Raw genomic sequence first — 111,454 nt, 5'->3', positions numbered from 1 at the left:
ACCCCGCCCTCGTCTCACCCGCCTTCGACGCGTACGGCGCCGACGAGTTCACCGCCCCGCCCTACGCCGCGGTGCGCCGCACCATCGCGGAGGCCGGGGGCGCCGAGCAGGGCATCGGCAAGGCCGCCGAGTACCTGGCGCGCGTGCGGGACGCCGCCCCCGACGACACCGTCCGGGCACTGGTCACGGAGCTGGCCGTGGAGGTCATCCACGGGCGCACCGTCGACGAGACGTACGCCGGCGACCAGCTCGTCCAGGTGCGCCTGCGCGCGGTCGACCGCCGCATCCGCGACGTCCAGGGCTCCCTCGCCCGCCTCGGCACCCACGGCGACCCCGACCACCTGGCCGCCGTCCAGAACGAGCTGTGGGTCCTCCAGCAGTACGGCCAGTCGCTCCGCAACCACGGGGCGGCCGCCCTCTAGGCGCCGAGCGCCCGGCCCGGGCCCGCGTCACAGGTCGATCGCGTACGCCTTGCGCAGCGTCCGGTGCACCGTCCACGTCGTCCGGTCGCCCTCGCGCAGCACCCCCATGTCGCCGGGGCCGAGCCGCAGCGTGGGCCCGCCCTCGACCTCGACCGTCGCCGAGCCGCTGATCACCACGAACACCTCGTCCGCCTCCGTGTCGGTGACGACGCCCGGGGTGATCTGCCAGATCCCGCGGATCCGCCTGCCGTCCTCCGACTCCCACACCACCTTGCCCGTCACCTCGGGGGTCCCGGAGACGATCCGTTCCGGATCGAGCGGCTCGGGTTCGAGTTCGGCGTCGGCGATGCGGAGAGCGAAACTGTGCGTCATGCGGCGACCCTAACGAGGCGGCGGCCGCCCCCGGCACGGACACTGTGTGCGGTATCCGCCCCGGGCACGGGACACTCCGTCACCCCGGCGGGTCCACCCCCGGCCCCCCGCGGGGACGCCCCGCGCGGGACAGCGCGGCCCGTCACCGTCCGGTCGCAAAAAGTGGCCGCACGCCCCTACTGGCGGTGATGTGTCGTACCCCACACTGGGGGCGGTGCCTGAGTCCTCGGAGCGCGGCCGGCCCACCGACGGTGTGCCACTCACCCCCGCGGATCCGCTCATCGAGTACGGGACGGAGAACAGCGGCACGGCCGCCGCCGTCCCGCTGCCGCACGCCCCCGACCCGGCAGCGATCACCCTGGAGGTCGCCCCCGTGCAGACCCAGACCCTGACCGACATCGACCCGGCCACGGCCACGGCCATCGCCGTCCCCGTGCAGGACATCCCGCCGCACCACCCGGAGACCCTGCCCGACGCCGTACCGGACGGGGACGAACCGGAGCAGGCGCCCGCCCCCCGGGGCCGTGCCGCGGCCGAGGCGGCCGGCGGCGGACCGTCCTCCGACCTGTTCCGCCAGTACCTCCGGGAGATCGGCCGCATACCGCTGCTGACCGCCGCCGAGGAGGTCGAACTGGCCCGCCGCGTCGAAGCCGGGCTGTTCGCCGAGGAGAAGCTCGCCGGCACCCCCGACCTCGACTCCCAGCTCGCCCTGGACCTCGACCGGCTCGTCGTCATGGGCCGGATGGCCAAACGCCGGCTGATAGAGGCCAACCTGCGCCTCGTCGTCTCCGTCGCCAAACGGTACGTCGGCCGGGGCCTGACCATGCTCGACCTCGTCCAGGAGGGCAACCTGGGCCTGATCCGGGCGGTCGAGAAGTTCGACTACGCGCGCGGCTACAAGTTCTCCACGTACGCCACCTGGTGGATCCGCCAGGCCATGTCGCGGGCCCTCGCCGACCAGGCCCGCACCATCCGCGTCCCCGTCCACGTCGTCGAGCTCATCAACCGGGTCGTCCGGGTCCAGCGCCGCATGCTCCAGGAACGCGGCTGCGAACCCACCCACGACGAGGTCGCCGCCCACCTGGACCTGCCGCCCGAACGGGTCGGCGAGGTGCTCCGGCTCGCCCAGGAGCCCGTCTCCCTGCACGCCCCGGTCGGCGAGGAGGACGACGTCGCGCTCGGCGACCTCATCGAGGACGGCGACGCCGCGTCCCCCGTCGAGTCCGCGGCGTTCCTCCTGCTGCGCGAGCACCTGGAGGCCGTCCTGTCCACGCTCGGCGAACGCGAACGCAAGGTCGTCCAGCTGCGGTACGGACTGGCCGACGGCCGGCCCCGCACCCTGGAGGAGATCGGACGGATCTTCGGCGTGACCCGCGAACGCATCCGCCAGATCGAGTCCAAGACCCTCAACAAGCTGCGGGACCACGCCTTCGCCGACCAGCTCCGCGGCTACCTGGACTGACGGGACGGGCCCGCGCCACCGGGCGCGCGTCCGGCGCGGCGCCCGGCGCCGCGCCGTCCGCACCGGTCCCTCAGTCGACCTCCGCCACCGCCTGCGCGAACTGCGCCGCGTACAGGCGGGCGTAGGCCCCGCGCGCCGCCAGCAGCTCCTCGTGCGTGCCCTGCTCGACGATCGCCCCGTTCTCCATCACCAGGATCACGTCCGCGTCCCGGATCGTCGACAGCCGGTGCGCGATCACGAAGCTCGTCCGCCCGTGCGCCAGCCGCGCCATCGCCTTCTGGATCAGCACCTCGGTACGGGTGTCGACGGAACTCGTCGCCTCGTCCAGCACCAGGATCACCGGGTCCGACAGGAACGCCCGGGCGATGGTGATCAACTGCTTCTCGCCCGCGCTGACCCCCGCGCCCTCGTCGTCGATGACGGTGTCGTACCCGTCCGGCAGCGTCCGCACGAACCGGTCGGCGTGCGCAGCCCGGGCCGCCTCCTCGATCTCCTCCCGCGTCACCCGGCGCGACGCCGGCGCCCCGTACGCGATGTTGTCGGCGATCGTGCCGCCGAACAGCCAGGTGTCCTGGAGCACCATGCCGATCCGGGACCGCAGTTCGTCCCGGGTCATCGCCCGTGCGTCCACCCCGTCCAGCAGGATGCGGCCCCCGGTCACCTCGTAGAACCGCATCAGCAGGTTGACCAGGGTGGTCTTGCCGGCGCCCGTCGGCCCGACGATCGCGACCGTCTGGCCGGGCTCCACCGACAGCGACAGGTCCTCGATGAGCGGCCGGTCGGGGTCGTAGCGGAACGACACCTTCTCCAGCGACACCCGCCCCTCCGGCCGGGCGGGGCGCTCGGCGGAGCCGGGCGTGTCCGGCTCCTGCTCCTCCGCGTCCAGCAGCTCGAAGATCCGCTCCGCCGACGCCACCCCCGACTGCACCAGGTTCGCCATCGACGCCACCTGCGTCAGCGGCATCGAGAACTGGCGCGAGTACTGGATGAACGCCTGCACGTCACCGATGGACAGCGTCCCGGACGCCACCCGCAGCCCGCCGACCACCGCCACCAGCACGTAGTTCAGGTTGGAGATGAAGAACATCAGCGGCTGCATGATCCCGCTGTTGAACTGGGCCCGGAACCCGGCCTCGTACAACGCCTCGTTCTGCTCCCGGAAGTCCGCCGCCGACTCGTCCTGCCGCCCGAAGACCTTCACCAGCGCGTGCCCGGTGTACATCTCCTCCACATGGGCGTTCAGGCGGCCCGTCGAGCTCCACTGCTGCACGAAGTGCGGCTGCGACCGCTTGCCGACCCGGGTCGCCACCACCACCGACAGGGGCACGGTCACCAGCGCCACCAGGGCCAGCAGCGGCGAGACCCAGAACATCATCGCCAGCACACCGACGATGGTGAGCACCGAGTTGATCAACTGGCCCATCGTCTGCTGCATGGTCTGCGAGATGTTGTCGATGTCGTTCGTCGCCCGGCTCAGCACCTCACCGCGCTTGGCCCGGTCGAAGTACGCGAGCGGCAGCCGCTCCAGCTTGGCCTGCACGTCCTCCCGCATCCGGTACACGGTCCGGTTGATCACCCGGATCGACATCCGCGTCGACACCAGCATCAGCAGCCCGGCCACCACGTACACCACCAGGGCGACCATCAGGACGTCCCCGACGGCACCGAAGTCGATGCCCCGGCCCGGCCGGAAGTCCACCCCGGACAGCATGTCCGCGAGCCCGTCGTTCCCGTCGGCCCGCAGGCCCGCCAGCGTCTGCTCCTTGGTGAGCCCGTCCGGCGTCTCCCGCCCGACCACCCCCGCGAAGATCAGGTCCGTCGCCCGGCCGAGGACCAGCGGCCCCACCACCGACAGCGCCACGCTCAGCACACCCGCCGCCAGCATCACCAGCAGCGTGGCCCTCTCCGGCGCCAGCCGCCGCAGCAGCCGCTTCCCCGATCCCTTGAAGTCCATCGACCGCTGGTCGGGGCCCCCGGCCGCCGCCATCATCCGTCCCGCCGGCCCCGCCATCAGGCAGCCTCCGCCTCGGTCAGCTGGGAGAGCACGATCTCCCGGTACGTCTCATTGCCCGCCATCAGCTCGTGATGGCGCCCCGTCCCCACGACCCGGCCCTCGTCCAGGACCACGATCCGGTCGGCGTCCCGGATCGTCGACACCCGCTGGGCGACGATCACCACCGTCGCCTCCGCGGTCTCCGCCGCCAGCGCCGTCCGCAGCAGGGCGTCCGTCGTGTAGTCCAGCGCCGAGAACGAGTCGTCGAACAGATAGATCTCCGGCCGCTGCACCAGCGTCCGCGCGATCGCCAGGCGCTGCCGCTGCCCGCCCGACACGTTCGTCCCGCCCTGCGCGACCGGCGCGTCCAGCCCGCCGTCCAGCTCCCGTACGAAGTCGGCGGCCTGGGCCACCTCCAGCGCGTGCCACAGCTCCTCGTCGGTCGCGCCCGGCTTGCCGTACCGCAGGTTCGTCGCCACCGTCCCGGAGAACAGGTACGGCTTCTGCGGCACCAGGCCCACCGTCCGCGCCATCAGCACCGGGTCCAGCTCCCGCACGTCCACGCCGTCGACCAGCACCTCGCCGCCCGTCACGTCGAACAGCCGGGGCACCAGGCCGAGCAGCGTCGACTTCCCGCTGCCCGTCGACCCGATGATCGCCGTCGTCTCGCCCGGCCGGGCCACCAGGTCCACGCCCCGCAGCACCGGCTCCTCGGCACCCGGATAGCGGAAGTCCGCGCCCCGCACCTCCAGATGCCCGCGCCGCGACAGCTCCCGCACCGGGGCGACCGGCGGAACCACGCTCGACTCCGTCCGCAGTACCTCCTCGATGCGCTCCGCGCACACCTCGGCCCGCGGCACCATCATGAACATGAAGGTGGCCATCATCACGGCCATCACGATCTGCATCAGATAGGCCAGGAACGCCGTCAGCGCCCCGATCTCCATCCCCCCGGCGTCGATCCGGTGCGCCCCGAACCACACCACGGCGACGCTGGAGATGTTCACCACCGTCATCACCGTCGGGAACATCAGCGCCATCAGCCGGCCGGTCGCCATCGACACACCGGTCAGGTCGGTGTTCGCCCGCTCGAACCGCTCCCGCTCGTAGGCGTCCTTCACGAACGCCCGGATCACCCGGTTGCCGGTGATCTGCTCCCGCAGCACCCGGTTCACCGTGTCCAGCCGCACCTGCATCGTCCGGAACAGCGGCCGCATCCTCCGCACGATCAGCGACACCGCCACGCCCAGCACCGGAACCACCGCGAGCAGCACACCGGAGAGCGGCACGTCCTGCCCGAGCGCCATGACGATGCCGCCCACGCACATGATCGGCGCAGACACCATCAGCGTGAACGCCATCAGCACCAGCATCTGCACCTGCTGGACGTCGTTGGTCGTCCGGGTGATCAGCGAGGGCGCCCCGAAGTGCCCGACCTCCCGCGCGGAGAACGACTGCACCCGGTCGAAGACCGCCGCCCGCACGTCCCGCCCCAGGGCCGACGCCGTACGCGCCCCGTAGTACACCGCGCCGATGTTGCAGAGCACCTGCACCACCGACACCGCGATCATCAGCGCGCCGAAGGTGAGGATGTAACCCGTGTCGCCCACGACGACACCGTTGTCGATGATGTCCGCGTTCAGCGTCGGCAGATAGAGGGTGGCGCACGTCTGCAGCAGCTGCAGCACCACCAACAGGGCTATGGGCCGCTGGTGCGGCGCCAGGTGGATCCGGAGAAGTTGTCTGAGCACGCTTCAACTATCGCCGGACCCGCCCGCCGTGACGACTCGGTTTCCCGCTCCTTTGCCCCCGCGGCTCAGACCGAGAACGCCCCCGGGTGCAGCTGCTCGCGCGTGGCGCCGTACTGCTGGCGCACCGCCCGGCCGACCGCCAGCTCCTCGCCGGGCTCGAAGACCTGGGCCGCGGCGCCCTGCCAGGCCGGCGGCGCCTGCGGCGACAGCACGCCCTGCGACACCCCCAGAGCCCACGCCGCCTGCCGCGCCGCACCCAGTGCCGCGTAATCGGCCGGCTGGGGTACGACCACCTGCGCGCCGAAGATCGCCGGCGCCGCCGCCTGCACCGCGGGCAGCTCCGCCGCCGCCCCCAGCAGGAACACCCGCCGCACCTCGACACCCCGCCCGCGCAGCACGTCCATCGCGTCCGCCAGCGAGCACAGCATGCCCTCGAACGCCGCCCGCGCCAGGTGCTCCGGCTTCATCGACTCGCGCCGCAACCCGCTGAGCGTCCCGGCCGTGTGGGGCAGCTGAGGCGTGCGCTCACCCTCCAGATAGGGCAGCAGCACCAGCCCCGAGGCGCCCGGCGTCGACTTCAGCGCCAGCGCCGACAGCTCCTCCAACCCCCCGTCCAGACCCAGCATCTCGGCGGTGCCGCGCAGCGCCCGGACCGCGTTCGACGTGTGCACGACCGGCAGGTGCATCCCCGCCGCGTCCGCGAACGCCGTGATCATCCCGCGGGGGTCGGCCAGCGCCTCGTGGTGCACCGCCATCACCGAACCGGACGCCCCGAGCGACACCACCGCGTCGCCCGTCCCGAGCCCCAGCCCGAGCGCCGCCGCCATCGTCTCGCCCGTCCCGGCCGAGATCAGCAGCCCCTCCGGGGTCATCCCGGCCGCCTCGGCGGGCCCCAGCACCTCCGGGAGCACGGCCTGGTGCCCCAGCGCCAGCTCCACCAGATCCGGCCGGTACGAACCCGTGCCCGCCGACCAGTACCCCGTGCCCGACGCCGCGCCCCGGTCCGTCGTCCGCCGCACCGGCCGGCCCAACAGCTGCCACACCAGCCAGTCGTGCGGCTGCATCACCACCGCGACGCGCGCCGCCGCCTCCGGCTCGGTACGCGCCAGCCACCGCAGCTTCGCCACCGGCTGCGCCGCCTGCGGCACGCAGCCCACGGCCTCCGCCCACGCCTGACGGCCGCCGAAGGCCTCCACCAGGTCCGCGGCGGCCACCTGGGCCCGCTTGTCGTTGCCCACCAGCGCGGGCCGCACCAGCGCCCCCTGCCGGTCCAGGGGCACCAGCCCGTGCTGCTGCGCCGAGACGCCGATGGCCTGCACACCCTCCAGCAGCCCGCCCGACGCGGCCTCGCCCAGCGACAGCAACCACGCCTGCGGGTCCACCTCGGTCGCCTTCGGCTCGACGGGGTGCGGCGCGTAGCCCTGCCGCAGCACCGCACCCGTTTCCGTGTCGCAGACGACGATGCGCGTGAAACCCGACGAACTGTCCAACCCGGCGACTATCCCCATGGGGATAGATTCTGCCGCACCCTAGGTGTTACTGGTCCCCCACTCGTCCTGGCCGTTGGCCTGGCTGCGCTCCTTCAGCGAGCGCACCCGCTGGGCGACCGACTCGGGCATCCGGTCCCCGACCTTGTCGCTCACCGTGTGCAGCGCCTTCCCGGCCACCTCCCTGCTGGTCTGCGCGGCCGACTCGGCCGCGTTGCGGACGGCCGGATTGTGCGAGAACTCGCGCGCGGACTTCCTCAGCTGCTCGTAGCGTTCGCGCCCGGCACGGGTGCCGAGGACGTAACCGAGGGTCAGTCCAACGACGAACGTGACCTTGTACCGCATGGCTGCCACCCTTCCGTAGGCGTCGGTGCTGGCCGCCTACCCGTAAGGGCCGGAGATCACCCCGGGGAACCGATTGGCGGAGCACCCCCCTGCTTGCGCTAATGTATGTGTCGCAGCGAGCGAGCGCCGCCCGGGACGCCCCAGGTAGGTACGTTCGGTGCAACGCAGCAATCCCCTGTAGCTCAATTGGCAGAGCAGCCGGCTGTTAACCGGCAGGTTACTGGTTCGAGTCCAGTCGGGGGAGCGCGATCCCCTGTAGCTCAATTGGCAGAGCATTCGGCTGTTAACCGGAGGGTTGCTGGTTCGAGTCCAGCCGGGGGAGCGGTGAAGGGAGAGGGTCCATCGGGCCCTCTCCCTCTTTTTTCGCCCCGATTCCGCCGGATTCCGCCCCGCCGGGAACCGCGCGGGGCGCAGGGCAGTCCTCCAGGACGTGCGTTGCCGACCATCCGGAGCAGGAGATCGTATGAGCGGCTATGCTGCGGCAGACGGCGCGCACAAATGTGCGCGACGCGCCGTAAGGGGCGGTAGCTCAGCCGGTTAGAGCAGCGGACTCATAATCCGTCGGCCGTGGGTTCGAGTCCCACCCGCCCCACTCCGCGCCACCCCCGCAGAATCGTTTCTTCTGCGGCTCGGGTGGCCGTGGCCGCCGCGGCCCCCGCCGCCCGGCGGCCACCGCACCCTCCACCTTCCCCCGCCCCGCACGCACGTCCGCGACCCCCCGGACGATGTCCGGGGAGCCGCGGGACCGGTCGGACGCTCCCGGCGTCCGCGTGCGTACGGGTGGCGGCCACGGGATCCGGCCGGCGGCACCTCCCGGCCCGGCCCGGGCACTCGTCCGCCGGTCGGCCTCGGGGCACTCACCGGCCGGCGGTGGCGCGCCCGGCGCGCCGCCCGCACGCGGGGCGTCACATGTTCCGGCGGTCGGCGTCCGGCCTCACCGTGCAGAGCGCCCAGATGATGAACCCGTACATGGCGATGGCCACGATCGACCACAGCGGGTAGTACGGGATCGAGAGGAAGTTGGCGATCAGCAGCAGGGACGCCAGTGCCACGCCGGCGACCCGCGCCCACATGGCGGGCCGGAACAGCCCCATGCCCACGATGATCGCCAGGGCGCCGAAGATGAGGTGGATCCAGCCCCAGCTCGTCAGGTCGAACTTGAAGATGTAGTTCGGGGTGCTGACGAAGACGTCGTCCTCGGCCACGCCCATGATGCCCCGGAAGAGGTCCAGGAACCCGGCGACGACCATCATGACGGCGGCGAAGACCACCAGTCCGGACGCGAGGTGCTGGGACGTCCTGTCGTGCTGCACGTGTGTCGACATGTCGTATCCGCTCTGCTCGGTGGGTCTGGTTCAGGTGTCAGTGCAGGATCTTCTCCTTGGCCCGCTGGAACTCCGAGTCCGATATGTGCCCCCGGGCCCGGATCTCGGACAGCTTCGCGAGCTGGTCCGTCGGGCTCGGGCCGGCGGGGGCCGCTGTGGCCGCCGTCTCCCGGATGTAGTCGTCCATGACCTGCTGCCGGGCGAGCACCGCCTCGGTCTCCCGCCGGCCCATGCCCCGCCCGCGGGCGAGGATGTACACGAAGGCGCCGAGGAAGGGCAGGACGATCACGAAGACCAGCCAGGCGGTCTTGGTCCAGCCGTTCATGGAGTCGTCCCGGAAGACGTCGCCGATGATGCGGAAGAGCAGGAAGAACCACAGGACCCAGAGGAAGATCCACATGGTCGTCCAGAAGACCCCCAGCACCGGGTAGTCGTAGGCCAGCGACACGTATCGGTCCATCGCACTCTCCTGTTCGCGCTCCGGCGGCTTCGGACCGCCGCCGCCGGGTGCACGGGCGGTGGTCCCCGAACGCCCACGCGCCGGACCCGGGAGGGGGCGCGTGGGGGGCCGGTGCGGCCCGCCCTCCGGCGGACCGCGAGTCGTCGGAGCGATCCGGATACGAAGCGGTACCGCCGGCACCCGGGGGTGCCGTACCGCTCGTCCACTCACCGCCGCCGGACGGGCCGAGTGCCGGGCCCGACAGGACGGCGGTCCTGCCAATCCATCGTGGCTCAGCATTCGGGTGATCGCCACGCAGCCGGTCGGGTGACGCCGGGACCCGTCCGGGAGGCGGTTGTGCTACTGGATTCCTATTAATCCCAAAGGGTGGTGCGAATTCAGATTGTCGGTGGCCGCGCACAAGAATGACGAGCCTCCCCCGCCCTTGGAGGTCCTGTGCCCCGTTCCGTCTCGCAGCCGTCGAACATGACCACCCTGGGATGTGCGCTCTTCGCGACCAGATGGCTCCAAGCCCCCCTTTACTTCGGCCTGGTGGCCGCGCAGGGGGTGTACGTCTACAAGTTCTTCAACGAGCTGTGGCACCTGATCCACCACGTCATCAGCGGTCACGCGGACGAGACGCACGTGATGCTCGCGGTGCTCAAGCTGGTCGACGTGGTGATGATCGCCAATCTGCTGATCATGGTGATCGTCGGGGGGTACGAGACCTTCGTCTCGCGCATCGGGCTCCAGGGGCACCGGGACCAGCCCGAGTGGCTGTCGCACGTCAACTCGAACGTGCTGAAGGTGAAGCTGGCCACCGCCATCGTGGGGATCTCGTCGGTGCACCTGCTCCAGATGTTCGTCGACGTGCACCACACGCCCCGGCACGACCTGCTGTGGGGGACGGTCATCCACATGGCCTTCATCGCCTCGGCGGCGATCCTCGCCTACATGTCCGGCCCCATGGCCGCGCACGAGGCCAAGGCCCACCCCGTGAAGGAGGAGTCCCCGGCGCCGGCCATCCCCGCGCAGCGGGACAAGGAGCCCCGCGGCCGGGAGGAGCCGGGGGCGGGGTCCGAGGAGCGGATCGCGGCCGCCGGGTTCCCGGCGCGCAAGGTGCTGGAGACCTTCGACGAGGGGCATCTGCGGGCGCCCGATCCGCAGGTGATCGCCAGGCTGGGCAAGGCGGACTTCGTCGCGCGGAAGGCGAACGTGGTGCTGCTCGGCGGCCCCGGCACCGGGAAGACCCACCTGGCCGTCGCCCTCGGCGTACGGGCCTGCCAGGCCGGCCACCGGGTGCTGTTCGCCCGCGCCGCCGACTGGGGTGCCCGGCTGGCGGACGCCAAGGCCGCGGGACGGCTGCGCAAGGAGCTGGCGGCGCTGGACGCGTACCCGCTGCTCGTCGTGGACGAGGTCGGCTACGTGCCGTTCGAGCCGGAGGCGGCCCACCTCTTCTTCCAGCTGGTCGCGCACCGCTACGAACGGGGCTCGCTGATCGTCACCAGCAACCGGCCGCTGGGCCGCTGGGCCGAGGTGTTCGGCGACGACGCCATGGCCTCCGCGACGGTGGACCGGCTGGCCCACCACGCGGAGGTGGTCACGCTGGACGCCGAGAGCTACCGCACCCGCCGCCTGGAGGGTGCGGCGGTCACGGGCTGGGGAGGATCCGGCCCGGCCTTCTGACCGGCGCGGGGCGGGTCGTCACTCGATGACGAGCTCGACCGGGATGTTGCCGCGCGTGGCCTTGGAGTAGGGGCAGTACGCGTGGGTCTTCTTCAGCAGGTCGCGGCCCGGCTCGCCCTGGAGGTGGTCCGGCAGCTCGACGCGCATCACGACCGAGAGGCCGAAGCCGCCGTCCGAGTCCTTGCCGATGCTGACCTCGGCGGTCACCGAGGCGTCCTTGACGTCGATCTTCTCCTGGCGGCCTATCGCGCCCATGGCGCTCGCGAAGCAGGCCGCGTACCCGGCCGCGAAGAGCTGCTCGGGGTTGGTGCCCTTGCCGTTGCCGCCGAGCGCCTGCGGGAAGCCGAGCGGGAGGTCGATCTGGCCGTCGGAGCTGACGGCGCGGCCTTCGCGGCCGTTGGCGGTGGCGACAGCGGTGTAGAGCGCGTCCATGAGGGACTGTCCTCTCGTCGGAGGTGGGGGGTGGATCGGTGTCATATTTATAGCGCACGATTCAGTTGTGCACAACTAAATGGCCCTCACGCTACCCTGGAGGCATGGACACGCCCCGGACCGTCAGCGACGAGGACTTCCTCCGCCTCGACCACCAGATCTGCTTCTCGCTGCACGCGGCCGCGCGCGCCTTCAACAGCGTCTACCGCACCGCGCTCAAGGACCTGGGTCTCACCTACCCCCAGTACCTGGTGATGCTGGTCCTCTGGGAACACGGCGAGCTGCCCGTCAAGCGGATCGGCGAGCACCTGAGGCTGGACTCCGGCACCCTCTCGCCGCTGCTCAAGCGGCTGGAGGCCGCCGGGTACGTCGAGCGCCGGCGCAGCGCCGAGGACGAGCGGTCCGTCACCGCGCGGCCCACCCCCGCCGGGACGGCACTGCGCGAGCGGGCCCTCGGGGTGCCGCGCCGGATCGCCGCGGCGACCGGGCTGCCGCTGGAGGAGGTCCGTGCGCTGCGGGCCCGCCTCGACGAGCTGACCACGGCGCTCGACACCGCCGGCTCGGCGGCCCTCCCCGGCGACTGCGTCCCCGACGACTGACCGCACCCCGGTGGGGCGCCGCCCCTGCGCGGTTCGCCCGCCGTGCGGCGACCGGACGGGGTCCTTTCTGCCGGTGGGCCGGGTACGGGGCCCCTCCGGGCTCACCTCCTCGCGGTTGGCGGGGCGCCCAGCCGGTCCAGTGACCGTCACTCGCCGCCAATCCGCTGCGGGGGCGACCCTGCACGGCCCCTCCTCGCCGTACTCCGTGCAACAACCCGCCGTAGTCCACCTGCAGACGGCATACACGCCGGTACGAGGCCGAGCCCTTCACCCACCGGCCGGCAGACGGGCGACGGCCCGGGGTGGGGCCGTGCAGGGTCGCCCCCGCAGGGGTTGGCGGCAAGGGGTGGGCTCCCTTGCATGTGACCCAGGGCCGCCGGCCCCGAGGAGGTGAGCCCGGAGGGGCCACACCCCGCCACCCACCGGACAGGCACCGCACGGGTGCCGCACCGGGCGGAAGCCGGTCGCCGGGCCCCCGGGGGGTGAGCCCGGAGGGGCCGCACCCCGCCACCCACCGGACAGGCACCGCACCGGGCGGAACCGTGCGGAGACCGGGGGCGAGCTCAGAGGGGCCCCGTACCCGGCCCACCGGCGGCAACCGGCCCCCCGGCCACGCCCGACAGGGGCGCGCCCGCCCCGGGTGTCAGATGATGCCGCGGATGAGGGCGAGGTCCAGGAGGTCCTGGGGGCGCAGGCGCAGTTGTTCGGCGGTGCGGGGGGCCTCCTCGGGCGGGCGCTTGAGGATCGCGGCCGCCAGTTCGGGGGCGATCACCGAGAAGTAACTGTCCCGCGTGGCCCAGGTGTTGTCCGGCGCGGCCAGCGCCAGCGCCCCGCCCGAGCCGCCCTCGCCGATCAGGAGCGTGGTCACCGGGACCCGCGCCGCGGCGACCGCCGTGAACGCGTCCGCGATCGCGGCGCCCGCACCCGCCCGTTCCGCCTCCGCGTCGTTCGCGGCGCCGGGCGTGTCGACGAGCGTCAGCACCGGCAGCCCGAGCCGGTCCGCCAGCCGGATCACCCGGGCCGCGGTGCGGTAACCGGCGGGGCGGGTCGCCGTGCCGCACTGGGCGACGTACGCCACCGCACCCCCGTCCGCCCGCAGCCCGACGCCGCACAGCGTCCCCGGGTCCGTACCGCCGCAGCGGTCGCCGACGAGCGGGAGCCGGTCCGTGAAGTACGCGTCCAGGTACGCCTCGGCGCGCGGCCGGCCGGGGTCGCGGGCCTGCCGGACGGCGTCCCAGCCGCTCGCGGGCAGCGGCGCGGCCGAGAGCGCGGAGGGCGGCGGGGCCTGCGCGGCGGGGCTCGTCAGCGCGGTCACCCAGAGGGCGACCGTCCCGCGCAGTTCCCCGGGGCGTACGACGGCGTCGAGGTGCCCCGCCGCCAGCTGGCCCTCCGCCGTGTACGCGGACGGGTCGGCGCCGGCCGGCCGGACGCGTGACCCGGCGAACCCGACCTGCGCCCCGGGCAGCGCGAGGATCACGTCGGCGCCCGCCCCGACGGTGGCCCAGCCGCCGCCCGTGGCCGGGTCGCGGAGCACGGTGATGTGCGGCACCCCCGCCTCGCGCAGCAGCACCGACTCCCGCGCCACCCGCTGGAGCTGGGTGAGCGCGACCATGCCCTCCTGCATGCGGCTGCCGCCGGTCGCGACCAGCGACACGAGGGGTGTGCGCCGCTCGCGCGCCAGCCGGTAGGCGGCCTCCAGCCGGTCGCCGGCGCGTTCGCCCAGGGAGCCGCCGAGGAAGCCGAACTCGAAGGCGAGCACCACGCAGGGGCGGCCGCCCGCGCGGGCGGTGCCGTACACGACCGACTCGGCCTCGCCCGTCCGGTCGGCGGCGCGGGCGCGCGAGGCGCCGTAGTCCTCCCAGGACAGCGGCCCGTCGGGGGCGCAGGACCGGGCGGGCGGGGTGTGTTCCTCGAACGTGTCGGTGACGAGCGCGAGGGCCTCGCGGGCGGACGGGCGCTCAGCCATGGAGCGCCCGCTTCATGATCTTGCCCATGTCGTTGCGGGGCAGGACGTCGAGGTACCGGACGGTCCTGGGCCGCTTGTGCGGGGCGAGCTGCGCCGCGACGTGGTCGGCCAGTTCCCGCCCGGACGGCGGCGCCGACGGGTCGGCGGGGACGATCCACGCCACGATCCGTTCGCCCAGGTCGGCGTCGGGTTCGCCGGTGACGGCGGCCTCACGCACGGCCGGGTGGCCGAGGAGGGCGTTCTCGATCTCGCCGGCGCCGATCTTGTACCCGCCGCTCTTGATCAGGTCGGTCGCCCGGCGTCCCACGATGCGTACGGATCCGTCCGTGTCGCGGACCGCCATGTCGCCGGTGCGGAACCAGGGCCCGTCGAAGGCGGCGGCCGTGGCGTCGGGCCGGTTCAGGTAGCCGGTGAACAGGTTCGGGCCGCGGACCTGGATCTCGCCGACGGTCTCCCCGTCGTACACGGTGATCTCCGTCCCGTCCTCCTCGACCAGGCGCAGGTCGACACCGGGCAGCGGCAGGCCGACGGAGCCGGTGCGCGGCTCGGGGTCGTCCGCCCGGACGCTGGTGTTCATGAGCGTCTCGGTCATGCCGTACCGCTCGATCACCCGCCGTCCCGTGAGGGCGGCGATGCGCCGGTGGTCGTGCACGGGCAGCGCGGCCGAGCCGGAGACCAGCAGCCGCGCGCCCGCCAGTGCCTTCGCCAACTGCGGGTCGTCGTCGAGTGCTTCGGCGATGCGGTGGTACATCGTCGGTACGCCGAACAGCATCGTCCCGCCGCCGGCCAGTTCCCGGGCCACGCCTCCGGTGGTGAACGTGCCCAGGTGGCGCACGGATCCGCCGCGCCGCAGCGGGCCGAGGATGCCGAGGATCAGCCCGTGGACGTGGAACAGGGGCAGGGCGTGCACGAGGACGTCGTCGGACGTCCAGGCCCAGGCGTCGGCCAGGGCGTCGAGGGTGGTGGCGATCGCCCGCCGGGGGAGGACCGCGCCCTTGGGCGGGCCGGTGGTGCCGGAGGTGTAGACGATCAGCGCGGGTGCCCCGGGGTCCTCCGGCCCGGTGGGCGGGGGAAGGTCGGGTGCGCCGGAGAGCGTCAGGTCCACCCGCTCGGGACCGGCGAGCGCGGGCGGCAGTCCGTCGCCCGGCGCGGCCAGGACCAGTGAGGGGCGGCTGTCGTCGAGGATGTGCGCCAGCTCGCGCTCGCCGGTCCTCGGGTTGAGCGGTACGGCCGGTACGCCCGCGAGCAGCGCGGCGACCACCGCCACGGCGGTCTCCGGGGTGGGGGTCGCCCAGACGGCGACCCGTTCCGCCCCGTCCAGCCGGGCGGCTGCCGCGGCGGCCGCGGAGCGCAGTTCGCCGTACGTCAGCGAACGGTCCCCGAACCGCAGGGCGGGCCGTTCGGATCCGGCTTCCAGGGCCGGAAAGAGCGAACTCACTCGTCGTCCTCCTCGGAACGTCGCACAGGCTGTCCGTCCGCGGTCGTCCGCGGTCGCGGGCTCCACCATTCTCCCCGCCGCCGTGCGGGGGGAAGCGGTGCCAGGTGTGCTGTTCGCCGCAGTTCCGGGGCTGCTCCTGCCGGGTACGGCCGGGGCTCGACCCGCCGTCGAGCGGAGCGACGCGCGGGGCCGTCAGCGGGGTGACCGCCGGGTGAACGGTGCGCCGCGCGTCCCGTCCTCCCGGGTGCCGCCGTCGTCGGCGAGGCCGGTGCGAGGGTCGCCCGGGAGGCGAACGGGGAGCCCGGGCGTCGCTCCACCGCCGTACGGGGGTGGCCGCCCCGCCCGTGCGGCGGCGCGAGGGTGCCGATCACTCTGTGGCCGGCGCGGAGGGGTGGCGTCCCGGGGGACCGAGGGGCGTACGGACGTCGTGGTCGTCCTGGGGTCGGTCATCGGGTCGCCGGTGAACACCGGTTCCCCGTCGAGCGGTTGTGCCGGGACCGGCGAGCGGGGTGCGATGGCCGCGCCGGCGAGGCCGTCGCCAGTGGGCCCGCGGGAGCGCACGGGCGGTGCCGTACAGGCGGACCGGCGCACCGATGACGGACCGGGTGCGGGGGCCGGCGCGTGGACGGGGCCGGTCACGGTGAGGACGCGGCACCGGGCGTCCGTCAGCCCGGTGCCGCGCGGGTCGGGCCCGGTGCCGACGGCGAGCGCGGCCCGGTGCGGGGCCGGGAGCCCGACCCGGCCCCCCGTACGTCACTCGGCCTCGGTGAGCGGGTTGAGCGTGATGGGCTGGACGCGGCCCTCCAGCATGGCCCCGAGCCCCAGTACGGCGCAGATGTCGGGGCGCTCCGCGATCTGCACGGGCATGCCGGTCGCGTTGCGCAGCATCTGGTCGAGGCCGGGCAGCAGCGCGCTGCCGCCGACCATCATGATGCCCCGGTCGACGAGGTCGGCGACCAGGTCGGGCGGGCAGTCGCGCAGCACCTTGCCGATGCCGTCGAGGACGGCCGTGAGCGGGGTGTGCAGGGCCTGGCGCACGGCGGCCGTGTCGACGAGCACGGAGCGGGCCAGGCCGGTCGCGACGTCCCGGCCGTGGATCTCGGTGGAGGCCGGGCCCTGGGGGGTGAGGCCGTTGCCGTGCAGGGCGAGCTGGAGGGGGCGTACGGACTGGCTGGGCAGCATCAGCTCGTGCTGGTGGCGCAGGTACTGGATGACGGCGTGGTCGATGGCGTTGCCGCCGACGGGGATGCGTTCGGCCGTCACGATCGCGCCGAGCGAGAGGACGGCGACCTGGGTGGTGGCCGCGCCGCACACCAGGATCATGGTGGCGGTGGGCTCCTCCACCGGCAGCCCGCAGCCGACCGCCGCCGCGATCAGCGTGTCGACCAGCTCGACGCGGCGGGCGCCGAGCCCGACGAGCGTCTCGATCGTGGCGCGCTGGGCGAGCGGGTCGCTGTCGTGCGGGGTGCACGCGGCGGCGCGCAGCATGGGCTTGCGCCGCAGCTGGCGGCGGAGCTTCTCGCCGAGGAGGTGGCGCAGCATCCGCTGGGCCATCTCGATGTCGACGACGCTGCCGCCGGAGATGGGGCGGACGACGCGGATGTAGTCGGGGGTGCGGCCGGTCATCTTCTCGGCGAACTCGCCGACGGCGATCAGCGCGCCGGTACGGGTGTTGACGGCGGCGACACTCGGCTCGTCGACGACGAGTCCGACACCCTTGACGAAGACGCGGGTCCTGGCGGCCCCCAGGTCGACGGCGACATGACAGCGGCGCAACTGCTCGAGACTGACGGTCACGGTGCGGATCCTCCCAAGAGCGGTACGTCCTCGCATCGTGCGTTCGCGCGGCGCCCGGCGCGCGCCGGGGGAGCTGACGGGGTGACAGACGGCGGCCGAAGGAGCTACCCGCGCCGCGTCCGGCCGGTGGCGGGGGGCCCTTCCGAAGAGCCGTCAGGGTCCGGGTCGCCGCCGGGCGCGGGCCGGGCGCCCGGCCCGCGCGCGCTCCGCGCCGCGTCCGGCTCCGCCCCGGTCCGCTCGGCGCGGGGTGGTCCTCCGCTCACACCAGGCGCTGGAGCAGTCCCCAGGTGAACTCGGCCACGCACAGCGTCCCGCCGGGCGGGGTGAACGCCAGCCGCCACCTGGTGGGCGCGCTGCCCTCCAGCGGGCGGGCCGGCGGGAAGGCGCGGGCCACCTCGTCGACGGTGCAGCTCCACGGAGCGAGGTCGGCGGCCGTGCGCAGCTCGGGTCCGGCCGCTCCGGGCGCCCGCACGAGCCACTCGTTCCACACCGGGCCGCCGCCGGGCGGGGTCAGCACCTCGAAGCGGAGGTCGGGCCAGAGCGGTACGGGCCACAGCAGCGCGTCGCACTCCAGGTCGCCGATGGCGCGGCGGGCGCGGGTTTCGGGCTCGCCGAGCACCGAGCGGTAGCGGCTGAGCGCGCCCCGAGAGCGCGTGGAGCGGGTCATGGCCTGCCAGCGGCGGTTGGCCTCCCGCATGTCGGTGATCGACGCGCCCAGCTCCCGGCGGGCGTCCTCGACGAGCCCCGGCTGGTGGTCGGCCATCCGGCGCAGCAGCACCAGCTGGAAGTCGTGGGGGCCAAATGGGGCGGACGGGGTGCCGGTGGCTCTCATGCCGACATCCTGCCCCCTTCCGTATGAATGGAGCGGCGCGCCGGAGGTTGGCCTTTTCCACACAGGATCCTCACAGTCACGGGTACCTCCGGTGTCCCGGTGCCGCATAGCCTGCGGGCGCCATGGATTACTGCCACCAGTGTCAGCGGCACCTCAACGGAGCCCTGGCCTGTGCCGGGTGCGGTACCCCCGTCGAGGAGCTCCGGCACGACGATCCCCAGACGTCCGCGGCGGAGCACGTCTACGAGCTGGACCGGGACGAGGAGCTTCCGCCCGCGGCGCCCCGCGGTGCGCGCGGGCGGACGCGCCGCGCCCAGCCCGCCCGCCGGTCGCGCCCGGCGGGTCGCAGGGCCCGCCGGAAGCGGGGGCGCACGCTGCTGGTCGTGACCGGTGCCCTGATCCTGGCGGCCGGCCTGCTGAGCCTGGCCGAGCTGGCGATGGAGCACCCCGGCGAGGACGGCGCCGCCACCGTCGTACGGCAGGAGGACCGGGCCGCCCCCGAGCCGTTGCCCGACCGGCCGGACGTCTCCGCGCTCCCGGACGCCCCGGAGCCGGTGCGCGAGCCGGCGGTGTCGGCCTCGGTGTCGGCGCCGGACGACCCCGAGGACGGCTCGGGCAGTGGTGAGGAGGGGACCGGCGCCCCTTCGGGCGTGCCGGTCGCGTCCGCGCCCGCGTCCGGCGAAGGGCCCGCGGCCGGACCGTCGGCCCCGGAGCCGTCGGGCGACCCGGGGGAGCCGGGCGCGCCCGACGCCCCGGGCGCGGACGAGCCCGCTCCGCAGGACCCGCCGCCCGAGGACCCCGAAGCCCCCGGCACCCCGGGCGAACCGGGCGGGACCGCCCCGGGTGATCCGCCCCCGGACGACCCGCCCCCGGCGGAGCCCGCCCCGTCACCCACGGCGACCGAGTCCTGCGACTGGTTCCTCTGGTGGTGCGTCTGACGCGTCCGGGCCCGGCCTGCCCCGGCGATTCCGGTGCGTGCCCGCGCCCGCCGCGCGTCCGACCCGGCCGGGCGCCGTTCGTTCTGTCCGGCCCGGCCGAGCCGATCCGGGTGACCGCCCTGCCGTGCGGCTAGGCGCCGTCGGTCACCCCGAGCATGCGTCGCAGCAGGTCGCGCAGGGAGGTGCGTTCCTCGTCCGAGAGGCCGGCCAGGGGCTCGCGGGCGAAGTCGAGGGCGTCCCGCAGCCGGCGGGCCGTCGCGCGGCCCTCCTCCGTCGCCGCGGCGATCTTGACCCGGCGGTCGGCCGGGTCGGGGCGGCGCTCCACCAGTCCGCGCGCCTCCAGGCGGTCCACGATGCCCGTCACGTTGGACGGCTCGCACCGCAGCGACTGCGCGATGCGGCGCATCGGCGTCGGCTGTGCCGCGAGGAGTGCGAGGACGCGTGCCTGGGCACCGGTGAGGGAGTGCTGCGCCGCGGCCTGCTCGTACTCCTCGTGGTAGCGGGTCACCACCGTGCCGATGAGGTCGACCACTTCGAGGGTCAGCGGGTCTGTGCGTCTGGAGGACATGGAGCCAGGATACCCATTTACTTGACAACCTGAAATATTCAGGAGCATGGTTGTTTCAGGTTGTGAAACAAACACGTGGTGAAACACCCACCGCGTGAAGCAATACCAGGAGGCACGCACCATGTCCGCTCTTCCCGCGTCCGGCCGCGAATGGCACCTCGTCGCCCGCCCGCACGGCTGGCCCCAGCCGGGGGACTTCGCCCTGCGTGAGGCGCCCGTCGCGGAGCCGGCCGAGGGCCGGATCCTCGTCCGCAACCTGTACTTCTCGGTCGACCCGTACATGCGCGGCCGGATGAACGACGTGAAGTCGTACGTGCCGCCGTTCCAGCTGGACCACCCCATGGACGGTGGCGCCGTCGGTGAGGTCGTCGCCTCCAACGCCGAGGGCTTCGCGGTCGGCGACCACGTCCTGCACGGTCTCGGCTGGCGCGAGTACGCCGACGTGAACGCCAAGCACGCCACCAAGGTCGACGCCTCCCTCGCGCCCCTCTCCGCCTACCTCGGCGTCCTCGGCATGACCGGCCTCACCGCGTACGCCGGTCTCTTCGACGTCGCGTCCTTCAAGGAGGGCGACGTCGTCTTCGTCTCCGGCGCGGCCGGCGCCGTCGGCAGCCAGGTCGGCCAGATGGCCAGGCTCAAGGGCGCCTCCCGGGTCATCGGCTCGGCCGGCTCCGCCGAGAAGGTCAAGCTCCTCACCGAGGAGTACGGCTTCGACTCCGCCTTCAACTACAAGGACGGCCCCGTCGCCGCCCAGCTCAAGGAAGCCGCGCCCGAGGGCATCGACGTCTACTTCGACAACGTCGGCGGCGAGCACCTGGAGGCGGCCATCTCCTCCTTCAACGTGCACGGCCGCGCCACCATCTGCGGCATGATCGCCCAGTACAACAGCACCGAGCCGACCCCCGCCCCGCGCAACCTCGCGCTGGTCATCGGCAAGCGGCTGCGGCTCCAGGGCATGCTGGTCGGCGACCACGCCGCCCTCCAGCCGCAGTTCGTCAAGGAGGTCGCGGGCTGGCTGGCCTCCGGCGAGCTCAAGTACAAGGAGACCGTCGTCGAGGGCATGGAGAACGGCGTCGAGGCGTTCCTCGGCATGCTGCGGGGCGAGAACACCGGCAAGATGATCGTTTCTCTCACCCGATAGGCTCACCTCCAGTCCGCCGCGACCGTGGGCGCGAGTCGCGGCGCCACACAGGAGGAAACCTCTTACATGTCGATCCAGCAGTCCGACGTCCTGTACACCGCCGTCGCCACCGCCGAGAACGGGCGTGACGGCCGCGTCGCCACCAACGACGGCAAGCTCGACGTCGTCGTGAACCCGCCCAAGGAGATGGGCGGGTCCGGCGAGGGCACCAACCCCGAGCAGCTGTTCGCCGCCGGTTACAGCGCCTGCTTCCAGGGCGCGCTCGGCGTCGTCGCCCGCCAGGAGGGCGCCGACATCTCCGGCTCGACGGTCACCGCCGAGGTCGGCATCGGCAAGAACGCCGACGGCTTCGGCATCATCGTCAAGATCTCGGCGAAGATCCCGAACGTGAGCGCCGCCACCGCCAAGGAGCTCATCGAGAAGGCCCACCAGGTCTGCCCGTACTCCAAGGCCACCCGCGGCAACATCACGGTCGACCTCGACGTCGCCTGATCACGCACCACGCGCCAGTACGTACGGGTCCGTCCGTACGTGCCGGAGGGCCGCACCCGCGCCGGGTGCGGCCCTCCGCCCGTACCGGCTCCCGGCCGCCGGTACGGCTCCCGGCCGCCGGCTCCGGGCCGCGCACCGCCGCCGGACCGGCCGGGCCGCCCGGAAGGGCCCCGCGGCCGCCCCGATAGGGTGAGCCCATGCGTGATCTCGGGGTGGGCTTCGGCTATCTGATGAAGGGGCAGCGCTGGGTCGGCCGGCACGGCCGGTGGTTCGGATTCGGGCTGCTGCCCGGACTGGTCACCCTGGTGCTGTACGCCGCCGCGCTCGCCGGGCTGGCCTGGGGCGCGGACGACCTGACCGCGTGGGCGACGCCCTTCGCGGACGACTGGTCCTCGCCCTGGCAGGGCTTCTTCCGCGGCTTCCTGACCGCGCTGCTCTTCGTCTTCGGACTGTTCCTCGCCGTCATCACGTTCACGGCCGTGACGCTCCTCGTGGGCCAGCCGTTCTACGAGTCGCTCTCCGAGGAGGTCGACCGCAGCGAGGGCGGCGAGGTGCCGGAGTCCGGGCTGCCGCTCTGGCGCGAACTGTGGATCTCCGCCCGCGACAGCCTGCGCGTCGTGCTGCGCGTCGCGTTCTACGGCCTGCTGCTCTTCGCGCTCGGGTTCGTGCCCGTACTCGGCCAGACCGTCGTCCCCGTGGTCGGCTTCTGCGTCTCCGGCTTCTTCCTGGCGGAGGAGCTCACGGCGGTCGCCCTCCAGCGGCGCGGCGTCGAGCTGAAGGAGCGCCTCGCGATGCTGCGCGGCCGCCGGCTGCTCACCCTGGGCTTCGGCGTCCCGCTGACCCTCGCGTTCCTCGTGCCGTTCGTCGCGGTGTTCCTGATGCCGGGCGCGGTCGCGGGCGCGACGCTCCTGGTGCGGGACCTGGAGGCGCAGCGGGACCCGCGGGAGCAGGCCCCGGCGGAGGCGGGCGGCACGCAGGCCCCGGGCGCCCCCCAGGGCTACGGAGCCCCCCAGAGCTACGGCGCCCCGGGCCACGGCAATGCCCCGGGCCACGGCGGCCCCCAGGGCTACGGCGAGGCACCCGGCCACGGCGGCGCGGCGCCGAAGGAGCGGCGTCTCTGAGGCCGCGGGGCGGCCATGGCCTGTTCACGGCCCTCGGCCGCCCGCCCGGTCCGGCCCGCTCGTGCTCCCGTTCTCGTATCCACAGGCCGCGTACCCCGGTGCCGCGGGCGCGGAAGGCCGTCGATCAGGCCATCGGCGCCATACGGGTGGGGCTGGGGATCACCCTGGGTGTGACGTGACGTCCCGCGACGGCTAGATCCGGCCGTCTCGTTCCGTACCGCCATCCCGTCAGGGAAAGTTGGGCATAAAGAGCGGGACGACGACGGGCCGGTCGGTATTCCTCGCGGGAGGAACAGCTGGGATGAGCACGGCTGGGACGAACACAGCGAGCACGCCCGGCGAGCCGCTGCACCTGGAACCACGACTCGAACAGCTTCCGGCCGCCCTTCTGGAGGACGGCCGCCCGCTGCTGCACGCGCTGGTGGACGCACTGGGCTCGCCCCTCAACGTCGTCCTGCCGGAACAGATCGCACGGAACGCGGAGCGCTTCCGCGCCGTGCTCCACCGGCACCGGATCACCGGGCGGATCTTCTACGCGCACAAGGCCAACCGCTCCAGCGCGCTGGTGCGGCGGCTCGTCACCACGGACGCCGACCTCGACGCCGCGTCCCTCGGCGAGCTCCAGCACGCCCTCGCGTCCGGCTGGACCGGCGACCGGATCATGACGACCGGACCGAAGGACCCCGAGTTCCTGTGGCTGGCCGCCCGCGCCGGGGCCGTCGTCAACGCCGACGGGCCGGGAGAGGTCGAGCAGGCCGCCCGGCTCGTCCGCTCGTACGGCCTGCCGCGCCTGCGCGTCGTGCTGCGGCTGTCCGGCTTCGGCACGTCCGGCACCACCCTGCTCTCCCGCCGCAGCCGTTTCGGCACCCCCGCGCGGGCGCTGAAGGACCTCCTCGACACGGTGGACCTGCACCGGGACGCGGTCGAGCCGATCGGCGTCGGCTACCACCTCGACACCACCAGCCTGGACGAGAAGGCGGCCGCCCTCGAAGGCTGTCTGCTGGCCATGGAGGAGACCCGGGCGCGCGGCTTCTCCCCGCGGGCGATCGACGTCGGAGGCGGCTTCGGCGTCTCGTACCTGGCCCACGCCGAGCAGTGGGACCGCTACACCACCGCCCTCACCGAGGCGGTCATGGGCACCCGCCCGCCCATGACCTGGGACGGCCACGGCTATGGCCTGCGGAAGGAGAACGGCACCCTCCGGGGGACGCTCGGCCTCTACCCCGCCCACCGCCCCCTCGCCGGCGCCGGCTACCTCGACGCGCTGCTGTCGCGGCCCGCCCAGGCCCTCGGCGGCCGCCCGCTCGGCACCCTGCTGCTGGAGGGCCTGCACGACCTGTACGTCGAACCCGGCAGGGCGCTCGTCGACCAGTGCGGGCTCACCCTCGGCAGGGTGCTGGACGTACGGGAGGCGGAGTCCGGCGGGCACGTGGTGCGCCTGGCGATGAATGCCGGTGACACCGGGCTGGAGGACCACGGCGTCCTGGTCGACCCCGTGCTCGTGCCCCGCGACGGCCCGCCCGGGGGCGGCGGCGCCCGGCCGGCCGCCGTGCACCTCATGGGCAACCTGTGCCTGGAGTCGGACCTGATCACCCGCCGCGTCGTCCACCTGCCCCGGCTGCCGCGCCCCGGCGACCTCCTCGCCTTCCCCAACACCGCCGGGTACTGCATGGACTTCGGCGCCACCCACGCCCAGCAGCAGCCCGTCGCCCGCAAGGTCGCCGTCCACCGGGAGGGGGAGTCCTGGCACTGGTGCCTCGACGAGCAGTACTGGCCGATCACACGTCCGGGGGGACAGCGCACATGAGGTACGACCGCATCACCGATGCCATCGGCGACACCCCGCTGGTGCGCATCGACCCCGAGGTCCACGGTCTGCGCACCGTCGACCTCTACGCCAAGCTGGAGATGCTCAACCCCTTCGGCTCCCTGAAGGACCGGGCCGCGTGGAACATGGCCCGCGACGGGCTGGCCGCCGCCAAGGAGCGGGGCGAGACGGTCGTCGAGCTGTCCAGCGGCAACACGGCGAAGGCCCTGGCCCTCATCGCGGGCCTGCACGGGCTGCCGTTCAAGAGCGTCACCAACCGGATGCGCATCCCCGAGGTCAAGGACCTCCTGCTGCTGCTGGGGGCGGAGATCGAGGAGCTGCCGGGGCGGTCCGAGTGCCTCGACCCGACCGACACCGACGACCCGCTGACCCTCTTCCACCAGCGGCTCAACGGGCCGGGCAGCGCCCACTTCCACACCGACCAGTACTTCAACCCCCGCAACACCGAGGCGCACGCCTCCGGCACCGGCCCCGAGATCGTCGCGGACCTCGACGGCCGCGCCCCCGACTGGTTCATCGCCTGCGTGGGCACCGCCGGATCGTCCACCGGTGTCGCCCGGGCCCTGCGCGCCCACGACCCGGCCGTGCGGGTCGTCGGACTCGTCGGCGAGAAGGCGGACTTCATCCCGGGCATCCGCAACGCCGACGAGGTGCAGCAGGTCGGGCTGTTCGACCCCGCCACGTACGACACGATCGAGACGGTGAGCGCCGACGACGCCATCGACGGCATGGTGACCCTGGTGCGCCGCTGCGGCCTGCTCGCCGGCCCGACTGGCGGAGCCGCCTACCAGGGGGCGGTCCGCCACCTGCGGGACGTGGAGCGGTCCCTCGACGCGGAGCCGGCGGACCGCCGGACGGCCGTCTTCATCGTCTGCGACCGGGTGGAGAGCTATCTCGGGTACGTACGGCAGCGGCGCCCCGAGCTGCTGGGGCGGCCGCCGCTGCGCAACTCGGTGGCCACGCTGACCGACACGGAGGCGCGCACCGCCACGGTCATCGACGTCGCCGACGCGCAGAAGTGGATCGCGGAGGAGCGCCCGCTCGTGATCGACCTGCGCGGCCCGTTCGCGTACGCCGCCCTGCACATCGACGGCGCGGTCAACATCGTGGACGAGCTCTTCGACGAGCTGCTGCGCGGCGGGCTGCCCTTCGGCCGGCGCAGGCCGGTGCTGCTGGCGTGCCCGGTGGGGGAGAAGTCGGCCCGGTACGCGGCCCTGCTGACGCGCATGGGCCATCCCGACGTGCGGAGTCTCGCCGGGGGGATCGTGGCCTGGCGGGACGCGGGCGCGCCGCTGGTGCGTGACTGAGTGGCCGGCCACGGCACGGAGATCTCGGAACTGGAGGCCTGGCAGCGGGAGTTGCGCGCCCAGTTCCCGATCGTCGTGGACCATCCGGCCCTGGTGTACCTGGACAGCGCGGCGACCGCGCAGAAGCCGCGGGCGGTCCTGGACGCCGTGCAGCGCTACCTCACCACGTCCAACGCCAACGCGGGGCGCGGTGCCTACCCGTGGGCCAACGCCACGACGGCGCTGGTGGAGGACGCCCGCGAGCGGGTCAAGCGGTTCCTGGGCGATCCGGCGCCGGACCGGTCGTCGGTGCACTTCACCAGCGGGACGAGCGAGGCGCTGCGGACGGTCGCGCGGGACTGGCTGCCGGAGCTCCTGTCCGACGGGGACGAGATCGTGGTCCCGCACCGGGACCACGAGGCGAACCTGTCGCCGTGGCTGGAGGCCCGGGACCTGCTGGCCCGCCGGGGTGTCGGCGTACGGGTGAGGGAGCTGCCGTACCAGGAGGCGTCCGGCGACTACGACCCGGTGGAGCTGGCCAGGATCACCGGCCCGCGCACCCGGTTCGTGGCGGCCACGCACGTGCACCACGTGTACGGCGCCGACATGAATGTCCACCGCCTGCGCCGGGTGGTGGGGCCGGACGTCCCGATCTGCCTGGACGCCGCGCAGAGCGTGGGGCACCTGCCGGTGGCGGTGGGCCACCTGGACGTGGACTTCGTGGTGTTCTCCGGGCACAAGGCCCTGGCCCTGCCGGGTACGGGGGCGGTGTGGGCCCGGCAGCGGCGCGGGCCGGAGTTCCGGCCCGGGGGGTGGCGGGGGACGCCGAACACGGTGGGCATCGCCTCGCTGGTGGCGGCGCTGGACTGGCTGGAGGCGGCCGGGACCGACCGGATCGAACGCTGGACGGTGGCGCTCACGGGGCTGCTGACGGACGGGCTGAGCCGCATGGCGGACAGCTACGAGGTGCTCGGCTGCCGCACCAGCCTGACGGCGGACTCGCCGGTGCAGCGGCGCCGGAGCCTGGTGACCTTCCGCCACCGGGCGATCGACGCGCACGACCTGGGGTTCGTCCTCTTCGACCACGGGTTCATGGTGCGGTCGGACGGGCACTGCCAGGCGGGGCGGGACAGGCGGGACGACTCCGTACGCGTGAGCCTCCATGTGCACAACACCCCCGAAGAGATGGAAAGGCTGCTCGCCGTGCTCGCCAGTCTGCAATGATTTTCAATAGCAGAAGCGGGTCGCGAGGTGCGGAGGGACACGGGCGGCTATGGGTGTGAACGCGGTGACGGCCGCGCGGTGGGTGGAGCGCTGGGAGGACCAGCAGCAGCGGTACGCGGTCGACCGCGAGGAGAGCTTCACCGTCATCGCGGACGTGGTGGAGCACGTGACGCGGGGCCGGGGCGGGCCGCCGCTCGTCCTGGACCTGGGGAGCGGGCCGGGGTGCCTGGCGGCGCGGCTGGCCGACCGCCTGCCCGGGGCGGACGTGCTCGCCGTCGACGGCGACCCGTTCCTCCTGGAGCTGGGCAGCACCCACTACGGCTCCGTCCTCCGCCACGTCGAGGCGATGATCGGCGAACCGGGCTGGCTCGACGCCCTCGGCCTGGACCGCCCGGTGGACGCGGCCGTGTCCACCACGGCCCTGCACTACCTGGACCGCCGCACCCTCGGCCGTGTCTACCGGGAGCTGGCCCAGTGCCTGCGCCCCGGCGGCGTCCTGGTCAACGGCGACCACATCGGCCCGGACTCCCCGAAGGTGTCCGAGCTGGCCGTCGACATCGGCCGCCGGCACGCCGAACGGCACCTGACGCTCAGCCACGACGACTGGGAGTCCTGGTGGTCGGGGGCCGCCTCCGACCCCGAGCTGGCGCGCTTCCTCGCCCGGCTCGGGAGTCACCGCCACCCCCGCTGCGAGGGCAACGACCTCACCATCTCCAGCCACCTGGACCTGCTGCGCGAGGCGGGTTTCGAGCACGTCGGCGTGGTCTGGCAGTACGGCCACAGCCACGTCCTGGCGGCCGTCCGCTGAGGTCGGCCGCCGGCGGCGGCCGGCAGCGCTCCCGGAAGCGGGCTCAGCCGCCGGCGGCGGCCACCGCGACGATCGCGCGGACCTGGGCCGTGATGGCGGCCCGCTCGCGCAGGAACTCCGGGTCCGTCACCGCGTCCGTGTTGCCCGCGCCGAACCGGAGCACCGGCGTGTGGACATGGCCGCCCGGCAGGCCCGGCAGCCCCAGCCGGTCGCGCAGCAGCGTGGCGCGGTAGGCGATCTCGTTGGACAGGTAGTCCCCGCCGCCGCCCGCGCGGGCCGCCGAGCCGGGCGTCGGGCCCTGCGGCCGGACCACGGGGGCCGTACCGCCCGCCGGGACCTCGGTCACCGAGGTGTTGTCGAGGACCGGGAAGGGACCCGTGCCCGCGGCGACGATCCTCGCGTACGGGAGGGTCGTCGCCGTCCACTGCGGCTGCGTCGCCGGGTCGGTCACGGGCACCGGTCCCGTCTCCGACACGTTCTCGTTGTCCCCGAACCCGCCGCGCCAGGCCCCGTTGTGGCGCTCCAGGTCGAAACGGCCGACCCGGCCCTGGCTCACCGTCGTGAAGGCGTCCACGTGCGGCAGGTGCGGCCGCAGGGTCCGCTCCACCTCGCCGTCGGCGAAGTCCGCCCAGCGCACCGGGAACACCGCCGTCTCCACCCGGGCGAGCCGGCCGTCCGCCGTCCGGATCAGCGTCCCGTCCAGCGCCAGCGCGGCCGCGCCCGACGGGTTGCTGATCCGCACGTCCCGGTCCAGCGTGAACGGGTCGAACCCGGTCACCAGCACCCGCCGGACGCCCCTGCCGGCCGGGTAGCGGATGGCGTCCTGGCCGCGCGAGGAGGTCTCGAAACGGTCCAGCAGCCGCTCGCGCCCCTGCGCCGGCAGGGCGAACCCGGGCTCCCAGGAGCGCAGTTCGCGGGTCATGGCCAGCCGCGCCCAGTACAGCGGCCGGTCGTCGTCGCGGGCGAGGTCGCCGCCCGCCGGGCCCCGCCCCTGCGCCCGGTCCACCGCCCGCTGCCACAGCCGCGACCCGTGCCGTACGACCGCCCGCTCGGCCGCCGCGTACGACCCGGCCGCGTCCAGCGCGGCCTCGAACGCGGTTGCCTGGGCGTCGAATCCGCTGCGGGCCAGGATCTCCCGCGGCACGGCCCGGTCGAGGCGGGCCTCCTCCACCGTGGGCCGCGCGGCCGTCACCGCCGCGTGGGCGTGCGCGGGGGCCGGGAGGGCCACCGGCGCGGCGAGGGCTGCGAGAGCGGCGACCAGCGTCGTGCGCGACCGTATCCGGGACACAGGGAGCAGTCCTTCCGTAGGGTGCCGGAACGCTACCGCGCGCCCAACAGCCGCAGAAAGGCCCGGAACACGGCGGGCATGTCCACCGCGTCCGGATCCAGCAGCCACTGGTACTGGAGTCCGTCCATCACGGCCGTCACCAGCGGGGCCACCTCCTCGGGGGTCGGCCCGCCGGGCAGCCGGTCCCCGAACTCCGCCCGCAGGACGGCCGCCATGTCGGCCCGGACACGGGCGTAGCGGTGCGTGAAGAAGTCCCGCGCCGGGTGATCCTCCGTCACGCTCTCGCCGAGCAGCGCCGAGAAGGTCCGCACGATGCCCGGCCGCATCGCGTTGTACTCGACGAGCAGCTCCAGCAGCTCCAGCCGCCGCCCGCCGTGGCCGCCGCCCCCGCCGGTGTCCCACCGGTCGCGCTCCTCCAGGACGGCCACGAGCAGGGCCTCCTTGGTCGGGAAGTGGTGCAGGAGCCCCTGCTGGGTCAGGCCGACCCGCTCGGCGACCGCCCCGAGCGACGCGCCCCGGTAGCCGCGTTCCGCGATCACTTCGAGGGCCGCCCGCACGATCTCCGCGCGCCGTTCCCCGCCCCTGGCCCTGGCCGCCGCCATCCTCGTACCCCGATCCACGTCATAACGGAAACGTAACGAAACCTACCGCCCTACAGGGAACGGGCGCACCGGGGGGCCCACCATGGGCGCACCGCACGTACACCGACCCGGAGGTACGGAAGTGACGGAAGTGACGGACGCGACCGACGCCAGGCGTGCGGAGGCACGCGAAGAGGCCGTCGAGGCGGCACTCGGCAAGCTCGACCTGGACGCCAGGACCCGCCTGCTGGCCGGCCAGGACATGTGGTCCCTCCCCGCCCTCCCCGAAATCGGCCTGAAGTCGCTGGTCATGTCGGACGGCCCGATCGGCGTGCGCGGCGTCCGCTGGACCCCCGACGACCCGTCCGTCGCCCTGCCGTCCCCCACCGCGCTCGCCGCCACCTGGGACCCGGCCCTCGCCCGCCGCGCCGGCCGCCTCCTCGCCCAGGAGGCCCGCCGCAAGGGCGTCCACGTCCTCCTCGCGCCCACCGTCAACCTGCACCGCTCACCCCTCGCCGGCCGCCACTTCGAGGCCTACAGCGAGGACCCGCACCTCACCGGCGTGATCGGCACCGGGTACGTCCTCGGAGTCCAGGACGGCGGCGTCGCCACCACGGTGAAGCACTACGTCGCCAACGACGCCGAGACCGACCGGTTCACCGTGAACAACGTCGTCGCCGCCCGCACCCTGCGCGAGCTGTACCTCGCCCCCTTCGAGGCGATCGTGCGGGACGCCCGCCCCTGGGGCGTCATGACCGCCTACAACCGGGTCAACGGCCCGACCATGACCGAGCACCACCACCTGGTGAACGAGGTGCTGCGCGGCGAGTGGGGCTTCGACGGCGTCAACGTCTCCGACTGGACCGCCGCCCGCGACACCCGGCGCTGCCTCGCGGGCGGCCTGGACATCGCCATGCCCGGCCCCGGCACCGTCTACGGCGAGGCCCTCGCCGCGGCCGTCCGCGCCGGCGAGGCCGACGAAGCCCTCGTCGACGCCGCCGTGCGCAACGTGCTGCGGCTGGCCGCCCGCGTCGGCGCCCTGGCCGGCGCCGAACCGGCCGTCACCGATCCGCCCGCCCCCGTCGACGGCGACGCCCTCGCCCGCGAGATCGCCCGCCGCTCCCTCGTCCTCCTGCGCAACGACGCCGTCCTGCCCCTGGCTCCCGGCGGCACCGTCGCCCTCATCGGCGCGGCCGCCCGCGACGCCCGGGTCCTCGGCGGCGGCTCCGCCCAGGTCTTCCCCGACCACGTCGTCTCCCCGCTCGACGGCCTCATCGCGGCCCTCCCCGCCGGCGCCCTCACCCACGCGGTCGGCGCCCACCCCGACGACGGACTCGCGCCCGCCGGGCCGGGCTTCGCGCTCCGCGCCGTCTGCCGCGACGCGACCGGCGCGGTCCTCGGCGAAGTGCCGCTGCCCGGCGGCCAGGTCCAGTGGATCGGCGACGACCTGCCCGCCGGCGTCTCCCACGACACGCTCCACAGCGTCGAGATCACCGGCACCTTCACGCCCCGCGAGAGCGGTGGGCACACCTTCGGCACCCGCGGCCCCGGCGCCCTCACCCTCACCGTCGCGGGGCGGACCCTCTACGACGGCGTCCAGGCCACGGGCGACGAGCCCGACCCCTTCGAGGCGCTCCTCGGCACCCCGCTGGAACGCGGCACGGTCCCCCTCACCGAGGGCGTACCGGTCGAGGTGTCCCTGCTCCACCGCCTCACCGGACACCCCGCGGCGCCGCTGCCCGGCGTGCTGTTCTCCCTCCTCCACCTCGGGCCGCGCCGCGACCCCGACGAGCTGATCGCCGAGGCCGCGGAGGCCGCCCGCGCCGCCGGCACGGCGGTCGTCGTGGTCGCCACCACCGAACGCGTCGAGTCCGAGGGCTTCGACCGCACCGACCTGAGGCTGCCCGGCCGCCAGGACGACCTGGTGCGGGCCGTCGCCGCCGCCAACCCCCGCACCGTCGTGGTCGTCAACGCCGGCTCGCCCGTCGAGATGCCGTGGCGCGACGACGTGGCGGCCGTGCTGCTCAGCTGGTTCCCCGGCCAGGAGGGCGGCGCCGCGCTCGCCGACGTCCTCCTCGGCGCCGAGGAACCCGGCGGCCGGCTCCCCACCACCTGGCCGGCCACCCTCGCCGACGCGCCCGTGACCCGGGTCACCCCGGTCGGCGGCGAACTCCACTACACCGAGGGCCTCTTCACCGGCCACCGCGCCTGGGACCGGTCCGGCACAGCCCCCGCGTACCCCTTCGGCCACGGCCTCGGGTACACCACCTGGGAGTACGAGGCCCTGGAACTGGCCCCGGACACCGCCACGGTCCGCGTCCGCAACACCGGCACCCGGCCCGGCCGGGAGGTGGTCCAGCTCTACGTCGCCCCCGTGGACGACCCGGCTGAGCGCCCCGCCCGATGGCTGGCCGGCTTCGCGGGCGTCACGGCCGCCCCCGGTGAGACCGCCGAGGCCCGGATCCCGCTGCCGGGGCGGGCGTTCGAGGTCTGGGACGAGGCGGCCGGCGCCTGGACGGCCGTCCCGGGCACGTACGAGATCCAGGCCGGCCGCTCCGTGACCGACACCCGCCTGCGCGCACCCCTGGAGGTGGGGGCCTAACGGATCCCGAACCCGTACACGGTCTCCGAGGCGTACACCTCGCCCGGCCGCAGCACCGTGCCGGGGAACTCGGGCCGGTTCGGGGAGTCCGGGAACGCCTGGGTCTCCAGGGCCACCCCGTCCAGGTGGTCGGGGGCGTACACCTGGAGGCCGGGCTCCGTCGTACGGATCGTCAACAGGCGTCCCGTCACGGGGGAGTACAGCTCGGCCGCCGGTCCGCCGGAGCCGCCGTCGAGGACGAAGTTGTGGTCCAGCCCCGTGCCCACCGGGCGCGACGTCCGGAAGTCCAGCCGGGTGCCGTCCACCTTCGCGATCTCGCCGGTCGGGATCGCCGCGTCGTCCAGCGGCGTGAAGTGCCCGGCGGCCAGCCGCATCTCCTGCGCGCCGCCGAGGTTCCAGTACGTGTGGTTCGTCAGGGCCACCACCGTCGGCGCGTCCGTCACCGCCTCGTACGCGATCCGCAGCGCCCCCCGGTCGTCGAGCGTGTACGTCGCCGAGACCTCCAGACGCCCGGGGAAGCCCTCCTCGCCGTCCGGGCTCACCCGCGACAGCCGCACCCCGCCCTCGGCCGGCTCGGCGTCCCACACCCGCTTGTCGAAGCCGCGCTCACCGCCGTGCAGACTGTTCGGCCCCCCGTTGCGCGCCAGCCGGTACGTGCGGCCGTCCAGCGTGAACGACCCGCCCGCTATCCGGTTCGCGTACCGCCCCACCAGCGCCCCGAAGTAGGGCCCCGGATCGGCCTCGTACCCGGCGGGGGAGCCGTGCCCCAGCACCACGTTCGCCACGGCACCGTGCCGGTCGGGCACCTCCACCGACTGCACGATGCCCCCGTACGTCAGCACCCCCACCCGCGTACCGCCCCGTTCCAGGACCCACCGGTGGACTGCCGTACCGTCGGCCAGCCGGCCGCACTCCTCGACGCTCATGCCCGTCGAGCCTACGCGGGCGGGACCGCCGCAGTGACGTTGCGGTACGCGATCTCGGCCAGCCGCTCCTGCCCGTCGCCGCTCGGGTGGAACCAGTCCCAGGGGCTCAACTGCGCCCCGGTGAACCGGTACGCGAACACCGCCCCGCCGTCGTGCCGGCACAGCCGGTCCTTCGCGCACACGTCCCGGAGCACCGCGTTGTACGCCACCACCCGGCGGTGCACCTCCTCGCGGCGCTCCTCGGCCGCCGGACCGAGGTCGTCGGCGTCACCGAGCATCGACGCGCACACGCCCAGCTTCCACACCTGCTTGCCGAGCACACTGCCCCGCCCGGTCGACCACAGCCGCTTCAGGTCCGGCACGCTCGACACGTACACCTGGCTCTTCGGCGACACCCGGCGCAGCTCCCGCACCGCCTCCTCGAACGAGGCGCGGAAGTCCGCCACCGGCGTCATCAGGTCCGTGCTGTCCCGGCAGGCGTCGTTCGCGCCCACCATCACGGTCACCAGCCCCGGCTTCCGCGCCGCCGCCCTGGCCATCTGGCCCGGCAGCTCCGCCACCCGCGCGCCCGACCGGGCCAGGTTCCAGCTGCGCGAAGGCAGCGCCGCCGGGCCCAGCAGCCGCCGCGCGAGGCTGTTCACCCGCGCGTCGCTCCCCGTCGCCCACGAGACGTCCGGGCAGTCGACCAGGATCCCGCACGCGTCGAACCCGCGCGTGATCGAGTCGCCGACGGCGGCGAGGGAGGCGGGGCTCGGGTCCCACGCGGGGGTGGGCCTCGGCGAGGGGGAGGGGCGCGCCGCCACGCCCGGCGCGCGCTCCGGTTCCGCCTCGCACCCGGCCGCCCCGACGCCCCCCACCAGGGCGGTGGCGACCGCCCACGCGGCGAACGTACGTATCCGGCCTCGTCGGGTGGCGGGCATCCGGTAGCCCTTTCGTCGGCGTCCTGGCGGGTGAATGCTTGGTGTCGGGCTTCCCGGGGCAGACCGTACGTCATCCCAAGCGCCTCGGCGCACGGTAGCTTTTCCCCGTCGAACCGTCAGGCGCCTTCGCCAACCGGCTCCGGTAAATTACATCACGTCACATGCTGTCCCTTTTGCGGAGTTTCACTCCCGATGCTGTTTACTGAGGCCGCTGGGAAAGGCGAACCTCGTCCCACACTGGAGGTCCCGGTGACGACACGTGGAGTCCTGTACGTACACTCCGCACCGCGCGCGATGTGCCCGCACGTCGAATGGGCGGTGGCGGGAGTGCTCGGTGCGAGGGTCCAGCTCGACTGGATCCGGCAGCCGGCCTCCCCGGGCACCTGGAGAGCCGAGTTCTCCTGGCGGGGCGAACCGGGCACCGCCTCCAAGCTGGCCTCGGCGCTGCGCGGCTGGCAGATGCTCCGCTTCGAGGTCACCGCCGAGCCCTGCGCCACGGCCGAGGGCGAGCGCTACAGCGCCACGCCCGAGCTGGGCATCTTCCACGCGGTCACCGGCATGCACGGCGACATCCTGATCCCCGAGGACCGCCTGCGCGCCGCGCTCGCCCGCGCCGCCCAGGGCGAGACCAAGCTGGAGGCGGAGATCGCCAGGCTCCTGGGCAAGCCCTGGGACGACGAGCTCGAACCCTTCCGGTACGCCGGCGAAGGCGCCCCGGTCCGCTGGCTCCACCAGGTCGTCTGACCCGTCCCGGACGCCGCCCACGCGCCGCCCGGGCGCTCTCCCGGGCCCGCCGTGCCACCCCACGCGCCGCCGACTCCCGTGCCGCCCACGTGCCGCTCCGGGCGCCGCGCCGCCGTCAGCCCGGTCGCGCCCTGCCCGCGCGTCCGCGTGGCCCTGCTCGGGCCCCGGACGCCGCTCGTGCGCGCGTCCGCCCGGTCCCTGCCCGTGTGCCTTCCCCGACCGGCGTCCCCGCCCCGGCCGCCGGGTGCGCGGACGCGTGTGGGCCCGCCCCTGGAGGGGCGGGCCCACACGCGTGTCACGGTCGCCGACCGCGAGGTCAGACCGTCCGGAACGCCAGCACCACGTTGTGGCCGCCGAACCCGAACGAGTTGTTGATCGCGGCGATCGTGCCCTCCGGCAGGGGGCGCGGCGCGTCGCGGACGATGTCGGCGTCGACCTCGTCGTCCAGGTCGTCGACGTTGATGGTCGGCGGGGCCGTGCGGTGGTGCAGGGCCAGCACGGTGGCGACGGTCTCGATGCCGCCCGCACCGCCCAGCAGGTGGCCGGTCATCGACTTGGTGGCCGAGACCGCCACGTGGTCCAGGTCGTCGCCCAGCACCTTGCGCAGCGCCTTGACCTCGGCGACGTCACCCTGCGGGGTGGACGTGGCGTGGGCGTTGAGGTGCACCACCTCGGCCGGCTTCAGGTCGGTGCTGTCCAGCAGGTTCTGCAGGGCGGCGGCGATACCGCGCCCGGTCGGCTCCGGCTGGGCGATGTGGTGGCTGTCGGCGGACAGGCCCTGGCCGAGCGCCTCGCAGTACACCTTCGCGCCGCGCGCGGCGGCGTGCTCGGCGGACTCCAGGATGACGACGCCGGCGCCCTCGCCGAGGACGAAGCCGTCACGGCCCTTGTCGTACGGGCGCGACGCCTTCTCGGGCTCGTCGTTGTTCTTGGACATCGCCATCATGTTGGCGAACGCGGCGACCGGCAGCGGGTGGATCGCCGCCTCGGTGCCGCCCGCGACGACCACGTCGGCGCGGCCGGTGCGGATCATCTCGATGGCGTAGCCGATCGCCTCGGCGCCCGAAGCGCACGCCGAGACCGGGGTGTGCACGCCCGCCCGGGCGTTCACCTCCAGGCCGACGTTGGCGGAGGGGCTGTTGGGCATCAGCATCGGCACGGTGTGCGGGGAGACGCGGCGTACGCCCTTCTCCTTCAGCACGTCGTACTGGTCGAGCAGGGTCGTCACACCGCCGATGCCGGAGGCGATGACGGAGCCCAGCCGCTCGGGCTCGACGGCCGTGTCCTCGCCCGCCGGGGCGGTGAAGCCCGCGTCGGCCCACGCCTCGCGGGCCGCGATCACCGCGAACTGCGCGGAGCGGTCCAGCTTGCGGGCCAGCGGGCGCGGCAGCACCTCGCCCGGATCGACGGCCACCGGGGCCGCGATGCGGACGGGCATGTCGGCGAAGCGGTCACCCTCCAGGGGCTTGACCCCGGAGCGTCCCGCGAGCAGACCTTCCCAGGTCGAGGCGGAGTCGCCACCCAGCGGTGTGGTTGCGCCGATACCGGTGACGACCACGGTGCGATTGGTCGAGTTCACAGGAATTCTTTCTCCACGTGTATGAGGTATGCGGGGAACGCGGCGCCACCGCCGGGTGGCGGTCCGATCAGTTCTGGTGCTTCAGGATGTAGTCGGCAGCGTCGCCGACCGTCTTGAGGTTCTTGACGTCCTCGTCGGGGATCTTGACGTCGAAGCGCTCTTCGGCGGCGACGACGACCTCGACCATGGAGAGCGAGTCGACGTCCAGGTCGTCGGTGAAGGACTTGTCCAGCTGGACGTCCTCGACCGGGATGCCGGCGATCTCGTTGACGATGTCGGCGAGACCGGCGACGATCTCTTCCTGAGTGGCGGCCATGTGGCGCTCCTTCGGTGTGTGTCTCAGAGGTGTTTCTCAGAGGGTTTTGAGGCTGATCGTCCGGAGAGAACCCGAACGGTGCCTAGGGGAGGGTAACGACCGTAGCGGCGTACACGAGACCCGCCCCGAAGCCGATGACGAGCGCGGTGTCACCGCTCTTCGCCTGACCGGTCGCCAGGAGCCGCTCCATCGCGAGCGGGATCGAGGCGGCCGAGGTGTTGCCGGTCGTCTCCACGTCACGGGCGACCGTCACGTGCTCCGGCAGCTTCAGAGTCTTCACCATCGAGTCGATGATCCGCATGTTGGCCTGGTGCGGGATGAAGACGTCCAGGTCGGCCGCCGAGATGCCGGCCGCGTCGAGCGCCTGCTGGGCGACCTTCGCCATCTCGAAGACGGCCCAGCGGAACACCGCCTGGCCCTCCTGCGTGATGGCGGGGAACTTGTCGACCGTGCCGTCGCGGTACTCGGTCCACGCGACGGTCTGCTTGATGGTCTCGGACTTGTCGCCCTCGGAGCCCCACACGGTGGGGCCGATCGCCGGCTCCTGCGCGGGTCCGACGACCACGGCGCCCGCGCCGTCACCGAACAGGAAGGCCGTCGCGCGGTCCTCCAGGTCGGTCAGGTCGCTGAGCCGCTCGACGCCGATGACCAGCACGTACTCCGCGGAGCCCTCCACCACCATGCCCTTGGCGAGGGTCAGGCCGTAGCCGAAGCCGGCACAGCCCGCCGAGATGTCGAACGCGGCGGGCTTGTTCGCGCCGATCTTGTCCGCGATCTCGGTGGCGACGGCGGGGGTCTGCTTGAAGTGCGAGACCGTGGAGACGATCACGCCGCCGATCTGCTCGGGCGTCAGCCCGGCGTCGGCGATCGCCTTCCCGGCCGCCTCGACCGACATCGCGGTCACGGTCTCCTCGGGGGAGGCCCAGTGGCGGGTGGAGATGCCGGAGCGCGAGCGGATCCACTCGTCGGACGAGTCGATCGTCTCGAGGATCACCTCGTTCGGCACGACACGGGTGGGCCGGTAACCGCCGACACCCATGATGCGCGCGTACGGGGCGCCCTGGCTGGGCTTGATCTTCGCCATGCTCTACGGCTCCTTGTCAGACGGCGGGCGTCGTGTGCTCGGCGATGAGCGCACGGGCCGCGTCGAGGTCGTCCGGCGTCTTCAGGGCGACCGTCTTGACGCCCTTGAGGGCGCGCTTGGCGATGCCGGTGAGCGTGCCGCCGGGGCACACCTCGACCAGGGCGGTCGCACCGAGCTGCTGGAACGTTTCCATGCACAGGTCCCAGCGCACGGGGTTGGCGACCTGGCCCACCAGGCGGGCGACGACCTCGGCGCCCGTGGCGACGGTCCGGCCGTCCTTGTTCGAGACGTACGTCACGGTGGGGTCGGCGACGGTCAGGCCGCCGGCGGCCGCCTGCAACGCGTCGACCGCGGGCGCCATGTGGTGCGTGTGGAACGCGCCGGCGACCTTGAGCGCCACCACGCGGCGCACGCCCTCGGGCGGGTCGGCCTCCAGCGCGGCGAGCTGCTCCATGGTGCCGGCGGCGACGATCTGGCCGGCGCCGTTCACGTTCGCCGGGGTCAGCCCGAGCTTCTCCAGGTGCGGGACGGTGACCTCCGGCTCGCCGCCCAGCAGGGCGGACATGCCGGTCTCGGTGACGGCGGCGGCCTCGGCCATCGCCAGGCCACGGGTCCGTACGAAGCGGAGCGCGGCCGTGTCGTCGAGGACGCCGGCGAACGCGGCCGCCGTGATCTCGCCGACGCTGTGGCCGGCGACGGCCTGCGGGGTCACGTCACCGAGCGCGGCGGCGGACAGCAGACCGGCCGCCACGAGCAGCGGCTGCGCCACCGACGTGTCGCGGATCGCGTCGGCGTCCGCCTTGGTGCCGTAGTGGACGAGGTCGAGCCCGATGGCGTCGGACCACGCGGCGACGCGGTCGGAGGCGCCGGGCAGGTCGAGCCAGGGAGTCAGGAAGCCGGGCGTCTGAGCGCCTTGGCCGGGAGCGACGAGTACGAGCACCCTCACACTCTCTCTTGTGGACGGCTCCCACCGCCCGTGAGGACAGGGACGAAGAACCGTCGGGGGAATTGTGGACGTTCGACAAAAGTCTAGGACTGCGGGTCCCCGTCGACCAGACGCCCGAGAATCAGCGCGATCCGCAGGGTGAACGCGGACCGTACATCGGACGGTGACCATCCGGTGACGTCGGTCACACGTCGCAGCCGGTAGCGCACGGTGTTGGGATGCACGAACAGCATCCGCGCCGCGCCCTCCAGACTGCTCGCCTGCTCCAGATAAACGCTCAAGGTTTCCAGGAGCGCCGAGCCCGCCTCCTCCAGCGGTCTGTAGATCTCCTCCACCAACTGCTCGCGTGCCGAGGGGTCCCCGGCGATCGCGCGCTCCGGGAGGAGGTCGTCCGCCAGCACCGGCCGCGGCGCGTCCTGCCAGGCGGAGCACGCCTTCAGGCCCGCCGCCGCGGCCTGCGCGGACCGGGTGGCCGCCAGCAGGTCCGGCACGATCGGCCCGGCCACGACCGGCCCGGCGGCGTACGGGCCGATCAGCGCCTTCGCGACGTGCAGCGGGTTGTCGCTGCCACCCGCGATGACCACCAGCCGGTCGCCGAGCACCCCGGTGAGGACCTGGAGCTTGGCGTGCCGGGCCGCCCGCCGGATGGCCTCCACGGTCAGCTCGCTGTCCCCGTCCGGGGCCGTGCCGAGGATCACGCACACGTGCTCCGGCGAGTTCCAGCCGAGTGCGGCGGCCCGGGAGACGGCGCCCTCGTCGGCCTCGCCGGACAGCACCGCGTTCACCACCAGGGACTCCAGCCGGGCGTCCCACGCGCCGCGCGCCTCGGCGGCCTGGGCGTACACCTGGGCCGTCGCGAAGGCGATCTCCCGGGCGTAGACCAGCAGCGCCTCGCGCAGCACCGACTCGTCGCCCGGCGCGGCGACCTCCTCGATCGCCGACTCCATGACCTCGATCGTGGTGCGCACCATCTCCACGGTCTGGCGCAGGGTGATGGCGCGGGTCAGCTCGCGCGGGGCGGTGCCGAAGACGTCGGTCGAGATGGCCTGCGGGGTCTCCGGATGCCGGAACCACTCGGTGAACGCGGCGATACCGGCCTGGGCGACCAGACCGATCCACGACCTGTTCTCCGGGGGCATCGCCCGGTACCAGGGCAGCGTCTCGTCCATGCGGGCAATGGCGCTCGCCGCGAGCCGCCCGGAGGACTGCTCCAGGCGCTTCAGGGTGGCGGCATGCGGGTGGGTGTCGTTCGCTGCGGGTTCAGGCACGGGACAAGACTGCCTTATCCGGACGGGGCCGTGCGGCGCCGGGTCTACGGTGGTCCCGTGAGCTCATGGCATCCAGACACCGCCGCGCCCGGCGCGCGGCCCGGTCCCGGCACCCCGGCGTGGTCGGTGCGGCGGGCCGGCGAGCGCTACCGCGGTGGCGGCGCGGCGACCGGCATAGAGACCCTGCACGCCTTCTCCTTCGGGCGCTTCTACGACCCCGACAACCTGCGCTTCGGCGCCCTGTTGGCGTGCAACGAGGAGCGGCTCGCACCCGGCTCGGGATTCGACGAGCACCCTCACAGCCACACCGAGATCGTCACCTGGGTCGTCGAGGGCGAGCTGACCCACCGCGACTCGGCCGGGCACACCTCGCGCATCGGCCCCGGTGACGTACAACACCTCAGCGCGGCGGCCGGGGTGCGGCACGAGGAGCGCAACGACGGTGACGCGCCGCTCGTCTTCGTGCAGATGTGGCTCGCCCCCCGGGTGCCCGGCGGCGACCCGGCCTACGAGGTCGTGCGGGGCATCGGGGACGCGACCCCGTACGCCGTGCCGGGCGCGGGCGCGGCGCTCCACGTACGGCGCCCGCAGGCGCCCGGCGAGCGGGCCGCCGTCCCGGACGCCGCCTTCGTGTACGTCCACGTCGTGCGTGGCGCGGTGCGGCTCGGCGACGACGAACTGGGCCCCGGGGACGCGGCCCGGATCACCGGCGCCCGGGGCCTGGAGCTCGTGGCCCTCGGCCCGGCCGAGGTGCTGCTGTGGGAGATGGGCGGCTGAAGGACCGCGTCCCCGGACGCGGTACGCCCGAACCGCCGGACGCGGTACGCCCCGGGGGGCGTACCGCGTCACGGTCACTGGTCGGAGTAGCTGAAGTCGCCCACCGTCCAGGCGCTCACGTCCTTGATGGCGATCCGGTACATCCCGCCCGTCTCGGGGATGCCCACCTGGCCCTGGAGGATCCGGGCGACGTGGAAGTGCAGGTGGGACGGCACCCCGGTGGTTTGGGATCCGGTGGCCCCGGGCGGCGCGAAGGTGCCGGCGAACGGGCCGAGCCGGTCCGAGTCCCTCAGCACCTCGGCCACCCGCTGCCGCCACACCGTCTCAGGGGCCAGCCGGCCGGTGATGACGGCCCCGTGGACCACGACCGTGAGGGACATCTGAGTGGTTTGCTCCGACTCCACCGTGGCGGCGATGTCAACGAGCAGTTCATCAGGCTTCGACATGGGCGTTGATTCTAGGACCCGGGGCGCTCCGGCGGACCCCGGAGGTCACCGGAGCGCCCCGCCGCCGAGGAGCGCCGTCGCCGTCTGGAGCGGCGTGGGGGCGGCCTTGGGCGTGGCGACCGTGTCGTGGCAGGTGAAGCCCAGCCGGGTCAGCGCGCGGACCACCTCGCCCGAGGTGAAGTCGCGGCGGTCCTGCCTGGTGATCACTTCCCCGACCTGCTTGACGGGGTAGGTGCGGCGCCCGATGGTCACGGACGGCCCCGAGACGGGCTCGGGTCGGACGCCCTTCATCGACTCCCGGACGTCGCCGGCGAAGAGGTCGAAGGGAAAGTGGGCGATGACGCAGCGCATGGGACCTCGCGAGGGGTGAGGGGGGCGGGTCAGGGGAGGAGCGACAGGACGCCGAGGGTGTAGCCGTGCTCGTCGACCACGGGGGAGACGTCCAGCGTCCGTCCCCGCATGGCGGCCTCGGCGTCGCCCAGGACCGCCGCGGAGCAGGTGAACGGGCCCCGGTCGAGCGGGATGTCACGCAGCCGGGTGCGGTCGCTGTACCAGGAGCCGCCCCGGTGGGCGGCGAGCTGGGCCCGTGTCACCAGGCCCGAGCAGCGCCCGGCCTCGTCCTGGACGAGCAGGTGCTCGACCCGGGCGCTGATGAGGACGGACATGGCCACGTCGACCGTCATGTGGTCGTCGACCTGCGGTCCCGGGGCCTGCATCGCGTCACGGGCGGTCAGGCCCGTGCCGGGGGCTTCCAGGAGCCGTGTGGCAACCGGCGTCAAGGGCTTCTCCTCGTCGATCGTCGGATCGTGCGGTCGGGCGGGCGGGACGGCGGGCGGGGCCCGCGTCGCCCCGCCCCGGGGCGTGTCCGCGAAGTCCGGCCCGGCGCGCGGCGCCCCGCACGCGCGCTCCGGACACCGCGACGCCCGCCCTCCGGGCGGACGCCGGTACTTCGCGGGCGCTTCCTAGGCGGCGGTGGTGGTGGCCGCGCCGCGGCCCCAGCGGGACGGGCGGCGGCGCCGCCCGCGCACGGAGGCGCCGGTGCCCCTGGCCCGCTCGGAGGCGGGGGCGGTGATGACGACGGGTACGCCGGAGGGGGCTCGGGAGCCGGTGATGCGCTGCAGTTCGGCCTCGCCCGAACGGACCCGGGTCACCCGGGCGGTGATGCCCGCGTCGGCCATCAGGCGTTCCATGCCGCGCCGTTGGCCCGGCAGCACCAGGGTGACCACCGTGCCGGACTCGCCGGCGCGGGCGGTGCGGCCGCCGCGGTGCAGGTAGTCCTTGTGGTCGGTGGGCGGGTCGACGTTCACCACGAGGTCGAGGTCGTCGACGTGGATGCCGCGGGCGGCGACGTTGGTCGCCACCAGGACGGTGACGTGGCCGCTCTTGAACCGGTCGAGCGTCCGGGTGCGCTGCGGCTGCGACTTGCCGCCGTGCAGGGCGGAGGCGCGTACGCCGACGGCCAGGAGGTCCTTGGTCAGCCGGTCCACCGCGTGCTTGGTGTCCAGGAACATGATCACCCGGCCCTCGCGGGCGGCGATCTCCGTGGTGGTGGCGTGCTTGTCGGCGCCCTGCACGTGCAGCACGTGGTGCTCCATCGTCGTCACCGCGCCCGCGGAGGGGTCGACGGAGTGGACGACCGGATCGTTGAGGTACCGGCGGACCAGCAGGTCGACGTTGCGGTCCAGGGTGGCCGAGAAGAGCAGGCGCTGCCCGCCGGGCTGCACCTGGTCGAGCAGGTGCGTCACCTGCGGCATGAAGCCCATGTCGGTCATCTGGTCGGCCTCGTCGAGCACGGTGATCGCAACCCGGTCCAGCCGGCAGTCGCCCCGGTCGACGAGGTCCTTGAGCCGGCCGGGCGTCGCGACGACGACCTCGCTGCCGCCGCGGAGCGCGCCCGCCTGGCGGCCGATGGACATGCCGCCGACGACCGTGGTGAGCCGCAGGTGCAGCGACCGGGCGTAGGGGGTGAGCGCGTCGGTCACCTGCTGGGCCAGCTCACGGGTGGGGACGAGCACCAGGGCGAGGGGCTGCCGCGGCTCGGCGCGCTTCCCGGCGGTCCGGGCCAGCAGGGCGAGTCCGAAGGCGAGCGTCTTGCCGGAGCCGGTGCGCCCGCGGCCGAGGACGTCCCGGCCGGCGAGCGAGTTCGGCAGGGTCGCGCCCTGGATGGGGAACGGGACGCTCATGCCGGCCGAGCCGAGCGCCGCCAGGAGGGCGGCGGGCAGGCCGAGGTCGTCGAACCTCTCGACGGGCGGCAACGCGGCGGTGCTGCTCACGGGCAGCGCGAACTCCCCGCGGAGCGGCGCCGGTCGGCGCCCGTACCCTCCGCCCGGCCGCCCGGCGGACGCCGACCGGGCCGTGCCCTGCGGGCGGCCGCGGCTGCCGCGGCCGGAGCCGCCGGCGGCGTTCGTGCGGGTGCGGTAGGAGCTGTCGTTCGTGCGAGCGGTGCGGTTCATGCGGAACCTTCCTCGATGCGGCACGTATCGAGGAATTCCTCCCGGCGGCGTGGCCGCACGAGGAATCGCAAGAACGAACCGAGAAAAATGGACGACAAAGGTGCGGGCGCCGGGGGCGTCATCGCTTCGTCCGGGGAAGCGCCGGAAATACGGGCCGAAGAAACGGCGAAGGGTATCCGGGCGGGAAGCCGTCGTGTGCGACGGGAGTGAAAAAGCGACGAGCCGGGGCCCGCACCCATGGTGCGGGCCCCGGCACGCGTCGTACGCGTCAGCGTCAGGCGGGAACGATGTTCTCGGCCTGCGGGCCCTTCTGGCCCTGCGTGACGTCGAAGTTCACCTTCTGGCCTTCCTGAAGCTCGCGGAAGCCGGAGGAGGCGATGTTCGAGTAGTGGGCGAACACGTCAGCGCCGCCGCCGTCCTGCTCGATGAAGCCGAAGCCCTTTTCCGCGTTGAACCACTTCACGGTGCCAGATGCCATATTTGATCTCCCTTTGGGGCAGTGCCCGGGGGCGCACCTTGCGATCCCGGAGTCGCTGGGATGATTTCCCCTCCGGAAAACACCGGAAAAATGAACGCAAAGTCATTGGGAACCACAACTGCAACTGACAACACCGTAGCACGGTGCGGGCCCGGCCGGGCGATACGTTTTTCGGTGCCGCCCGGCGGGTCGGAAAAATGTCACCGGGAATTTCCGGTAATTCTGCAGCGGCGGTAACAGATATGCGTGGGCCGGATGCCGGGGCCGGGGCACGCACAGCGGCCGGATCCCTTGCGGGGACCGGGATGCGGGGCGGCGCACGCCCCGGACGGGCGCGGCCGGCGGCGGGCGCGGCGGCGGTGGCCGCCGACCGGGCCGTGGTGGCGCGATGAGCCGGACGTCACCCTCGCGGAGGGGCCGCGGGGTGACGTCCGGTGGGCGAGGCGGGTGGTGCGGGCGGGGCGCAGTGCTCTGTCGTGGCGCAGGGGCAGGGCCCGGGCCGTCAGTGTGACGCCGCGAGCTCCGCCAGCACCGCGTCGGTGAACGGCGGCCACGCCTCGATCGCCCAGGGCCCGAAGGCCCGGTCGGTCAGCGCCACACACGCCGCGCCCGCCTCCGGGTCGACCCACAGGAACGTGCCCGACTGGCCGAAGTGGCCGAAGGTGCGGGGGGAGGACGAAGACCCGGTCCAGTGCGGCGACTTGCCGTCACGGATCTCGAAGCCGAGGCCCCAGTCGTTGGGCCGCTGGTGCCCGTACCCGGGCAGGATGCCGGTCAGCCCCGGGTGGACCACCGACATGGCCTCCAGCACCGTGCGCGGGTCCAGCAGCCGGGGCGCCTGCACCTCGGCTGCGAACCGCACCAGGTCGTCGACGGTCGACACGCCGTCCTTCGCGGGCGAACCGTCCAGCGTCGTGTCCTTCATGCCCAGCGGCTCCAGCACCGCCTGGCGCAGGTACTCCGCGAACGGGATGTCCGTGGCCTTGGCGATGTGGTCGCCCAGCACCTCGAATCCGGCGTTGGAGTAGATCCGCCGCGTCCCCGGCGCCGCCATCACCCGGTGCTCGTCGAAGGCCAGCCCCGAGGTGTGGGCCAGCAGGTGCCGCACCGTGGAGCCCTCGGGCCCGGCCGGCTCGTCGAGCTCGACGGCCCCCTCCTCGTACGCCACGAGCACGGCGTACGCGGCCAGCGGCTTGGTCACCGACGCCAGCGGGAACCGCTGGTCCGTCGGGCCGTGCGCCCCCGCCACGGTGCCGTCCCCGCGCACCACGGCCGCCGCAGCGGTGTCCACCGGCCAGTTCTCGATCATCGCCACGCTTCGCATGCGTCCGAGCGTATCCCCGCGCCCCGCGGGGACCTCCCCGGGGACGGGCTTGCCTGGAGTGCACTCCAAGGTCCTAGCGTGGAGGCCATGACGGTGATCGAGAGCACTCCCGCACCGACCGAGCGCCTCGCCGCCTGTGCGTCCCCGCCGCCCCCGCACCCGCGCCCGGACGGGCAGGACCGCTACACGATCAGCGAGGTGTCGGCCTGGACCGGACTGACCGCGCACACCCTGCGCTGGTACGAGCGGATCGGGCTGATGCCGCACGTCGACCGGTCCCACACCGGCCAGCGGCGCTTCACCAACCGGGACCTGGACTGGCTCGCCTTCGTGGGCAAGCTGCGGCTGACCGGGATGCCCGTGGCGGACATGGTCCGCTACGCCGAGCTGGTGCGCGAGGGCGAGCACACCTTCGAGGAGCGGCAGCAGCTCCTGGAGGCCACGCGCCGGGACGTGCGGTCCCGGATCGCGGAGCTCCAGGACACGCTCGCCGTGCTCGACCACAAGATCGACTTCTATGCGGGCGTCCGACGGGCCCCGGGAAGGACCACATGAGCATCGAGAAGATCGCGACCGTACGCCTCGGAGCGCACGGGGGCCCGCCTGTCGGCGTCCAGGGCTTCGGCGCCATGGGCATCAGCGAGTTCTACGGCGACACCGACGAGGCCGCCGCCCGCGACACCCTGGAGGCCGCGCTGGAGGCCGGCGTCACGCTGATCGACACCGCCGACATCTACGGACGCGGCGCCAACGAGGAGTTCCTGGCGCCGTTCGTGGCCAAGCACCGGGACGAGATCACCCTGGCGACGAAGTTCGCCATCGAGCGCACCGACGACCCCCACTACCGGGCCGTGCGCAACGACCCGGCGTACATCCGGTCCGCCGTCGAGCGCAGCCTGCGCCGCCTGGGCGTCGACGTCATCGACCTGTACTACATGCACCGCCGCGACCCGGCCGTACCGCTCGCCGAATCCGTCGGCGCCATGGCCGAACTGGTCGAGCGCGGCCTGGTGAAGCACCTGGGGCTGAGCGAGGTGACCGGACCCGAACTGCGCGAGGCGCACGCCGTGCACCCCATCACCGCCCTCCAGTCGGAGTGGTCGCTGTTCTCCCGGGACGTGGAGCGCAGCGCGGTGGGCACGGCGGCCGAGCTGGGCGTGGCGTTCGTGCCGTACTCGCCGCTCGGCCGCGGGTTCCTCACCGGGGCGTTCCAGGACGCGGCGGCGGACCTGTCCGGCACCGACTTCCGGCAGCACCAGCCGCGCTTCACGGGCGACAACGCCCGCCGGAACGCCGCGCTGCTGGAGCCCGTCCGCGAGATCGCCGAGGCCCACGGGGCCACCCCGGCGCAGATCGCCCTCGCCTGGGTGCAGCAGCGGGCGGACGTGCACGGCCTGACCGTCGTGCCGATCCCCGGCACCCGCAAGCGCGCCCGCCTCCTGGAGAACGCGGCCGCCACCCGCATCACCCTCGGCGAGGAGGAGCTGGCCCGGCTGGAGCCGATCGCCGCCGAGGTGGCCGGCGACCGGTACCCGGACATGACGTTCACCTCGGCCGCCCGGGAGGCGTAGGCCGACAGGGCCGGGACGGCCGGGCGGGCGGGGTCTAGCCTGGAAGTGAGCAGGCAACCACAGCGACGACCCACGGGGCGTCCGCCGCTCGTCCGGCCGCGAGCCCTCCGGCGGTGCGCCCGATCGGCAGGTGACACCCATGACCAGCACGGCCGGCCCACCCCCTGATCACGACGTCGTCGTCGTCGGCGCGCGCTGTGCGGGCGCGCCGACCGCGATGCTCCTGGCCCGCCGCGGACACCGGGTCCTCCTGGTCGACCGCGCCACCTTCCCCAGCGACACCGTCTCCACCCACCTCATCCATCCGCCCGGCCTGGCCGCGCTGGACCGGTGGGGCCTGCTGGAACGGGTCGTCGCCACGGGCTGTCCGCCCATCGACACCTACGCGTTCGACCTCGGACCGTTCACCATCACCGGGTCCCCGGCCGGTGAGGGCTTCGAGGCGTCGTACGCGCCGCGCCGCACGGTCCTGGACAAGATCCTTGTCGACGCGGCCACCGCGTCGGGCGCGGAGCTGCGCGAGGGATTCACCGTCGAGCGGATCCTCTCCGACGGCGGCACGGTCACCGGGATCGCGGGCCACGACCGGGCCCACCGGCCCGCCACCGCGCACGCCCGGATCGTCGTGGGCGCCGACGGGCTCCACTCGGCCGTCGCCCGGGCGGTCGGCGCCGTCGGCTACGCGGAGAAGCCGAGGATCAACGCCTACTACTACGCGTACTGGGCGGGGCTGCCCATGCGCGGCGTCTTCGAGGCGTACGACCGCGAGGACCGCGCCCTGGCCGCCTGGCCCACCAACGACGACCTGACCCTCGTCATCTGCGGCTGGCCCATGCGCGACTTCATGGCCAACCGCGACGACGTCGAGGGCAACTACCACGCCACCCTCGCACGGGTACCGGCCTTCGCCGAGCGGGTCGCCGCGGCCACCCGCGCCGAGCGGTTCGTCGGCATGGGCGTCCCCAACTACTTCCGTATCCCCTACGGCCCCGGCTGGGCCCTGGTCGGTGACGCCGGCTACCTGAAGGACCCCATCACCGCCCAGGGGATCCAGGACGCCTTCCGGGACGCGGAGCGGTGCGCCGGCGCGATCGACGACGCGCTCACCGGACGCCGCCCCTTCGAGGAGGCGATGCGGGCGGCCCAGGAGGAGAGGGACGCCCAGGTCATGAGCATGTACGAGTTCACGGCCCAGTTCGCGACCATGGAACCGCCGCCGCCGGAGATGCGGGAAATGCTCTACGCGGCGTCCCGAAGCCCCACGGCACGGGACCTGTTCGCCCGGGTGACGGCCGGGGTGACGCGGCCGGAGGACTTCTTCGGCCACATGCGGGAGCGGATGAGCCATCAGGAGCCCCACCCGGCCTGACCCGTACGCCCACCCGCGCCCCTCGTCCGCGCCGGCCCGTCCGTGTCCCCGGGCACGCGTCACCCGAGCGCGTACACCGCGAAGCCCACCGCCAGCAGTCCGGCCGCCGAGCGGCGGACGGCGGACGCGTGCGTCCACGGGGTCTCGAAGCCGCGCGCGTACCGCCCGATCAGCAGCAGAAGTCCCGCGAACAGCGGCATCCACGCCAGCCGGGCCGCGATCCAGCCGAGGGTGTCGGGCGCGGTCGTCAGGCCCGCGACCGGCCCCAGGAACGACGCGGGGACCGCGGCGGCCAGCATCGCCGTCTGGTGCCAGCACAGGATCGTCATCGCCGACAGGTTGACCACGACCACCGGGGCCCACAGGGCGGGCCGCCGCAGCAGCCGGCCCAGCCGGTCGCGCACCAGGATCGCGGCGCCGCTCTGCGCGGCGGCGAGCGCGAGGACCAGCAGCGACGGCGGGTGGGAGTTGGTCCGGGCCTCCCCGGGGACGCCGACCATCGAGGCCGGGTAGTGGAAGACGAGCAGCAGCACGGCGAACAGGGCCGCGCCGCCGAGCAGCAGCGCCCGCGCGTGCCGGGGGCCGAGCTTGCGCAGGCCCCAGGAGACGCCCAGTTGGTAGGCGAAGAGCCAGCCCGGCAGGATGTTCAGCACACTCAGCCAGGACGGCACCGCTTCGGCGTACGGGCCGTAGCGCAGCAGGTCCACCACGGCGACGGACGCCAGGAGCGGGGCGGCGGCCCACGCGCCCAGCCGGTGCGCGGCACGGACGCAGTACGGCGTCAGGGCGGTGACGACCAGGTACACGCCGACGAACCACAGCGGCTGGACGACCAGCGTCGAAGCGGTGCGCAGCGTGTCGTCCGGCACGCCCGCGGTGCTGAGCACCGGGACGAGAACGGCCCAGACGGCGGTGACACCAAGGACGGGACGGCCGAGCCGGGCGATGCGCCCCCGGAGCCACGCGCCGGTGGAGCCCGCGCGCCTCTCGTACGACAGGACCGACGCGTACCCGCCGACCAGGAAGAAGATCCCGAGCATCTGGAGGACCCAGCTGACGGGCGCGAAGAACCCGAACGCGCTGAGCGGGCTGGCGTTGTGGATGGCCCCGTCGGCGTCGAGCGTGAAACCGCCGAGCAGCCAGTGGCCGGTGGGGACGGCGAGCAGCGCGAGGGCGCGCAGCCCGTCGACGGCACGGTCGCGGTGGGCGGGCGTCCGGGCCTCGATCCTGCGGGCGAGGGTCTTCATCGGGCGTCTCCCCCGGCGATGGCGGCGAAGGTACGGAGGGACTCGGTGCCCGGCGCGAAGTAGCCGGTGTGGCCGTCGGCGTCGGCGGCGGGCACGGGACGGGCACCGAACTCGGGGGAGGCCGGGTCGGTGCCGTGACCGAGGCCGAGGAGATGGACGTTCGGCACGCGGGATATCCAGTCCGAGGGGTCCTTGGCGGCCCACACCCGGGCGTCGGTGCCCAGCTCGGCGACGGTGCCGGCGCGCATCCCGGGGGAGCCGAGGACGACGAGGTCCCGGGCCCGCAGGCGCGGCGCGGCCAGACCGCAGACGACGGAGCCGTAGCTGTGGCAGAACACGGCGGGCGCCGGGGTGCCGAGGGCGGCGAGCCCCTCGGTGAGGCGGGCCAGCCGGACGGCACCGGCCTCGGCCAGCTCGCCGGTGGCGGCGTCCAGGCCGACCCCGACCGGCGTGGTGTACCCCGCCCACGCGATGACGGCGGTGCCGGGCGCGGCGGCCCGCAGCTGCTTCGCCATCCCGGCGGGCGTGCCGTACGGGTCGGTGCGGCGGTCGTAGGACCCGGCGTCGATGTCGGACCCCGGTACGACGACGGCGACCCGGTTCCCCGGCGCCAGGTCCCCGAACACCTCGGCGACCTGGCCCCGGCCGCGCGGATCGAACGCCAGGATCCGCCGCCCGGCCAGGTGCGCGAACCGGGCGTCGCGCCGCAGCGCGGTCGCGTTCGCCTCGTAGCGCAGGGCGACCGGTGCGCCGTCGAGGTTGCCCACCACGGAGGGGTGCCGGAGCGCCAGGTCCCTCCGCTGCGCCGGGCCGAGCGTGCGGAAGAACGCGGCGATGTCCCGGGGCGTCGCGGTCGCGGGATCGGGAAGGGCCCGCCCCAGGGAGGTGTCGGCCCGCCACGCCTCGCTGCCCGGCGGCGGCCCGGTCACCGGGCGCTCCCCGCTCCCGGCGGCCCAGCCCACGGTGCCCGCCACCACGGCGGTGGTGAGCACCAGGGCGGTCAGCGTCCTCCTCCAGCGGCGGCCGCCGCCGCGGGCGGGCCGCGGGCGGGCGGCGGGGCTCTGGGTCGCGGTGCCGGGTCGGCGGGCGGCGGGGCTCTGGGGCGCGGTGCCGGGCGCTGCGCCGGGCGCGGTGCCGGGCCCGGGGTGGGCCTCGCGGTTCCGGCCGGCGGTGCCCCTTCCGCCGGCGCCGGCCGGGCCGTCGGCCCGGCCGGCGCGCGCCTCGCGGTCGTTCCGGTCGCGGTTCCTCCAGCGGCGCATGACGCCCCCCTCTTCTTTCCTCGTCCTGTGCGGCGAGGGGAAGGTAAGGGGGCGGCCCCTGACACGACGTCACCCCGCGGAGCCAACCGCGGGGTGATACCCCGGTAGGGGGTGGGGGAGGAGCGCCTACGCGTCGCCCGGGGTCACCAGACCCGACTCGTACGCGAAGATCACCGCCTGCGCCCGGTCGCGCAGGCCCAGCTTCGACAGCACCCGGCCGATGTGCGTCTTCACCGTCTGCTCGGCGAGCACCAGGTGCTCGGCGATCTCCTGGTTCGACAGGCCCCGGGCGATCAGCTCCAGCACCTCCGTCTCGCGCGGCGTCAGGCCGTTGAGGCGCAGCGAGGGGTCCTTGCGCGGCGCCGGGCGGGAGGCGGCGAAGTCGGCGATCAGGCGGCGCGTCACGGACGGGGCGAGCAGCGCCTCGCCGGCCGCCACCACCCGTACCGCGGCGATCAGGTCGGCCGGCGGGGCGTCCTTCAGCAGGAACCCGGACGCGCCGGCGCGCAGCGCCTCGTACACGTAGTCGTCCACGTCGAAGGTGGTGAGCATCAGCACCTTCGGGCGGTGCACGACCCCCGGAGGCGGGGACAGGATCTCGCGCGCCGCCGCGAGCCCGTCCATCTCCGGCATCCGCACGTCCATGAGCACCACGTCGGGGTGCGTGGAGCGGGCAACCGAGACCCCGGCCCGGCCGTCCGGCGCCTCGCCCACCACGTCGATGTCCGGCTGGGCCGCCAGCAGGGCGGCGAACCCCGCCCGCACCATGGCCTGGTCGTCGACGATGATCACGCGGATGGTCACGCGGGTTCCTCCGGGGCGGGCGCGAGGGCGAGGGGGAGACGGGCCGCGACCCGGAAGCCGCCGCCCGGCAGCGGCCCGGTGTCGAGGGTGCCGCCGGTCAACCGTACGCGCTCCCGCATGCCGACCAGGCCGTGCCCCGTACCGGACGTCTCCAGGGGCGAACCACCCTCCTCCGAGGGCCCGTTGACGACCAGGACCGTCAGCCGGCCGTCGTCCGCGGACACCGACACCCGCGTCGGCGCGCCCGGCGCGTGCCGCACCACGTTCGCGAGCGCCTCCTGCACGATCCGGTACGCGGACAGGTCCACCGCAGGCGGTACGGGCCCCAGCCCGGCCGGCATCGACAGCTCCGCCGGCACCCCCGCCCGTACCGTCGCCTCCACGAGCTGCTGCACCCGCTCCAGCCCGGGCTGCGGCGCCCGTTCGCCCTCCGCGCCCTCGCTGCGCAGCACCGCCAGCAGCCGCCGCATCTCGGCGAGCGACTCCCGCGCCGACGCCGCGATGGTGGAGAACTCCTCGCGCGCCGCCTCCGGCAACCCCTCGATCCGGTACGGCGCCGAATCCGCCTGCACCGTGATCACCGACATGTGGTGGGCCACCACGTCGTGCAGCTCACGGGCGATCCTGGCCCGTTCCTCCAGGAGCGTGCGCCGGGCGCGCTCGGCCTCGCTGATGGTCTCCTGCTCCACCAGCCGCCGCTGCGCGTCCCCCCGCTCCCGGAGGGACGCCGCGAGCAGCAGGACGGCCCCGCTCAGGACGAACAGCAGCAGCTGGATGCCGTCGCTGCGGTCGGGCCGGACCAGTTCGTACACGAACCCGGCCGCACCCGTGGTCAGCCACACGCCCAGCAGTGTCCGGCGCGGCTCGCGCAGCCCCACGGCCACCATCAGCGCCAGGTAGCCGACCACGATCATCGGCGTCCACGGCCACGGCCGCCCGGCCACGCCGTCGGCGCCGAGCAGGAACAGCGCGCCCACCACGTCGGCGGTGATCACGATCCACCACGCCTGGAGCGGCCGCGCCACGGCGAGCAGCAGCGGCACGGTCTGGGCGGTCGCCAGGGCCCCGGCGATCGCGCCGTTCACCTCGTAGTCGTCGACCAGCACGGTGACGGTGACCGGCAGCAGCGTGGCGACGAAACCGAAGGCGACGACGTACGGCAGCCGCCGCAGCCACGGCGAGGCCGCCCGCGCGAGAGGTGGCGTCCCGCCCTCGGTGGGTGTGGCGACGGCGAGCCCCAGCGCGCGCACGGACGCGCGCAGCCGGGAGAGCGGGGTAGGGGTGTGCATGACCCGCCAGCCTAGGCACCGGACGCCGCGCGGGCGTCATACCGGGGTGCCGGCTCCCTACCCGTACCGGGGTATGACCCCGGACCGGGTACGAAGCCGGGACGCGAAGCCGGAAGCTACGGCCCCGATCACGGCACCGGCCTGGGGTACGCCACAGGCCCGGGTACGGCACCGGGTCCTCGTCCCCAGAGCCGGGTCCCGGCCTACAGCTCGGCCAGCAGCTGCGCCTTCTTCGCCGCGAACTCCTCGTCCGTCACCAGACCGGCCTGGTACAGCTCGCCCAGGTGACGTATCCGGTCCGCGATGACCGCCGGGTCCCGCCCGGCCGTCACGCCCGCGTGCACCGGGACGGGCGCCGCCGCGCCCGCGTTCCGCACCGCGGCCAGGACCGCCGCGGCGAACGGCAGCGACTCGTGGACCGGCCCGTAGCCCAGCCCGAAGACGACCGCCGCCGGGTCCTGGTCCGCCTGCGCCGGCTGGACGTCGCCCGCGTGGCCGCGCCGCAGCAGCCGGAGGTAGCCGTCGAACACGTCCGGCGAGCGCCACTCGACCCCGCTCAGCTCGCGTACCGGGAAGGTCTGGTCACCGGCCTTCCACTTGGCCGACGAGGCACCGGTCCAGAACCAGCGGAACGCCACCTGGCCACCGTCGAAGGTCGCCTTGGCGTCGTATGCCTTGAACTGCAGCGGCGCCTCGGGGGCGCTGACCAGGAACCGCTCGGCGGGCTCCGCGGCGGCGGGTCCCAGCAGGGCCCGCAGCTCGTCCGCGTAGTGCTCGGCGAGGATCTCGCGGTCCGCCGGCAGCACCAGCCGGTACGGGTCGCAGGCGTCCTTGAGCTGTCCCGCGGCCGCCTCCATCAGCGGATCGGCACCCGCCCGCGGCACCGCGTGCAGCACCACCGTGCCACGTCTGCCGGGGGAGAGGGTCACCGACGCCAGCGCCTCGTGCGGGATGCGTCGTTCGCGCAGCGCCTGGTAGAGCTTCGGTGCGCGGATCCCCCGTTCGAAGCGGATGAGCACGGCGTCCGGTTCGAACTCCCAGGTGGCATGAATTCCGGCCAGCACATCACCCATGCGCCTCATCGTATGCGGCGCACGCCCGCGCGTCGCCCCCGGAGACTTACGAGCTTGGGCGGGGCCCGACGGGGCTCTACGCGCGTCAGAGCGTGCTCGGACCGGAGATTCCGTCGCGGCAGGCCCCCTCCTCGCCCGCACAGCTCACGGAACGGTACGAGCCGACGCCTATCTCGGCGAAGTTGCGGAGGCTCTCGGTGCCGGGCTCGAAGTACCCGGCGTGCCCGACCGCGCCCGCCGCCGACAGTACCCGCGCCCCGAACTCCGGAGCCACCGGATCGGCGCCGTGGCCCAGTCCGCCGACGTCCAGGTACGGCACCTCGGCGATCCAGTCGTCGGCGTCGCGCATGGCCCACACCCGGGCGCCGGTGCCCAGCCCGGCGGCGCTCTCGGCCCGCATGCCGGGGCTCCCGGCCACGGCGACGTCGGCCACCCGGGCGGGCAGCCGGCGGGCGGCGACGCCGCAGACCACGGAGCCGTAGCTGTGGCAGAACAGTGCCACCCGGGAGTCGCCGGGCAGCGCGGTGGTGAGGGAGACGAGCCGGGCCGCCCCGTTCTCGGCGAGCCGGCCGATGGCCGCGTCCATGCCGACGCCGACGGGCGCCGTGTAGTCGGCCCAGGCGATGACGGCGGTACGGGCGCCGGGCGCGGCGGCCCGCTCGGCCGCGTACAGGGATTCGGCCATTCCGACGGGGGCCGCGTACTTGCGGGCCGTCCTCTGGAACGTCAGCAGGTTGGTGTCGACCCCCGGTACGACCACCGACACGTGCCGCGCCCGGTCGAGATCGCCGAAGACCTCCGCGACGCGGCCCTTGCCGGACGGGTCGAAGGCGAGGATCTGCCGGTCCTCGCGCATCAGGGAGGCGAACCGGTGCGTGCGCCGGACGGCCTCGCGGTGGCCGTCGGGTGACAGTCTCCTGTCCTCCACCCGCTTGCGCTCGGCGTCCAGCGCGGCCCGCAGCGCGATCCGGTTGGCCCGGTAGCGCAGGGTGACGGGGGCGCCGTCGAGGTTGCCGACCACGAGCGGGTGGTCGGCGGCGAGCCGGTCGCGCTGACGCGGGGTCAGGGAGCGGAAGAAGGCGGCGAGCTCGGCCGGCGGCGACGCGGGGTCGGGCAGCTCCCGGGTGCCGGTCCGGCCGTCCCGCCACGCGGCGAGCGCGGCCTCGCGCGCCTGCTCAGGGCCCCGCTGATGACGTATCGCGGTCCACCCGGTGGTCATGAGGAGGACGAACACCACGGCGAGGGCGAGCAGTGCGCGCCATACCTGGGGCGTGGGGGAGGAGTCGAAGGAAGTCACTGCGGGACACCCTAGGAGACCTGTGGAGGGTGTCGCGACGAGGGTGACGTACCTCACGTATGAAGTGATCGTTTGAGGGAAGCGCCGTTACTCCCCGTACGCGCCCCGGTGCACCCTCCGGCGCGTCGGCCAGGGGTCGCGGACCTGAACGGCGGTCGCGGGACGGAACATCCGCGATGGGGCGGACGCGCGGATGGGGGAGGGCGGGGTCGGCCGTGCGGCCGTCCATGTGAACGATGGTCGCGGAGTGGAACGCGAGGGGTGTGGGGGTATTGCAGGGAAAGGGTGAAGCGCGGCACGGGTGTACGGGCGCGATTCCGTTTCCGTGCATCGGTGTTGACGGTGCCTCAGGGGGCGCCGGCGGTGTGCGGCCGACGGGCGGGCGCTCCGGTCCGGCGCTCCGGCGGACCCGCGTGCGCCCGGGGGCAGGGGTGCGCCGGTGTCGTACGCGCCGGGGGCCGGGCGTCGCGCGGGTCAGGCGGGCGCGCCCCGCCAGTCGGCGGCGAGTGCGGGGCCCAAGTGGTCGAGGTACGCCTCGGTGAGCGCGCGGATCGCCTCCAGGGACGCGTCCTCGCCGCGGCCCCAGAGATGGCCGGTCGTGCGCATCACGCCGCTGAACGCGGCGACGGCCACGCGCGGGCGTGGATCGGCGTCCACGTCCAGGCCCTCCCGGTCGGCGATCAGCCGCGCGATGTTCTCCTCCATCTCGATGGACCGCCGCAGGTGGACGGCGAGGAGGGCGGGCGTCGACTCGATCATCTGGAAGGTGCGCAGGTACAGCTCGATGGGGACGACCTCCATGATCGCCTCCCCGATGGTGTCCCAGGCGGTGAGGACGGCGTTGCGCATCGCCTCCAAGGGCGCCTCGTGCGCGGGCCGTTCCGCGAGGGCGGCGACGAAGTGCCGTTCGACCATCTGCTGGACGGCGAAGGCGACCTCTTCCTTGCTGGCGAAGTAGCGGAAGAAGGTGCGCTGCGAGACGTCGACGGCGTCGACGATCTCGTCCACCGTCGTGCCCTCGTACCCCCGGGTGGTGAACAGCTCCAGCGCGGCGCGCAGCAGGGCGTCACGGGTTCGCCGCTTCTTGCGCTCGCGCAGTCCGACGGGCGCCGGCGTCCTGGGGGCGGTCGGCTGCTCGGCCGTCACGTCATGGTCCTCTTTCTGCCATTTCCGGCTGCTCAGGCTACCTGTGAGGGACGCGACAGTTACCGGCGTATGAATCACTTTGTCAATTGTCAGCGACTGACACTAACCTCGCGGTATGACTAGTCAGACCACCATCGATAAGTCGCCGCAGGGCCCGGACCCCGTGCCGGCCACGGCCCGAGGGTTGCGCGGCCACCCCTGGCTGACGCTGTTCGCCGTGGCGGTCGGCGTGATGATGGTCGCGCTCGACGGCACCATCGTCGCGATCGCCAACCCCGCGATCCAGCGGGACCTCGGCGCGTCCATGGCCGACGTCCAGTGGATCACCAACGGCTACCTGCTCGCCCTCGCCGTCTCGCTGATCACGGCCGGCAAGCTCGGTGACCGCTTCGGCCACCGCCAGACCTTCCTCATCGGCATCGCCGGCTTCGCCGCCGCGTCCGCCGCGATCGGCATGTCGGACTCGATCACCCTGGTGATCGCCTTCCGTGTCCTGCAGGGCCTGTTCGGCGCGCTCCTCATGCCGGCCGCGCTGGGCCTGCTGCGCGCCACGTTCCCGGCCGAGAAGCTGAACATGGCGATCGGTATCTGGGGCATGGTCATCGGCGCCTCCACGGCGGGCGGCCCGATCCTCGGCGGCGTGCTCGTGGAGCACGTCAGCTGGCAGTCGGTGTTCTTCATCAACGTGCCGGTCGGTGTCCTCGCGCTCGTGATGGGCCTGGTGATCCTCAAGGACCACCGTGCGGAGAACGCCCCGCGTTCGTTCGACGTGGTCGGCATCGTGCTGCTCTCGGCCGCGATGGGCTCCCTGGTGTGGGGCATCGTCAAGGCCGGCGAGAGCTGGGGCTGGGGCAGCGGCAAGACCTGGGGCTTTCTGGGCGGCGCCGTCGTCCTCTTCGCGCTGTTCGCCGTCTGGGAGACCAGGGTCCGCGAACCGCTCATCCCGCTGGGCATGTTCCGGTCCGTGCCGCTCTCGGCCGGTACCGTCCTCATGGTCCTGATGGCCTTCGCCTTCATGGGCGGGCTGTTCCCGGTCACCTTCTACCTGCAGGGCGTCATGGGTCTCGGGCCCGTCGACAGCGGCCTGCACCTGCTGCCGCTGACCGCCATGATGATCGTCTCCTCGCCCCTGGCGGGCGCGCTCATCACCAGGTTCGGCCCGCGCGTGCCGCTCGTGGGCGGCATGGTCTGCACGGCGGCGGCCATGTTCGGCATGACCACCCTGACGGCGGGGACCAGCACGCTGGCGATGTCCCTCTGGTTCGCCCTCCTGGGCCTGGGCCTGGCCCCCGTGATGGTGGGCGCCACCGAGGTCATCGTCGGCAACGCCCCGCTGGAGCTCTCCGGTGTGGCCGGCGGCCTCCAGCAGGCCGCGATGCAGGTCGGCGGCGCGCTCGGCACGGCCGTGCTGGGCGCGGTCATGTCCTCCAAGGTGAACGCCGAGTTCGCGGACAACTGGAAGTCCGCCGGGATCCCGGTGCCCCCCGACCCGCGGCTGGAGCAGGCGGCGGAGTTCGGCAGGGTGCCGGCCGAGCTGGCGCAGGCCCCCGGGATGACGCCGGACCTGGCCTCGAAGATCGGTGGCGTCATCCACGACACCTTCCTGTCCGGGATGGGCGTGGCCTTCACGGTCGCGGGCGTCGTGGCGGTCGTCGCGGTGCTGGTGGCCACCCTCACCAAGCGCGGGGCGAACGCGGACGCCGGCGCGGGCGGCGTCCACATCTGACGTCCTATGTCTGACGGCGCCTGACGGCATCGGACGGCGCCAGGGTGTCCCCCGGGTCCTCCGGGGGACCGCCCGGAGTGGACGAGCGGGCCCAGCGGCTGCGGCCACGGGGCCCGCTCGTCGCTCTGTGTCACCCTTCCGGGTGGATCGGGCCGGAGAACCTTCCCCAGAGAGTCACACAGCGTCACGATGGTGGTGCGTGATCGTCACGCCGACGCACCAACGGGGGTTCTCATGCGTTCCACGACTGTCCTGACCACCACGGTCACCACCGCTCTCACGGCCACCGCTCTCACCGTCGGTGCCCTTGCCGCCGGCCTCCTCGCCGGTGCGGCCCCCGTGGCCGCCGCGCCACCCCGGCTCGGCCCCTGTGACACCGGGCAGTTGTGCCTGTGGGCCAAGGAGGACTTCCGGGGAGCCAAGCGCACCCACGAACTGGCGGACGTCGACGTCGACTCGTGCGTCCCCCTCCCCGCCGGGACCACCGCCGCCGCGCTCGCCAACCGCACCGGACGGCCCGTCACCACCTACCAGTCCGCCGAGTGCGCCGAGACCGGCGAGTTCGAGACCTATCCGGGCGGCGGCACCTGGGTCCCCCAATCGCCTTACCAGGTACGGGCCTTCAAGGTGTGGGAGTCCTGAGGCGGGGCACCCGGGGTCCATGGGCAGTTTCGGGTACACCTCGCGTTCGCGCAGGAACCCCCGCTCACGCGGCCGGATGTGGTCGCGGACCGGGCCGGACCGCGCGACGCTCGGAATCGTCGGGCTGGTCTGCGCGGTCGCCGGATTCTTCGTACTGGGCATCATCCTGGGCCCGGTGGCGATCGTCTGCGGCTGGCTCGGCATGGGCCGGCGCTGGGCGAGCGATCGCCTCCCGGCGCTGGTCGCGTTCGTCCTCGGGGCGATCGACACCGTCCTGGCCCTCGTCCGGCTGGCCGGTGTCGGCACCCTGGGCGACGGCACGCTCTAGGAAGCGCCCGCCTGCCCGCACACGTCCATCCGGCCCGCTCCTCGCGCCCGGGCCGTACGGCCGCGTGTCCGCGGCCCCGCCCGGCCGGCGGGCCGGGCCCACGCTCTAGCGCGCGCTCTCCGTGCCGGCCCCCGCCGCCTCGACGGGCGCGGTCGGCGCGGCGGGCACGACCGGTGCGGTGCCCGGTGCGGGTACGGCCGCCGGCCGCGGGTCGGCCTGTGCGGGGACTCCCGGGGCGCCGGACAGCCGGGCCACCTCCGTGCGCAGCTCCCGGACCTCCCGGGTCAGCGCCTCCAGCAGCGCGCTCTGACGGCGCTCCTGCTCGTCGTCCCGCTCGAAGCGGGAGATGAACCAGGCCGCGATGTTGGCCGTCACCACACCCAGCAGCGCGATGCCCGACAGCATCAGCCCCACGGCCAGGAGCCGGCCGAGCCCGGTGGTCGGGGCGTGATCCCCGTACCCCACGGTGGTCATCGTGGTGAACGACCACCAGACCGCGTCACCCAGCGTCTTGATGTTCCCGTCCGGGGCGTCGCGCTCCACGTGCAGCACCGCGAGCGACCCGAACATCAGCAGACCCGCCACCGACCCCGCCACATAGGTGGTGAGCGTGATCTGCGACGCCATCCTGGCCCGCCGGCCCACCAGGAGCAGCGTGGAGACCAGCCGCAGCAGCCGCAGCGGCTGGACCAGCGGCAGCAGCACCGCCAGCAGGTCCAGCGGATGACTCCGCACGAAGAGCCACCGAGACGGGGCGAGGACCAGCCGCACCACGTAGTCCAGGGCGAACGCGCCCCACACCACCCACTCCACGACCGTGCACAGCGAGTGCACCCACCGCTCGGCGTCGGGCATGACTATCGGCACCGCGTACGCGATGCCGAAAGCCAGGGCGAGCGCCAGGAGCGGCGTCTGGGTGCGTGCTTCCCAGCGTTCCTTCATGCCGGGAATGGTAGGCGGGGCGCGCGGGACGAAATCCCCCGCGCCCCGCCCGGCGTGCTACGCGTCGCCGCCCGCGGCACCCGGGTCGGCCGCCGACACGTCGAGCAGCCGGTAGCGGTCCACGGCCTGCTTCAGCGCCGAACGGTCCACCTTGCCCTCCCGGGCCAGCTCCGTCAGCACCGACAGGACGATCGACTGGGCGTCAATGTGGAAGTACCGCCGGGCCGCGCCTCGGGTGTCGGCGAAACCGAAGCCGTCCGCACCCAGGGAGGTGTACGTCCCCGGCACCCAGCGCGCGATCTGGTCCGGAACCGACCGCATCCAGTCGGAGACGGCCACGAACGGACCCTCCGCGCCGGACAGCTTCCGCGTCACGTACGGAACCCGCTGCTCCTCCTCCGGGTGGAGCAGGTTGTGCTCGTCCACCGCCACCGCCTCGCGGCGCAGCTCGTTCCAGGACGTGGCCGACCAGACGTCGGCGCGCACGTTCCACTCCTCGGCGAGGATCCGCTGCGCCTCCAGCGCCCACGGGACCGCCACGCCGGACGCCATGATCTGCGCCGGGATCGCCCCCGCCTGGCCGGTGCTGAAGCGGTACAGGCCCTTGAGGATGCCGTCCGCGTCGACGTCCGCCGGCTCGGCCGGGTGCTGGATCGGCTCGTTGTAGACGGTGAGGTAGTAGAAGACGTCCTCGGCGTTCTCGCCGTACATCCGGCGCAGACCGTCCTTGACGATGTGCGCGATCTCGAAGCCGAAGGCCGGGTCGTACGCGACACAGGCCGGGTTCGTCGAGGCCAGGAGCTGCGAGTGGCCGTCCGCGTGCTGCAGACCCTCACCGGTCAGCGTCGTGCGCCCGGCGGTCGCGCCCAGCACGAAGCCGCGCGACAGCTGGTCGGCCATCTGCCAGAACTGGTCGCCGGTCCGCTGGAAACCGAACATCGAGTAGAAGACGTACACCGGGATCAGCGGCTCGCCGTGCGTGGCGTACGCCGATCCCGCGGCGATCAGGGACGCGGTGCAGCCCGCCTCCGAGATGCCGTCGTGCAGCATCTGGCCGGTCGGGGACTCCTTGTACGCCAGCAGCAGCTCGCGGTCCACGGCCTCGTACTGCTGCCCCAGCGGGTTGTAGATCTTGGCGCTCGGGAAGAACGAGTCCATGCCGAAGGTGCGGTATTCGTCCGGCGCGATCAGCACGAAGCGCTTGCCGATCTCCTTGTCCCGCATCAGGTCCTTCAGCAGCCGCACGAACGCCATCGTCGTGGCGATCGACTGCTGCCCCGAACCCTTCTTCACCGCCGCGTAGGTCTTGTCGTCCGGCAGCGCCAGGGGCTGGGCCCGCACGACACGGGTCGGGACGTACCCGCCCAGCGCCTTGCGGCGGTCGTGCATGTACTGGATCTCCTCCGAGTCCCGGCCCGGGTGGTAGTACGGCGGGACGCCGCTCTCCAGCTGCTGGTCGGTGATCGGGATGTGCAGCCGGTCGCGGAAGCGCTTCAGGTCGTCGACCGTCAGCTTCTTCATCTGGTGCGTCGCGTTGCGGCCCTCGAAGTTCGGGCCGAGCGTCCAGCCCTTGACCGTCTGCGCCAGGATGACGGTCGGCTGGCCCTTGTGCTCCACCGCCGCCTTGTACGCCGCGAAGATCTTCTTGTGGTCGTGACCGCCGCGGCCCAGGTGCAGGATCTGGTCGTCGGACATGCCCTCGACCATGGCGCGCAGCCGGTGGTCGTCACCGAAGAAGTGCTCGCGGATGTACGCGCCGGTCTCCGTCGCGTACGTCTGGAACTGACCGTCGGGCGTCGTGTTCAGCTTGTTGACCAGGATGCCGTCGCGGTCCTGCGCCAGCAGCGGGTCCCACGAGCGGTCCCACACCAGCTTGATCACGTTCCAGCCGGCGCCGCGGAACTGCGACTCCAGCTCCTGGATGATCTTCCCGTTGCCGCGCACCGGGCCATCGAGCCGCTGGAGGTTGCAGTTGACGACGAACGTCAGGTTGTCGAGGCCTTCACGGGCCGCGATCGACAGCTGGCCCAGCGACTCCGGCTCGTCCATCTCGCCGTCGCCGAGGAACGCCCACACGTGCGACTTGGAGGTGTCGGCGATGCCGCGCGCCTCCATGTAGCGGTTCATGCGCGCCTGGTAGATGGCGCCGATGGGGCCGAGGCCCATCGAGACGGTGGGGAACTCCCAGAAGTCCGGCATCAGCCGCGGGTGCGGGTACGACGACAGGCCGTTCGGGAACTTCGACTTCTCCTGGCGGAAGGCGTCGAGCTGCGCCTCGGAGAGCCGGTCCAGGAGGAACGCGCGGGCGTAGACACCGGGCGAGGCGTGGCCCTGGAAGAAGATCTGGTCGCCGCCGTCGCCCTCGTCCTTGCCCCGGAAGAAGTGGTTGAAGCCCACGTCGTAGAGGGACGCCGAGGAGGCGAAGGTGGCGATGTGGCCGCCGACGCCGATGCCGGGGCGCTGGGCGCGCGACACCATCACGGCGGCGTTCCACCGGGTGGCGTTGAGGACCTTGCGCTCGATCTCCTCGTTGCCGGGGAAGAACGGCTCGTCCTTGGTGGCGATGGTGTTCACGTAGTCCGTGCTGCGCATCTCGGGCACGGCCACGCGCTTCTCGCGAGCCCGCTCGATCAGGCGGAGCATCAGGTAACGGGCCCGCTCGCGGCCGCGCTCGTCCACGGCGGCGTCGAGGGAGTCGAGCCATTCCTGGGTCTCTTCGGGATCGAAATCCGGGACCTGGCTGGGAAGGCCGCCAATGATGATCGGGTTGCGATCGGATCCGGAAGCCACGCTGTTCCTTCTGGTCGGTGGAGCCTACGGGGAGTGGAGTGTCGGCTGTGCGGTCGCGCCGCCACCATCGTGTACCCCATGGGCGTAAACGTCATCTTTACCGAGGGGTAACCCCCACGGGTCGCCGTGTCCGGGCCGGGGTCACCGGAAGGCGCTGGTCAAATCGCAACCTTACGCCCAACCCGGCCATGTGTTTCGTTCGGTCGTTCGGCCCCTACGGGCGCACGGAAGGAGTAGAAGCGAATAAAGTGGGTCAAGAGCCGTGGCGTGTAGCGCGGGTGCGGGCGGGAAGGTGCCTGGAGTTGCGGCGAGACGGCCCCAAAAGTCACCGTTTCGGCGGTCTCGATCGCCGGGTACTTGCGCGATCCGCCCCGCACGTGTGGACTACGCCCAATGCCACGCGTACGCGCGCGGCCGAAGCACTTCCCAAAAAACGATCAGGAGGCAAGCCGTGAGCGCGACCGCGGACCACGCGGAGGAGCGGACCAACCCGGCAGCGAAGCTGGGGTTCGAGCCCGGACAGGTGGTCCAGGAGATCGGCTACGACGACGACGTCGAGCAGGAGCTCCGTGAAGGCATCGAGGCCGTCATCGGCCAGGATCTCGTCGACGAGGACTACGACGACGTCGCCGACGTCGTACTGCTGTGGTTCCGTGACGACGACGGCGACCTCACGGACGCGCTGGTCGACGCCATCGGTCTGATCGACGAGGGTGGGCAGATCTGGCTCATGACGCCCAAGACCGGCCGTGACGGTTACATCGAGCCCAGCGACATCAACGAGGCCGCCCAGACGGCCGGACTGTCCCAGACCCGGAGCATCAACGCCGGCAAGGACTGGACCGGCAGCCGGCTGGTGACCCCGAAGACCGCCAAGCGCTGAGTCCTTCCCCCACCCGTCCCCCCAGCCATGGGACCCCCGCCGACATCGGTCGGCGGGGGTCCTGTGCGTAGGGTGGGACCCCACGGGATCCAGCGAAGGGATGCTTTCTGTCATGGCGATCGAGGCGATCGAGGCGACCGCGCCCATCGGGGTCGGCACCAAGGCCCCGGACTTCGAGCTGAAGGACAACCACGGCCGTACCGTGTCGCTCGCGGACTTCCGCGGCCGGAAGAACGTCGTGCTCCTCTTCTACCCCTTCGCCTTCACCGGAGTGTGCACGGGCGAGCTCTGCGCGCTCCGCGACGAGCTGCCGAGGTTCGTCAACGACGACACCCAGCTCCTCGCCGTCTCCAACGACTCGATCCACACGCTGCGCGTCTTCGCCGAGCAGGAGGGGCTGGAGTACCCGCTGCTGTCGGACTTCTGGCCGCACGGCGAGGTCTCGCGCGCGTACGGCGTCTTCGACGAGGAGAAGGGCTGCGCGGTCCGCGGCACCTTCATCATCGACAAGGAGGGCGTCGTCCGCTGGACCGTCGTCAACGGCCTGCCGGACGCCCGCGACCTCAACGAGTACGCCGCGGCGCTCGACACCCTCTGAATCTTCGGGCCAGAAGCCTGCTCACGACGGGAACCGGTCACTAGGATCCAGTCGTTGATCCGATGCCAACGCACCACGGGGGCACGCTGCCCCTGAAAACCAATGGAGGGACTCGTGGGAGTCAGCCTCAGCAAGGGCGGCAACGTCTCGCTGACCAAGGAGGCCCCGGGCCTGACGGCAGTCACCGTCGGTCTGGGCTGGGACGTCCGCACCACCACCGGTACGGACTTCGACCTCGACGCCAGTGCCATCCTGGTCAACGCCGAGGGCAAGGTCCGCAACGACCAGGACTTCGTGTTCTTCAACAACCTGAAGAGCGCCGACGGCTCGGTCGAGCACACCGGTGACAACCTCACCGGTGAGGGCGAGGGCGACGACGAGCAGGTCAAGGTCGACCTGGCCAACGTCCCGGCCGACGTCGCCAAGATCGTCTTCCCGGTGTCGATCTACGACGCCGAGACCCGCCAGCAGTCCTTCGGCCAGGTCCGCAACGCGTTCATCCGCGTCGTGAACCAGGCCGGCGGCGCCGAGATCGCCCGCTACGACCTGAGCGAGGACGCCTCGACGGAGACCGCCATGGTCTTCGGCGAGCTGTACCGCAACGGCGCGGAGTGGAAGTTCCGCGCCGTGGGCCAGGGCTACGCCTCGGGCCTGCGCGGCATCGCGCAGGACTTCGGCGTCAACGTCTGACCCGCACCCCGGCGACGGCCGGCGGCGGCGCTCCGGCGACGGAACGGCCCGCCGCGGCCCGGCCGGGTCCGGCCCGTCCGGAGCGGACCCCGGTCCGTTCCGGCCCGGTCCGGCCTGGTCCGTTCCGGTCCGCCGGGTCCGCCGGGTCCGCCCCCGGCCGGGTCCGGGTCGGATCGCTTCCGGTCCGTCCCGGTTCGGGCCTGTTCAGGCCCGTTCGGGCCTGGTGCGGCTCCGCTCCGGTGACGGAGCGGCGCCGGGGGCGTACGTACGCCCGCAACGCCTCGGGGGCACCGGTCCGACCGGCCGTGCCCTTCCGTCCGGCGCCGCACGCTTCCGTGCGGCGCCGGACGTGCCTTACCGTCCGCTCCGGGCTCGCGGTGACCGCGCCCCGGGCCGGGGGGCCGGGGGCCGTCCCCGGAAGACCGCAGCAGCACATCTAGGGGAGGAACCACCGTCATGGGCGTCACGCTCGCCAAGGGAGGCAATGTCTCCCTCTCCAAGGCCGCACCCAACCTCACCCAGGTGCTGGTGGGGCTCGGATGGGACGCGCGCTCCACCACCGGAGCGCCCTTCGACCTCGACGCCAGCGCACTGCTCTGCCGCGACGGCAGGGTGCTCGGCGACGAATGGTTCGTGTTCTACAACAACCTCACCAGCCCCGACGGCTCCGTCGAGCACACCGGTGACAACCTCACCGGTGAGGGCGACGGCGACGACGAGTCGCTGATCGTCGACCTCCCCCGGGTGCCGGCCGACGTAGACAAGATCATCTTTCCGGTCTCCATCCACGAGGCCGACAATCGGGGCCAGACCTTCGGCCAGGTCAGCAACGCCTTCATCCGAGTGGTGAACCAGGCCGACGGCCAGGAACTCGCGCGGTACGACCTGAGCGAGGACGCGTCCACCGAAACGGCGATGATCTTCGGCGAGCTCTACCGGTACGGCGGGGAATGGAAGTTCCGGGCGGTAGGACAGGGGTACGCATCGGGGCTGAGGGGCATCGCTCTAGACTTCGGGGTCAATGTTTCCTAAAGCTCGTCTCCGGGTTCGTTCAAAGCCCGGCGCGCACGGCGCGGGGGAGACCCGTACCCGTACTTAACACGATTGGGTAGCCAGTGGTTCTGAAAACCTTCGGCTGGTCGTTCGCCATCACGGCGCTCGGCCTCGCTTTCGCCGCCTGGCAGTGGGGCTGGGAGGCGTTCGGGGTCGTACTGATCCTGTCGATCCTCGAGATCTCGCTGTCGTTCGACAACGCGGTCGTCAACGCCGGAATCCTCAAGAAGATGAACGCCTTCTGGCAGAAGATCTTCCTGACGATCGGCATCCTGATCGCGGTCTTCGGCATGCGGCTGGTCTTCCCTGTCGTGATCGTCGCCATCAGTGCCCAGGTCGGCCCCATCGAGGCCGTCCAGCTCGCCATGGACGACCCCGAGCGGTACGAAGACCTCGTCACCGACGCCCACGCCGCCATCGCCGCCTTCGGCGGCATGTTCCTGCTGATGATCTTCCTCGACTTCATGTTCGAGAACCGCGAGCACAAGTGGCTCTCGTGGCTGGAGCGCCCGGCGGCCAAGCTCGGCAAGGTCGACATGCTCTCGGTCTGCATCGCGCTGATCGTCCTGATGGTCACCGCCATGACCTTCGCCACCCAGGCGCACACCAGCACCGGGCATGCCGACAAGTCGGCCACCGTGCTCCTGTCCGGCGTGGCCGGTCTGATCACGTACCTGGTCGTCGGCGGCCTCTCCGGCTACTTCGAGGACAAGCTGGAGGAAGAGGAGGAGCGCGAGCACGAGGAGGAGGAGAAGGCCAAGAAGGAGGGCAAGCCCGTCTCCGCGGTCGGCCTCGCCGGCAAGGCCGCCTTCTTCCTCTTCCTGTACCTCGAGGTCCTCGACGCCTCCTTCTCCTTCGACGGGGTCATCGGCGCCTTCGCCATCACCAACCACATCTTCTGGATGGCGCTGGGCCTCGGCATCGGCGCGATGTACGTCCGGTCGCTCACCGTCTACCTGGTCCGCCAGGGCACGCTGGACGACTACGTCTACCTGGAGCACGGCGCGCACTACGCGATCGGCGCGCTCGCGGTGATCCTGCTCATCACCATCCAGCACGAGATCAGCGAGATCATCACCGGCCTCGTCGGTGTCTTCCTGATCGCCGCCTCCTTCCTGTCCTCCGTGCGCCGCAACAAGGCGCTGGCGGCCAAGGGCGAGGACGACAAGACGCACGTCTCCGTGTGACATTCGCCGGAGCCCGCCCACGTGTGGGGGCCCCGGCATTGAGGAACGCTTCCGTTGCGGGGCGGCCGGGTGCTCCCGGCCGCCCCGCCGCGTATCCGAGCGGATCCCATGGGGAACCGGACGACTGGGGGTGGGAGCATGGCCTTCTGGGACAACCTGTGGCGCAACAACGCCGCGCAGTTCGACTCGGGCAGCGCCTCGACGAACGCGATCGACCTGACCAAGCGCCGCCCGGCCGTCTCCCTCAGCAAACAGGGCGCGGCCACCGGCAACCTGCGCGTCAACCTCTCGTGGCGGATGCGCACCTCCGACATCGAGGGCCGCTCCCGGCAGAGCGGCCGGCTCCTGCGGCACCCGCTCAAACTCTTCAAACCGGACGTGGTCCAGGCGCACACGCAGGGCGTGGTCAACGTGGACCTCGACATCGGCTGCCTGTACGAGCTGAAGGACGGCACCAAGGGCGTCGTCCAGCCGCTCGGTGGCTTCTTCGGGGACCTGAACGCGGCGCCGTACGTGAAACTCAGCGGTGACGACCGGTTCGGCGCCCCGTCCGGCGAGACGATCTTCGTCAACCTCGACCACAGGGACGCGATCAAGCGTCTGCTGTTCTTCGTCTACATCTACGACCAGACGCCCGCGTTCGACCGTACGCACGCCACCATGACGCTCTACCCGAGCAACGGGCCGCGCATCGAGATAGAGCTCGACGAGCGCGCCCCGCAGGCCCGCTCCTGCGCGGTGTTCATGCTGGAGAACGTCAAGGACGAACTGGTGGTGCGGCGCGAGGTCCGTTTCGTGTACGGGTTCCAGGCCGAGCTGGACCGGCTGTACGGCTGGGGCCTGCAGTGGGGCAGGGGCTTCAAGGCCGGGAAGGTCTGAGACCGTCAGGGCCGGACGAACTGCGGCCCCATCGGCGGCAGCCGGAAGTTCGGGTCCGGCGCGGGGGCTGCGGCCGCGGCGGGCTGCGGGTAGCCGTACGCGGGCTGTCCGTGGCCCGGCTGTGCCGCCCCCGGCTGGGCCGGGCCGCCGTGCGGGTAGCCGTAGGCGGGCTGGGGCGCGCCGGACTGGGGGTAGCCGTACGCGGGCGCCGGTCCCGGCGCGGGGGCCGGGGGGGACGGGGGCACCGGGGGCGGTGCGGGGGCGTTCGCCGGGGGCGCGGGGATGGCCGTGGTCGGCGCGCTCGCCGACGTGTCCGCCGCCGCCCCGTGGGCGTCCGGCGCCGCCTCCCCGTCCGTCCGCCGGGCCTCTTCCGCCCCGCCGGCCTCCTCGGCCTCGTCGACGGAGATCCCGAACGCCGTGGCCAGCCCGATCAGCCCGGTCGGGTACCCCTGCCCCACCGCGCGGAACTTCCAGCCCTCCCCACGGCGGTACAGCTCACCGCAGATGATGGCCGTCTCCTCGCCCGTCTCGGGCTTCACCTCGAAGACCGCCAGCGGCTCCGTGGCGCCGGAGCCGGCGTCGTACAGCAGGATGCGCAGATCCCGTACGCGGTCGAACGTGTCCCCGTCCGACGACGCCGCCAGCACCACCTGGTCCACCGACGGGTCCAGCGCCGCGAGATCCGCCTCGACCGTGTCGGTCAGGCCCTCCGGCACCCGCTTCTTCGACAGCCGCCGCACCAGCCCCGAGGGGTGGCGCGGCTGGTTGTAGAAGACGAAGTCCTCATCCGAACGCACCCGCCCGTCCGTCCCCAGCAGCAGGGCCGAGGCGTCCACGTCCGGCACCCCGGGGCCGGGGGTCCAGCACAGTACGGCCCGTACGGCCGCGGCGTCGAGCGGGACGTTCGAGCCCTTCAGCATGGCGTGCGTCATGTCCGACATCCTGCCTGGCCGCCCACGCCGCGGACAACGCGGGGGCCGTGCGGCGGGGGCGAGAAGCGGACGAGTTACCTGAAGTTCATGCCGGCGGGGAACCCGCGACACCGGTCCCTACGTACTATTACCGGCCACATGTCATCAGGGCCGTCACGGCAGTACGGGGGATACTCATGCGTCATTTCGGGCACATCCCGGCCACTGCCCGGGCCGGGCTCTTCCACCGGGAGCCGTGCCATTTCGGCGCCGACTCCCCGGCGCACGTCCTCGCGGCCGCCCTCGGCGCCACGCTCTACAGCCCCGCCACCCGGCCGCGGCTCGCCGACGACGTGATGAAGCAGGTCGGACGCGGTGTGGTGTCCATGGTCCTGTGCCTGGAGGACTCCATCGACGACCGGGACGTCCCCGGGGCGGAGGAGAACCTCGTCCGCCAGTTCGCCGACCTGGAGGAGCGGGGCGCCGAGCCGCCGCTGCTCTTCATCCGCGTACGGGAGGCGGGACAGATGCCCGACCTCGTGCGGCGCCTGGGGACGTCGGCACGGCTGCTGTCCGGATTCGTCCTGCCCAAGTTCACCGAGGAGCGCGGCGGGCGGTTCATGGAGGCCCTGGCCGTGGCCGAGAACATCTGCGGACGGCGACTCTTCGCCATGCCCGTACTGGAGTCGCCCGAGCTACTCCACCTGGAGACGCGGCGCGAGACGCTGGCCGGAATCGTGCGGACCGTGGACGCACACCGCGACCGCGTCCTCGCCCTGCGTCTCGGCGTCACGGACTTCTGCTCCGCCTACGGACTGCGCCGCTCGCCCGACATGACCGCATACGACGTGCAGATCGTCGCCGGCGTCATCGCGGACGTCGTCAACGTCCTGGGCCGCTCCGACGGCACCGGCTTCACCATCACCGGACCGGTGTGGGAGTACTTCCGCCTCCAGGAGCGCATCTTCAAGCCCCAGCTGCGCCGCAGCCCCTTCATGGAGCAGCGCGCCGACGAGCTGCGCACCGCGCTGATCGAGCACGACCTGGACGGGCTGCTGCGCGAGATCGAGCTGGACCGGGCCAACGGCCTGCTCGGCAAGACCTGCATCCACCCCTCCCACGTGCTGCCGGTGCACGCCCTGTCGGTGGTCAGCCACGAGGAGTTCAGCGACGCCCAGGACATCCTGCGGCCGGAGCGGGACGGCGGCGGGGTGCTGCGCAGCGCCTACACGAACAAGATGAATGAAGTGAAACCCCACCGCGCGTGGGCCGAGCGGACCCTCCAGCGGGCGGAGGTCTTCGGCGTGGCGAAGGAGGACGTCGGCTTCGTGGAGCTGCTGGCCGCGGGGCTGGTCAAGTGAAGGAGAACGGAAACGTGGCGGTCTGGTCGGGTACGTGGGTGTCGGAGCGGCTCGGGGTCGAGCTGGCCGGCGACCCGCGGCTGCGCGAGCTGCTGGGCCTGGCGCTGCGGCGCAACCCCAAGCGGGCGCACCTGCTCGTCTCCCAGGTGCTCGGCAAGCACGTCCCGCAGAGCCCGGGAGTGGTGTGGCGGTCCGGCCACGACCTCGGCGTACGGGTCCGGGAGCTGCTGGGCCCCGCCGACGCCGCGCGGGCCGTGGTGCTGGGGTACGCGGAGACGGCGACCGGACTCGGCCACTCGGTCGCCGACGGCCTGGGGACGGCGCCCTACCTGCACTCCACGCGCCGCCCGGTGCCCGGGGTCGCGCAAGCCGGTGGCTTCGAGGAGTCCCACTCCCACGCCACCTCGCACCTCCTGCTCCCCGAGGACCCGGCGCTCCTCGCGGGGCCCGGGCCGCTGGTGCTGGTCGACGACGAATTCTCCACCGGCAACACGGTGCTCAACACGGTGCGTGCGCTCCACGCCCGCTACCCGCGCGAGCGGTACGTGATAGTCGCGCTCGTCGACATGCGCTCGGCCGCCGACCGGGACCGCCTGGACGCCTTCGCCGCGGAGATCGGGGCCCGCGTGGACCTGGTCACCCTCGCGGCGGGCACCGTCCGGCTGCCCGACGGGGTCCTCGAACGCGGGCAGGCACTGGTGGCCCGGTACGAGGCGGCGGGCGCGGGAGAGGGAGCCGGAGCCGGAGCCGGCGCGGGAGCTGATACCGGTGCGCGTGCCGGTGCCGGCTCCGGAGCGTGTGCCGCGGTCACCGGAGGTACGGAGCCGGCCGCGTCCGTGCGGCGCGTCGAGCTGGGCTGGCCCGACGGGGTGCCGGACGGAGGCCGGCACGGCTTCACGCCCGCCCACCGCGCCCGCCTGGACGCCGCCCTCCCCGCCATGGCCGCCCGGGTCGCCGACGCCCTCGGACTCGCCGGGCCGGACCGGGGCGCCGCCGACGAGCGCATCCCGCCGCGCGTGCTCGTCCTCGGCTGCGAGGAGCTGATGTACGCGCCGCTCGCCCTCGGCGTCGCGCTCGAGCGGCTCGGCGGTGCCGAGGTGCGGTTCTCCACCACCACCCGCTCGCCCGTCCTCGCCGTCGACGACCCCGGCTACGCGATCCGCACCCGGCTGGTCTTCCCCGCGCACGACGAGCCCGCCGACGGGCCGGGCGACCGGTACGCCTACAACGTCGCTGGCGCCGGCTTCGACGCGGTCGTCACCGTCGTCGACTCGGCCGCCGACACCCCCGCGCTCCACGCCCCGGACGGCCTCCTCGCGCAGCTCACCGCACAGGTACCGCAGGTGCTGCTCGCCGTCGTACCGTCCTACGTCCCCGCCGAAAGGGCCACCATGCTGCCCGAGCCCCTCCGAGGGCCCGCCTTCTCGTCCTACGCGCCCGAGGAGGTCGGCTGGCTCCTCCAGGACCTCTCCGACGTGGACCTGGAGGCCCCGACCGAGGAGCGGGAGGAGGCCATCCAGAGTGGCGGCGCCCACTACGCCGAGTCCCTCCCCGTCGAATACCAGCCCAGCGACCGGTACCAGGCCCTGTTCCACACCGCCCTCGCCACCTCCGCTGCCCGCATCGCCCGCGCCGTCGGCACCGTCACCGAGACGGTCCTCGCCGAACGGTCGCCGCGCCCCGTCCTCGTGTCGCTCGCCCGCGCCGGCACCCCCGTCGGCGTACTCATGCGCCGCTGGGCGCTCCACCGCCACGGCCTCGACCTCCCCCACTACGCCGTGTCCATCGTGCGCGGCCGGGGCATCGACGCCAACGCACTGCGCTGGCTCGCCGCCCACCACGACCCCGCCGACGTCGTGTTCGTCGACGGCTGGACGGGCAAGGGCGCCATCACCCGCGAACTGGCCGCCGCCCTGGCAGACTTCCCCGGCTTCGACCCGGAGATCGCCGTCCTCGCCGACCCCGGCTCCTGCGTCCGCACCTACGGCACCCGCGAGGACTTCCTCATCCCCTCCGCGTGCCTCAACTCCACCGTCTCCGGCCTCATATCGCGCACCGTGCTCCGCGCCGACCTCGTCGGCCCGGACGACTACCACGGCGCCAAGTTCTACCGCGAACTCGCCGGTGCCGACGTGTCCACCACCTTCCTCGACTCCGTCGCCGCCCACTTCGACGAGGTCACCGCCGCCGTCGACGCCGACGCCAAGGAACTCCTCGCCACCGACCGCACCCCCACCTGGGACGGCTGGGCCGCCGTCGAGCGGATCAGCGAGGAGTACGGCATCCACGACGTCAACCTCGTCAAGCCCGGCGTCGGCGAGACCACCCGCGTCCTGCTGCGCCGCGTCCCCTGGAAGATCCTCGCCCAGCGCGGCGCTGGCGCCGACCTCGACCACGTGCGGCTCCTGGCCGAACAGCGCGGCGTACCGGTCGAGGAGGTCGACGACCTGCACTACACCTGCGTCGGGCTGATCCACCCCAAGTACACCAAGGGCGCCACCGGCGCCGACGGCCGGGCGGTGACCGGCCGATGACCGCGACCACCCTCGTCGCCAGCGACCTCGACCGCACCCTCATCTACTCCGCCGCCGCCCTCGGCCTGACCATGCCGGACAACGAGGCCCCGCGCCTGCTGTGCGTCGAGACCTACCAGCACAAGCCGCTGTCGTACGTGACGGAGACCGCCGCCGCCCTGCTGGCCGAACTGCCGCGGCACGCCCTCTTCGTCCCCGCCACCACCCGCACCCGCGAGCAGTACCACCGCATCCGGCTCCCCGGACCCCCGCCGCGGTACGCGATCTGCGCCAACGGCGGCCACCTGCTCGTCGACGGCGTCTCCGACCCCGACTGGCGGCGCACCGTCGCCACCCGTCTCGCCCACGAGTGCGCCACCCTCGACGAGGTCCGCGGCCACCTGCTGGCCACCGCCGACCCGGCATGGCTGCTGAAGGAACGCGTCGCCGAGGACCTCTTCGCCTACCTGGTCGTCGAACGCGACCTGCTGCCCGACGGGTGGATGAAGGAGCTGGCCGCCTGGGCCGCGCCCCGAGGCTGGGCCGTCTCCCTCCAGGGACGCAAGGTGTACGCCGTCCCCCAACCGCTCACCAAGAGCGCCGCGGTCCGCGAAGTCGCCCGGCGCGCCGGAGCGGACCGCGTGCTGGCCGCCGGCGACTCGCTGCTCGACGCCGATCTGCTCCTCGCCGCCGACCGGGGCTGGCGGCCCGGCCACGGAGAACTCGCCGAGACCGGGTGGAGCGCCGACCACGTCGACGTCCTGGAGGAGCGGGGCGTCGCGGCGGGAGAGGAGATCCTCCGCCGGTTCAGCTCCGCCGTGCGCCCGTCCCCGGCTTGAACAGCCGCACGCCCACGAACGCCCCCACCGCGCCGAGAGCCACCACCAGCACCACCTTCGAGTACAGCGACACGTAGTGGGTGACCTGCTCCCAGTTGTCGCCCAGTGCGTAACCGGCCAGGACGAACGCGGTGTTCCAGATGGCGCTGCCGAGTGTCGTCAGCCCGAGGAACACCGGCAGCGGCATGCGCTCGACACCGGCCGGCACGGATATCAGGCTCCGGAAGATGGGAATCATCCGCCCGAAGAACACCGCCTTGGTGCCGTGCCGGGAGAACCACGCCTCGGTCCGCTCGATGTCGGAGACCTTCACCAGCGGCAGCTTGCTCGCGACGGCGATCGTCCGGTCCCGGCCGAGCAGCGCCCCGACCCCGTACAGCGCGAGCGCGCCGATGACCGAGCCGGCCGTCGTCCACAGCAGCGCGGCGATCAGGCCGATCCGGCCCGTCGCCGAGGCGAATCCCGCCATCGGCAGGATCACCTCGCTGGGAAGCGGCGGGAAGAGGTTCTCCAGGGCGATCGCCAGTCCCGCGCCGGGCGCGCCGAGGGTGTCCATGAGGCTGTTGATCCAGCGTTCCATGGCTCCACGCTAGAGAGGCGGAGCTGAAGGCACACTGAAGGCCGCCGCAGTCTTTCCCTGTGGTTTTCCGCAGTGTGCGGGCCCGGTGGGGTTGGCTACCGTGCGACGCATGGGGAAAGCCACAGACCGCCCGGGGGGTACGGCGCCGGCCGCCGCGAGCTGGGGACGGCAGGCGGCCGGTCTGGTGCCGGGCGCCGCCACCGCCGTCGCCGGGCTCCTCCTCACGCTGGTCGCGGGCCTCGTCGCGCTGCCCGTCGCCGCCTGGCCGCGCGGCCGGCGCGCGGTGCTGCGCCCGTTCGGGACGGCCGCGGTGAAGGTGGCGCGCCTGGACGTGCGCCGCCTTGCCCACTTCCACGACGTGCGCCTCACCGGGGCGCCCGGCGCCGCCGACGACGGGCGCGCCCTGCGGTACGTGGCGGCCCGCTGGCCGCTGGGGCTGCTGGGCGGTGTGGTGCTCGGCTGCCTGGCCGTCGGAGCCGGATACGGCACGTTCATCCTCTACGGCTGGGCGATCACGGACGTCCGCCACCTGTGGGCGGTCCTCATGAGCAGCCTGGCCGGGCTCCTCCTCCTCTTCCTGGCCGTCCAGCCCGCCGCTTCCTGGGCCCCAGCCACCAGGACGAACTGGAACGGCGCATCGCCCAGTTGGCCACCAGCCGCGCGGACGTCATGGACGCCGTCCACGACGAGCGGCGCCGGATCGAACGCGACCTGCACGACGGGGTCCAGCAGCGGCTCGTCGCCCTCGGCATGCTCATCGGCCGCGCCCGCCGCCACCGCGATCCCGAGCGCGCCGGTGAACTCCTGCTCCAGGCCCATGAGGAGACCCGGCACGCCCTGGCCGAGCTCCGCGAGGTGGCGTGGCGGGTGTATCCGGCGGTCCTCGACGAGGCGGGGCTGCGGGCGGCCCTGGAATCGGTCGTCGAGCGCGGTCCGCTCCCCGTCGCCCTGGCCTACGAGGTGCCGGTTCCGCTGCCGCGGCAGGTGGAGACAGTGGTGTACTTCGTCGTGTCGGAGGCGGTCACCAATGTGGTGAAGCACGCGGGGGCGACCCGCGTGGACGTCCGAGTGGCCCTGGACGGAAGGGTGTTGACGGTGGCGGTGACGGACGACGGCGGTGGCGGGGCGGATCCGCGGGGCAGCGGGCTGACCGGCCTGGCGAGCCGAGTCGCGGCGCTGGACGGCCGGTTCGCCCTGGACAGCCCGCCCGGCGGGCCGACCGTCGTCACCGCGGAGCTGCCGTGCGGGTGATCCTGGCCGAGGACTCGACCCTGCTGCGGGAGGGGCTGGTCCGGCTGCTCGCCGAGGAAGGACACGACGTGCTCGCGGCGGTCGGCGACGCCGAGCAGCTCCTGGCAGCCGTCGACACCGAGCCTCCGGACGTGGTGATCGCCGACGTGCGCATGCCACCCACCCACACCGACGAAGGGCTGTGGGCCGCCCTGGCCATCCGGCGCAGACGGCCCCGGGTCGGCGTCCTCGTCCTGTCCCAGTACGTGGAGAACCGCTACGCCACGGAACTGCTCACCGGCGATCCGGAGGGCGTCGGCTACCTCCTGAAGGACCGGGTCGCGCAGGTCGACGACTTCCTGGACGCCCTGGAACGGGTGGGGCGGGGTCAGGCGGCCTTCGACCCCGAGGTCGTACGCCGCCTCCTGGTCCGCTCCACCCGCACCGACCCGCTGTCCCGCCTGACCGCCCGCGAGCGCGACGTCCTGGCCGAAATGGCGCAGGGACACACGAACGCGGCCATCGCGCAGCGGCTGAACGTCTCGCAGAGCGCCGTCGAGAAACACATCAACGCGATCTTCGACAAGCTGGACCTCAGCGGCGCGGGAACCAGCGGCTACAGCCGCCGGGTGCTGGCGATCCTGCGCTACCTCGGCAGCTGAGCCCCGGCGGACGGGGTCAGCCGCAGCACCCGCCGCCGCAGCACCCGCCGCCCCCGCCCTGGGACGGCGCCGGGGCGCCGCCCTTGGCCGTACCGCCCACGGCGACGGCGGACAGCAGCTTGACGGTGTCGTCGTGCCCGGCGGGGCAGGCCGCGGGCGCGGACGACTCGGCCATGGGACGGTTCAGTTCGAAGGTGTCTCCGCAGGTGCGGCAGCGGTACTCGTAGCGAGGCATGGCCCCAGATTAACCGCGCCGTCAGTGTCCGCCGCCCAGTTCCTCCCTGATCATTTCCACCACCCGCGCCACCGACGTCCGCACCGCCTCCGTCTCGGTCAGGAAGTGCCAGTAGTCGGGATGCCGGCCTTCCAGGCCCGCGATCGCCCGGTCCAGCCGGGCCACCGAGTCGTCCAGCGGCCGGGCATGGCGCGGATCCGGAGTGTTCCGCCCGGCCATGGCCAGCCGCTGGGCGTCCCGGATGGCGAACCGGGTGCGCTGGATCTCCGCCTCCGGGTCCCTGGAAACCGCGTTCAGCCGGTTGAGCCGGTCACCGGCCGCCGAGACGGCCTCGTCGGCCCCGTTCAGCAGCGCCCGCACCGTCGACAGCAGCGCCGTCGCATCGGCCCACCGCTGCTCGGCCCGCGCCTGCGCGGCCTCCTCGAGCTTCCCCTCCGCCTGATGGACACTGGCGGCGGCCTGCTCGGGCACATGCTGCAGGTCCTGCCAGCAGGCGGCACTGAACCGGCGCCGCAGCTCACTGAGGACCGGCTCGACAGTGGCGGCACGGTTCGCGAGCGCCTGGGCGCGCGTCCGCAGGGACACCAGCCGCTTGTCCGTCTCGGCCGCCCGCTCCGGCAGCCGCTCCGCCTCCATGCGCACGGCCTCGGCGTCCCGCAGGACCCGGTCCGCACGCTGCAGCGTCTCCGCGACGCCGTGCTGCCCCGCGCCCTGGTTGAGTTTGGTCAGCTCCGGCCCCAGCGCCGCGAGCCGCGCCGCGAGGTCGTCCGCCCGCAGTCCCGACCCGCGCACCGCATCCAGGGCGTTGCTCGCGGACAGCAACGCCTGCCGGGCCCGCTCCACGGCCGGCGCCAGCCGCGCGAGCTGCGTCTCCGCCTTGTCCAGCAGCGGCCCGAGGCCCTGCTCGAACCTGTCCAGCTCCCCCTTCACCCGCACCAGGTCGTCCTTGGCCCGGTTCAGCTCGCCGCGGGCCCGCGAGGCGACCGAGGCCTCCAGGTCGTCCCGGTCGAGGTCGTACGCGTCGACAGCGGTGATGTACGCGTGGCTCACCTCGTCGATCCGCCGCCCCAGCGCGGCGAAGTCGTCCACCGCCCGCCTGGCCCCGGGCGACGCGTCCACCGCCGTGATCGTCTCGATCGAGATCCGCAGATCCCGCTGGGCCGTGTCCAGCTCGTAGAAGGCCGCCGCGGCGGCGTCCTTCGCCGCCTGCGCGTCCGCCCGCTGGCTCTCGCCGCGTCCGCCGAACCAGCGCCGCGTACCGCCCCCGGCGAAAGCGCCGGGCACCGCTGCGAGCACCAGTGGTACCGGCAACAACATCAGCGCGAGCACATCCTTCACGTACCGCCGCGCGTGTGTCGCCGTCACATCCGCTCCCGTGCCATGTGTCCGCCCCCGACCGGTTCATTCTCCCACCAGGTAAGGACGAACACACAGGCCCGTTAGTTCGCGCCGCGGACCGCAACTTCCCCGTTGTCACTGTGCGCCTTCACCACATGCGCGCTGCCGTCGTCCGTCGGCACCCCCACCTTCACCTCGCCGTTGTCACTCGCCGCCCGCACCGCGTACCGGGTGCTCCCGCCCGGCAGTTCGACGGCGATGTCGCCGTTGTCGTTCACGGCCTCCACCCGGTCCGGCACCGCCGAGAGAGCCAGCCGTATCTCCCCGTTCCCCGACCGCGCGACCACGCTCTTCGACGTAGCGCCCTCCACCCGCACGTCCCCGTTGTCGCTCCGCAGCTCCAGCGGCCCGCCCGCGTCCCGCACGGTCACCGTGCCGTTGTCCGACGTGACGGCGAGCGCCGTGGCGAACCCGTCGGCGGTCACGTCCCCGTTGTCGTTCTCCACCGTCACCGCCACCCCGCGAGGCACACGCACCTCGTGCCGCGCCGCGCAGTCACTCACCAGCGCGTCGCAGTCCACCCGCAAGGTGAGCCTGTCGCCCTCCAGCTTCCACACCGGGTCCGGCCCCTCACCCAGCGCCACCCACCCGTCGACCTGGCGGGTCACCTCGACGTCCTTCACGTCCGCGGCCACCAGCACCAGCTCCGAGTCGTCCGCCTCCACGACCAGCGACTCGCCCCGGAACCCGAACGCCTTCCGCTCCACCGGCGCCCCCTCCGCCTCGGCCCCGCACCCCGAGAGGCCGAGCACCGACAGCACCACCCCGCCCACGACGACGACCGCCCGCATCCGGCGCACACCCACGACGACTCCCCCTGTAGACCTCTCCGCATCCACCGCTCACGCTACGTGTCCGCCCCGCCCTTCCGCGATCCGGCCACCCACCCCTCCCCAGGTAGGGCTAACCCCCGGCCCGCCCGCCCCGGCGCCCCTTGGTTTGCAGGATCCGCCGGTGCGCCATGTACGCTGTTCACTCACTCCACGGGTGCGTAGCTCAGGGGTAGAGCGCTGCTCTTACAAAGCAGATGTCGGCGGTTCGAAACCGTCCGCGCCCACCAGTGCAAAGGCCCCCACAGCGTCTGCTGCGGGGGCCTTTGACGTTGTGGCTGATGACAGTGCCACCTCCGGGCGGCGCGAGAGCGGGCCGGCGCCGGAGCACTCCAACGGTCTGCTCAGGCCAGGCGGGTGGGGGTAGCGTGACACCGTGAAGGGTCTTCGTGGACCCCACGTCTCTCAGATGAAGGCGCCACTCCCGCGGCTGTCGATATCAGCGCGACGACGTGGACGGCTTGGCGGCGTTGCAGGGAAGTAGCGACGCGGTTGCCCGGACCGGCGATGGGGCGGCCAGCGGAGTAGGCGAGGCGAGACTTGCCCTAAGAACTCCTAACGCAATGACCTGGACACCTCACGCGCTCTCGGCTCGCGGACCTGTCGCAAAGGTCAGCGGTGGCGCGATCGCCCGTACGTCTGCCTGCTCCGCCACCCACAGTCCGATGTACAGCGCGGCGGTCGCCTCCAGCAGCCCGGCGCGGTCCAGTCCGCCCCCGGCCACTGGCTCGCAGCCCGTGTCGCGCACCAGCTTGCGTGCCAGTGCGAGTGCCGCCTCGTCGTCCCCGCAGATCGGAACGGTCAGGGGCTGGCCGTCGAACACCGGCGGGTTCATCCGCCACACGTCCTCGTGGCAGAGGTTGAACGCCTTGACGACGTGCACGCCCGGTGCCGCCGCAGCCAGTCGGAGCGCCGCCGAGGGGCCGCCTTCCGTCAGCAGCCGGAAGCCGGGCCCGACCGGATTGGCGCAGTCGAGCAGGACCTTCCCCTTCAGCGCCGACTGATGCTCCCTGCCGACGTCCGCTCCCGCACCGTACGGCAGCGCGGCCAGAACCACCTCGCCGAAGCTCACCGCCGCCTGCAGGCTCCCGTGCCCCGCAGCGCCCCCGATGCGCGTCGCGAGCCGCTGGGCCTTCTGCTCGTCCCGGCCTCCGACGAACACCTCGTGCCCGGCCCGCACCCAGTGCGTGGCCAGTGCGTCCGCCATGTTCCCCGTTCCCAGCACACCGATCTTCATCGATACGCCCCTTTCCGCATCTGTTCCAACCGCTTTCGGGACGAGGCTAGGAAATCCGTCAGGCACCATTTGGTATGTGACGACCGACGCCTTCCTCGCTGACTGCCGCGCCCGCCTCGCCTTCGACCTCCTCTCCAACACCTGGAACGCCGTGCTGATCTGGGTCCTGCGGGAGGGGCCCAAGCGCCCCGGCGAACTACGCGAGCGCATCGGCGGCATCAGTCCCAAGGTCTTGACCGAGACGTTGCGGCGGCTGGAGTTCAACGGGCTGGTGGCACGGAACGCCTATGGCGAAGTGCCACCTCGTGTCGAGTACGAACTCACTGCTCTGGGGGAGACGTTGCTCGGCCCCATCGACGCACTTGGCGCGTGGGCCTTCGAGCACGGCGATGAGGTCATGGCCGCCCAGGAACGAATGAGCGGGTGAGCTCCCAGCCCGTGACCTTCCCTGCACGCGTTGACGTACTTTCATCGGGATGAATGCAAACGCCGCCAGCAGAACAGCGCGCATCCTCAGAGTGAGGAACGCTTCGTGGATGTCGTCGCGGACCTCCCAGCGGATCCGAAGGCGCCGGATCCAGTGCAGGTGGGCGAACGCGTTCGACAACCCAGCGTTGAGTGCCCGGCCCGGAGCTGTGCTCGGTGCCTCGCCGGGCGACCAGCGGCTTCACGCCGAGCTTCCACACCAGGCGACGGTACTTGTCGTGGTCGCACCCGCGGTCAGCAAGAACGACGTCCGGTCGGCGCCGTGGTCGGCCGCGCTTGCCCCGCACGGGCGGAACAGCTTCGAGGAGCGGGATGAGCTGGGTGACATCGTTGCGGTTGCCGCCGGTCAGCGTGACGGCGAGGGGGATGCCGGTGGCGTCGGTGATCAGGTGATGCTTGCTGCCCATCCTGCCCCGATGCCCTGGAACACCAGCCGGTCCGGATGCCGCTTCCGCCCGGGATGGCGCGCTCGGCGCTCCACCCGTGGCAGCAGCGGTTCGATCACCGCCCACAGCTCGCCATCAACATGCCACGGCTTCGGCCGAACCACCCCACACCCCCCGATCGTAAGTCCCGGAGTGGTCCAACCACCTTGAAGATCATTTCGTTAGGAGTTCTAAGTGCTGGGTCAGCACCGTCAGCGCGGCATCGCGGTAGTCATTGCGCAAGGATCGTGAGCTTGCCCGTCTTGCAGTCGACCCAGGCGACGGCTGTGCCATCCGGCAGGTTCGCGTCCAAACGATCATGCCCGTAGCGGTTCCAGCGCACGACCTTGAGCTTTGGATGCCCCCCTTGACCAGCCTGTATGACTGTTCCGTCATCGCGACAGCAAGGGCGGCACGACCACAAGGCCACGAACGAACGGCGCACCGCAGAGGCGGCGCGCTCCCGCGCCGTGCGTGGGTCATAGCAAAGCACGGGAAAGGCGTACCGCCTCCTGTCGCCGCCCTGCCCCGGCTAGCCGCGCCAGGCGTCGCGCCACGTGCTGCGGGCGAACGGCGGAAACCCCCTGTGGCTGGGGCGGTCGGCTCCACGGCTTCAGGTAGCCACCATTGGGTGAGCCTCCTCTAAGATCATGGCTCCCACGTCGTGCTTACGGAGCCATGATCTTTCACCTAATGGCAGCTCCCGTCCAGGTGACTTAAGGCTTGAACTTCTCAGTCCCAATAACGGGAATAATTCCCTCACCATCAAGGGTCTTCAATGTCCCCAACAGCCTTCCCTGGGCCCAGCTATTCCAAGACTTGGCGATTACTTATTTGGGTGAAGCATTTCTCTGTTGCCTAATTTGTGACGCTATTTTGACTCAAATGGACCCATCTTTGATCAGTATCTAGCAGTGTCATGTACCAGTGAAGACGTGTCAGTGAGGGCGCCAGGCTTACCAAGGCCCTCAGTCGACCTTGACTGAGGGCCTTTCGTCATCCTGGACCGGCCCGGCACACACCTCCGGCCGGTGCCGGCTCCGGGCGCGGTGGGGCCGCGCCGGTTCACCCCGGGCACGGGCGGGGCGGTGGTCAGGGCGTGAGCCAGGCCTGGCGGTGGCGGGCGACGCTGTACACCTGCTCGGCCTGGGCGGGGGTCAGCACCGGCGGAAGGGGGGACAGGGCGGAGACCTCCCGCTCCCGGTACACCCGCACGGTGTGCTGGGTGGCCGCGACGGTCACCTGGGTGACCCCCACGAAGACGAGCACCGGTTCCACCGGCACGGGGAAGTCGCAGTAGCGCTCCAGCACTCGCCGCACGCGCGCGGCTTCCGAGCGGCTCTTGCGGGGGTACGGCCTGGGCTCGCCGTGGTTGATCCGGGCGATGTCGTCGCCCACCCACACCGTCTTGTTCGGGTGGTGCTTGGTGTTGAGGCTGAACACCCCGCCGGGGCCGATCACCAAGTGATCGACGTCCGCTCCTCCGGGGAGGGGGATGGAGTGCAGCACTCTCCACCCTTGGCGTTGCAGCCGGCCCAACTCGGCTCCCACCCGCCGCTCGCCGATCAACCCGGTGCGCCACGAATCCCCGGCGGTCGGCCGCCGAAGCACCCGGGCGATGAACCGTTCCAGCGGACCGGGCCGCACCTCGACGAGCCTGGCGCGCACGGCCGTGCCTGGGGAGCGCGAGGCCAGGTCGTCGGAAGGCGTCAGAGGAGGCAGCAGAGCCGGGGTGGCGGGCGGAGCCGGCGGGATCTTCCGTAAGTGCTCGTGCAACACCCGCAGCGCGGCGGCCCGGTGCTCGTCGCGCAGGATCGTGATCTTGCCCGTTCGGCAGTCGGCCCAAGCGCCGGCTGTGCCGTCGGGCAGGTTCGCGTACAGACGGTCATGCCCGTAGCGGTTCCAGCGCACGACCTTGAGACTTGCCATGACGACCCCCCTTGACCAGCATGACGGACGGCTCCGTCATCGCAGCAGCAAGCCCTGTGCGGCCACAAGACCGCAAACGCGTACGGAGGTTTGTGCGCAGCAGCAGCGTGCGCGGGGCGAGTGGGACCGCTGCCACTCGCCCCCGCACCGGCCCGCCCGCGGCCACGTGGGTGCCTCCTACCGTGACGGCAGGTGGATCCGCTCATGGTGGTGCCAGATGAGGTACCTGTCCTCCGAGCGCAGTTCTGCGGAGCCCCACTCGACGCACATGACGCCCCGCGTCATGGAGCAGGCATAGGCGACCAGGACGAGTTTCACGTCCTCCGGCAGCTGGGCGAGGTGAGGCTGTGGCTCCGGCTGGTCCGGCTCGTCCAGGCCGAGGTCGAAGGCCTGCTGCATCGGTTCGGGACCGTGCCGGCGGATCAGATCGGCACGGAAGCCCGTGGCCCTCCGCAGGCGTGCGGCGGTGACCGGGACGTCCCTCTTGGCATATCGGAGCGGATAGATGACGTGGCCACCGAAGATCATGAGTGTGCGTCCTTGCAGCCGAACCGGGGTGGCCTCCGGGAGCGACGCCAGACCGACGTGCAGTTCCTCGTACTGGGCGGCGTGCAGGCCGTGCCCGTACGCCTCCAGAGTCTGGGTCTGCACTCCCTCCTGGCCGCTGCGGGCCCGGTCGTGGGCCCGCATCAGGCTGACGGCTATCGCGTCGGCCAACCGGTCGGCGGTGTCGCCGAAGGTCTTCTCGGCCCAGCCGGTCACGGTTCCCATGGCTACCACCCGCCCCTTCGCCTCGTGGCACACGAGTGCCGAGCAGCGATCAACGGAACCGTGCAGTGCGGGAGTGCTCCGCACAAGGGGGCATCCGTCGCACCACGGGGCGCACGGCACCAAGGAGCCCGCTAGCGGGTCGCGCCGGGCGGTGGCGTCGGGGGTGTTCGTCGGGGCCTCGCCGGTTCAGTCCTGAATCGGTAGCTCGGGATGCGTGAGGACGTAGGTGAGGTAGGCGACGGACGCGAGTGTGCCTGCGGTGGAGAGGGCCAGAGCCGTCAGCGGGCGGGTGCGGCCGGTGTGCGGGGTGGAGGCGGTGCGGAGTTCCCAGCAGCCGCGCATCAGACCGGCGAGGCCGAGGGGGAGGGTGAGGGCCGAGACGAGGATCCAGAACGGGCAGCAGAACCAGGAGGCGACGGAGAGGGCTCCGAGGACGAGGGCGCAGTTCGACTCACGGGGACTGCCGCCGGTTCGTTCGGTCGCGGAGCTCATACGGGGATCCAACCAGCCCGGTCCGCCGGGGTCCGGAGCGGGGTGATCAGTTTCGGTCGGCTGCCGGACGGGCCGGCAGGGGGCGCGGTCCGCTGGGGCTCGGCGGAGCAGGGCCGGGGGCGCCGGGTGGAGGGGGCATGTCGGCCAAGCCGCCGGGGGGGGTGGGTTGGGTGTGATCGGATGGGGGCATGACGAGGACCCTGTATCTGTTCTGCTCAGCCGCACCGCCCGTGTTCGATGTCGCCAGTGTGATCGAGGACGCCCAGCGCAGGGGCTGGGACGTGTGCCTCGGGCTGACGCCAACGGCCGCCCGGTGGCTGGAGCACGGTCTGGACGGGCTGGCGGCGCTGACGGGGCACCCCGTGCGGTTCATGTACGACCTGCCGGGGCAGCCGGAGCCGTGGCCCGCGGCCGATGTCGTCCTGTTCGCGCCGGCGACTTTCACCGCCATGAACGAGTGGGCGCTCGGGCTGACGGAGAAGTTCGTCGTGAGCATGGCCGTCCAGGGCGTCGGCAAGGGCGTGCCCACCCTGCTGATGCCGTGCGTCAACGAGGCCCACGTGCAGCATCCGGCGTTCGGTACCTCGCTGGCCACGCTGCGTGCGACCGGCGTGCAGGTGCTGTACGGCGAGGGTGCCCCGCCGGCGAATGCGCCGGGGCAGGACCTGCCCGGCGGCTACCCGTGGGGCATGGCGCTGGACGCCGTGGAACGCGCCGGACGGGAGCCCGCCGGCGCCTGACGCCCGGCCGCACCGCGGTCCGGGGGCCGCCGGCCCGAGCGGCGGGCGGCCCCCGGAACTCCGGCGCGGCGGGCGTTGTCAGTGGTCGCTCCTATCGTGGTCGACGGTGGGGAGATCACCGCACGGCACCACGGGGGGCACCATGGACGTCATCCATCCGGCGATCACGCACGAGCCGACACGGCGGTGGCTCGCCGAGGCGGGGCCGCCCGCCCCGCACGAGCTGATGCGCTTCACCAGGCTGGTGGAGGGGACGGCGGTGACCGTGTCGCACCTCGTCGGCGAGGAGCACGACCCGGCGGACCTCGATCCGTACGTCGCCGGCCTGGTCGCCGTGGGGCACCTGCCGGTCGAGACGCTCGACGCGCAGGACATCGTCGTCGACGGCGAGACCGGGCGGGTGTTCGCCCTGCAGATGTTCGCGCCCGAGTACGCCGAGATCCTCCCCCTCGCTCCCTCGCTGGAGGCGCTCGGCCGTCTCCTCGGCGCGGTCGACGAACTCGTGGCCCTGCGCGGGCGGTTCGCCGATCTGGCGGAGCGGCGGGGGACCGGTGTGGTGCGGGAGGCCTCGGAGCGGCTGCTCGCCCTGTTCGCCGAGGAGGGCGGGGGAGGGACCGAGGAGGTGCCGGCGTTCTGGCGCATCGCCGCGCTGATCCGGCCCATGGCCCTGGTGGCCCGGCCCGGCAGGGGGCTGCGGCTCGACCTGCCGGCGCGGTTCCTGGAGGACGAGTTCGGGGCGGAGCAGATCGTCCGGGTGGCTCCGGCCGCCATGCCCGCCGCCCTGGAGCACGGGCCGACCCGGCGGTTCCTGGCCGAAGTGGGGCTGCCCAGGGACGGGTTGATGTTCGGGCTGGGCGAGCGGGAGACACTGCTCGAGACGCTGCGCCAGGAACGCGAGCGGCTCGGCGCGGAGCCGGCCCTCCGCCACCTGGGGCTGACCGACCGGCTGCCGCCGGACGCCGACCGGCTGCTGGTGCTGGGAGGTCTCGTCCACGACCTGGACGTGGTGGTCGACGGCCGCACCGGCGAGGTCCACTACCTGGAGTGCGGCGCCGGCACGGTGACGCCGGTCAACGCCGACGTCTCGACACTCGCCTTCAGCGTATGGATGCACAGCCGTGAGCAGCGCATCGACAAGGAACACGACCTGACCGGGGACTTCTACCACCAGCTCGCCGACGCCATGGTCGCCGTCCTCGCCTCGGTCGACCCCGTCGCCTGCCTTCCCGCGACCGGTCCGGACGACTACCGGTACTGGCCGGAGGTGTTCCACGACGAGGCGGGAGGCGTGCTGTGAACGTAACGCCGTCCGGAGTGGTCAGGATCGTCGTCTCGGACCGCCTCCATGCCGCCGCCTTCCCCGGTCATCCCGGGACGTACGAGGTCACGGAGCCGGAAGAGGTACGGGAGTTGCTGACCGCGGCGGTCGACGGGCCGGCGGGAGAGCGGGACGACTTCGTCTGCATGTGCCGGGGCGAGTTCGGGCTGGTGTCGTACGACGCGGCCGGGGAGCCGGTACGAACCGCCGACCGGCACGGTCCGCTGCCCCTGCTCGACCCGGCGCTCCCGGAGTCGATACCGGCGCGCCACCGCGCCGCCTGGGCCGCGGCCGCCCCCGGACCGCTGCGCGGGTACGCCGAGGGGTGGGCGCGGGGCGATCCGCCCGTGCCCAAGACGGTGACCGTGCCCCCGGGCCCGGTGCTGCGCTGGCTGGGCACTCCGCCGGGCCGGACGGTGGACGCCGCGCGTGAGGTCGCCCGGCTCGCGCCCCTTGCCCTGCTGGACGCCGTCGCGACGGACGAGCTGGCCCGGGCGGTGCGTACGGCCGACGCGGCAGGCCTGGACGGTGCCGTGGAGTTTTTCGCGAGCGAGCACTTCACCGCCCGCCACCCCAAGAAACGGCGGGTAGGGGCGACCGCCCGCGAGCTGCTCCTGCGGCACGCTCGCACCCGGCGCCCCGGGCACGCTGCGGTGCTGGAGCGGCGGGTGCTGCTCGCGGCGGAGGACCGGATCAGGCGTTAGGCCGCTTGCCGTGGTTGGCGCCCTTCTTCTTGCGGGCGCGGCGCTTGTTTCCTCGCTTGGACATGGTGCGTACCTCCACGGCCAGTTTAGGTGCGGGCCGTGCGTCGCGCAGCGGACGCCGGACCGCGCATGCGACGGAGCGCACCTTCGTGGGACCGCCGTGCGCCCTGCCTGGGCGGTTCTGAGGAGCGGGACCCTGCCAGGCGGGGGAAGACCGACGGATGCCAGGAGGCGACATGGCTCGTACACAGTCCACGTGCGGCGCGCGCACCAAGCACGGCGGGTGCTGCCGGCGGCTCGCCATGGTGGGGGCCTCGCGGTGCAACCTGCACCGGGGGGACTGGGCGACCTACACGATCGAGCGGGACAGGGAGCGGGAACGGGCGCGGGCGCGCATGCGACCGAAGCGGTGACCGAGGGGGACGGGCGGGCGCACACTGGGGGCATGTGCCGCAGTATCAAGACCCTTCGCCCGCCCGTGCTCCCCACCGAGGCCACCGAGGAGGACATCCACGCCGCAGCATTGCAGTTCGTCCGCAAGGTGTCCGGCTTCCGGGCGCCCGCCGCGCACAACCGGGAGGTCTTCGACCGTGCCGTGGAGGAGGTCGCCGAGGCGACCCGGCGCCTGCTCGACGGGCTGGAGGTCCGGGGCGCCGCCGCCCGCGCGGAGCAGCACTAGGGGGTGTCTTGTCGATCAGGCCGGATCGGCGAGCGACGTCCGGCGCCGTGCATCGCAAGGCGGAGGAGGGAGTCATGGCGGTGGGGGCACCTCCCGTGCCCGAAGGGCCACGGGGGACCATGACGACCGACGACAACGCCGCGAGGTGCGGTGGCGGACACCGGGAGCCCGGCATGATCGGCGAGACACCCCCTAGGGCGGAGCGGCAGGCACCGGAGGCGGGTGCGGGGCGGTCGGGGCCGGCCCGCAGGCCGTGGGTGGGACGGTTCAGGGGCGGGTGACGGTTGCCCGCCGGGGCGCGGGCGGCAGCGGACAGGCCGGGGCTTCCTGACCGGGCGGTGGCCGTGACAGCGGCCGGGGTGGAAGGCAGGGCCGAATCCGGGGCGGGGTGCGGCTCGCGGCGCTCGTGCCGGCGGGCGCGGGCCTGGCCGAGCGGGGCCGTGAGCCGCTTCCCTGGCCGGCGGGGCGCGCCTGCCGGGTGGTGGTCGGGCCTGCGGGCGTTACGGAGCCGGTGAGGGCGCCGGTACCGGGGGAGGGGACGCCTGGGACGGGACGGCGGCCGGGCGCGCGGGTGCCGGTACGGCGGCCGGGGGCGGTGTGCCGGGGCGCGCGGCGGTGGGCGGTGTGCCGGCGCGGGGGGCGGCCGGGGGGCGCCGTATGACGTAGGCCGCCAGGGCGCCCGCCAGGAAGAGGGCCAGGACCGAGACCGCCACCCCGGTCCAGGTGGCGCCCAGCCACTGGCCGCCGAAGTAGCCCAGCGCGACGCTGTACGAGGCCCATGCCACGCCCGCCAGGGCCGACCACGGCAGGAACTGGCCGGCCCTGCGGCGGGCCGCGCCGGCGCCGAGCGAGACGACCGAGCGGCCCGCCGGGGCGAACCGGGCGATGACCACGAGCACGCCTCCGCCGCGTGCCAGGGCCGAGCCGAGACGTTCCTGCGCGGTGGTCAGCCGGCGCGACCGGGCGATCATCCGGTGCAGGCGGGACCGCCCGCGCCAGGCGAGCCGGTACGCCACGAGGTCGCCCAGCACGGAGGCGCCGGCCGCGCACAGGGTCAGCGCCAGGAGGGATCCGCTCCCCGTCGCGGCGGCCGTCGCGGCGGTGATGACCAGGATGCCGCTCGGCAGTACCGGCAGGAACACGTCCAGCAGCACGGAGACGGCGACGGCCGCGTAGATCCACGGGCCGGCGGCCACGCTTTCGAGCACCTTCACTCCCCGGTCCCGTGAAGCCGGTCCCCCGGAGCGGGTGGCGGCTGACAGGCCGAAAGCGTACGCCGAAGGGCGGACCGTGCGGTGACCCGGGCGGGGGGCCGGGCACGACTGTGTGACGTCGGCGGCCCCCGCCCGGGTCCGCAGCGGGAGGGAGGGGAGCGGAGGGGAGGGAACGGAGCGGAGAGGACGCCGCGGAAAGGCGGGACCTTATGCGGTGACGGGCTCGCGCTCGCGGTCCGCCGCCCGCGAGGAGGAGAAGAGGCCGTCCAGCGACAGGGCGCCCGGTCCCGTGAAGACCAGCAGGAGCATCGACCAGCAGTACATGGCCGAAAGTTCACCCTTGTTCTGCAGTGGGAACAGGCCCATCGGCTGGTGGACCTTGAAGTACGCGTACGCCATCGCACCCGACGCGATGAACGCGGCGGCGCGGGTGCCCAGACCCACCAGCACCAGGGCACCGCCGACGAGTTCGATGACGGCGGCGTACCAGCCGGGCCAGGTGCCGGTGGGGACGGTCCCGCCGGTCCCGCCCGCGCCGCCCAGGACGCCGAAGAGCGAGGCGGCGCCGTGGCACAGGAACAGCAGACCGACGACGATCCTGAACAGGCCGAGCACGTACGGGCGGCCCTGGTCGAGGCGCGCGGATATCTGGGACATGGGGATCCTTCGGTTGGGGACGGAACCGACGAGCCCCCAGGTTAGGGAGTCCTAATCAATACTTGCAAGTTCAACATTCGGTCGTTCCGCTTCGGTGGTGGAGCATGCGCGGAGCGCGGCTCGGGCCACCGCGTCCGCGTCCGCGAGGGTCACCGAGCCGACACCCGGCCGGGCGCCCGCCGCCGTCACCCAATGCACCCCCTCCGTGGGCACGCCGAGGGCGAAGACGCCCTGGTGAGCGCGCCCGTGACGATCGATCAGGCGGTACGGGGACGGTGTGACGTCCAGCCCTCCGGTGTCGTACCCGTCCACCACATGGGTCCGGCACTGTCCGGAATCGAGCATTCCGGAGAGGAGGGGGTCACCGGTGCGCCTCAAGTCGGGCTCCGGCAGCCGGGCCTCGATCAGCGTGGTCACCGCCACGGCGGAGCCCGGCACGTCGGGTGATTCCGCCACGAACGCCCCGCCGTCCGGACGGACGCCCGTGCGGGGGCCGATCACGTCGAGTACGCCGGCCTCGATCAGGGCCGTCATCTCCTCGACGCGGCGGCGGGGCGGGCCGATCGAGAGGAAGGCGTTCAGCGGGGTGTACCAGCGGTCCAGGTGGTCCCGGCGCGAGGCGCCCGGGAGCCCGGCGTGGTCGACGATCAGCCGCAGTTCGTTGCGGATGTCGCGCAGTACGTCCAGGGCGGCCTTCACCGGGCCGGCCACGTTGCCGAGCGCCGCCTCGGCCGCGTCCCGGCGCAGATGCGCCAGCAGCCAGGCGCGGAAGTCCGCCGGTGACCGGAACGTTTCCCCAACGTACGGGCGCGAGACCCGCTCCCATGACCACCGGGCGTCCGGCGGCACGGCGTACGCGTCCAGGGTGCCGTCGGGGGAGGCCAGGAACCGGGAGCGGAAGCCGCGCGGCCGGCCCAGCAGCACCTCGTAGTACGCCGTCTCGACCTCACCGGCCACCAGGGGCCATATCTCGTCCAGGAAGTCCGGCGGATCGCCCGCCTCCGCCCGCTTGCGGAACCTCTCGATCACATCGGGGGTCAGCAGCAGCGGCTCGTGCCGCGCGGACGCGCCCTTCTCGTTGTCGCCGCGCGCCCGGTGGGGGATGCCGCGCCGCGAACCGGCGTACAGCCGGGGCTCCCGGCCCGACGGGCGGTACGCGCACCGGCCCCCGCCGTCTCGCACGAACGCCCCGCCGCGCCCCTCGGTGAGCAGCGCCATGTGGTCGAAGAAGTTCAGGCCCAGTCCGCGCAGCAGCACCGGCTCGCCGGGGGCGACCGGGGACAGGTCGAGGTCCGCCGGGTTGGCGGGCGGGAAGTGGCGCAGCCCGTGGCGTGCCGCGTACGCGCCCAGGTGACCCGTGGCGGGGTCCCGGACGACCGGGAGGTGGCCCTGGGCCAGGACGACCGCACCCAGGCCGGTGAGGACCGTGCCGTCGTCCAGCACCAGCGTCCGCGGCCCGGTGCCCGCCTCCAGCCGTACGGCCCGGGCCGCGTGCACGCGCACGGTGACCTCCGGCGGGGCCTCGGCCACCGTGCGGGCGAACGCCCACTCCAGGTAGGCGCCGTAGCAGGCGCGGGTGGGGTAGTCGTCGGGGCCGAGCCGGTGGGAGCGGGCGGCGGCCCACTCGTACAGGCTCGGCCCCCGGCGTATGGGGCCCACGCAGCGCACGCTCTCGTCGGTGAAGACCGTCACCTGGCAAGCCACGGTGTTCATCAGCAGCTCGGCCGGCTGGTCGGTGCGCCAGACGCGGCCGGCGCCCGGCGGGGCGGGGTCGACGACGTGGACGGTCAGCGGGGTGCCCGCCGCCAGCTCCGGTACGGAGGCGCAGAGCCGTTCGAGTACGGACGTGCCGCGGGGGCCCGCCCCGACCAGGGCCACGGCATGGGGGACTTGGGACGACACGACGGGAACTCCCTGGGCAGGGGGCGGTGCTGGCGTTGCCCGCGGGCGGCGGGCGGAAGTCATCATGCCGGTGCGGCGCCCGCCACCGAACCCCTGGCCGGAGGATCACCATCCGCTATGGGCGGGATTGCGGGAGGCCTGAACCGGACGTTCACCGGACGTTCACAGCCCCGGCGTGAAGCCCGCGCACCCCTGCGCCGGCCCGGTCCGGCACACCCCGACCGCGCCCCCCGACCGCGCCCCCCGACCGCGCCCCGACCGCGCCCCCGGGCCACCCCGGGCCACCCCCGGACCGGCCGACCGTCCCCCGCCGCCCGACCGCGCCCCGACCGCGCCCCCGGGCCACCCCGGACCACCCCCGGACCGGCCGACCGCCCCCCGCCCGCCGCCCGACCGCCCGTGTCCCCCCGCGCTTCCCCCGCCCGGGGTCACCCGTCCTTCGTCGTAAGGCTCCGCTCGTGCACGGTCCGCAGGTCGGCGCGGTGCCCGGCCCCGCCGCCCGCCGCCGCGTGCTCCAGGCGCAGCTCCGCCGCCCGCCCGCGCAGCGTGAGCGTCATCAGCTGGTTCCCGAACCAGGGCCCGCCGGTACGGCGCCAGTCCACGACCGGCGGCCCCGTGCGGCCGTGCCGCCGCAGGGCGTGACCGATCCACCGGCCCGCGCGGCTCCAGCTCAGCCGGAACGCGCCCCGCAGCACCGCCGGGATCCGGTTGTGGACGGGCGAGCACGTCAGCTGGAGGATCCGGGCCGACGCCGGAACGGTGCCTTTCGGCCACTCGGGCTCGGCGACGTACGCGTGGTGCACATCGCCCGACAGGACGCACACCGTCGCCGGCGCGTCCGGCCCGCTGCCCGCCTCGGCGAGCAGCCGCGTCAGCTGCTCGAAGGAGTCGGGGAAGGCGGCCCAGTGCTCCAGGTCGGCCGCCCGGCGCACCCGCTCCGCCAGCCGCGCCCACCGGTCGCCCCGCTCACCCCGGCACAGGGCGGCGTTCCACGTCTCCGCGTCGTGCATCATCGGCGCCAGCAGCCACGGCAGTGACGCGCCGACGAGCAGGTGGTCGCAGTCCTCCCGGTCGTCCAGGATCTGCTCGACCAGCCAGCGCGCCTCGTCCTCGTCGTGCATCGCGCGCTTCTGCTCGTCCAGCACGCGCGCCGCCCTGCTGTCGATCATCACCAGCCGCGTGCGGCCGAAGTCGCGGCGGTAGCTCCACCGCACCGTGGCCGGGTCGGCGTCCGCGTCGGCGGCGAATCGGCGCAGCACCTCCGTCCCGTCCGGGGCGGCGCGGACCGCCGCGTACAGCGGGTCGGCCTCCAGCTCGGCGGGGGAGAGGTTGCCCAGGTGCTGGTGGACCCAGTACGACATCAGCCCGCTGAGGATGCGCTCGCGCCACCAGCCCTCCTTGCGCATGTCGGCGACCCAGGAGGCGCTGGTGTTCCAGTCGTCGATCACGTCGTGGTCGTCGAAGATCATGCACGTGGGAACGGTGGACAGCAGCCACCGCACGCCGGGGTCGAGCCAGGACTCGTAGTACAGGTGGGTGTACTCCTCGTAGTCCGCGACCTGCTCGCCCGGCGCCTCGCGGAGGTCCCGGCGCTCGGCCAGCCAGCGGCGGGTGGCCTTCGAGGTCTCGTCCGCGTACACCTGGTCGCCCAGCAGGAGCAGCACGTCGGGGCGTACGGCGCCGGGGTCGCGCGCCAGGTGGGTGGCGAGGCTGTCGAGCGCGTCCGGGCCGACCGGGTCGTCCCCGCCCGCGGGGGGCGCGGCCCAGCGGCAGGACCCGAACGAGACGCGCACCTCGTCCACGCCGGGCCGGGGCGCGGTGATGGTGCTGGCCGGATAGCGGCGGTCGGGATCGGTCGGCGGCCACACCCGGTCGCCGTCGAGCAGGACCTCGTACGGCGTGGTGGACCCGGGGGTGAGGCCGGTGACGACCACCAGCGCGTAGTGGTGCCCGGCGACCTGGAACGTGCGGCTGCTGCCCCCGGCGCCGTCCTCGCACCGCACCTCGGCCGTGCAGGGCCGGTCGGCCTCGACCCAGACCGTCGCCCGGTCGCCGCGCTCCCAGTCGACCTGTCGCAGGAGTGGTCCCAATAGCAGTCCGGCTGCCATGCCCGGCCTCCTCGTCGACTTCGTGGATCTCGTGTCTTTCACGTACCCCGAGAACGCCCGGACATCAATTTTCAGCCGTCCACCGTCCGGGGCACGCCGTCCGGCCTCCGCCGCCCCGCTCCTCCTTCGTACGGTACGGGGCGGCGGAGGGGTGAGGAACCCGGCGGGCCGGTCAGCAGCCGCTGAGCTGGGACTGCAGGGCGCTCTTCTCGGCGGAGTCCACGCTGAGGTTCCAGTGGTGCTTCACGTGCACCCACATGCGGGCGTAGGTACAGCGGTACGCGGTGCGCGACGGCATCCACTCGGCGGGGTCGAGGTCGCCCTTGGCCTGGTTCACGTTGTCGGTGACCGCGATGAGCTGCGGGCGGGTGAGGTCGTTGGCGAAGGCCTGGCGCTGCGAGGTGGTCCACCCGCTGGCGCCGGAGCGCCAGGCCTCGGAGAGGGCGACGACGTGGTCGATGTCGACGTCCGCCGCCGCGTACCAGGTGGCGCCGTCGTACTCGGAGTACCAGCTTCCGCTGACCGCCGCGCAGCCGGAGTCCTGGACGACGTTGACGCCGTCGCGCTTGAGGACCACTTCACGGGTGTTGCACGTGCCGGACTGGGTGCTCCAGTGCGGGAACAGGTCGCGGCTGTAGCCCGTGGAGGAACCTTCCGCCCTCACGGTGAGCTGGCCGAGGTACGTCCGGGCGGTGGAGGCGCTGATCGGGGTGGGCGGCGCTGCCTGGGCGGCGGGGGCGGTGGCCAGGACACCGGTGGCGGTGAGGGCGGCGGAAGCGGCGAGGACGGCTATTCGACGCGCGTAGACACCGGACATGGGTAACTCCCTTGGAATGTGGGGGCGGTGGCCGGCTGCCCGGTCGGGCTGCTCGGCCATCGTGGTGGCGCGAGGTTGCCCCGGGGGGTGCGCCGGGTTACAGAGTGACGACATGTGCACGTCACATCAAGGGGTGTGCCCGGTTTCTGACGTCCCGGCACCTGCCTTGTCCGGCTTTAGGGTTGACGTGTGCTGCTGCCCGTCAATGCCACGTTCGCGGCCGTTCTGGCCGTCCTCCTCGCCGTCGCCGCCACCGTCGCGGCGCTCGCCCACCTCCGGGCGCCCCGGGAGATCGTCACCGCGGGGGTGCGGGCCGCCGTGCAGCTCGGCGCCGTGTCACTGGTCATCGGCTGGGTGGTCCGCTCCGTACCGCTGCTGCTCGCCTTCCTGCTGCTGATGTACGCGGTCGCCGTCCGCACCGCCGGGCGCCGCGTCACGCCCAACGGGACCTGGTGGTGGGCGGCCGTGCCCATCGCCGCCGGGGTCGTCCCGGTCGTCGGCGCGCTGCTGCTGACCGGGCTGGTGCCGCTGAAGGGCATCGCCCTGGTCCCCGTGGCCGGCATCCTCATCGGCGGGGCGCTCACCGCGACGGTGCTCGGCGGGCGGCGCGCGCTCGACGAGCTCGGCACCCGGCACGGCGAGGTGGAGGCGGGGCTGGCGATCGGTCTGCCGGAGCGCGACGCGCGCCTGGAGGTGGCCCGCCCCGCGGCGGCGGACGCCCTGCTCCCGGGACTCGACCAGACCCGGACCGTGGGGCTGGTGACGCTGCCGGGCGCGTTCGTCGGGATGCTGCTGGGCGGGGCGTCACCGGTGGAGGCCGGGTCCGTGCAGCTGTTCGTGCTGGTCGGGCTGATGGCCGTGCAGGGCGTGGCGGTCGCGGCGGTGCTGGAGCTGGTCGCCCGGGGCCGGCTGCACCGGCGCGAGGGGCGGTAGCGCCGATCCCGTACCCTGGACGGAGCAGAAGGGGAGTAGCTCTTCGCCGGAACGTCGACATACTGCTGGGCCTCGCGCCCGGCCGGCGCCCGGAGGCACGCCTGCGGGCGCGCCAGCGAGACCTTCGGCAACAGCAGTGCCATGCCCCCATCCATGGCGCCGCCGTGCCGGAGCGATCCCTGAGACGCCTCTTCTCGGTACGGCGGGGCCCGACCGATTGAGGAACCCATCCCGTGCTCAGCCTCACGATCATGGCGATCACCTTCGGCGTCGTCTTCCTCGCCGAACTCCCCGACAAGACCGCTCTCGCCGGGCTCATGCTGGGCACCCGGTACCGCGCGTCCTACGTCTTCGCGGGTGTCGCCGCCGCCTTCGCCGTGCACGTCGTGCTGGCCGTGGCCGCCGGAAGCGTGCTGACCCTCCTCCCGCAGCGGCTGGTGCAGGCGCTGGTCGGCGTGCTGTTCCTGGCCGGCGCGGCGGTGCTGCTGCTGAAGAAGGGCGACGAGGGCGAGGAGAACATCAAGGCCCCGGCCGACCAGTCCTTCTGGAAGGTCTCCGGGGCGGGCTTCATGCTGATCCTGGTCGCCGAGTTCGGCGACCTCACGCAGATCATGACGGCGAACCTCGCCGCCCGTTACGACGACCCGCTCTCCGTGGGCCTCGGCGCCGTGCTCGCCCTCTGGGCGGTCGCCGGGATCGGCATCCTGGGCGGCCGGACGCTCATGAAGTACGTACCGCTGCGCCTGATCACCAGGATCGCCGCCTGCCTGATGCTGGCGCTGGCGGGCTTCAGCCTGTACGAGGCGCTCTCCGCGTGACGCCCACGCGCTGACGCCTACGCGTCGACGTGCAGGCGGATCGCGTCACCGGCGCGGTCCGCCTCCACGCGCACGTGCGTCAGATCCGGTACGTGGACGTCGGGGGCGAACGCGCCCGCGCGCGGCCCGACGCCCACCACCCGCATCCCGGCGGCGCGCCCGGCCAGGATGCCCGCCTCGGAGTCCTCGAACACCACGCAGTCCGCCGGGTCGAAGCCCAGTTCGGCGGCGCCCTTCAGGAAGCCCTCCGGGTCCGGCTTGCTGGCGCCCACGCACTCGGCGGTCACCCGCACCCGGGGCATGCGCAGCCCGGCGGCGCCCATGCGGGCCCGGGCGAGCGGCTCGTCGGCCGAGGTGACCAGGGCGTGCGGGAGTGCGGCGACGGCGGCCATGAAGGCGGGCGCGCCGCCGATCGGTACGACGCCGTCCAGGTCGGCGGTCTCCTCCGCGAGCATGGCCCGGTTGTCGGCGTGGTTCTCCTCCATGGGGCGGTCCGGCAGGAGGACGGCCATGGTGGCGTACCCCTGGCGGCCGTGGACGACCTTGAGGGCCTCGCGTGGGTCCAGTCCGTGCCGGACCGCCCAGCGGCTCCAGCAGCGCTCCACGACGGCGTCCGAGTTCACGAGCGTGCCGTCCATGTCGAGGAGGAGGGCCCGGGCGGTCAGGACGGAAGGGGCGGCCGGCATCGGCGGTCTCCACGGGGAGGGGGAGGCGGGGGCACGAAGTGGCCCGCCCGCCGGTCAGGGTTTACGGGCGGGACCACTTTGTTCCTCCACGATACAAAATCGAACCCGTGGACGCCAGTCCGCCCCCCGGCGCCTGACGGCGACAGGGGGCGGAGACGGTGTCCTCGCGGGGGCGAGGGCGCCCGGAGCGGTCAGCGGCCCGTCGTCTCCGACTCCAGCCACTGGCGCGTCTCGGGCCCGTAGACGCCCCAGCCGTCGCTCCACAGCTCGCGGGCCTGCTGGTACTGGCCCACGCCCCACTCCACGTCCTCGTTGTACCGGCCGTTCATGGGCCCGTCGTACAGACCGGCCTCCCGCAGCCGGTGCTGCAGCTCCATCACCTCCGCCCCCCGGTCGCCGCGCCGCAGCGTGACGGGCTCCTCGGGCGACGGCTCCGTGCTCGGCACCCGGCTGCCGGCGGGTGAGGGCGGCGGGTTCCCCGGGCGGCTCGACGTGGCCGGGGCCGACGTGGGGGCCGGGGCGGCGACGGCCAGGGACGCGGAGGCCGTCACCGAGGGCGACGAGGTCGGGGACGGCGACGCCGAGGCGGACGCCGACGCGGAGGCGGACGGGGAACCCGACCGCGACGGCGACGCCGACCCGGACGCCTCCGCCGGCCCTTCCGGCTTCCCGCTCGGCCACGCCGGGGTGCTCGGGGCCAGGTCGGGCAGCACCCGGTCCGCCTCGCCGTCCCCGCCGAACAGTCCGGCCGCGAACCCCGCCGCGCCCACGACCGCGACGACCGCCGCCACGGCGCCCACCACGGCGTACGGCCGGCGCGCACGGTTGCGGGACCGCGCCTCGGCCCTGGCCTGCGCCCGCGTCCCGGCCCGTGCCCCGCGCGGCGGGCCCACCGTCTCCAGCGGCACCAGCTCCGGCTCCAGCGGCACGTACAGCGGCATCGTCGCGGGCGCCGCGGCGCCGGACGGCTCCGGGCCCCAGCCCGACGGCTCCGGCCCCCAGCCGGACCCGGCGTCGCGCAGGTGCACGTACGGACGTATGCCCAGCGTCTCCTCCGTGGAGGCGCACCCGCAGTCGCCGTCGCACTCAGGACAGACCTGTCCCGTCAATGTGGGCCCCTCCCCTTGAACTGCGAGCGATTATGCAGCCCGCCGGGCCATGTGCGGCACCACACTCCGCTTCCACCGCCCCGCTCGGCGGGCCGTATCGGGACGAAGCGCCCAGGATGGGATGAGGAAACGAGGGGTACGCGTCCGACCCGCCGCCCGCCCGCGAGATGACGGCCCGCGAGATGACGAGGGAGAGAGCATGGCGCAGGAAGTGACCACCCCGGCCACCGGCCCCGCCCCGGGCCAGGGACAGAACCGGCGCACCGTCCTGGTCGCCATCGGCGCCCTGCTGCTCGGCATGCTGCTCGCGGCACTCGACCAGACCATCGTCTCCACCGCCCTGCCGACCATCGTCAGCGAACTCGGCGGCATGGACCACCTGTCGTGGGTCGTCACCGCGTACATGCTCGCCTCGACCGCCGGCACACCGCTGTGGGGCAAGCTCGGCGACCAGTACGGCCGCAAGAAGCTCTTCCAGACGGCCATCGTCATCTTTCTCATCGGCTCCGCGCTGTGCGGCGTCGCGCAGAACATGCCGCAGCTCATCGCCTTCCGCGCGGTCCAGGGACTGGGCGGCGGCGGCCTGATGGTGCTCTCCATGGCCATCGTCGGCGACCTCGTGTCCCCGCGGGAGCGCGGCAAGTACCAGGGCCTGTTCGGCGCCGTCTTCGGCGCCACCAGCATCCTCGGCCCGCTCCTGGGCGGCCTGTTCACCGAGCACCTCTCCTGGCGCTGGGTCTTCTACATCAACCTGCCCATCGGAGTCGTCGCGCTCTTCGTCATCGCCGCCGTGCTCCACATCCCCGTGCGCTCCGCCCGCCACACCATCGACTACCTCGGCACCTTCCTCATCGCCTCCGTCGCCGCCTGCCTCGTCCTGGTGGCGTCCCTCGGCGGCACGACGTGGGACTGGGGCTCCCCGCAGATCATCGGGCTCGCCGTCCTCGGCGCCGTCCTGCTGGTCTGGTTCGTGCGCGTCGAACGGCGGGCCGCCGAGCCGGTGCTGCCGCTGAAGCTGTTCCGGATCCGCACCTTCACCCTCGTGTCGGTCATCAGCTTCGTCGTCGGCTTCGCGATGTTCGGCGCGATGACCTACCTGCCGACGTTCCTCCAGGTCGTCCGGGGCGTCACCCCGACCATGTCCGGCGTGCACATGCTGCCGATGGTGCTCGGCATGCTGCTCACCTCGACCGCCTCCGGCCAGATCGTCAGCCGCACCGGCCGCTGGAAGGTCTTCCCCGTCCTCGGCACGGCCGTCACGGCCCTCGGCCTGGTCCTCCTGCACCGGATGGAGGTGTCCAGCTCCGACTGGGAGATGAGCCTGTACTTCTTCGTCTTCGGCGCCGGACTCGGCCTCGTCATGCAGGTACTGGTCCTGGTGGTGCAGAACGCCGTGGCGTACGAGGACCTCGGCGTCGCCACCTCCGGCGCCACCTTCTTCCGCTCCATCGGCGCGTCCTTCGGCGTCGCCATCTTCGGCACCGTCTTCACCAACCGGCTCACCGGCAAACTGGCCGAGGCCCTGGAGGGCCGGGAGCTGCCGCCGGGCGCCGGTGCCGACCAGCTCGCCGCCGACCCGCGCGCCATCGCCGCACTCCCGCCCGACCTGCGCCCCGCCGTGCTGAACGCGTACGCGACCTCCATCACCGACGTCTTCCTGTACGCCGCACCCGTCGTCGTCGTCGCCTTCCTGTTCGCCCTGCTGCTGAAGGAGGACCGGCTGCGCGGCGCCGTCACCGCACCCGACCCCAGCCAGACCGTCGCCTCCAACCCCGTCGAACGCTCCTCGTACGACGAGTGCGCCCGCGCCCTGTCGGTCCTCGGCTCCCGCGAGGGCCGCAAGGAGATCTACGAGAAGATCACCGCCCGCGCGGGGCTCGACCTGCTTCCCGCCGCCAGCTGGCTGCTGCTGCGCGTCCGCCGCCACGGCACCGTGGAGCCCGGCCGGCTCGCCGACACCACACCCGTGCCGCTGCGCTTCATCACCCAGGCGGCCCGGCAGCTGGAGGAACGGCGGCTGGTGCGCCGCGAGGGCCTGCAACTGATGCTGACCGAACAGGGCGTGGAGGTCGCCGCGCGGCTGGCGCACGCCCGGGAGGAGTCCCTCGCGGAGCTGCTGGGCGACTGGTGGGGCCCGGAGCGGCCGACCGACCTGGTGCAGCTGGTCGAGGAGCTGACGGCCGAGCTGTGCGGCTCCCGGCGGGAACGGCCGCGCTCCGTGGAGGTGCGCCGCAACCACGCGCGCTAGCCGGCGGCCCGGGACGCGGCCCGCAGCTCCTTGCCGTACCAGATCTCCATGTACGGGCCCTCGCAGTACGCCGGGATCTCGCGGTAGCCGCCGCGGACGTACAGGGCGCGCGCCTCCACCAGGTCCAGCCGGGTGTTGAGCACCATGCGCCGGGCGCCCAGCGCGGCGGCGGCCGACTCCAGGGCCTCCAGCAGCAGGGCCGCGCCGCCGGTGCCGCGGAAGGCGTGCCGGACGAAGACCCGGGTCAGCTCGGCCCGTTCACCGTCGAGCAGCACCACCCCGCCGCAGGCGGCGGGCCGCCCGTCCACCCGGCCGACGAGGAACTGGCCGGTCGGCGGCGTCAGTTGCTCCACGCCGTCGCCGGTGAGCCCTTCGTCGATCTCCGCCGCCGTCGCCGGACGCCGCCAGTAGCGGCTCGCGACGTCGTCGTAGTAGTCGCGGCGCAACGCGGTGGCGTCCGGCGTGTCGTAACGCTCGGGGCGGATGGTCCAGTCGGTACGCGTCATGGGGCGTCTCTATCCGAGCGCCCGTCGTTTGGCCAACGATTTAGCGGCAACACGGCGGTCGAGCAGACACGAAGAGACCCCGACCCCTGGATCGAGGGAAGACAGTCATGTCAACTGTCCTGATCGTCGTCGCATTGGTCGTCGTCTTCGTCGCCGTCGTCGCCGCGGTCCTGTACGCCGGGCCGGGCAGGGCGGGAGGCCGGCGCGGGCGCGGCTTGAAGCGGCGGTTCGGCCCGGAGTACGAGCGGACCGTCGCCCGGCACGACGGAGACACCAAGGCCGCGGAACGAGAACTCGCCGAGCGCGTCCGGCTCCACGGCGACCTGCGGCCGCAGCCGCTGTCCCGTGAGGCCCGCGAGCGGTACGTGGCCCTCTGGGCGGGCCTGCAGGAGCAGTTCGTCGACGCGCCGCGCCAGGCGGTGTCCGAGGCGGACCGGCTGCTGGCCAGGCTGGCCGAGGACCGCGGCTTCCCGGCGGCCTCCGCGTACGAGGAGCAGGTCGCCGCGCTGTCCGTGCACCACGCCGAGCACGTCGACGGCTACCGCCGGGTGCACCGCACCGCCCACATGGACGGCCGCGACCCGCACATGGGCACCGAGGAGCTGCGCGCGGCGATGGTCGAGGCGCGGCGGCTGTTCGAGCGGCTCGTCACCGAACACTCCGAGGACCACGCCCGGCACGCCCCGCGCCGGCAGGCCGAGCGCGGCCGGCGGGTCCACGCGCCGTGGCCGAAGGGAAGTGGCGCCTGATGACCCCGCAGCAGCAGGACCCGAGGCACGGTCACACCGACCCGTACGGGGCCAACGCCCCCGGTACCGCGACGGGTACGCCGTACCGCGTCGCCCCGCTGAACGAAGCCGCCGCCCGGCCAGGGACGCCCGCGGAGGGCACCGCGACACCCCCCGGCCACGCTCCCGGCGCCCCGCACACGCCGGGCGCCCCGCAGACGCCCGGCGCCCCGGCCGCGACGGGTCGGCCCGGCCCCGCGGCCACCGGTCCCGCGACGGGCGCACCCGCGCCCACCGCCGCCCCCGAGACCCCCGCCACCGCCGGAGCGGGCACCGCCCCCGCCACGACGGGCACCGGGGACCCCACCGGAACGCGCACCGGTGACCGCACCGGTGACGGCGGGCCCGACGGGCCGCCGGCCGGTGCCCGCGGGAGGACCCCCGGCACGGGCGACGTCGCCGGGGTGTCCGCGCCGCTGGTGCCGGACGGCACCCGGGAGGAACTCGCCCGGCGCATGCAGCAGGCGCTCAGCGGGTTCGTCGACAGCCCGCACCGGTCCGTGAAGGAGGCCGCCGACGTGCTGGACGCGGCGGCCGACGAGCTCACGGCCGCCCTGGCCGACCACCGGCGTGCCCTGCGCGCCGACTGGGACGGGCGGGACGGACACGACGACGACCAGGAGCCCGACACCGAGCGGCTGCGCGTCACGCTCCAGGCGTACCGCGCCATGGCCGAGCGCCTGCTGCGCGTGTGACGGGCGGTCAGGCCGCCACGCGGGCCAGCAGCATCCCGTCGTAGCCCTTGCCGCCGACCATCTGGAGGGCCGTCGCGTCCAGCCGGGGGTCACGCGCGACCAGGTCGAACAGCTCGCGCGTCGCGGTCACCGCCGGGTCCGTCGAGGACTCGTCGGTGATCGCGCCGCCGCGCACCACGTTGTCGACGACCACCAGGCTGCCCGGCCGGGTGAGCCGCAGCGCCCACTCCAGGTACCCCGGGTTGTTCGGCTTGTCGGCGTCGATGAAGACCAGGTCGAAGGGGCCGGCGCCCTCCCGGGCCAGTACCGGCAGCGTGTCCAGGGCCGCGCCGGTCCGCACCTCGGCCACCTTGTCCAGGCCGGCCCGCGCGAGGTTCGCGCGGGCCACGTCCGCGTGGGCGGGGTCGTACTCCAGCGAGATCAGCCTGCCGTCGTCCGGGAGCGCCCGGGCCAGCCACATGGTGCTGTAGCCACCGAGCGTGCCGATCTCCAGGATCGTCCGGGCGCCCTGCACCCGGGCGAGCAGGTGCAGGAACTTGCCCTGGGGCGGTGACACGGCGATCGCCGGCAGGCCCGCCGCGTCACTGTCGGCGAGCGCGGCGGCCAGTGCCTCGTCGGCGGGCGCCAGCATGTCGGTGAGGTAGTCGTCCACGGCGGTCCAGCGTTCTTGGCTCATGCCGCCGAACGTACGTCACGCCACCGCACGCCGGACCGTCATATTTGGCCGTGTCACCGGCGTCCGGCGAGGGCGGCGATGTGGGCAGGCACCGGTGTGCCGGCCGGGAGCAGCGGGTCGGGCTCGGGCGCGCCGAAGACGGGCCGGTACGGGAGCACCCCGGCCCACACCCCCGACGCGGCGTCCGGTCCCTCCCCGTCGTCCGGCGGGCCCGCCGACGTCTTGACGGACGCCTCGTCGAGCGGAAGGGCCAGCAGCGAGGTGGCCGCCAGCTCCTTCCTGCTGGGCGAACGGGCGTACTCCCACTGCCCCGGCGCGCACTGCTCGGTCAGGACGCGCAGCCCGTGCAGCAGCTCCTCGCGGTCGGTGACGCGGCGCGGGGTGCCCAGCACCATGGCGCAGCGGTAGTTGACGCCGTGCTCGAAGACGGACCGGGCGAGGACGAGCCCGTCGACGTGGGTGACGGTGACGCACACCTGGGCGCCGGGCGACTGGACGAGACTGCGGCTGGCGACGGAACCGTGCAGATAGAGCACCCGGGTGTCGAAGTCCACGCCGTAGACGGTCGGTACGGCGAGGGGCGTCCCGTCGACCACGACCGCCAGGTGGCAGACGAACCCGGCGCGCAGCACGTCGTCGAGGTCGGACCGCAGGGTGCTGCCCTTCTCCCGCAGACGCCGGTGACGGGTCCGGTCGGTGACCTCCAGGCGCTCCTCGCGCCGCTCGTCCGGTCCTTCCGCGTGCATACGTCCCCCCGCTGCCTCGTTCCGTGCCGGTCGCGGCCACCCTCCCAGGGGCGGATCGCGATGATCAAGCAAGGTCTCAGGATGTGGCCGCCGCGATGAGTAGGCGGCGGGCCGCCGATTGAGTAGCCGCACTCAGGCCACCGGCCGGTCGCGGCCGCAGGATCGAGGTGTGAACGTCACCCGGAACGTCGAACCCCGCGACCTGGCCGACCGGCCGGCCTGCGTCGTCCTCGCCCTGCTCTTCTGGGGCTGCACGGCACTCGTCGTGCTCGGCCCCGTCCTCCTGCTGGGCGCGCTGGCCCTCGCCTGGGCACAGCCCCTGGAGGCGCTCGGGCCCATGGGCAGGGCGGCCCTGCTCCAGGCCGGGCTGATCGCGGCCCTGGTGCTGCCCCTCCACCGCGCGCCGGGGGTCCGCCGCCTCGCCCGCTGCGCCCGGTACGCGCTGCTCGGCCCCCTGGCCCTGCTCGTCGCCCTCACCGTCCTGGTGTGCGCCGGACCGCCGCTCTGACGGCAGTGGCGGGACGGCGGCAGGTCGGCGCGGGAGCGCGGACGCGGGAAGGCCCCGGTGAACGTCGTTCACCGGGGCCTCGTGCCGTTCGTGCGGGACGGCTCAGTACCAGCCGTTGGACTGCCAGAAGTTCCACGCGCCGCACGGGCTGCCGTAGCGGTCGTTCATGTAGTCCAGGCCCCACTCGATCTGCGTGGCGGGGTTGGTCTTCCAGTCCGAGCCGGCCGACGACATCTTGGTGGCCGGCAGGGCCTGCACCAGGCCGTAGGCGCCGGACGAGGCGTTCGTGGCGGTCGGGTTCCAGCCGGACTCGTGCTCCACGATCTTGCTGAAGCACTGGTACTGGCCCGCCGGGACCATCTTCTTCGCGATGTCCTGCGCTGAGGCGGCCGAGGCGGGGGCGGTCGTGCCCAGCACGGCGCCGGTGGCACCGAGCAGCACGGCGGCGCCGGCGGCGACGGACTTGGGACGGGCGGAGAAACGGCTGACGAGCGAGCGGAACACGTGGCGACCTAACGTCGGGGACGGGGGAGTCGCACAGGCATGCCGGAACCACGCCGGGGGCGGGGGAGGAGGCTGCCAGGGGCGCTGCGATGCGAGCGGCGCCCGGCGACATCACCAGAGAAGCAGGGCGGTCGGGCCGCGGCAAGGAGCCCTGTTACTACCCGGCACCGGAGACCGGGCCGAAGGTCGCCCCGCCCGCCGAGGGCGATCAGTGCACGTCGCCACGGGAGGCCCCGGGCCCTCCGGCTGTCCGTTCTGTCCCACTATCGTCGTTCGTATGTGACATGGGTCCTGTGGGGCGCCTCACCCCTGAGGGCTCCGGAACGGCCCCGCCGGCGCCTTCGAATGTGACCTGGGCCTCGAAGGCGGCCCGGCGGGTGGCCCGTCGCAGGGCCTTCAGAACCGTGGATCCGATGGTCATCATCAGGACGACGGTGAGTACCGCGCGCCCCAGGTCCCAGCCGAGCGACGTCGCCGCGCAGTACGCCAGGAACCGGACCAGGTTCTCGTGCACCGGATCGCCGGGCCGGAAGGAGATGCCGCTGCCCATGCCCTGGAGGGTCACCCACCCCTGGAGGTTCATCACCGTCCCGTACGCGAACGCCGCCACCGCCCCGTACGCCGACAGCATCAGCAGCTCGCCCCGGCCCCGCAGCGCCACCGGCCCCGGCAGCAGGCCCGCGCCCATGGTGAACCAGCCCATCGACAGCATCTGGAACGGCATCCACGGGCCCACCCCGCCGGTCAGCAGCGCCGACGCGAACATCGTCACCGCGCCCAGCACGAACCCGAACCCGGGGCCGAGGACCCGGCCGCTCAGCACCATCAGGAAGAACATCGGCTCCAGGCCCGCCGTGCCGGCGCCCAGCGGGCGCAGCGCCGCCCCGACCGCCGCCAGCACGCCCAGCATCGCCACCGCCTTGGCGTCCATGCCGCAGTCGGCGATCGTCGCCACCACCACGGCCACCAGCAGCGGCAGGACCACGGCCAGCAGCCACGGGGCGTCCTGCGACCGGCCCGCCAGCACGGACGTGCCGTCCGCCAGCAGCGGCCAGCCGAAGGCGACCACCCCGATCGCGCTGATCAGCACGAGCGCGGCCACCGACCGGGGCCCCAGGCGCACCGGGCGGGCGGCGCTCACAGGGCCGCCTCCACCTGCGGCACGGTCAGCCACGGCTGCGGGGCCAGGACCTTCGCCACCTGCGGGGCGAAGGCGGGCGAGGAGACGACCACCTCGTGGGTCGGCCCGTCCGCGACGACCTCCCCGTCGGCGAGGATCACCACCCGGTGCGCCAGTTCGGCCGCCAGCTCCACGTCGTGCGTCGCCATGACGATGGCGTGCCCCTCGGCGGCCAGCCCGCGCAGGACACCGGCCAGCCGGGCCTTGGCGGCGTAGTCCAGCCCCCGGGTCGGCTCGTCCAGCAGCAGCAGCGGGGGCCGCGCCGTCAGGACCACCGCCAGGGCCAGCGCCAGCCGCTGCCCCTCCGACAGGTCGCGGGGGTGGGTGCCGTCCGCCACCCCGGGCAGCAGCTCGGACACCAGGGCCCGGCACGCCCCCGGCGCGGCGCCCGCGTCGGCGTCGGCCGCCGCGCACTCGGCCGCCACGGTGTCGGCGTACAGCAGGTCGCGCGGCTCCTGCGGGACCAGCCCCACGTGCCGGACCAGCTCGCGCGGCGGCGTGCGGTGCGGCACCCGGCCGCCCGCCAGCACGCTGCCCGACGCCGGCTCGACCAGCCCGACCAGCGTGCCGAGCAGGGTCGACTTGCCGGCGCCGTTGCGCCCCATGAGCGCCACCGTCTCGCCCGCGCGCACCACCAGGTCCACGTCCCGCAGCGCCTCGACCCTGCCGCGCCGCACGGCAAGGCCGCGGGCCTCGGCCACCGCCGGCGCGGCGGCGGGGGCGGGCGGCGTGACCCCGCCGCGCACCAGCCGCTCCAGCACCGCCCGCACCCCGGACCGCGCGGCCCCGGCGCGCCGCGGGCCGTCCCCGGGAGCGCCGGAAGCAGGCGCGGCGGACGCGGGCGCGGTGGCGGGGCCGGGCGGGGGCGTGCGCCCCGCCAGCCGGTCCCGCAGCCCGCCCGCCCGGCGCCGGGCGTCCCGTACCGACAGCGGCAGCGGGTCCCAGCCCGCCAGCCGGCCCAGGGCGACCACCGGGGGGTGCACCGGCGACACCGCCATGACCTCGGCGGGCGGGCCGACGACCACCGGGGCGCCCGGCGCCGGCAGCAGGGCCACCCGGTCGGCGTACTGCACCACCCGCTCCAGGCGGTGCTCGGCCATCAGCACCGTGGTGCCCAGGTCGTGCACGAGCCGCTGGAGGACCGCGAGGACCTCCTCCGCCGCCGCCGGGTCGAGCGCCGACGTCGGCTCGTCGAGCACCAGCACCTTCGGGTGCGGGGTCAGCACCGACCCGATCGCCACCCGCTGCTGCTGGCCCCCCGACAGCGTGGCGATCGGGCGCTCGCGCAGCGCGGCCAGGCCCAGCAGGTCGAGCGTCTCCTCCATCCGGCGCCGCATCACCGCGGGGGCGAGCCCCAGCGACTCCATCCCGTACGCCAGCTCGTCCTCCACCGTGTCGGTGACGAAGTGCGCGAGCGGGTCCTGGCCCACGGTGCCGACCACGTCCGCCAGCTCACGCGGCCGGTGGGTGCGGGTGTCCCGGCCGCCGACGGTGACCCGGCCGCGCAGGGTGCCGCCCGTGAAGTGCGGGACCAGGCCCGACACCGCGTTCAGCAGCGTCGACTTGCCCACCCCGGACGGGCCCACCAGCAGCACCAGCTCCCCCTCGGGGACGGTCAGGTCGACGCCCGCCAGCGTGGGCGCGCCGGCGTCGGCGTACGTCACCGTCACGTTCTCGAACCGGATCACATGGACTCCTTCGGCAGCGGGGCCACGAACGCGGGCAGCAGGCCCACGAGGACGGAGAGCGCCGGCCACAGCGGCAGCTCGGGCGCGGCGAGCGGGACGACGCCCGGGTGCAGCGCGGCCGCGTCGGCGGCGACCACCAGCGCGGCGACCGCCGCCCCCGACCCCGCCACCAGCCAGGACCGCGCGTCCCACCGGTCGGGGCGGTAACGGGTGCGCACCGACCGGCGGCCGCCCAGCCGCAACCCCGCCAGCGCCATGGCCACCCCCGCCGCGACCAGGGGCACCGCGTACGAGCCCCCCGACGCGGCCAGCAGCCCGTACCCGCCGACGCACACGCACAGCAGGCCGCCCAGCGTCAGCACCGTCGTGGCGTGCCGTACCGCGCGCGGCACCGGGGCGGTACGCCCGTACCCGCGCGCGTCCATCGACGCGGCGACCGCCACCGACCGCTCCAGCGCGCCCTCCAGCACCGGCAGCCCCACCTGGAGCACCCCCTTCACACCGCCCGCGGGCCGGCCGCGCAGCCGCCGGGCGGTCCGCAACCGCCCCACGTCGGCGACCATGTTCGGCGCGAACGTCATCGCGACGACCACGGCGACCCCCACCTCGTACAGCGCGCCCGGCAGCGACTTCAGCAGCCGCGCCGGGTTGGCGAGCGCGTTGGCGGCGCCCACGCAGATCAGCAGCGTGGCCAGCTTCGCCCCGTCGTACAGCGCGAACACCAGTTGCTCGGCCGTCACCCGGCCCCCGATCCGCACGCCCTGCGCCCAGTCGGGCAGCGGCACTTCGGGCAGCGTGACCAGCAGGTGCGTACCGGGGATGGGAGAGCCGAGGAGCACCGAGAAGACCAGCCGGACCACCAGGACCGCCAGGCCCAGTTTCACGAACGCCCCGTACGAGCGGGCCCATGGCGCGTCCGTGCGGCGGGCGGCCACCACGAACCCGGCCACGCCGACCAGCAGGCCCAGCAGCAGGGGGTTGGTCGTGCGGGACGCCGCGACGGCCAGGCCGAGGGCCCACAGCCACCAGGCGCCCGCGTGCACGGCGTTGGAGCGGTTCGCCTCGGGAGCGCGCAGGTTCACCGGCGTCGGCGGCGGGCCTGCCACACGGCGGCGGCGCCCAGGACGACGACGGCGGCCACCCCGGCCACCGTCCCGACGGACGGCCCGGGTTCGAGGTCCATCACGGGGCGCGGCCCCGGCGACGGGGACGCGGAACCGGCCGGGTCCGTCCCTCCGGTGTCCGCCGACACCTGCTCCCCGCAGCCGGTCCTCGGGTACCCGGTGATCGCGCACAGCAGCGCCTGGTTGTCGTACCGCAGCGGCTTCGCGACCGTCGCGAGCACCTCGGCGGCGGTCGCGTCGGCGCGCACCCGCGCGCACGCCTCGCGCGGCGCGGGCGGCGTGCCGCCGTCCGCCGGCGCGTCGGCCGCCGTGCCGAAGTCGATGACGAGGGCGACCCGCTTGGTGCCGTCGGCGGCGGGGGCCTTCCCGCAGACCGCGGCGAAGTCGGGGGCGCGGCGGGGCCGTGCGGCGTCCTGGGAGTCGGCGCTCACGGCGAACCGGTAGCCGTTGACGTCACCGTCGGCGGGCCGGGCGGTGGCCGGTCCCTGGGTGGCGTACGTCCATCCGGCCCGGCCGTCGGCCTGCCAGAACGACCAGTAGCGGTAGCCGGCCGCCTCCGCCGTGCCGGGCAGGCCGAGCAGCAGGGCGCAGACCGCGAGGAGCAGCGCCGGGAACCTGGCGCGCGTCACAGCTGCCGGTTCCGCTTGCGGCCGCTGAGCAGGAAGCCGATGCCCATGCCGGCCACCAGGAAGATGGCGACGACCAGCCAGACGTCGAAGCCGGGCTCCTCCTCGGCCTCCTGCTGCTCCGCCTTCTCCTCCAGGGGCACCGACTGCGGCGCCGGACCGGTCGCGTTCAGCCGCTGCACGAGGTCGACGCCGCCGAAGTCGCGGACGTCGGCACCCACCGTGTGCGCGGCGAGGATCAGCTGGGCCCAGGCCGCCGGGCCGCTCTCCTGCGCCCAGGCGGCGGAGTTCTTCTTCAGCCACGCCACGGCGCCCGCCGCCTTGTCGCCGTGCCCGGCCGCGCCGAGGGCGACGACCGCGTCGGCGGTGTTGCCGAAGTCGGGCTGCGGGGCGGTGGCGGCGGCGCCCGGCATGGGCGGCAGGTCGAGGTGACCGCTCCGGGCGAGGGCGGTGGCCAGGTAGGCGGCGCCGTTGCGGGCGGCGCGCTCGGCGGTCGGTTCGGCCGGGGTCACGCAGGTCGGCTTCTGCTCCGGTTCGGCGCCCCGCGTCTGGAGGTCCTTGCCGAGCCCGGCGAGGACGGCGGCGGCGGTGGCGTCGCCGTTCGCGACCAGCGCGCCGGTCTTGGCGTCGGGCTGGTAGGCGAAGGCGCCCGCGCCCGCCTTGGCGTCGCAGGGGATCGCGAGGCGCAGGAGCGCGTCGTAGGGCGTACGGCCTTTCTTCGACGTGATGTCGCCGGGCCGGTGGCCGGTCGCGGCGAGGGCGCTCACGACGATGGACGTGGAGTTCGCGTCGCTGGGCGAGCCGGGGTTGTAGCCCCAGCCGCCGTCCTCGTTCTGGACGCCCTTGAGCCACGCGGCGCCGGCGCCCATGGCCTTGCTGACCCGGTCGGTCCCGGGCTCGGCCGCGTCGGGCTTGTCGACGCCCGACAGGGCCTGGACGGCGACGGCGGTGGCGTTGGTGTCCAGCAGCGTCTTCGGGTCGCAGGTCTTCGCCGGGTCGGGGCGGTAGGAGGCGAAGCCGCCGCTGTCGCACTGCTGGTCGAGCAGCCAGTCCACCGCCTTGCGGTGGGGTTCGACGCCGGCCACCTGCTGGGCCATGAAGGCGAGCGACTGCCGCCACACGCCGTCGTAGGTCGGGTCCTTCGTGCCGTACAGGCCGGCGGGGAGCGTGGGGGAGGGGGCCGGCGACGGCGCCGCGTGGGCGGCCGGGGAACCGCCCGACAGCAGGACGGCGGCCGCGGCGAGCGCGGCGGCTCCGTGGCGTACGCGAACGGTGGTCATGGCTGGGGGTGGCCTCTCCTGCGGGAACCGGGACCGGCACGCGAGAGGCACCAGGCTCCGGCTCCGTATTCCTCGACGGTGCCGGCCACCGGGCGCTGGGTCCCGGCGGCACGAGCCGAACACGTACGCGCACGGGGCATTCCGGCTCACCGCCGAGGGGCGGTCTCACGGCTGCGTGGTCAGCGCCGGATTTGCACCGGCTTCCCCCCGTACGCGCATGATGACGACGGGCTCACTCTACCGGCGGGTCACGGCGGGCCGGACGCGACGTACGTCACGGTGGCGGGGCCCGGCGGGACGGCGGGCGACCCGGTCCGTCCGCCCGGGGGAGGGTGGACGGAGGGGCGGCGCGCGGAGCCCGTCGTTGCACGGTTCGGCCCGCCCCCTCGTGCGAAGCTGCACACCTGATCACGGGGGCACGGGGCCCGCGTGGGACGCAGGATTGGGACAGCTGTGCGCGAGGCGATTGGCGTATCCCCCGCTCGAGCGAGGGCGAGGGCCTGGACGAGGGCGGCCGCGGCCGCCGGTGTGGTGCTGCTGGTCGCGGGCTGCGGCGGCGGTTCCGGCGAGGGGACGGGCACCCCCGCGCCCCCGCCCGGCACCACGGCCCCGGCGGGCGCGGGAGCCGGGGCGCAGGCCGGAGGCGGCCTGGACGCCGCGGCGGTCACCCGGGAGATCGCGGCCGCGGCGACGGCGGCGGGCTTCACCGAGGAACCCTCCGACGACGTCCCCCCGGCCCTCAGGTCCTGCATGGTCTCCTGGCAGGTCGACGACGAGAAGGCCGCCGACTCCCGGAAGTCCTACGACGACACGGTCGCGGCGCTCGCCGAGGGCGGGTGGAAGCGGTCGCCGACGATCGACCGGAAGGGCGCCGTCATCACGTCGCTCGACAAGAGCGGCTGGACGGTCAAGGCCGGCCACCACAGCCAGGACGGCTTCCTGGTGGTCTCCTTCATCGCCACCGACAACGGGCCCGGCTGCCAGAAGCTGTTCCAGGAGGACCTGGAGAAGAACAAGAACGCCCGCTAGGTCGTGTCCGCAAAG

General features: G+C 73.5%; 108 protein-coding genes, 4 tRNA genes, 1 pseudogene and 1 riboswitch (1 of these 114 cut by a window edge). Of the genes and pseudogenes, 49 read left to right on the top strand and 64 right to left on the bottom strand.

Annotation, left to right across the window (positions count from 1 at the left end; translation table 11 throughout):
• Positions 1-422: the final stretch of a DNA primase gene (gene dnaG, locus A4V12_RS22220; protein ID WP_079137246.1), read on the top strand. The gene continues 1,483 nt to the left of window position 1, outside the view; only the last 422 of its 1,905 coding nucleotides appear in the window; the start codon falls outside the window, past its left edge; it ends in the stop codon at positions 420-422.
• 27 nt (positions 423-449) lie between these two features.
• Here the strand turns inward: dnaG and A4V12_RS22215 are convergent, their stop codons facing one another.
• Positions 450-794, bottom strand: a complete 345-nt coding sequence (locus tag A4V12_RS22215) for a cupin domain-containing protein (protein ID WP_064071166.1) — start codon at positions 792-794, stop codon at positions 450-452.
• A 214-nt stretch (positions 795-1,008) separates the two neighbouring features.
• Here A4V12_RS22215 and A4V12_RS22210 point away from each other — a divergent pair, with 214 nt between their 5' ends.
• Positions 1,009-2,256, top strand: a complete 1,248-nt coding sequence (locus tag A4V12_RS22210) for an RNA polymerase sigma factor (protein WP_064071181.1) — start codon at positions 1,009-1,011, stop codon at positions 2,254-2,256.
• A gap of 70 nt (positions 2,257-2,326) precedes the next feature.
• Here A4V12_RS22210 and A4V12_RS22205 read toward each other — a convergent pair whose 3' ends face one another.
• The 4 genes from A4V12_RS22205 to A4V12_RS22190 all read right to left on the bottom strand — a co-directional run bounded on the left by A4V12_RS22205 (position 2,327) and on the right by A4V12_RS22190 (position 7,832).
• The gene (locus A4V12_RS22205) at positions 2,327-4,267 is read right to left on the bottom strand and encodes an ABC transporter ATP-binding protein (protein ID WP_064071165.1); all 1,941 of its coding nucleotides are present in this window, start codon (positions 4,265-4,267) and stop codon (positions 2,327-2,329) included.
• On the bottom strand, positions 4,267-6,000 hold the full coding sequence (locus A4V12_RS22200; RefSeq protein ID WP_064071164.1) for an ABC transporter ATP-binding protein: 1,734 nt from the start codon (positions 5,998-6,000) through the stop codon (positions 4,267-4,269). The genes A4V12_RS22205 and A4V12_RS22200 overlap by 1 nt, the downstream gene beginning before the upstream one ends.
• Before the next feature lie 65 nt (positions 6,001-6,065).
• Positions 6,066-7,508: an FGGY family carbohydrate kinase gene (locus A4V12_RS22195; protein ID WP_064071163.1), complete on the bottom strand. Its 1,443-nt coding sequence runs from the start codon at positions 7,506-7,508 to the stop codon at positions 6,066-6,068.
• Positions 7,509-7,529: 21 nt separating this feature from the next.
• Positions 7,530-7,832: a hypothetical protein gene (locus tag A4V12_RS22190; RefSeq protein ID WP_064071162.1), complete on the bottom strand. Its 303-nt coding sequence runs from the start codon at positions 7,830-7,832 to the stop codon at positions 7,530-7,532.
• A gap of 171 nt (positions 7,833-8,003) precedes the next feature.
• Here A4V12_RS22190 and A4V12_RS22185 point away from each other — a divergent pair.
• The 3 genes from A4V12_RS22185 to A4V12_RS22175 all read left to right on the top strand — a co-directional run bounded on the left by A4V12_RS22185 (position 8,004) and on the right by A4V12_RS22175 (position 8,424).
• Positions 8,004-8,076, top strand: a tRNA-Asn gene (locus tag A4V12_RS22185).
• Positions 8,077-8,081: 5 nt separating this feature from the next.
• Positions 8,082-8,154, top strand: a tRNA-Asn gene (locus A4V12_RS22180).
• Positions 8,155-8,350: 196 nt separating this feature from the next.
• Positions 8,351-8,424, top strand: a tRNA-Ile gene (locus A4V12_RS22175).
• A 313-nt stretch (positions 8,425-8,737) separates the two neighbouring features.
• Here the strand turns inward: A4V12_RS22175 and A4V12_RS22170 are convergent.
• Complete coding sequence (locus tag A4V12_RS22170) at positions 8,738-9,157, bottom strand: DUF7144 family membrane protein (protein ID WP_064071161.1); 420 nt, start codon at positions 9,155-9,157, stop codon at positions 8,738-8,740.
• A gap of 37 nt (positions 9,158-9,194) precedes the next feature.
• Complete coding sequence (locus A4V12_RS22165; RefSeq protein ID WP_064071160.1) at positions 9,195-9,617, bottom strand: SHOCT domain-containing protein; 423 nt, start codon at positions 9,615-9,617, stop codon at positions 9,195-9,197.
• Positions 9,618-10,082: 465 nt separating this feature from the next.
• Here A4V12_RS22165 and istB point away from each other — a divergent pair, with 465 nt between their 5' ends.
• Positions 10,083-11,282, top strand: a complete 1,200-nt coding sequence (gene istB / locus A4V12_RS22160; RefSeq protein ID WP_064071159.1) for an IS21-like element helper ATPase IstB — start codon at positions 10,083-10,085, stop codon at positions 11,280-11,282.
• Positions 11,283-11,300: 18 nt separating this feature from the next.
• Here istB and A4V12_RS22155 read toward each other — a convergent pair whose 3' ends face one another.
• Complete coding sequence (locus A4V12_RS22155; protein ID WP_064071158.1) at positions 11,301-11,714, bottom strand: organic hydroperoxide resistance protein; 414 nt, start codon at positions 11,712-11,714, stop codon at positions 11,301-11,303.
• 104 nt (positions 11,715-11,818) lie between these two features.
• On the opposite strand from A4V12_RS22155, the gene A4V12_RS22150 reads away from it, so the two are divergent.
• Positions 11,819-12,313, top strand: coding sequence for a MarR family winged helix-turn-helix transcriptional regulator (locus tag A4V12_RS22150; protein ID WP_064071157.1), 495 nt, complete (start codon positions 11,819-11,821; stop codon positions 12,311-12,313).
• Between the two features lie 643 nt (positions 12,314-12,956).
• Here A4V12_RS22150 and A4V12_RS22145 read toward each other — a convergent pair.
• The 4 genes from A4V12_RS22145 to A4V12_RS22130 form a co-directional block, all read right to left on the bottom strand.
• Positions 12,957-14,279: a carboxyl transferase domain-containing protein gene (locus A4V12_RS22145; protein ID WP_064071156.1), complete on the bottom strand. Its 1,323-nt coding sequence runs from the start codon at positions 14,277-14,279 to the stop codon at positions 12,957-12,959.
• On the bottom strand, positions 14,272-15,717 hold the full coding sequence (locus tag A4V12_RS22140) for an acyl-CoA synthetase (protein WP_064071155.1): 1,446 nt from the start codon (positions 15,715-15,717) through the stop codon (positions 14,272-14,274). The genes A4V12_RS22145 and A4V12_RS22140 overlap by 8 nt, the downstream gene beginning before the upstream one ends.
• A 753-nt stretch (positions 15,718-16,470) precedes the next feature.
• On the bottom strand, positions 16,471-17,514 hold the full coding sequence (locus tag A4V12_RS22135; RefSeq protein ID WP_064071154.1) for a rod shape-determining protein: 1,044 nt from the start codon (positions 17,512-17,514) through the stop codon (positions 16,471-16,473).
• 259 nt (positions 17,515-17,773) lie between these two features.
• Complete coding sequence (locus tag A4V12_RS22130; protein ID WP_064071153.1) at positions 17,774-18,346, bottom strand: hypothetical protein; 573 nt, start codon at positions 18,344-18,346, stop codon at positions 17,774-17,776.
• A gap of 122 nt (positions 18,347-18,468) precedes the next feature.
• Here A4V12_RS22130 and A4V12_RS22125 point away from each other — a divergent pair, with 122 nt between their 5' ends.
• A complete protein-coding gene (locus tag A4V12_RS22125) occupies positions 18,469-19,284 on the top strand; it encodes an SCO2400 family protein (protein ID WP_079137245.1) in 816 nt (271 codons plus the stop codon).
• Between the two features lie 130 nt (positions 19,285-19,414).
• Here A4V12_RS22125 and A4V12_RS22120 read toward each other — a convergent pair whose 3' ends face one another.
• Positions 19,415-19,852, bottom strand: coding sequence for a MarR family winged helix-turn-helix transcriptional regulator (locus A4V12_RS22120; protein WP_064071152.1), 438 nt, complete (start codon positions 19,850-19,852; stop codon positions 19,415-19,417).
• Between the two features lie 121 nt (positions 19,853-19,973).
• On the opposite strand from A4V12_RS22120, the gene A4V12_RS22115 reads away from it, so the two are divergent.
• From A4V12_RS22115 to A4V12_RS22085, 7 genes are all read left to right on the top strand, one after another.
• Positions 19,974-20,993 (top strand): NADP-dependent oxidoreductase, encoded by a 1,020-nt coding sequence (locus A4V12_RS22115; protein ID WP_064071151.1) that lies wholly within the window; start codon positions 19,974-19,976, stop codon positions 20,991-20,993.
• Between the two features lie 66 nt (positions 20,994-21,059).
• Entirely contained in the window at positions 21,060-21,485 is a 426-nt protein-coding gene (locus A4V12_RS22110; RefSeq protein WP_064071150.1) for an organic hydroperoxide resistance protein, read from the top strand.
• 197 nt (positions 21,486-21,682) lie between these two features.
• On the top strand, positions 21,683-22,606 hold the full coding sequence (locus A4V12_RS22105) for an EI24 domain-containing protein (RefSeq protein ID WP_079137244.1): 924 nt from the start codon (positions 21,683-21,685) through the stop codon (positions 22,604-22,606).
• Between the two features lie 301 nt (positions 22,607-22,907).
• The gene (locus tag A4V12_RS22100) at positions 22,908-24,413 is read left to right on the top strand and encodes a Y4yA family PLP-dependent enzyme (RefSeq protein ID WP_064071149.1); all 1,506 of its coding nucleotides are present in this window, start codon (positions 22,908-22,910) and stop codon (positions 24,411-24,413) included.
• On the top strand, positions 24,410-25,741 hold the full coding sequence (locus tag A4V12_RS22095) for a pyridoxal-phosphate dependent enzyme (protein ID WP_064071148.1): 1,332 nt from the start codon (positions 24,410-24,412) through the stop codon (positions 25,739-25,741). The genes A4V12_RS22100 and A4V12_RS22095 overlap by 4 nt, the downstream gene beginning before the upstream one ends.
• Positions 25,742-26,944, top strand: coding sequence for an aminotransferase class V-fold PLP-dependent enzyme (locus A4V12_RS22090; protein WP_064071147.1), 1,203 nt, complete (start codon positions 25,742-25,744; stop codon positions 26,942-26,944). It abuts the gene before it with no gap.
• Positions 26,945-26,993: 49 nt separating this feature from the next.
• Positions 26,994-27,752, top strand: coding sequence for a class I SAM-dependent methyltransferase (locus A4V12_RS22085; protein WP_064071146.1), 759 nt, complete (start codon positions 26,994-26,996; stop codon positions 27,750-27,752).
• Between the two features lie 43 nt (positions 27,753-27,795).
• Here the strand turns inward: A4V12_RS22085 and A4V12_RS22080 are convergent, their stop codons facing one another.
• Positions 27,796-29,040 carry a pyroglutamyl peptidase gene (locus tag A4V12_RS22080; RefSeq protein WP_199831350.1) on the bottom strand — a complete coding sequence of 415 codons (1,245 nt, stop codon included), beginning with the start codon at positions 29,038-29,040 and terminating at the stop codon, positions 27,796-27,798.
• A gap of 32 nt (positions 29,041-29,072) precedes the next feature.
• Positions 29,073-29,642: a TetR/AcrR family transcriptional regulator gene (locus A4V12_RS22075; RefSeq protein ID WP_064071145.1), complete on the bottom strand. Its 570-nt coding sequence runs from the start codon at positions 29,640-29,642 to the stop codon at positions 29,073-29,075.
• Positions 29,643-29,724: 82 nt separating this feature from the next.
• Here A4V12_RS22075 and A4V12_RS22070 point away from each other — a divergent pair, with 82 nt between their 5' ends.
• A complete protein-coding gene (locus A4V12_RS22070; RefSeq protein WP_079137243.1) occupies positions 29,725-32,223 on the top strand; it encodes a beta-glucosidase family protein in 2,499 nt (832 codons plus the stop codon).
• Here A4V12_RS22070 and A4V12_RS22065 read toward each other — a convergent pair.
• Both A4V12_RS22065 and A4V12_RS22060 read right to left on the bottom strand, forming a co-directional pair.
• Complete coding sequence (locus A4V12_RS22065; protein WP_064071143.1) at positions 32,220-33,149, bottom strand: aldose epimerase family protein; 930 nt, start codon at positions 33,147-33,149, stop codon at positions 32,220-32,222. The genes A4V12_RS22070 and A4V12_RS22065 overlap by 4 nt on opposite strands.
• 11 nt (positions 33,150-33,160) lie before the next feature.
• Positions 33,161-34,069 carry a GDSL-type esterase/lipase family protein gene (locus A4V12_RS22060; RefSeq protein ID WP_079137242.1) on the bottom strand — a complete coding sequence of 303 codons (909 nt, stop codon included), beginning with the start codon at positions 34,067-34,069 and terminating at the stop codon, positions 33,161-33,163.
• Between the two features lie 249 nt (positions 34,070-34,318).
• Between A4V12_RS22060 and A4V12_RS22055 the strand changes: the two genes are divergently transcribed.
• Entirely contained in the window at positions 34,319-34,813 is a 495-nt protein-coding gene (locus A4V12_RS22055) for a DUF3145 domain-containing protein (RefSeq protein WP_064071142.1), read from the top strand.
• 316 nt (positions 34,814-35,129) lie between these two features.
• Here the strand turns inward: A4V12_RS22055 and fabF are convergent, their stop codons facing one another.
• The 5 genes from fabF to A4V12_RS22030 form a co-directional block, all read right to left on the bottom strand.
• Complete coding sequence (fabF, locus tag A4V12_RS22050) at positions 35,130-36,392, bottom strand: beta-ketoacyl-ACP synthase II (protein WP_064071141.1); 1,263 nt, start codon at positions 36,390-36,392, stop codon at positions 35,130-35,132.
• Between the two features lie 67 nt (positions 36,393-36,459).
• Complete coding sequence (locus A4V12_RS22045) at positions 36,460-36,708, bottom strand: acyl carrier protein (protein WP_064071140.1); 249 nt, start codon at positions 36,706-36,708, stop codon at positions 36,460-36,462.
• Positions 36,709-36,790: 82 nt separating this feature from the next.
• A complete protein-coding gene (locus A4V12_RS22040; RefSeq protein WP_064071139.1) occupies positions 36,791-37,792 on the bottom strand; it encodes a ketoacyl-ACP synthase III in 1,002 nt (333 codons plus the stop codon).
• A gap of 16 nt (positions 37,793-37,808) precedes the next feature.
• The gene (locus A4V12_RS22035) at positions 37,809-38,732 is read right to left on the bottom strand and encodes an ACP S-malonyltransferase (protein WP_064071138.1); all 924 of its coding nucleotides are present in this window, start codon (positions 38,730-38,732) and stop codon (positions 37,809-37,811) included.
• Between the two features lie 89 nt (positions 38,733-38,821).
• Complete coding sequence (locus A4V12_RS22030; protein ID WP_064071137.1) at positions 38,822-40,006, bottom strand: PucR family transcriptional regulator; 1,185 nt, start codon at positions 40,004-40,006, stop codon at positions 38,822-38,824.
• A gap of 126 nt (positions 40,007-40,132) precedes the next feature.
• On the opposite strand from A4V12_RS22030, the gene A4V12_RS22025 reads away from it, so the two are divergent.
• Positions 40,133-40,783: a pirin family protein gene (locus A4V12_RS22025; RefSeq protein ID WP_064071136.1), complete on the top strand. Its 651-nt coding sequence runs from the start codon at positions 40,133-40,135 to the stop codon at positions 40,781-40,783.
• Between the two features lie 74 nt (positions 40,784-40,857).
• On the opposite strand, the gene A4V12_RS22020 is transcribed toward A4V12_RS22025, so the two are convergent.
• The 6 genes from A4V12_RS22020 to A4V12_RS21995 all read right to left on the bottom strand — a co-directional run bounded on the left by A4V12_RS22020 (position 40,858) and on the right by A4V12_RS21995 (position 45,484).
• Positions 40,858-41,229 (bottom strand): hypothetical protein, encoded by a 372-nt coding sequence (locus A4V12_RS22020; protein WP_064071135.1) that lies wholly within the window; start codon positions 41,227-41,229, stop codon positions 40,858-40,860.
• A gap of 45 nt (positions 41,230-41,274) precedes the next feature.
• Positions 41,275-41,580, bottom strand: a complete 306-nt coding sequence (locus A4V12_RS22015; RefSeq protein ID WP_064071134.1) for an SCO5918 family protein — start codon at positions 41,578-41,580, stop codon at positions 41,275-41,277.
• A 29-nt stretch (positions 41,581-41,609) separates the two neighbouring features.
• Positions 41,610-41,945, bottom strand: coding sequence for a CBS domain-containing protein (locus A4V12_RS22010; RefSeq protein ID WP_064071177.1), 336 nt, complete (start codon positions 41,943-41,945; stop codon positions 41,610-41,612).
• 246 nt (positions 41,946-42,191) lie between these two features.
• The gene (locus A4V12_RS22005; RefSeq protein WP_064071133.1) at positions 42,192-43,682 is read right to left on the bottom strand and encodes a DEAD/DEAH box helicase; all 1,491 of its coding nucleotides are present in this window, start codon (positions 43,680-43,682) and stop codon (positions 42,192-42,194) included.
• Between the two features lie 274 nt (positions 43,683-43,956).
• Positions 43,957-44,160: a cold-shock protein gene (locus A4V12_RS22000; protein WP_064071132.1), complete on the bottom strand. Its 204-nt coding sequence runs from the start codon at positions 44,158-44,160 to the stop codon at positions 43,957-43,959.
• A gap of 502 nt (positions 44,161-44,662) precedes the next feature.
• Positions 44,663-45,484, bottom strand: a complete 822-nt coding sequence (locus A4V12_RS21995) for a serine hydrolase domain-containing protein (RefSeq protein WP_064071131.1) — start codon at positions 45,482-45,484, stop codon at positions 44,663-44,665.
• Between the two features lie 87 nt (positions 45,485-45,571).
• Here A4V12_RS21995 and A4V12_RS21990 point away from each other — a divergent pair, with 87 nt between their 5' ends.
• The 3 genes from A4V12_RS21990 to A4V12_RS21980 all read left to right on the top strand — a co-directional run bounded on the left by A4V12_RS21990 (position 45,572) and on the right by A4V12_RS21980 (position 48,424).
• Positions 45,572-46,039 (top strand): MerR family transcriptional regulator, encoded by a 468-nt coding sequence (locus tag A4V12_RS21990; RefSeq protein WP_064071176.1) that lies wholly within the window; start codon positions 45,572-45,574, stop codon positions 46,037-46,039.
• Positions 46,036-47,055, top strand: coding sequence for an aldo/keto reductase (locus tag A4V12_RS21985; protein ID WP_064071130.1), 1,020 nt, complete (start codon positions 46,036-46,038; stop codon positions 47,053-47,055). The genes A4V12_RS21990 and A4V12_RS21985 overlap by 4 nt, the downstream gene beginning before the upstream one ends.
• A gap of 139 nt (positions 47,056-47,194) precedes the next feature.
• Positions 47,195-48,424, top strand: coding sequence for an NAD(P)/FAD-dependent oxidoreductase (locus A4V12_RS21980; protein ID WP_064071129.1), 1,230 nt, complete (start codon positions 47,195-47,197; stop codon positions 48,422-48,424).
• A 59-nt stretch (positions 48,425-48,483) separates the two neighbouring features.
• On the opposite strand, the gene A4V12_RS21975 is transcribed toward A4V12_RS21980, so the two are convergent.
• The 7 genes from A4V12_RS21975 to A4V12_RS21945 form a co-directional block, all read right to left on the bottom strand.
• Positions 48,484-49,671 (bottom strand): acyltransferase family protein, encoded by a 1,188-nt coding sequence (locus A4V12_RS21975; RefSeq protein WP_064071128.1) that lies wholly within the window; start codon positions 49,669-49,671, stop codon positions 48,484-48,486.
• Positions 49,668-50,930, bottom strand: coding sequence for an alpha/beta hydrolase (locus A4V12_RS21970; protein ID WP_079137241.1), 1,263 nt, complete (start codon positions 50,928-50,930; stop codon positions 49,668-49,670). Before A4V12_RS21970 ends, A4V12_RS21975 begins: the two co-directional genes overlap by 4 nt.
• A 126-nt stretch (positions 50,931-51,056) precedes the next feature.
• Positions 51,057-51,734 carry a response regulator gene (locus A4V12_RS21965; RefSeq protein ID WP_064071127.1) on the bottom strand — a complete coding sequence of 226 codons (678 nt, stop codon included), beginning with the start codon at positions 51,732-51,734 and terminating at the stop codon, positions 51,057-51,059.
• The gene (locus A4V12_RS21960; RefSeq protein WP_064071126.1) at positions 51,731-53,023 is read right to left on the bottom strand and encodes a sensor histidine kinase; all 1,293 of its coding nucleotides are present in this window, start codon (positions 53,021-53,023) and stop codon (positions 51,731-51,733) included. Before A4V12_RS21960 ends, A4V12_RS21965 begins: the two co-directional genes overlap by 4 nt.
• A gap of 203 nt (positions 53,024-53,226) precedes the next feature.
• Positions 53,227-54,096, bottom strand: a complete 870-nt coding sequence (locus A4V12_RS21955) for a DUF4429 domain-containing protein (RefSeq protein WP_199831349.1) — start codon at positions 54,094-54,096, stop codon at positions 53,227-53,229.
• Between the two features lie 85 nt (positions 54,097-54,181).
• Positions 54,182-55,393: an alpha/beta hydrolase gene (locus A4V12_RS21950; protein WP_064071124.1), complete on the bottom strand. Its 1,212-nt coding sequence runs from the start codon at positions 55,391-55,393 to the stop codon at positions 54,182-54,184.
• 474 nt (positions 55,394-55,867) lie between these two features.
• Entirely contained in the window at positions 55,868-56,539 is a 672-nt protein-coding gene (locus A4V12_RS21945; protein ID WP_064071123.1) for a TetR/AcrR family transcriptional regulator, read from the bottom strand.
• A gap of 115 nt (positions 56,540-56,654) precedes the next feature.
• Here A4V12_RS21945 and A4V12_RS21940 point away from each other — a divergent pair, with 115 nt between their 5' ends.
• From A4V12_RS21940 to A4V12_RS21930, 3 genes are all read left to right on the top strand, one after another.
• Positions 56,655-58,265 carry an MFS transporter gene (locus tag A4V12_RS21940; RefSeq protein WP_064071122.1) on the top strand — a complete coding sequence of 537 codons (1,611 nt, stop codon included), beginning with the start codon at positions 56,655-56,657 and terminating at the stop codon, positions 58,263-58,265.
• Positions 58,266-58,499: 234 nt separating this feature from the next.
• The gene (locus A4V12_RS21935; protein WP_064071121.1) at positions 58,500-58,907 is read left to right on the top strand and encodes a peptidase inhibitor family I36 protein; all 408 of its coding nucleotides are present in this window, start codon (positions 58,500-58,502) and stop codon (positions 58,905-58,907) included.
• A 19-nt stretch (positions 58,908-58,926) separates the two neighbouring features.
• Positions 58,927-59,235 carry a hypothetical protein gene (locus tag A4V12_RS21930; protein WP_064071120.1) on the top strand — a complete coding sequence of 103 codons (309 nt, stop codon included), beginning with the start codon at positions 58,927-58,929 and terminating at the stop codon, positions 59,233-59,235.
• Positions 59,236-59,340: 105 nt separating this feature from the next.
• Here A4V12_RS21930 and A4V12_RS21925 read toward each other — a convergent pair whose 3' ends face one another.
• Together A4V12_RS21925 and aceE are read right to left on the bottom strand one after the other, a co-directional pair.
• Positions 59,341-60,177, bottom strand: a complete 837-nt coding sequence (locus tag A4V12_RS21925) for a potassium channel family protein (RefSeq protein ID WP_064071119.1) — start codon at positions 60,175-60,177, stop codon at positions 59,341-59,343.
• Between the two features lie 57 nt (positions 60,178-60,234).
• The gene (gene aceE, locus A4V12_RS21920; RefSeq protein WP_064071118.1) at positions 60,235-62,967 is read right to left on the bottom strand and encodes a pyruvate dehydrogenase (acetyl-transferring), homodimeric type; all 2,733 of its coding nucleotides are present in this window, start codon (positions 62,965-62,967) and stop codon (positions 60,235-60,237) included.
• A gap of 451 nt (positions 62,968-63,418) precedes the next feature.
• On the opposite strand from aceE, the gene A4V12_RS21915 reads away from it, so the two are divergent.
• The 6 genes from A4V12_RS21915 (at position 63,419) to A4V12_RS21890 (ending at position 68,257) form a co-directional block, all read left to right on the top strand.
• On the top strand, positions 63,419-63,850 hold the full coding sequence (locus tag A4V12_RS21915; RefSeq protein ID WP_064071117.1) for a DUF3052 domain-containing protein: 432 nt from the start codon (positions 63,419-63,421) through the stop codon (positions 63,848-63,850).
• Between the two features lie 112 nt (positions 63,851-63,962).
• On the top strand, positions 63,963-64,448 hold the full coding sequence (locus A4V12_RS21910) for a peroxiredoxin (RefSeq protein WP_064071116.1): 486 nt from the start codon (positions 63,963-63,965) through the stop codon (positions 64,446-64,448).
• Between the two features lie 114 nt (positions 64,449-64,562).
• Entirely contained in the window at positions 64,563-65,138 is a 576-nt protein-coding gene (locus A4V12_RS21905) for a TerD family protein (RefSeq protein ID WP_064071174.1), read from the top strand.
• 456 nt (positions 65,139-65,594) lie between these two features.
• Positions 65,595-66,170, top strand: coding sequence for a TerD family protein (locus A4V12_RS21900; RefSeq protein WP_064071115.1), 576 nt, complete (start codon positions 65,595-65,597; stop codon positions 66,168-66,170).
• An 83-nt stretch (positions 66,171-66,253) separates the two neighbouring features.
• Positions 66,254-67,378, top strand: coding sequence for a DUF475 domain-containing protein (locus A4V12_RS21895; protein ID WP_064071114.1), 1,125 nt, complete (start codon positions 66,254-66,256; stop codon positions 67,376-67,378).
• Positions 67,379-67,516: 138 nt separating this feature from the next.
• Positions 67,517-68,257 carry a TerD family protein gene (locus A4V12_RS21890; protein ID WP_064071113.1) on the top strand — a complete coding sequence of 247 codons (741 nt, stop codon included), beginning with the start codon at positions 67,517-67,519 and terminating at the stop codon, positions 68,255-68,257.
• Positions 68,258-68,262: 5 nt separating this feature from the next.
• Here the strand turns inward: A4V12_RS21890 and A4V12_RS21885 are convergent, their stop codons facing one another.
• Positions 68,263-69,189: a TerD family protein gene (locus A4V12_RS21885; RefSeq protein WP_064071112.1), complete on the bottom strand. Its 927-nt coding sequence runs from the start codon at positions 69,187-69,189 to the stop codon at positions 68,263-68,265.
• A 176-nt stretch (positions 69,190-69,365) separates the two neighbouring features.
• On the opposite strand from A4V12_RS21885, the gene A4V12_RS21880 reads away from it, so the two are divergent.
• Genes A4V12_RS21880 through A4V12_RS21870 form a run of 3 tightly spaced genes read left to right on the top strand, consistent with a single transcriptional unit; the run spans position 69,366 to position 73,881 of the window.
• The gene (locus A4V12_RS21880; protein ID WP_064071111.1) at positions 69,366-70,529 is read left to right on the top strand and encodes an HpcH/HpaI aldolase/citrate lyase family protein; all 1,164 of its coding nucleotides are present in this window, start codon (positions 69,366-69,368) and stop codon (positions 70,527-70,529) included.
• Between the two features lie 14 nt (positions 70,530-70,543).
• Positions 70,544-73,063 (top strand): phosphoribosyltransferase, encoded by a 2,520-nt coding sequence (locus tag A4V12_RS21875; RefSeq protein WP_107415482.1) that lies wholly within the window; start codon positions 70,544-70,546, stop codon positions 73,061-73,063.
• Complete coding sequence (locus tag A4V12_RS21870; protein WP_064071109.1) at positions 73,060-73,881, top strand: hypothetical protein; 822 nt, start codon at positions 73,060-73,062, stop codon at positions 73,879-73,881. The genes A4V12_RS21875 and A4V12_RS21870 overlap by 4 nt, the downstream gene beginning before the upstream one ends.
• On the opposite strand, the gene A4V12_RS21865 is transcribed toward A4V12_RS21870, so the two are convergent.
• Positions 73,850-74,461, bottom strand: coding sequence for a DedA family protein (locus A4V12_RS21865; RefSeq protein WP_064071108.1), 612 nt, complete (start codon positions 74,459-74,461; stop codon positions 73,850-73,852). The genes A4V12_RS21870 and A4V12_RS21865 overlap by 32 nt on opposite strands.
• Positions 74,462-75,106: 645 nt before the next feature.
• On the opposite strand from A4V12_RS21865, the gene A4V12_RS40005 reads away from it, so the two are divergent.
• A complete protein-coding gene (locus A4V12_RS40005; protein ID WP_423563032.1) occupies positions 75,107-75,712 on the top strand; it encodes a sensor histidine kinase in 606 nt (201 codons plus the stop codon).
• On the top strand, positions 75,703-76,353 hold the full coding sequence (locus tag A4V12_RS21855; RefSeq protein ID WP_064071107.1) for a response regulator transcription factor: 651 nt from the start codon (positions 75,703-75,705) through the stop codon (positions 76,351-76,353). Before A4V12_RS40005 ends, A4V12_RS21855 begins: the two co-directional genes overlap by 10 nt.
• A 16-nt stretch (positions 76,354-76,369) precedes the next feature.
• On the opposite strand, the gene A4V12_RS21850 is transcribed toward A4V12_RS21855, so the two are convergent.
• The 3 genes from A4V12_RS21850 to A4V12_RS21840 form a co-directional block, all read right to left on the bottom strand.
• A complete protein-coding gene (locus A4V12_RS21850) occupies positions 76,370-76,588 on the bottom strand; it encodes an FmdB family zinc ribbon protein (protein WP_064071106.1) in 219 nt (72 codons plus the stop codon).
• 21 nt (positions 76,589-76,609) lie between these two features.
• On the bottom strand, positions 76,610-77,953 hold the full coding sequence (locus A4V12_RS21845) for a hypothetical protein (protein WP_064071105.1): 1,344 nt from the start codon (positions 77,951-77,953) through the stop codon (positions 76,610-76,612).
• A gap of 74 nt (positions 77,954-78,027) precedes the next feature.
• Positions 78,028-78,777, bottom strand: a complete 750-nt coding sequence (locus A4V12_RS21840) for a DUF4097 family beta strand repeat-containing protein (protein ID WP_064071173.1) — start codon at positions 78,775-78,777, stop codon at positions 78,028-78,030.
• Between the two features lie 194 nt (positions 78,778-78,971).
• Here A4V12_RS21840 and A4V12_RS21835 point away from each other — a divergent pair.
• A tRNA-Val gene (locus tag A4V12_RS21835) sits at positions 78,972-79,046 on the top strand.
• Between the two features lie 347 nt (positions 79,047-79,393).
• On the opposite strand, the gene A4V12_RS21830 is transcribed toward A4V12_RS21835, so the two are convergent.
• A complete protein-coding gene (locus A4V12_RS21830; RefSeq protein ID WP_107415479.1) occupies positions 79,394-80,053 on the bottom strand; it encodes an NADPH-dependent F420 reductase in 660 nt (219 codons plus the stop codon).
• A gap of 76 nt (positions 80,054-80,129) precedes the next feature.
• Here A4V12_RS21830 and A4V12_RS21825 point away from each other — a divergent pair, with 76 nt between their 5' ends.
• Positions 80,130-80,480 carry a winged helix-turn-helix transcriptional regulator gene (locus A4V12_RS21825; protein WP_064071103.1) on the top strand — a complete coding sequence of 117 codons (351 nt, stop codon included), beginning with the start codon at positions 80,130-80,132 and terminating at the stop codon, positions 80,478-80,480.
• 41 nt (positions 80,481-80,521) lie between these two features.
• Here A4V12_RS21825 and A4V12_RS35430 read toward each other — a convergent pair.
• From A4V12_RS35430 to A4V12_RS21810, 4 genes and pseudogenes are all read right to left on the bottom strand, one after another.
• Positions 80,522-80,979: pseudogene (locus tag A4V12_RS35430) on the bottom strand (IS5 family transposase); the annotation flags it as partial.
• A gap of 1,077 nt (positions 80,980-82,056) precedes the next feature.
• Entirely contained in the window at positions 82,057-82,893 is an 837-nt protein-coding gene (locus tag A4V12_RS21820; RefSeq protein WP_064071102.1) for a nuclease-related domain-containing protein, read from the bottom strand.
• A gap of 177 nt (positions 82,894-83,070) precedes the next feature.
• Positions 83,071-83,664: a hypothetical protein gene (locus A4V12_RS21815; protein WP_064071101.1), complete on the bottom strand. Its 594-nt coding sequence runs from the start codon at positions 83,662-83,664 to the stop codon at positions 83,071-83,073.
• Between the two features lie 186 nt (positions 83,665-83,850).
• Positions 83,851-84,156, bottom strand: a complete 306-nt coding sequence (locus A4V12_RS21810; protein ID WP_064071100.1) for a hypothetical protein — start codon at positions 84,154-84,156, stop codon at positions 83,851-83,853.
• A gap of 188 nt (positions 84,157-84,344) precedes the next feature.
• Here A4V12_RS21810 and A4V12_RS21805 point away from each other — a divergent pair, with 188 nt between their 5' ends.
• The 3 genes from A4V12_RS21805 (at position 84,345) to A4V12_RS21795 (ending at position 86,918) form a co-directional block, all read left to right on the top strand.
• Positions 84,345-84,896, top strand: coding sequence for a flavoprotein (locus tag A4V12_RS21805; RefSeq protein WP_064071099.1), 552 nt, complete (start codon positions 84,345-84,347; stop codon positions 84,894-84,896).
• A 142-nt stretch (positions 84,897-85,038) separates the two neighbouring features.
• Positions 85,039-86,193, top strand: coding sequence for an SUKH-4 family immunity protein (locus A4V12_RS21800; protein WP_064071098.1), 1,155 nt, complete (start codon positions 85,039-85,041; stop codon positions 86,191-86,193).
• Complete coding sequence (locus A4V12_RS21795; protein ID WP_159028909.1) at positions 86,190-86,918, top strand: hypothetical protein; 729 nt, start codon at positions 86,190-86,192, stop codon at positions 86,916-86,918. The genes A4V12_RS21800 and A4V12_RS21795 overlap by 4 nt, the downstream gene beginning before the upstream one ends.
• Here A4V12_RS21795 and A4V12_RS40000 read toward each other — a convergent pair.
• Positions 86,908-86,982: a 50S ribosomal protein bL37 gene (locus A4V12_RS40000; RefSeq protein ID WP_373297613.1), complete on the bottom strand. Its 75-nt coding sequence runs from the start codon at positions 86,980-86,982 to the stop codon at positions 86,908-86,910. The two genes, A4V12_RS21795 and A4V12_RS40000, sit on opposite strands and share 11 nt — an antisense overlap.
• Positions 86,983-87,154: 172 nt before the next feature.
• Between A4V12_RS40000 and A4V12_RS38110 the strand changes: the two genes are divergently transcribed.
• Positions 87,155-87,331, top strand: a complete 177-nt coding sequence (locus tag A4V12_RS38110; protein WP_199831348.1) for a hypothetical protein — start codon at positions 87,155-87,157, stop codon at positions 87,329-87,331.
• Between the two features lie 32 nt (positions 87,332-87,363).
• Entirely contained in the window at positions 87,364-87,597 is a 234-nt protein-coding gene (locus tag A4V12_RS21790; RefSeq protein WP_064071096.1) for a DUF2277 domain-containing protein, read from the top strand.
• A gap of 500 nt (positions 87,598-88,097) precedes the next feature.
• Here the strand turns inward: A4V12_RS21790 and A4V12_RS21785 are convergent, their stop codons facing one another.
• The 5 genes from A4V12_RS21785 to A4V12_RS21765 all read right to left on the bottom strand — a co-directional run bounded on the left by A4V12_RS21785 (position 88,098) and on the right by A4V12_RS21765 (position 94,295).
• Positions 88,098-88,805 carry a DedA family protein gene (locus tag A4V12_RS21785; RefSeq protein ID WP_064071172.1) on the bottom strand — a complete coding sequence of 236 codons (708 nt, stop codon included), beginning with the start codon at positions 88,803-88,805 and terminating at the stop codon, positions 88,098-88,100.
• Positions 88,806-89,018: 213 nt separating this feature from the next.
• Positions 89,019-89,468 (bottom strand): DoxX family protein, encoded by a 450-nt coding sequence (locus A4V12_RS21780; protein ID WP_064071095.1) that lies wholly within the window; start codon positions 89,466-89,468, stop codon positions 89,019-89,021.
• 51 nt (positions 89,469-89,519) lie between these two features.
• Positions 89,520-91,433, bottom strand: coding sequence for an FAD/NAD(P)-binding protein (locus A4V12_RS21775; protein ID WP_079137248.1), 1,914 nt, complete (start codon positions 91,431-91,433; stop codon positions 89,520-89,522).
• Between the two features lie 365 nt (positions 91,434-91,798).
• On the bottom strand, positions 91,799-93,478 hold the full coding sequence (locus tag A4V12_RS21770) for an alkaline phosphatase D family protein (protein WP_064071094.1): 1,680 nt from the start codon (positions 93,476-93,478) through the stop codon (positions 91,799-91,801).
• 172 nt (positions 93,479-93,650) lie between these two features.
• The gene (locus A4V12_RS21765) at positions 93,651-94,295 is read right to left on the bottom strand and encodes an HNH endonuclease family protein (RefSeq protein WP_064071093.1); all 645 of its coding nucleotides are present in this window, start codon (positions 94,293-94,295) and stop codon (positions 93,651-93,653) included.
• Positions 94,296-94,484: 189 nt separating this feature from the next.
• Between A4V12_RS21765 and A4V12_RS21760 the strand changes: the two genes are divergently transcribed.
• Entirely contained in the window at positions 94,485-95,228 is a 744-nt protein-coding gene (locus A4V12_RS21760) for an ABC transporter permease (RefSeq protein WP_064071092.1), read from the top strand.
• 233 nt (positions 95,229-95,461) lie between these two features.
• Positions 95,462-96,046: a TMEM165/GDT1 family protein gene (locus tag A4V12_RS21755; protein WP_064071091.1), complete on the top strand. Its 585-nt coding sequence runs from the start codon at positions 95,462-95,464 to the stop codon at positions 96,044-96,046.
• 17 nt (positions 96,047-96,063) lie between these two features.
• On the opposite strand, the gene A4V12_RS21750 is transcribed toward A4V12_RS21755, so the two are convergent.
• Both A4V12_RS21750 and A4V12_RS21745 read right to left on the bottom strand, forming a co-directional pair.
• Positions 96,064-96,732 carry an HAD-IA family hydrolase gene (locus tag A4V12_RS21750; protein ID WP_064071090.1) on the bottom strand — a complete coding sequence of 223 codons (669 nt, stop codon included), beginning with the start codon at positions 96,730-96,732 and terminating at the stop codon, positions 96,064-96,066.
• 191 nt (positions 96,733-96,923) lie between these two features.
• On the bottom strand, positions 96,924-97,841 hold the full coding sequence (locus tag A4V12_RS21745) for a peptidoglycan-binding domain-containing protein (protein WP_159028908.1): 918 nt from the start codon (positions 97,839-97,841) through the stop codon (positions 96,924-96,926).
• Positions 97,842-98,040: 199 nt separating this feature from the next.
• On the opposite strand from A4V12_RS21745, the gene A4V12_RS21740 reads away from it, so the two are divergent.
• Positions 98,041-100,089 carry an MFS transporter gene (locus tag A4V12_RS21740; protein WP_064071088.1) on the top strand — a complete coding sequence of 683 codons (2,049 nt, stop codon included), beginning with the start codon at positions 98,041-98,043 and terminating at the stop codon, positions 100,087-100,089.
• On the opposite strand, the gene A4V12_RS21735 is transcribed toward A4V12_RS21740, so the two are convergent.
• The gene (locus tag A4V12_RS21735; protein WP_064071087.1) at positions 100,086-100,595 is read right to left on the bottom strand and encodes a GNAT family N-acetyltransferase; all 510 of its coding nucleotides are present in this window, start codon (positions 100,593-100,595) and stop codon (positions 100,086-100,088) included. The two genes, A4V12_RS21740 and A4V12_RS21735, sit on opposite strands and share 4 nt — an antisense overlap.
• A gap of 107 nt (positions 100,596-100,702) precedes the next feature.
• Here A4V12_RS21735 and A4V12_RS21730 point away from each other — a divergent pair, with 107 nt between their 5' ends.
• Entirely contained in the window at positions 100,703-101,344 is a 642-nt protein-coding gene (locus A4V12_RS21730; protein ID WP_064071086.1) for a hypothetical protein, read from the top strand.
• On the top strand, positions 101,344-102,078 hold the full coding sequence (locus A4V12_RS21725) for a hypothetical protein (protein ID WP_079137239.1): 735 nt from the start codon (positions 101,344-101,346) through the stop codon (positions 102,076-102,078). Before A4V12_RS21730 ends, A4V12_RS21725 begins: the two co-directional genes overlap by 1 nt.
• Before the next feature lie 7 nt (positions 102,079-102,085).
• On the opposite strand, the gene A4V12_RS21720 is transcribed toward A4V12_RS21725, so the two are convergent.
• Positions 102,086-102,754 (bottom strand): O-methyltransferase, encoded by a 669-nt coding sequence (locus tag A4V12_RS21720; RefSeq protein WP_064071085.1) that lies wholly within the window; start codon positions 102,752-102,754, stop codon positions 102,086-102,088.
• A 53-nt stretch (positions 102,755-102,807) separates the two neighbouring features.
• Positions 102,808-103,500 (bottom strand): pyridoxamine 5'-phosphate oxidase family protein, encoded by a 693-nt coding sequence (locus A4V12_RS21715; RefSeq protein ID WP_064071084.1) that lies wholly within the window; start codon positions 103,498-103,500, stop codon positions 102,808-102,810.
• Positions 103,501-103,669: 169 nt separating this feature from the next.
• On the opposite strand from A4V12_RS21715, the gene A4V12_RS21710 reads away from it, so the two are divergent.
• Positions 103,670-104,008 (top strand): hypothetical protein, encoded by a 339-nt coding sequence (locus A4V12_RS21710; RefSeq protein ID WP_064071083.1) that lies wholly within the window; start codon positions 103,670-103,672, stop codon positions 104,006-104,008.
• 102 nt (positions 104,009-104,110) lie between these two features.
• On the opposite strand, the gene A4V12_RS21705 is transcribed toward A4V12_RS21710, so the two are convergent.
• The 6 genes from A4V12_RS21705 to A4V12_RS21680 form a co-directional block, all read right to left on the bottom strand.
• On the bottom strand, positions 104,111-104,512 hold the full coding sequence (locus tag A4V12_RS21705; protein ID WP_064071082.1) for a transglycosylase SLT domain-containing protein: 402 nt from the start codon (positions 104,510-104,512) through the stop codon (positions 104,111-104,113).
• 208 nt (positions 104,513-104,720) lie between these two features.
• A complete protein-coding gene (locus A4V12_RS21700; RefSeq protein ID WP_079137238.1) occupies positions 104,721-105,653 on the bottom strand; it encodes an ECF transporter S component in 933 nt (310 codons plus the stop codon).
• Positions 105,650-107,380 (bottom strand): ABC transporter ATP-binding protein, encoded by a 1,731-nt coding sequence (locus A4V12_RS21695; protein WP_064071081.1) that lies wholly within the window; start codon positions 107,378-107,380, stop codon positions 105,650-105,652. Before A4V12_RS21695 ends, A4V12_RS21700 begins: the two co-directional genes overlap by 4 nt.
• Positions 107,377-108,462, bottom strand: coding sequence for an energy-coupling factor transporter transmembrane component T (locus A4V12_RS21690; RefSeq protein ID WP_234372282.1), 1,086 nt, complete (start codon positions 108,460-108,462; stop codon positions 107,377-107,379). The genes A4V12_RS21695 and A4V12_RS21690 overlap by 4 nt, the downstream gene beginning before the upstream one ends.
• Positions 108,459-109,133 (bottom strand): SCO2322 family protein, encoded by a 675-nt coding sequence (locus A4V12_RS21685; protein WP_064071079.1) that lies wholly within the window; start codon positions 109,131-109,133, stop codon positions 108,459-108,461. Before A4V12_RS21685 ends, A4V12_RS21690 begins: the two co-directional genes overlap by 4 nt.
• A complete protein-coding gene (locus tag A4V12_RS21680) occupies positions 109,130-110,410 on the bottom strand; it encodes a prenyltransferase/squalene oxidase repeat-containing protein (protein WP_064071078.1) in 1,281 nt (426 codons plus the stop codon). Before A4V12_RS21680 ends, A4V12_RS21685 begins: the two co-directional genes overlap by 4 nt.
• Positions 110,411-110,544: 134 nt before the next feature.
• Positions 110,545-110,617, bottom strand: a riboswitch (cobalamin riboswitch).
• A gap of 246 nt (positions 110,618-110,863) precedes the next feature.
• On the opposite strand from A4V12_RS21680, the gene A4V12_RS21675 reads away from it, so the two are divergent.
• Positions 110,864-111,439, top strand: a complete 576-nt coding sequence (locus tag A4V12_RS21675; protein ID WP_234372281.1) for a hypothetical protein — start codon at positions 110,864-110,866, stop codon at positions 111,437-111,439.
• Positions 111,440-111,454 lie beyond the last annotated feature (15 nt).

The sequence above is a fragment of the Streptomyces noursei genome, from assembly GCF_001646665.1.
Classification (GTDB): domain Bacteria; phylum Actinomycetota; class Actinomycetes; order Streptomycetales; family Streptomycetaceae; genus Streptomyces; species Streptomyces lavendulocolor.
The sequence above is the reverse complement of the archived record's forward strand: the minus strand, read 5'-3'. Positions and strand labels throughout refer to the sequence as shown.

Excerpts from the sequence above, each read along its gene's own strand:
- A4V12_RS22215 (WP_064071166.1), bottom strand. The coding sequence starts at position 794 with ATGACGCACAGTTTCGCTCTCCGCATCGCCGACGCCGAACTCGAACCC.
- A4V12_RS22205 (WP_064071165.1), bottom strand. The coding sequence starts at position 4,267 with ATGGCGGGGCCGGCGGGACGGATGATGGCGGCGGCCGGGGGCCCCGAC.
- A4V12_RS22195 (WP_064071163.1), bottom strand. The coding sequence starts at position 7,508 with ATGGGGATAGTCGCCGGGTTGGACAGTTCGTCGGGTTTCACGCGCATC.
- A4V12_RS22190 (WP_064071162.1), bottom strand. The coding sequence starts at position 7,832 with ATGCGGTACAAGGTCACGTTCGTCGTTGGACTGACCCTCGGTTACGTC.
- A4V12_RS22170 (WP_064071161.1), bottom strand. The coding sequence starts at position 9,157 with ATGTCGACACACGTGCAGCACGACAGGACGTCCCAGCACCTCGCGTCC.
- A4V12_RS22165 (WP_064071160.1), bottom strand. The coding sequence starts at position 9,617 with ATGGACCGATACGTGTCGCTGGCCTACGACTACCCGGTGCTGGGGGTC.
- istB (WP_064071159.1), top strand. The coding sequence starts at position 10,083 with ATGACCACCCTGGGATGTGCGCTCTTCGCGACCAGATGGCTCCAAGCC.
- A4V12_RS22155 (WP_064071158.1), bottom strand. The coding sequence starts at position 11,714 with ATGGACGCGCTCTACACCGCTGTCGCCACCGCCAACGGCCGCGAAGGC.
- A4V12_RS22150 (WP_064071157.1), top strand. The coding sequence starts at position 11,819 with ATGGACACGCCCCGGACCGTCAGCGACGAGGACTTCCTCCGCCTCGAC.
- A4V12_RS22145 (WP_064071156.1), bottom strand. The coding sequence starts at position 14,279 with ATGGCTGAGCGCCCGTCCGCCCGCGAGGCCCTCGCGCTCGTCACCGAC.
- A4V12_RS22130 (WP_064071153.1), bottom strand. The coding sequence starts at position 18,346 with ATGAGAGCCACCGGCACCCCGTCCGCCCCATTTGGCCCCCACGACTTC.
- A4V12_RS22125 (WP_079137245.1), top strand. The coding sequence starts at position 18,469 with ATGGATTACTGCCACCAGTGTCAGCGGCACCTCAACGGAGCCCTGGCC.
- A4V12_RS22120 (WP_064071152.1), bottom strand. The coding sequence starts at position 19,852 with ATGTCCTCCAGACGCACAGACCCGCTGACCCTCGAAGTGGTCGACCTC.
- A4V12_RS22115 (WP_064071151.1), top strand. The coding sequence starts at position 19,974 with ATGTCCGCTCTTCCCGCGTCCGGCCGCGAATGGCACCTCGTCGCCCGC.
- A4V12_RS22110 (WP_064071150.1), top strand. The coding sequence starts at position 21,060 with ATGTCGATCCAGCAGTCCGACGTCCTGTACACCGCCGTCGCCACCGCC.
- A4V12_RS22105 (WP_079137244.1), top strand. The coding sequence starts at position 21,683 with ATGCGTGATCTCGGGGTGGGCTTCGGCTATCTGATGAAGGGGCAGCGC.
- A4V12_RS22100 (WP_064071149.1), top strand. The coding sequence starts at position 22,908 with ATGAGCACGGCTGGGACGAACACAGCGAGCACGCCCGGCGAGCCGCTG.
- A4V12_RS22095 (WP_064071148.1), top strand. The coding sequence starts at position 24,410 with ATGAGGTACGACCGCATCACCGATGCCATCGGCGACACCCCGCTGGTG.
- A4V12_RS22085 (WP_064071146.1), top strand. The coding sequence starts at position 26,994 with ATGGGTGTGAACGCGGTGACGGCCGCGCGGTGGGTGGAGCGCTGGGAG.
- A4V12_RS22075 (WP_064071145.1), bottom strand. The coding sequence starts at position 29,642 with ATGGCGGCGGCCAGGGCCAGGGGCGGGGAACGGCGCGCGGAGATCGTG.
- A4V12_RS22070 (WP_079137243.1), top strand. The coding sequence starts at position 29,725 with ATGGGCGCACCGCACGTACACCGACCCGGAGGTACGGAAGTGACGGAA.
- A4V12_RS22065 (WP_064071143.1), bottom strand. The coding sequence starts at position 33,149 with ATGAGCGTCGAGGAGTGCGGCCGGCTGGCCGACGGTACGGCAGTCCAC.
- A4V12_RS22060 (WP_079137242.1), bottom strand. The coding sequence starts at position 34,069 with ATGCCCGCCACCCGACGAGGCCGGATACGTACGTTCGCCGCGTGGGCG.
- A4V12_RS22045 (WP_064071140.1), bottom strand. The coding sequence starts at position 36,708 with ATGGCCGCCACTCAGGAAGAGATCGTCGCCGGTCTCGCCGACATCGTC.
- A4V12_RS22040 (WP_064071139.1), bottom strand. The coding sequence starts at position 37,792 with ATGGCGAAGATCAAGCCCAGCCAGGGCGCCCCGTACGCGCGCATCATG.
- A4V12_RS22020 (WP_064071135.1), bottom strand. The coding sequence starts at position 41,229 with ATGTCGAAGCCTGATGAACTGCTCGTTGACATCGCCGCCACGGTGGAG.
- A4V12_RS22015 (WP_064071134.1), bottom strand. The coding sequence starts at position 41,580 with ATGCGCTGCGTCATCGCCCACTTTCCCTTCGACCTCTTCGCCGGCGAC.
- A4V12_RS22010 (WP_064071177.1), bottom strand. The coding sequence starts at position 41,945 with ATGCAGGCCCCGGGACCGCAGGTCGACGACCACATGACGGTCGACGTG.
- A4V12_RS22005 (WP_064071133.1), bottom strand. The coding sequence starts at position 43,682 with ATGAACCGCACCGCTCGCACGAACGACAGCTCCTACCGCACCCGCACG.
- A4V12_RS22000 (WP_064071132.1), bottom strand. The coding sequence starts at position 44,160 with ATGGCATCTGGCACCGTGAAGTGGTTCAACGCGGAAAAGGGCTTCGGC.
- A4V12_RS21995 (WP_064071131.1), bottom strand. The coding sequence starts at position 45,484 with ATGCGAAGCGTGGCGATGATCGAGAACTGGCCGGTGGACACCGCTGCG.
- A4V12_RS21990 (WP_064071176.1), top strand. The coding sequence starts at position 45,572 with ATGACGGTGATCGAGAGCACTCCCGCACCGACCGAGCGCCTCGCCGCC.
- A4V12_RS21985 (WP_064071130.1), top strand. The coding sequence starts at position 46,036 with ATGAGCATCGAGAAGATCGCGACCGTACGCCTCGGAGCGCACGGGGGC.
- A4V12_RS21980 (WP_064071129.1), top strand. The coding sequence starts at position 47,195 with ATGACCAGCACGGCCGGCCCACCCCCTGATCACGACGTCGTCGTCGTC.
- A4V12_RS21975 (WP_064071128.1), bottom strand. The coding sequence starts at position 49,671 with ATGAAGACCCTCGCCCGCAGGATCGAGGCCCGGACGCCCGCCCACCGC.
- A4V12_RS21970 (WP_079137241.1), bottom strand. The coding sequence starts at position 50,930 with ATGCGCCGCTGGAGGAACCGCGACCGGAACGACCGCGAGGCGCGCGCC.
- A4V12_RS21960 (WP_064071126.1), bottom strand. The coding sequence starts at position 53,023 with ATGCACACCCCTACCCCGCTCTCCCGGCTGCGCGCGTCCGTGCGCGCG.
- A4V12_RS21955 (WP_199831349.1), bottom strand. The coding sequence starts at position 54,096 with ATGGGTGATGTGCTGGCCGGAATTCATGCCACCTGGGAGTTCGAACCG.
- A4V12_RS21940 (WP_064071122.1), top strand. The coding sequence starts at position 56,655 with ATGACTAGTCAGACCACCATCGATAAGTCGCCGCAGGGCCCGGACCCC.
- A4V12_RS21935 (WP_064071121.1), top strand. The coding sequence starts at position 58,500 with ATGCGTTCCACGACTGTCCTGACCACCACGGTCACCACCGCTCTCACG.
- A4V12_RS21930 (WP_064071120.1), top strand. The coding sequence starts at position 58,927 with ATGGGCAGTTTCGGGTACACCTCGCGTTCGCGCAGGAACCCCCGCTCA.
- A4V12_RS21925 (WP_064071119.1), bottom strand. The coding sequence starts at position 60,177 with ATGAAGGAACGCTGGGAAGCACGCACCCAGACGCCGCTCCTGGCGCTC.
- A4V12_RS21910 (WP_064071116.1), top strand. The coding sequence starts at position 63,963 with ATGGCGATCGAGGCGATCGAGGCGACCGCGCCCATCGGGGTCGGCACC.
- A4V12_RS21900 (WP_064071115.1), top strand. The coding sequence starts at position 65,595 with ATGGGCGTCACGCTCGCCAAGGGAGGCAATGTCTCCCTCTCCAAGGCC.
- A4V12_RS21890 (WP_064071113.1), top strand. The coding sequence starts at position 67,517 with ATGGCCTTCTGGGACAACCTGTGGCGCAACAACGCCGCGCAGTTCGAC.
- A4V12_RS21885 (WP_064071112.1), bottom strand. The coding sequence starts at position 69,189 with ATGACGCACGCCATGCTGAAGGGCTCGAACGTCCCGCTCGACGCCGCG.
- A4V12_RS21880 (WP_064071111.1), top strand. The coding sequence starts at position 69,366 with ATGCGTCATTTCGGGCACATCCCGGCCACTGCCCGGGCCGGGCTCTTC.
- A4V12_RS21870 (WP_064071109.1), top strand. The coding sequence starts at position 73,060 with ATGACCGCGACCACCCTCGTCGCCAGCGACCTCGACCGCACCCTCATC.
- A4V12_RS21865 (WP_064071108.1), bottom strand. The coding sequence starts at position 74,461 with ATGGAACGCTGGATCAACAGCCTCATGGACACCCTCGGCGCGCCCGGC.
- A4V12_RS21850 (WP_064071106.1), bottom strand. The coding sequence starts at position 76,588 with ATGCCTCGCTACGAGTACCGCTGCCGCACCTGCGGAGACACCTTCGAA.
- A4V12_RS21840 (WP_064071173.1), bottom strand. The coding sequence starts at position 78,777 with ATGCGGGCGGTCGTCGTCGTGGGCGGGGTGGTGCTGTCGGTGCTCGGC.
- A4V12_RS21830 (WP_107415479.1), bottom strand. The coding sequence starts at position 80,053 with ATGAAGATCGGTGTGCTGGGAACGGGGAACATGGCGGACGCACTGGCC.
- A4V12_RS21820 (WP_064071102.1), bottom strand. The coding sequence starts at position 82,893 with ATGGCAAGTCTCAAGGTCGTGCGCTGGAACCGCTACGGGCATGACCGT.
- A4V12_RS21815 (WP_064071101.1), bottom strand. The coding sequence starts at position 83,664 with ATGGGAACCGTGACCGGCTGGGCCGAGAAGACCTTCGGCGACACCGCC.
- A4V12_RS21810 (WP_064071100.1), bottom strand. The coding sequence starts at position 84,156 with ATGAGCTCCGCGACCGAACGAACCGGCGGCAGTCCCCGTGAGTCGAAC.
- A4V12_RS21805 (WP_064071099.1), top strand. The coding sequence starts at position 84,345 with ATGACGAGGACCCTGTATCTGTTCTGCTCAGCCGCACCGCCCGTGTTC.
- A4V12_RS21800 (WP_064071098.1), top strand. The coding sequence starts at position 85,039 with ATGGACGTCATCCATCCGGCGATCACGCACGAGCCGACACGGCGGTGG.
- A4V12_RS38110 (WP_199831348.1), top strand. The coding sequence starts at position 87,155 with ATGGCTCGTACACAGTCCACGTGCGGCGCGCGCACCAAGCACGGCGGG.
- A4V12_RS21790 (WP_064071096.1), top strand. The coding sequence starts at position 87,364 with ATGTGCCGCAGTATCAAGACCCTTCGCCCGCCCGTGCTCCCCACCGAG.
- A4V12_RS21780 (WP_064071095.1), bottom strand. The coding sequence starts at position 89,468 with ATGTCCCAGATATCCGCGCGCCTCGACCAGGGCCGCCCGTACGTGCTC.
- A4V12_RS21775 (WP_079137248.1), bottom strand. The coding sequence starts at position 91,433 with ATGACTTCCGCCCGCCGCCCGCGGGCAACGCCAGCACCGCCCCCTGCC.
- A4V12_RS21770 (WP_064071094.1), bottom strand. The coding sequence starts at position 93,478 with ATGGCAGCCGGACTGCTATTGGGACCACTCCTGCGACAGGTCGACTGG.
- A4V12_RS21765 (WP_064071093.1), bottom strand. The coding sequence starts at position 94,295 with ATGTCCGGTGTCTACGCGCGTCGAATAGCCGTCCTCGCCGCTTCCGCC.
- A4V12_RS21750 (WP_064071090.1), bottom strand. The coding sequence starts at position 96,732 with ATGCCGGCCGCCCCTTCCGTCCTGACCGCCCGGGCCCTCCTCCTCGAC.
- A4V12_RS21740 (WP_064071088.1), top strand. The coding sequence starts at position 98,041 with ATGGCGCAGGAAGTGACCACCCCGGCCACCGGCCCCGCCCCGGGCCAG.
- A4V12_RS21735 (WP_064071087.1), bottom strand. The coding sequence starts at position 100,595 with ATGACGCGTACCGACTGGACCATCCGCCCCGAGCGTTACGACACGCCG.
- A4V12_RS21730 (WP_064071086.1), top strand. The coding sequence starts at position 100,703 with ATGTCAACTGTCCTGATCGTCGTCGCATTGGTCGTCGTCTTCGTCGCC.
- A4V12_RS21725 (WP_079137239.1), top strand. The coding sequence starts at position 101,344 with ATGACCCCGCAGCAGCAGGACCCGAGGCACGGTCACACCGACCCGTAC.
- A4V12_RS21720 (WP_064071085.1), bottom strand. The coding sequence starts at position 102,754 with ATGAGCCAAGAACGCTGGACCGCCGTGGACGACTACCTCACCGACATG.
- A4V12_RS21715 (WP_064071084.1), bottom strand. The coding sequence starts at position 103,500 with ATGCACGCGGAAGGACCGGACGAGCGGCGCGAGGAGCGCCTGGAGGTC.
- A4V12_RS21680 (WP_064071078.1), bottom strand. The coding sequence starts at position 110,410 with ATGACCACCGTTCGCGTACGCCACGGAGCCGCCGCGCTCGCCGCGGCC.